The organism is Flavobacterium chungangensis, assembly GCF_042654045.1.
In the GTDB taxonomy this organism is placed as follows: Bacteria; Bacteroidota; Bacteroidia; order Flavobacteriales; family Flavobacteriaceae; genus Flavobacterium; species Flavobacterium chungangensis.
Genome location: NZ_JBHSFY010000012.1, coordinates 38,398 through 153,740 on the forward strand (window position 1 = coordinate 38,398; position 115,343 = coordinate 153,740).

Below are 115,343 nucleotides of genomic sequence, written 5' to 3' on the forward strand. Positions count from 1 at the left end.
AGTTAGTTAGTTAGTTAGTTAGTTAGTTAGTTAGTTAGTTAGTTAGTTAGTTAGTTAGTTAGTTAGTTAGTTAGTTAGTTAGTTAGTTAGTTAGTTAGTTAGTTAGTTAGTTAGTTAGTTAGTTAGTCGTATTTCTTTTTATTCGTATACACAGTTTCGAGCCTAAGTTCGTTAGGGATTGATTTTGCTGAATTTTTGTTTTTCAAAAACGTATTTTGCCACGATTCTGTCACAAAATTTGAATTGCTAAATATTTATAAAAAACTGCTCTAATTTTTGCAGCCCAAAAAATAGCAGCTCCGCTTTTAAACAAGAAAATAAATGACGCTTTTCTGGTTTCTGTTTTTTTTGGGGATATAGCTTATATAGCCGTATTCATTTAAATCCTTTATGCACCTGTGATACGTGGCAGAGCCGGTTGTATTACTTTAGGTTTAATGTTGTTTTTCAGGAGCTTTTCCCGCTATCCGCTCTAATCTTCTGCGCCGAACCCCGGTGCAGAAGGATTTCCGCTGCTATCGGGGCTAAAAAGTTAAATAGACAATTTGGAATAAGCCAATTTCTGACCTCAATGGAACAACAGACAATAGTAAAAGTTATTTTTGCAGCTCAAAAAATAGCAGTTCTACTTTTAAACAAGAAAATAAATGACGCTTTTCTGGTTTCTGTTTTTTTTGGGGATATAGTTTATATAACCGTATTGATTTAAATCCTTTATGCACCTGTGATACGTTACAGGACCTGTTATTTCGCTGTTTTCATAGGATAAAGATACGCTATAGTCCTGCGAAAGACAAGGGCAGAAATAATCGGGTATTAAGTTAATCGGGTGTTAAGAGCTGCCGCTGGAAATTAATTTGGAGCGGTCGGCATTGTCAATTGTATTTAATATTTTTTTTAGGTTTAATTTTATTTTTTAGGAGCTTTTTCCCGCTATCCGTTTCAATCTTCTGCTCCGAACACCGGCGCAGAAGGATTTCCACTGCCATCGGGGCTAAAGGTGCAGGGAAGCATGGTCTGTTTTTGGAGAACTGGATATTTGAAATCGAAAGATAAAATTATTATGCTGATACTGCTGATAAATGGTTATGGGAGGCAGTCAGACCTGGATCCTTGAGGCTATTTAGTGCGATGGTTCTATTTTCATTTCACCGAGGTAGCGGCATCGGCTTTATTGGAGAATAGCAGGCCGCTGTCAAGAAATTGCACTGACCATCATATTTTTGCTGCTGGAACTAAAAAATTAACTAATTTAAGAGCAGATTATTTCAGTAGCTATCATCAGCTGAAATGAACGGCAATTGTAGATTTAATTGGGAAAAGCGGTTAGTTATGGATCTGAACGAGGGGATTGAAAGATTTTTGCGGGCACAGGGGAATGTGTACCATCAGGCACTGGATGAAATAACGAAAGGAAAGAAGCAGAGCCATTGGATGTGGTTTGTATTTCCCCAGATCAGAGGCCTGGGATTCACCGAGTACAATGTGTATTTTGGATTAAAGGACCTTAATGAAGCCTCTCTTTACCTTAATCATCCCATACTGGGTAAACGCCTGATCGAAATTTCAGAAGCGGTTCTGAGCCATGATGGCTTGACGGCACTGGAAATCTTTGGAAAGCCTGACCAGCGGAAGCTCAGATCCTGCATGACGCTCTTCAGCAGGATTTCGAACGCAGATCCTGTTTTCCTGAAAGTATTGGAAAAATATTATCACGGCCAGATGGATGATAAAACCCTAGCAGTCTTAGAGTCGCAAAGTCAGCAGCGGTAAATTTAATGCGTGTGCTGAAGTCTGAGCTGAATACAGCCTGGTAAGGCCGTATCTTACAGATCAACGTATATTATTTTTACGTTCTCCCGATGCTCATCAATCAGCCTGCCTATTTCATCCTTAAGCTCCAGGTACTTAAGGGCGGATTGCTCATTTTCCTTTTTCCTTTCGACTTCAAGCCTTTCGCTTCTCTGTGCGGGATTTTCCTGACCCGTTTCGGTATGTCTGGAATCTGTCTGCTGACCGTCTGTGCCCGTACTTTCCAGCGCATCTTTTTGCTGCCCAGCGGCCTTTGCATTGCGGAAGCACAAGAGAATATAGTCTTTAAGCAGAGCCGTACACCTGTGGACATGCTCGCCAAATCCTGCATCTTCATCCAATAATTCATGCGGATAGGTGTAATTGATGATTTCCATTCTGGAGTGCAGGTCAATTTTAAAGTAATCTATAAATTCTGCGTTTGTCACTCCGTTAAACTTATCCATTTCCATAACATTGTTTTTTAGATTTGAAAACCGATCAGGTTTCCCTGATAGGGAAAAGCGAAATTCTCAATTTTAACCGACTGGTCCAGCCATGCGGATTCGTCCTGGCGTTTGAGCATAATGGGCATCCTGAGCTTATGGTTATGGATGTACTGCATCAGATCATTGGCTTTTGTAGTTACCATGGTATAGGTATTTTTAATCTGATCTGTCAGAGGATCTGTCCACGAAGAATACAGCCCTGCAAAAGTGAAGATTTCATCATCCTGCGAGTTGATCTGGTATTTTTCCTTGCTTTTTCCCTTCTGGTCATTCCAGTGCCATTCGTAATAGGCAGATGCGATTATAAGGCATCGGTTATGGGTTATATTCTTGAATGATGCTTTCTCGTCAATGGTTTCAATGCGGGCATTGAGCGTGTTTTTCCTGAACTCGATGTCTTTTGCCCAGGAAGGCAGAAGCCCCCAAGTATAATCCGTTGTGATGAGATGCGGAGAGGAATTCAGTATAATAGGGATGTTGGGATGGGAGAACCCATTTATGAAATCAGACTGCAGAAAGGTCTCCTCGTTGTCGAGTTCGGCATTAAAGCGTCTTTTTAGATTTTCTATCGAAGCATTCTGCTGGGTGTAATAACACATAAATTTTCCGTTTTAAAGGCTGTTTTAATAATGTCTTATCCTCTTACAAATATGCCCTTCGCAGGGCTTTAGTCTTTTTAATTGCGCTTAAGTTTGACAAAGCGATCTTATGGAATCTTACCCAATAGACATCAAGCGCATTGAAAGGCTCATAAAAGAAAATGAGCAGCGAAAGCAAAAGCTTAGAAAAAGAAACAGCAGAAAACTGATGTATGGCATGCTTGTTTTCCTCTTTCTGTTTTTGCTTCTCTATCAAAATTAATTCATTATTAGGACATTGCAAACTAAATAGTCAAAATTTCATTCTGTGGCGCGGCAGATTAATTTCATGATCCTGCGGATAAGGCTGGCGGTGGGTGCTGCTGACATCCTGTTTGATATTGTGCTGCGTAGTATACCTTTTTTCCGAGTCAGAATATCTTGGGTCAGGAATGAAAGGCATTTTCGCCATCCTTGAAATGGTGATCGTCGGGAAATGATAGTCAATTTCCACAGTCCCTAAAAGCAGGTAGCAGCCTCCTCCCTGAAACGGGTTATTTGCCAGACTGTCCGGGAAATGCGCCGTATCAAAATAGGCTCCTTCATTATCGATCCATGTCCCGAAATACATATTGCCCCTTTTGGTCGGCACCTGTTTGGTCGAGATCAGGTAGGCCAGCATACGCACCTGCTTTTTATGGTATTTTAATAAATCTCTTACCATGACATCTCCGCGGTGCTTTGTCTGCAGCAGATCAAAAACGGTGCAGGAAACCGGAAAATTTAAAAGCTCGATTTCATCAAAAGCATCCTCAAATACCGAGCGCTCCAGAACAGGCAGCTTGAATTCCTTTGCGGGCTGCTCAATGAGCATAAGCCCGCGGTTTTCAGGCTTGAAATTATTCATCAGAAGGCTTACCTGCACCAGCAGCTGGTTTTTGGTTTTTCCCGTAAATCGGAAAGCGCCTATGAAAATAAGGGTCTTTACATTCTCGATGCCCATAGGAACCCTGTTTATGAAATCCTCCAGCGATTTATAAACGCCGTTTCTCTCGCGCTCAAAAGCGATGAACTGCGAGAGTTTGGAATCAAGACCCTGCAGGTGTATAAAGCCCAGATAAATATCGCTGCCGTATAGGGCAGTTTCATATCCGCTTTTATTCACGCAGGGCGTGTGGATAACAGCGCCGGCCATTCTGGCTTCATGCACATAGATTTCTGTTCTGTAAAATCCTCCCTGATTATTGATTACGGCAACCATAAATTCAATAGGGTAGTGCACTTTCAGGTAAAGGCTCTGGTAGCTTTCCACTGCATAGGATGCCGAGTGCGCCTTGCAGAAGGAATAGCCTGCAAAGGATTCGATCTGGCGGTAGATTTCATGGCTCAGCGCTTCGGGATGCCCCTTTGCTGCGGCGGCAATAAAGAAATCATCCTTTACTTTCTGAAGGGCGGCTTTTGAGCGTCCCTTGCCCGACATGGCACGCCTTAAGATATCTCCGTCAGCAGCTGACAGCCCGCCGTAATGCAGGGCAATTTTTATCACGTCTTCCTGATAGACCATAATGCCGTAGGTTTCTCCGAGCTCATTTTCAAAAACCGGATGAAAATATTCAAATTTAGAGGGGTTGTTATGGCGGAATATGTATTCCTTCATCATTCCCGACTGCGCAACACCGGGACGTATAATCGATGATGCGGCCACAAGGGTTTTATAGTTGTCGCATTTCAAACGGCGCAAAAGGCCGCGCATGGCAGGGCTCTCGATGTAAAAGCATCCGATGGTTCTTCCTTCGGCAAGATATACGTTTGCGGACTTCTCGTTTTTTGAGATTCTCGTGTCGCGGATATTGATGCGGATTCCTCTGTTCTGCTCAATTATTTTTACCGTGTCATCAATATGTCCGATGCCTCTCTGGCTGAGGATGTCAAACTTGTCAAAACCGATATCCTCAGCGGTATGCATGTCAAAGAGCACTATCGGGAATCCTTTGGGAGGCATTTCCAGCGGCGTGTAATTGGTCAGCGGCTCTTCCGAGATCAGGATCCCACAGGAATGCATGCTGCGCATGTTGGGATATTTCTCCAGCATCATGCCGTATTCCTGCACGAGCTTAACGATGGAATTGGTCTGGTGGAGTTTCATGGGATTTTTGGCCAGCATATCCAGCTCGTCCTTTGGAAGACCGAAAACCTTGCCGACCTCGCGGAAAATCGAGCGGTATTTGAATTCCACATTAGTGCCGCAGAAAGCCACATTCTCATAGCCGTAGCGGTCAAAGATGTATTTCAGGATCACATCACGCTCTTTCCAGCTCCAGTCGATGTCAAAATCGGGAGGGCTCTTGCGGTTTTCGTTCAGAAAGCGCTCGAAATACAGGTCAAGCTCCAAAGGGCAGATGTCTGTTATTCCCAGACAGTACGCTATAATGCTGTTGGCTCCCGACCCCCTTCCGATATGGAGAAAACCCCGGCTGCTGCTGTAGCGTATGATATCCCAGGTAATGAGAAAATAGCCGCTGAATTCAAGGTCATTGATCACTTTGAGCTCTTTTTCCACACGCGCTTTTGCTTCGGCATTATGGCGTCCGTACCGCCATACCAGACCTTCTTCGGCCAGAGTGGTCAGAAGGGCAATGTCTCCCGCTTTATTTTTGGTGTAATATTTTTTGTTTTTCGGACTTTCAAAATCATAATGAAAATTACAGTGCTCGATGATGTGCCTTGTATTCTGGATAATCTCGGGATAATCTTTATACAGGGCAATAAGTTCTGCTTCGGGAATCATCATATCTGATTTTCTGCAGCAGTCATCAGGTGTGAGTTTGGACAGAAGTTCATTGAGGTCAACCGCGCGCAGGATCCGGTGCAGGTTGTATTCCCTTTTGGTGCGGAACACCACCGGCTGAAGGATAACCATCTTGGAAATCTTCTTTTTAAGTTCAGGCATAAAAAGCCTTCCGAGCTGGTCTGGCTCAATGCCGATATATTCATTTTCGCCAAGCACTGCCGGCGCATTTTCCAGCGTATAGATAAAATAAACCGAGTCAAAAGACGGAGCCTTTTCCGGCAGGGGATTTCCACTGAAATTATGATCGGTCAGAAACCTGTTCATCTGGGCAAGCCCTGCAGCATTTTTGGCCAGACCGATATAGCGGAATTTATGCCTGCAGCGGAACTCTATACCGACAAGCGGTTTTATGCCTAAAGCTTGGCAGCCTTTTATAAAATCATAAATTCCCGTGACGGTATTGATGTCGGTCAAGGCCGCAGCCGTCACGCCGCAGTCCGCTGCCTGTCTTATCAGATCATCCAGCGGAATGGTGCCGTAGCGCAGCGAATGAAAAGAGTGGCAGTTGAGAAACATGATTTATTTTTTTCGTTTTAAAATTTCGTCTTTGTTATTGGGCTTGAAAGATGCGCCGGCGCATCGCATCACGGCATCAAAGCCGTAACGGGTCTTCATTCTGTCCATTGCCTGATACAGGGCAAGCATTTCTTCGGTATCATTGAATAGGTCGATCTGATAAGTTCCCCTGACCAGACCGCTGAAGCGGACTCCTATAAGGCGCAGTCTCATCCTTCGCTGGTAGAGCTTTGTAAAGAGATCCGTCACCGTCTGGGTCAGAATATGATCCGCTGAGGTGTAGGGCACCCTTGACTGCTTGGTTTCGGTATCAAAATTGGCGTATCTTATTTTAACGGTCACCGTTGAGGTGAGCCACTCTTCGGCGCGCAGCTGATAGGCCAGTTTCTCCACCATTCCCTGCAGGATTCTGTTTAGTTTTAATACGTCAATGGTGTCCTGTGAGAAGGTATGTTCGGTTGAAATTGATTTTCTTTCCGTGTAGGGCTCCACAGGCGTGTTGTCAATCCCATTGGCTTTTTTCCAGAGTTCGGTGCCGTTTTTGCCGATCATCTGCTGCAGGGATTCGGCTGGCATTTCAGAAAGCGTCTGAATGGTACGGATGCCGATTCTCGAAAGCAACTCAAAGGTTTTCTGTCCGACCATCGGGATTTTTCTAATGGAGAGCGGATTCAAAAAGGACTGCACCAGGTGCTCGGGAATTTCAAGGTTCTGCTTCTGCTTGCCCTCGCCGGTTCCGATTTTCGAAACGGTTTTGTTGACCGAAAGCGCAAAGGTGAGGGGGAGCCCCGTTTCTTTTGTGATGCGCTGTGCCAGTTCATCAGTCCATCTGTAGCTGCCGTAGAATCTATCCATGCCGGTAATGTCCAGATAAAATTCATCAATGCTGGCTTTTTCCACTACGGGCGCCTTTTCCTGAATGATTTCGGTAATCTCGTGGGAAAGCCTGGAATAGAGTTCCATGTCGCCTTTCATAATTTTTGCCTGAGGGCAGAGCTTCATGGCCATATGGATCGGCATGGCCGAGCGCACGCCGAATTTTCTGGCTTCATAGGAGCACGAAGCCACAACGCCTCTGTCGCCGCCGCCGATGATAAGCGGTATGCCGTTAAGTTCAGAATTTGTCAGCCTTTCGCAGGAGACGAAAAACGTGTTCATGTCGATGTGTACAATAGCCCTGCTCATAATCTTAATCATTTTATACTTGTCAAAATTAGTACAGTCAATAACAATTTTTAAAAATAAAATGTTCTAATTAATAACAAAATTAAAAAAGCCTTATTTTTCAGGGCATAAAAAAAGCACCGGTTTAGGTGCTTTTTTGCTTTATTAAGAATTTACGGAAGGATCAGAATTATTCTGAAGCAGGCTCTTCGCCGGTCGGCTGGCCGGCTGTTTTCTTCATTAGAATGTAAAAATCCCGCAGATGCCACCATGCCGGGCAGCGGTCTACAGGACCGTTAAAGTTTCTTATAGTCGAATAGCAGCTGTTGAGGAAAACCTGCGTGTCGGTAATATTTGCCCATTCCGTCAATCTAACTTCCTTTGGTGGAGGATTGTTCTCAAAATGGCGTTTTATTTCTTCATGGTTCATGCTGTAAAATTAATCAAAAAACTATAATCTGTCAAGACCTGAAGCCTTGTATATGCTATAGTGCAGCAGCAATTCCAGTTAAAATCGGCTTCATTTTTCATGCGGGTTATTTTTTGCCTGGTACTTTTAATAAATCACTTATCTTATATCTTTTTCTGTTACCAAAAGGGCTGTAACTTTTAATTTTCATTGTGTCTTATATTTTCCTGTAGTTGTTACTTTTTTTACGCCTAAAATTGCCAGCGCTTCTTTTGTACTGGCAGATTGCTCCGTACATTTATTTAAAATTAAAATAATGCCTTTCTCTAACTTTTAAACAAGAAAATAAATGACGCTTTTCTGGTTTCTATTTTTTTTGGGACGCAAGTTTATACAGCCGTATTCATTTAAATCCTATATGCACCTGTGATACTAGGCAGGGGAGTTTTTTTTACATCATAAGGGGCTGGATTTATAGAATAGCGGTCAGGTGATCAAGGGGTAGGTTATATTATTTTAGGTTTAAATGTTGTTTTTCAGGAGCTTTTTCCCGCTATCCGCTCTAATCTTCTGCCCCGGACCACGGCGCAGAAGGATTTCCGCTGCTGTCGGGGCTAAAAAGTTAAATAGACAATTTGGAATAAGCCAATTTTTTGCTTCAGCCGGGCAGCAGTTATATTAAAAAAAATAAGAGCACGAAATTCAAATATTATGAAATTTTAAATCATTTTAGAGCTGGTTTTATTTTGCAGCCGCAGAGCTGGGTCTTTCACAAAGCACTTTTTCTCCTAAGTCAAATTATATTCTCGAGGCTGGTGATGATTCAATAATTAATTTGGGATGCGGGCCGCCTGCAGTGACAGGGTCATAAAGATATTTTTGTTAGCCCTCTGCATTGTATTATTTCGATAATTCGATCTTTAAGTTTAATTTTAAAACTCTGTCAGGATTTCTAAACAAGAAAATAAATGATGCTTTTCTGGTTTCTGTTTTTTTTCTTGGACATAGTTTACACAGCCGGATTCATTTAAGCCTTTTATGCACCTGTGATGACAGGACCGGTTGTTTTTGGCTGTTTTCATAATTCTCTGCCTATAAATGGAGGCAGCTCCATAATTTTATATCCACATAAAGTCCATTAATAAATAGAGTTAACTTTTTGTGGAACAAAAGCATTACCTAAGTAATTAAATTTCTGAAGGATTTTCCTGAAAAATTTTCTTCTTATGGTTTAATCCCCAATCTTTCATAGCATAAATAATTGGTGTTAAGGTATCTGCATAGGGTTCTAAGCAATACGATATTTTGACAGGATAATCGTTTGTTATAATCCGTTTGATCAGCTGGTGCTGTTCAAGTTCCTTAAGTTCTTTTGAGAGTACTTTGGGAGTTAGACCGGGAATGCTTTCTTGAATTTCAGTAAATCGGCTGTTTCCTACACCTACAGAAATAATGATGGATAATTTCCATTTTCCATTAATTACTTCAAGCGTGTCCCGTACTGGCTTAACGGTATTTAGGCACTCACAATACGGTTTCTTTTTCGGCATGATGAATTATTTATTTCGCTTTCCTTTAGGAAAGAGCTATACAAAGGAAAGTAATTTTGTTTAATTTTGCAATATAATTAATCAAAATATTCAATTTATGAATGCTGTGGGAAAAATGCTTATTGGACTTCATCTTGGAAATGGATACGGATCTCAATCGGGAGCGTGGCGTATGCCGGGAGTTGACCCCGAAAGCTACACGAGTTTTGATATCCGTGTAAAGCAGGCTCAGGCTGCAGAGCGTGGAAAATTTCAATTTATATTTTTGCCGGATGGTCCCGGTGCAGTTATGACAGATATTGAAACTGAATCTCCCGTTTTCAATCTTGATGTGATGATGACCCTCGCCGCAGTGGCCAGAGAAACTCAATATATTGGATTGGTGGCTACCGGATCAACCACTTTTAATGAACCCTTTAATCTAGCCAGACAATTTAAGGCCTTGGACATTATGAGCCATGGCAGGGCAGGATGGAATGCAATTACATCAAGCGGAGAAGATGTTGCAGCCAATTACGGAAGAAGAATTCCGTCGAGCCAAGATCGTTATGGACGTGCTCATGAGGCTGTCCAACTCATTCAATCACTTTGGGGGAGCTGGGGAAAAGATGCCTGGATACACAATCAAAAGAGTGGGCAGTTTGCAAAGAAAGATCAGATTCTTCCAATCAACTTACAAGGTAAATACGTCGGTTCAAGAGGACCACTGTATATTCCACCATCCGAACAGGGACAGCCTATCATCTTTCACGCAGGCGGCAGTCCCAACGCACATCAGTTGGCAGGACGCTTTGCTAATGTGGTGATAGGTGCAGCATTTACAATTGAAGATGCAAGAGCGCAGCGTAATGCATTTAGAGCGGCAGCAAAAAGTTACGGTCGTGATCCGGATGAAATCAAATACATTGCCGGACTGATGACCACCATTGCCAAGGACAGGCGCACGGCGCTCGATCGACGAATACAATTGGGAGGCAGTTCACTTATACAAAAATTTGAGTACCTGCAAAAAATGCTGGGTATTCCACTTGATCTTTCCTTGATAAATGAACCAATTTCAGAATCGCAGCTGGAAAATGCCCGTCCATCTCCTTATGATCCCCGTTCTTCCAATGCATTGAAAATTGCCAGGCAAGGCTGGTCCGTTCTTGATATTCTTGCCCACGGCGTGATAGATTACCATCCTGTAATTGCAGGGCCGGGCGTAGAAGCGGCAGATCATATGCAGGCTTGGTATGAAGCCGGTGCTGCGGATGGGTTTTGGATTTCACCGGATGTTAATTCGGATGGAATTGACGCCTTTGTGGATCAGGTTGTTCCGCTGCTACAGGAGCGCGGGCTTTTCCACATAGAGTATGAAAGCAAAACTTTGCGCGGACACCTTGGAGTTCCGGATCAATATGGAATTGATCCAAGGGTTTAAATTGAAAATTATAACAAATAAAACTTATATAATATGAAAATAGGAATAATTGGTGCCGGTGCAATAGGCGGTACGATTGCTAAAAAAATGGCACAAGCCGGTCATGAAGTGAAAGTGAATAATACAGATCAGGCTGAAAAATTAGAGGCCCGTGCTGAGGAGTTGGGTGCTGCAGCGGCAACACTAAAGAATGTTGTAAAAGATGTAGATGTCATTATTTTATCACTGCCTACCATAGCAATACCAACTTTGCCTAAAGATTTGCTGGCAGGCGTTCCGGAAAATGTAATTGTGGTAGACACATCCAATTATTATCCATTCCGTGATGCCGATATTGAAGAGATCAAAAACGGAAAAGTAGAAAGTGTCTGGGTATCCGAGCAATTGGGAAGGCCTGTTGTAAAAGCTTTCAATAATTTGCTGGCAGAGACGCTGGCAAACGGCGGAAAAAACAGCGGTGCTGAAGACAGAATAGCAATGGCTGTGGCGGGTGATGATCCGCAGGCTAAAAAAGTAATTGCCTCATTAGTTAATGATGCCGGTTACGATGCAGTTGACTCGGGCAGACTTTCTGAATCCTGGAGACATCAGCCAGGGACTCCTGCTTACTGCACGGAACTTAATGAAGAAGAATTAAAACAGGCGTTATCTGATGGTGTAAAAGAAGCAGCACCGTCATTAAGAGATAAGGCCATAGCTGATCTTTCTGCCCTGCCTTCCTATCCATCACATCCGGAGGTAGTAGAATACAACAGAGGATTGTTTCAAAAAAATCCTAAGTCAAAATAATTTATAATGTCTGCACTGCAAAATCCCTCTTCATAAATGAGATGGGATTTTGTTTTTTTATATTCCCTCTTTGAAACAGTAAACCAGAGCTGCAGCAATTTCGTTAAAATGTTTCATTATTGCCTACTTTTGTATCATAACCCTCTGTACTGTCTGTGCGAACTTTGTCCATATCAAAATATTAAGAATTAATATCATGGCAAAAACAATTTTTATAACAGGTGCATCGCGTGGATTCGGAAGAATTTGGGCAGAGGCATTTTTAAAATGCGGCGATAATGTGGTTGCGGCTGTTCGCAATCCTGAAACACTAACCAAGCTTAACAAAGAATTTCCATCATCTCTTTTGGTGCTAAAACTGGATGTTACTGATCGAAACGAAAGTTTTGAGGCAATTGAAACTGCAAAAAAGCACTTTGGCAGTATCGACGTGTTAATAAACAATGCCGGTTTTGGACATATAGGGGCGGTAGAGGAATTAAAAGAGCAGGATGTAAGAGCTCAGTTTGAAACCAATGTACTGGGATCATTATGGGCTATTCAGGCAGTTCTGCCTATCATGCGCCAGCAAAAATCAGGACATATCATTCAGCTTTCAAGTGCGCTGGGTTTGAATACCGTATCTTTAATGGGGCTGTATAGTGCAGCTAAATTCGCTGTTGAAGGCCTTACTGAAACACTCGCGGGTGAAGTAAGCCGATTTGGCATTAAAGTTACCATAGTAGAACCAGGTGGTTTTTCTACAGATTTCTTCGGGACCACTTCTCTTGCACTCAGCGAATCAATACCAGCTTACGACGGTGTACGAAAAGATTTTTATCAGCATGCCGGCGAGCAGGATTCAGGTAACCCTGCAGCCACTGCCAAAGCTCTTGTCAAGCTTGTTTATTCTGAAAATCCGCCGCTCAGATTACTGCTGGGAAAAACTGCTTTTCCCTGGGTGCAGCACACTTATGCAGAAAGACTGAAAACATGGGAATCATGGCAGGATGTGTCGGTGGCGGCACATGGCTAGTGGAAGTTTAAATTAACAGAATCTAAATTTACCGGATCTGTTTTTACAATTAAGAACAATGATACATTTCAAAAAAATCAGCGATCTGCATGAAGCGCTCAATATTAAACCTCCCCAGCACCCGCTCTTTAGTGTCGCATATGGTGAACGGGACACCTGCAGTGGTAATAATATTCTAGAGTTTTCATCTGAATTTTATATTATAGGATTTAAAAAATTGAAATCTGGAAGCATGCAGTATGGCAAAACAAAATATGACCATGACCGTGGTTCCATGTCCTTTACAAAGCCCCAGCAGAAAGTAGTCTTTAAAAATGTGGAATTGGAGGAAAAGGGATTTCTAATTATGATTCATGAAGACTTTTTACCGGGAACAGTCCTTTATAACGAAATCAGGAAATATAGTTATTTTGATTACGAGGTTAATGAGGCTTTACATCTTTCACCTGCAGAGGAGGATATCATTTGGAATCTGTATTTCAATATTGAAAAAGAGTACAACAACAATACTGATGAACTCAGCAAAGCTATTATCGTAAGCCATCTGGATTCCATGCTTAAATATTCACAGCGCTTTTATAAAAGGCAGTTTATAAACCGTACAGAGCTCACCGGTTCTACAGTCACGAAGTTTAACGCTTTGCTTGCCGCTAATTTTGAAGAAAGAAAAACAAAAAATATTGGATTGCCAACGGTATCTCTTATGGCAGAAAAGCTGAATATATCTTCCCGATATTTAACTGATTTGCTCAAACAGGAAACAGGAAAGACGGCCCTGGAGCTCATTCATCTTTTTTTGATCGGCGAGGCAAAAAATTTACTGACCGAAGGCGAACTGAACATATCTCAAATTTCTTACCTGCTTGGTTTTGAAAACACGACTTATTTTTCACGCCTTTTTAAAAAAGAAGTAGGGAGCACGCCAAATGAGTTCAGGGCAAACATCTTAAATTAAAAGTGGTAAACATCATAAAAAAAGTAAGAGATAGACTGAATAAAGAATTATTTAAAAATACATAAAGTTAAAAACAATAAAAAATGTCAAACAATCAAAATAAAATAGCATTAGTAACGGGCGCAAGCCGTGGACTTGGAAAAGATTCGGCTTTACAGCTGGCGAAAAAAGGATTTGATATCATCCTTACCTATCAGACCAAAAAAGAATTTGCGGACCAGGTGGTAAAAGAAATTGAAACTATTGGACAAAAAGCGTTTTCATTGCCTTTGGATATTTCTTCAACTGCCGGTTTTGACCAATTTGTAACTGAAGTAAAAGATGTTTTAGATGCTCAATTTTCTTCTGCAAAATTAGATGCGCTGGTAAACAATGCGGGTATCGGAATTAACCAAAGTTTTGAAACAACAACAGAAGAAATTTTGGATGCAATGACAAATATCCATTTCAAAGGGCCTTATTTCTTAACTCAAAAACTATTACCATTACTGAATGAAGGCAGCAGCATCGTGAACACGTCTTCCGGTCTGGCAAGATTTTCTTTTGCTGGATATTCTGTTTATGGCGCGATGAAAGCGGCAGTCGATTCATTATCAAGATACCAGGCTTTGGAATTGGGAAGCAGAAAAATAAGAGTTAATTCTGTTGCTCCAGGGGCCATTGAAACTGATTTTGGCGGGGGTGTTGTACGTGATATTTCAGATTTGAATAAACATCTGGCTTCTGAAACTGCTTTAGCAAGAGTCGGCTTGCCTGATGATATTGGAAGTGTAGTAGCCTTTCTTTGTTCTGATGATTCCAAATGGATTAATGCGCAGCGAATAGAAGTTTCGGGCGGATATAGGATATAATTACATTGATAGCAGAAAAGCTGTTCGGCTGGTTTAGAATGGTTTTTTATGCGTTAGTTTTATCAATCCAAAGGTTTTTTTTAATCAACAAAAACGAGTTAAGTTATTATAGGATAATAAAAAATGGCGCCAATTGTCTTCAATTGGCGCCTTTTGGCTTTGTGACCTCGACTGGACAAATTTCTATAAATTTTATGGAAGATTTAAAGAGTTTGGCTTACTATATGAAGGCGTGTAATTGAATGGCTTCAATAATTTGGTTTGGACGTCCTGTCGGGGATCAGAGTAATTGCAGCACCAAAAACAAATCGTTAAAGCCTTATATTAAAACATCCTTGACTTTTTGTGGCAAAATTGAAAGCAGCTCCAAATATCATGTACCACAATTTTGCCATAAAATTTAAATTACTGAATATTTATCAAAAACTGATCTGATTTTTGCAATACAAAAAATATCAGCTCCAATTTTAAACAATAAAATAAATGACGCTTTTCTGGTTTCTATTTCTTTTAGGGATATAGTTTATATAACCGTATTGATTTAAATCCTTTATGCACCTGTGATACGTGGCAGGACCGGTTATTTTTGCTATTTTCATAATTTCATGCCTGTAGGCTTTTATAGGATTGATGTTGCCTTCATTTGCCCTGAATTGAAGCAGTGCCGCAAAAATGCCGATATGGGTAATGCTGATGCGCTGGTCTTTTTCTATCGATCTAAAGAATTCAGTTAAAGGGTTTAATTGTTCCATCACTGCTGCATTTTAGATTTTATTCCTTTTTGGACAGATTGTTTCGGCAATGCTGCTGCCTGGTTTTTTGATGAAGCTTTCTGGATTTTACGAAAATGCTGGTCATAGATATTCAATGATCTAAACTGCGGATTGGCCTCTATATAAACCTGATTTTCTCTTCCATTCTTAATCAGCACAGCAGATACGCTGTCACCCTGCCTTAAAGCATGTTTTAGTTTCTCCATTTCATATGTATTAGATATCTCTTTTAAAGGAATGGCCTTTAAAGTCTTTTCTAAATCATAAGCATATTCATTTCGAAATTCTTTTAAGTGATAACTGCCCGAAGCGTCTCTATCATTAAAGTCGAGCTGAAACCATGATTGGTTATGCTCTACAGAACGGCCTGACAATAAATTATAAGCTTCATTCACCTTAAAATTGTTTTCCAGCGCATTTTTAAAATAATATTCCCTGATGTCTTCTGGTCTAGAATTATTCTGCAGGCTGCTTTTAAATCCATCAAGTTCAAAATGCCCTTCAGCATTTTTTGAAAAGGAAAGGGTATGAGTGATCTTTTCTTTTTCATTAAGGTAGTAGGATAGAGGAATGCTGAAATTTTCCTGTTCCTTGTCAATAAGATTTTTTAATTTTTCGGATAAATCAGGAAAGCCGATACGCTGCACTTCTTCGTTAAGCGAATTGAAGTTTCTTTCGTCTTTTTTTGCCTCACTGCGGAGTGAAAGCTGATTTTGCGTGCTGGTGATTATTTTCCTCAGGATACGTGAAATGAAACTTGGATATAATTGTTTTGACATCCTTTGGATCTCCATTTTAAGGATTCGAAGCGTATGCTGCTCCTCAATATTTTTTGAAGATCTGTATTTTGTTCTGATTCTCTCGAACTGGCGCAGTTTCTCGGCCAATAAAGATCTGTTTTTAGCCGGAGTAATTGAGAAGAGCGTATTGAAACGCTCCTCTCTTGCTTTCCATTGGCTGAATTCCATTTCTACTCTATTTACGGGAAACTGCGGGTTCATCATCTAAACTTTAATAATTTAAAAATCTCTAAACCGAATTAGACTGCTGTCTTCTTTTTTTTTGTTTGTTCGCCGAAGGGATTTCACTGTTCTCGTCAGTGCTCTCAGACTGTTTTTTATCAGATTGTTTTTCTGAAGTTTTTTCTCCTTCTGATTTTTTCTCTTCCTTGCTTTCTCGATGATTGATGCGCTGGAGGTTTCCATCATATACATTAAGAGTCTTAAACTGAGGATTTGCTTCTACGAACATTTTGCTCTCGACGCCGCTGACAACAAAAGTCACAGACTGAAGGTTTCCTTTTTTAAGGGAGTTCATAAGGTCTTCCTTGTATTGCGGCGTACTGAGTTCTTTTATGGAGTGCTTCTCAAGACTGGCTTCCAGATCATAGCCGTAATTCTGATGATAGTGGCTGATCTTAAAATTTCCGGAATTGTCTGTCTGTTTAAAATCGAATTTTAACCAAGAATTGTAGCTTTCTCCTTCTTTAGTTTTAAGATCTTTATTCACCGAACGGCCTTCCATTAAATTATAGGCTTCTTTGAGTGTAATGCTGGTTGCATCATTATTGATGTAAAAGGTCTGCTGCAGTCCCTGCCTGTTTTCTTCTTTCTGAAGATTCACACGATAGGAATTAAAAAAGTACATATCAGTCTGGTCTGACTTCTTGAAGTTCAGCTCAACCGTTACGGTGTCTCTGTTTGGAACGCCATTGTTCATAATGCCGGTGTGCATGATTTTAAAATCCTTATCTCCTTTCAGCATGTTTTCTCTCAATTCAGCATCGAAAGTTTCTCCAAATCCAGTATATTTCAGCTGGTCTTTCAGGTAATTTAAATTATTCTCATTCATAATATTTGTATTTAAGTTATTTTCTGGTAATTCCTTGTTTTCTCTTGACAGACGGACAAACTCCGTAAGATCAAGTTTCTGATTGCTGTACAGATCAATTCCGCTCTGCATGACTGTCTTTAAATCATTTATAAGCGAATCGATCGGCACGCTCTTAAAATAGTCGATATCATTAACCCCCACCAGACAATGGTCCTCTGCGCCCATTGATGTCCTGAAAAAAGCAATATTATCGCTGTCAGCTGATAGATTAACAGGGTGGGCGGCATAGCGATAGCCTAGTGAAGCCATTTCCTCTGCAAAGCTTAACAGCATTTCGGTTTCATTGATATTTATATTCATAAGCTGCTTTTTAAGTTTTTTAGGATGGTGCCGGGATTATGGCAGCGGGATTACTTTATCGGCCAGATTTTTTTTAATATTAACCTCTAAGTGGCGTCCGCCATTCTTTTCCTGCAGCTGGAGCGTTAAAAGCTTATTGTCGGGAATGGTAAATTTCTCCAGTGCAAAAACTTTTACTACTTCAGACTTATCAGGAATCACCGCAGATGATGAAGTGCAGTACAGCGGCTGGATCTCAATTTCCTGCGAGGCAGTTCGTTTTGATTTTCGCTGGTCTCTTATGAAAAAACGCAGCTGGTCGATATCGTAGCTGATTTTGGATTTATTCTCAATTACTACGCGCAGATACAGCACATCCTCATGTATAAAAATGCCATTGACCTCCAGTTTTAACTGAAACTTAGTTTTTTGTAACCCGCTGGTCTTTATTTTTTTTGATAATGCCAGTGAAGCAGACTGTTCTATTTTTTTCTGATTTTCGTTTACCAGGGTAAATAGCACTTCCTTACTTGCAGCTAAAGCATTTTCTGCATTTATATTCAGATCAGGGCAGTCTTCATTGTAGTTCAGTACAAATACATACAATTTTGCATCAGATGTAACCACTGTCAGGTTAGTCTGGAAAAAATATTGTCTCGCCGCTTTTACAAGCAGAATATTCTCGACCCCTTTGGCTTTCTGCACCAGAACATCTGTACTCCCTTTATCGATGCTTTTAATCGGGTAGGGAAAAACGATGCTGGTAGTTTTCGAATAGCCGATCTGAAGATTTTCATAGTGGTCTTGATAAAAAACAGTTTCCCTGCTCTTTAGCTGGGGATGAGCCCAAACAGAAACCAGCAGCAGACTCATTAAAAACAAATAATTAATTCTTTTCATCTTATTCTATTTTATGGTTTTAAATCCTTTTGTTTTTCATCATATAACAGCACCTTGTATCCTGCTTTTACCACAACTTTTATGAGTTTTACCTTTTTGCTCATAAGACTTTTGGCCGCCTCAATGCCCATTCCCGCAGCCTGTGCTCCCCATGAATCAGTAACACCGGTAAGTCCTAGTGTCTGAATCGAGCGGTCGGCAGATGCCTTAGCCGCATCCCTGTTAATGGCCCCCGGAATATATATGCCCTCAATTCCGTCCATATCAAAGACCGAGAGCTGCACCGGGAAAATAGAGCCATGATGCTGGAGGTTTTCTATCTTTATTTCAAGCCTTTCACCTTTCAATGCCGCCATGCCGTATAAAAAAGTGTTTTTCGGTATTGTTCTTCCCTGAAGTGTAATATCGGCAGTGAGCCTTAGTTTAATTACTGATCCATTTACAATGGTCTGTGTTTCGTGCACGGCAGCTTCAAGTGCATTCTGCTGATGATCTGGATTTAAATCCTCATCTGCCGTGAAAAAAGCGTTCAATTTAAAGGGCTCGGCAGGTATTTCATTTTCTTGGAGAGAAGTAATATTGTCCGCCGTTTTTTTAGGGACTGCGGAATAAACTTTTCCTTTTTTTTGTTCGGAATTCTGTTTTAAACGTTCCTGCACTCTTGAAGGATGCTGGATATCCAGGATATTTTCCAGCATGCCTCCGAGCTGCTGCAGTTCCGGGTCCGGCTGAGTTTCGCCCATTGCGGACATCATCTGTTCCAAGTTCTTAATCTGGGCAGATGCTTCATTTGATGAACCGTAGTTTTCAAACTCCCTCATATCCTGCCCGTAATTTTTAGCCGGTGCAGGCTGGCTGATGGTTTTCTGGAGCAGCTGCAGCTTTTCGTAGATTTTCTGCTCGTTTTTGTCCTGCGTGGCCAATGCATTCAAGCTGCTTCTTTTTTTTGAAAAACTCTGGGAGGCAAAATCCAGTTCCGAGAACTCCTTCAAAGATTCTTCAAGAACTTTTTGATTGGAATAGTTGGGATCTTTTTTGATCTGCTCCTGAAGTTTGATGGAATCTACAGCTGCCTTGTCATAGTAGCTCATTTTATCCAAAGAAGAATCTTCTTTGAAATTTGGCAGCGGGAGTTTAAAATTAAATCCTTTCTTTATTTCATTTTCAGCCGCTGCGGCTTCCATTCTTCCCCCTCCAAGGATGTAAAAAAGAATGGTAATAAAAGGCAGTGTTATTACCGGCAGAACCAGAAGCATTTTACGTTTTTTGGCTTCTTTAATTGATATTGTCTTGTTTTCCATGTTTCTAGGTTTAATGGATTATTTTAATTTTTGCAGTCTGCTCTGAAATTTTTGCCTTCTGGGCTTCCTTTCCTGAAAAGGCATTATAGAGGTTATAAATAAGATAGCCTGCTGATAGGATAACAAATAGGCTGAGAAGAAAAATGAGCTTTCTCTTTGAACACCCTTCCGCGAGACCACTCATTTTTTCTGACCATTTTTTTTGGACAGATAGATAGTGCCTATGGTATGTGAATGGAGTTTCCCGTTTTTTAAACAGTGATTTCATAACCCGTCATTTTCGGTTTTCAACAGTCAGATCTCTGTTTTCAATCGTATTGAAACGTTCGATTAAAAAACCATGCGGATTGTTGTCGCTTCTTGATACATTGCGCAGGCTTCCTTCGGTAACCAGGCTTCTTTTTAAAATGCTGGTGGTTCTGATGATGTTCTGCCTTGAGAAACATTTAAAGCGGTAGGGATAGTCCCGTGTGTCGACAGTTACACTGTCAATCTGGATGGTCTGGCTTATATTTCCTGAAATAATCCCGGAATAAAAGCCGTTTTCTTTCAGGTCATCATAAATCCTTTTCGCGCTTTCGTCCGCCAGATACAGCGCTTTAGAGACATTGGTTTTAATGACCTTATCATCCGGATCCAGGGTAAAGAAAAACTGGTGAAAAGTTTTAATATGATCTCGTGCTTCAACAGGCACATTATCCTTTCTGTCCGACGCATATGCTTCCAAAGCTTTTCCAGCCGCCAGGATATATATTTTATCCTGCATGCGGCTGACAGTCTGAAAGCTTCTGCTTACAGTGTAGCAGCAGATCACAGCGCAGCATAAAATAACCAGTAAGGTAAATCCTCTCACATATTTAAATGCAGTGTCTATATTTTTCATTTTAGTGAACATGAGCGGATCATTTAAGTTTGTTTTGAATTTCCTTTGAGCCTCTCGCTCATATAATTTCCTTTCTCCTCAAAATAAGGAGCAGAGGAGGAGGAGGCAGACATGCTCTGCGACATCCTTCCAGCGGCATTTCCCATTGAATCCAGAACCATTGCGGTTCCCTGCGATGTCTTGGAAACCGCTGAACTTGCTGAGGTGCTGAATAGGGTTGTGGTTTTCTGGGCCAGAGCCCCACCGCCTCCCGCATGGACTATGTAATTGGCAACCGACGGCACAGTGAAGTACCCTATAATGCCGATTATCATAAAAATAAGGTAAGACATATCGGTCCTGCTGAAAAAGGTATCACCGGTAGCCTGCACCTGGGAAAGATCCAGTTTGAGCATAAGTTCCTGAATCTTGCCTATAATGCTGCCAAATATATTGGCAACCGGCAGCCACAGATAAATATTGATATATCTGGCCAGCCAAACCGTAAGGGTATGCTGGAATCCGTCAAAGACCGCTATTCCAAAAACAAGAGGCCCCAGGATCGAGAGGACTACCAGCTGAAATGTCCGGAGAGTATCAATGCATAAAGCCGCGGCCTCGAACAAAACTCTCAGTACCTCGCTCAGCCATTCCTTGACTGAGTTTCTAAAACTGTAGGAAGCCTTTTCCATTGCAAATTTGATGTCATTGCCAATTCCTGCCAGCATGCTCTCATCTGATGGGTCGGCTCCGTCATGGGTGTATTTATACCATCTGTCCCGGTCCCCGGCGCCCGCCGCACCGACATACATTTTCCAGGGGTCTGTTTCTTTAACTGCCTTTTCTTTTTCTTTTAATAATACTGCAACTGCATTATTGGAGCCTGTGACCATAGCGGCAGTTGCCGTAACTGTGGGTTTCATAACCCCGTTGATAAGAGCAAGGACAGATGGGAAAATCATGATGCAGAACCCGATTACAAAGGGACGGAACAGCGGATAGAAATCAATCGGTTCGGCGCTTGCGATATGCCTCCATACTCTGGAGGCGATATACCAGATGGTTCCGAATCCTGCAATTCCCTGTCCCACTGCCAGAAGATTGCTGCACAAAGGCATCATTTCATCGTAAAGCTGGTCTAATACGGAATGAAGGCTCTGCATATCATCGCCTAATCCCTGAGCCCTTGTCAAAAAAGGAAGCAGGAACAGAACCATAAAAGGAATGCTGCTTTTGTTTTTTAATGAAAGTTTCATATCCTTAATTTTTTAATTGCTGAAGGCTTTTAGAAGCAAGCACATCATTTTTTTCTTTTGCCCTCTGCAGCAGCAGTATGTTAGAAGTAGCATTAAAATCCCGCAGAAACACGAGTTTATCCTGCATCTCAAGAAAAATAGTATCAACCGCTTCAAGTCTTTCATCATCTGACATTCTCAGCTTGTCTGCTGTAACCACCATAGTAAGCTCATCAAGATTGCGAAGGCTCAGGTTCAGAAGATTGCCGTAAACGGATTCAAAGTACTTCAGCTCCTTTTCATTGAAGTTCCCGCTTTTTGAGAATCTGCTCAGTCCGTTCCTGCTTTCTTTTACCAGCAGGATCTGATAATTGATAATGTCTGTGACTTTTTTGTAATTTTTTACCATCGGGCTCACCTGCATCAGGGCGTCTAAAAAAGTTTTGTGAAGACTGAAATTTCCCTGCGACATATCCTTAACGGTCTGGTATCCTCCTGAAAGCAGCTCATATCCCTTTTTCATGTCGCTGAGAATCTTTTTGAACTGCGATAGTTTTTCAATGTTGAGGATCAGCTGCTGTATCTCTGCTGACTGCGCATGTGCTTTCTCAGGAGTAATCGAAAAGCAGATAACCAGCCCTAAAACCAGTATTTTTTTCATGATTTTTAATTTATAATCCGTAAACAACGCTTGTATTTTTAGAGTCTTTTTTTTCTGCTGTCTTGGATACAGACAGCAGTCTGGCATCATTGCTGAAAGAGATGCAGAAATTGTAATCTTCCAGCATTGTTTCATGCAGCGCATCAATACGTTCAATTCTCTGGTTGTCCTTGAGTTCTAATTTGGCATCGGTAGTTACTGCCAGAAGCTGTTCCTGTGTATCGCTGCAGTTCTGCAGCAACCTTTCGAAAGAACGCTCAATATAATCCAGTTCGCCGCCATGAAATAAATCTGCTGTTTTTAAATCAGCTAAAGTCCTTTTACAGATTTTCATTATTTTGAACTGCATTGAAATAATTTCAGCAGTTTTATAATAGTTTTTGACTTTTGGATTAATTTTTAAAAGCGATGTGAAATAATCACTGTGCAGATTTACTTCGCCTTTTTTGGCATCACCAATAAAATGGAGCCCCTTTGAAACAGCGGAATATCCTTTTTTAGCATAGTCGATATACACCTGAAGCGCAGCAATCTGAAGCAGGAGCTCCTTTCTCTGCTTTGCCTGTCCATGGATCCCTTGTTGGGTTAATAATAGTACCGCCCAGAGTAGTAAAAACAGTTTTTTCATGATGATTGCTTTTAAATTATGGAATTCCGTAAAATTCTTTCACTTGGTTTACATCTGCTTCTGTTTTAGCCCGCTGCAGGCTCAGCAGTATGTTCTGCTGGTTAAACATCGTCAGGTCATCGTAATTGGCATCAATCTGGTCCCCGGCTTTATTGATTATTTCAAGTCTTTTCAGATCGCTCATCTGGGTTGTGAAGGATTCCAAGATCAAAAAGATCTGGTCAATATTCTTTACGCTTTCCTCCAGTATTCCGGTGTAGACACGCTCCATGTAAGTAATCTCACTTTCTTTAAAATGAGTGTCTCTTTTAAAAAGATTCCACGCTCTTTCATATTCTTCGACGAGCCTTGTCTGTTTTTTTGTAATTTCCTTTATCCTCTGGTAATAGGTGATAATGGATTTTACCTTCGCCAGCTCTTCATAATATCCTTTATAGAGATCTTTCTGTTTCTGCGTCCAGCCTGAGATTTCGTCCAGTTTTAATTTAGAGAGGACATTTTCGACCTGCTTCTGCGCGTTCTGAAGCCATATCGTTTTATTCTGCAGTTTCTGGATCCGCAGATCGATTGCCTTAATTACTTTTTTGGTTACTGCTTTTACTATTTCAAGAATGGGCAGTGCCGCAGTTTTTTCAGCAGGTCTGGCCGGAGTGCCGATAAGCAGCAGGCAGATCAGACAGGCCGTGATTTTTGTTTTCATATTTCCTTTTCATTAATTTCCATTTCGCATTTCCTGAGCCATAGCGGCAATTCCCTTTTTGATGTCGCCGCCGAACTTTTGGGCGTACGCGTTCATTTTCACTTTCTCGCTTTCCTCGGTTGTGTAGGCAAGATATTCCTCCAGCGACACCTCTGTCCTGTAAACCTTTGAAAGCATTCCTCCCAGAGAGATAAAAACCTCCTTGTATTTCTTTGCGGGATCATTGGCTTTATTTACCGAAAGCACCAGTGCTTTTTCTTTGTCGGTAAGGCCGAGAAGTTCCTGTATCTGTTCAAATTTATTCTGGTACTTGCTCTGGTCCAGCAGGATCTTGCAGTCACTGTTATTGATGATAGCCTGTTTCACTACAGGTGAAGAAATAATATCTTCCACCTCCTGGGTCACTACTATAGCTTCTCCAAAGAATTTACGAACGGTCTTGAATAAGTACCGTAAATATTCTGCCATCCCTTCCTTGGCAATAGCTTTCCAGGCTTCCTCTATTAAGATCATCTTTCGGATGCCTTTCAGCTTGCGCATCTTGCTGATAAAGACTTCCATGATGATGATGGTTACCACTGGAAAAAGGATCGGATGGTCCTTGATATTGTCAAGTTCAAATACTATAAATCTCTCCTTCAAAAGGTTTAAATTTTCTATAGCATTCAAGAGATAGTCAAACTCGCCTCCTTTGTAATAAGGACGCAGCACATAGAGAAAATTATTTACGTCAAAGTCTTTTTCTTTAACCTTGTCGCTTTCCAGAATGGCAACAAAATCATCTTTTAAAAATTCATAAAAGCTGTTAAAACATGGAAAGATGGCAGCATTAGATTCCATCTTTTCGTAATACAGCTGAAGTGCATTGGAAAGCGCCACATACTCGCTTCGGTTAAAAGTTTCATCGTCTTTTTTCCAGAGTGCAAGCAGCAGGGTTTTAATGCTTTCTTTTTTCTCAGTATCCAGATTGTCGCCCTCTGAAATATAAAAAGGATTAAAACGGATAGGACTTTTTTCATCATAGGTGAAATAGTAGCCGCTGACCATATCGCAGAGCCCCTTATAGCTGTGCCCGACATCCACCAGTACAATATGGGTTCCCTGTTCGTAATAGCTTCTCACCATGTGATTGGTAAAAAAGGACTTGCCGCTTCCCGAAGGCCCCAGAATGAATTTGTTTCTGTTGGTGCAGATTCCCATTTTAACAGGTTCATCGCTGATGTCCACATGAACCGGTTTTCCCGTTAGGCGGTCGCCGAGTCTTATGCCGCAGGGACTCAGCGATGATCTGTAGCCTGTCTCCATATTCAGAAAGCAGACCGCCTGCTCGGTGAAAGTATCAAAGGTATCATTCATGGGGAAGTCCGCCGCGTTTCCCGGGATTCCCGCCCAGTAAATCTGCGGGGCTCCTACAGTTTCCTGCTTAGCCGCCGCATCCATCTGGGCAAGGGCAGAGGAGACTTTGTTTTTAATATCCTTAAGCTCCTCTTTATTCGTGCTCCAGCATAAGACATTAAAATGGGCCTTAACGGGAAGTCTCTGCTGGGAAACAGCTTCATTTAAAAAGTCATTCGCTGCGTCCCTTGCAATCATATTTTCCCTGCTGTAGGCTGATAAAGACTGAAGCCTTAACCTTTTGCTTTCCAGCTTTTGGATTGTTTTCTGGGCATCTTCAATAAACAGGTACTGATTATAAATGTGGCTGCAGGATAAGAGCTGGCCGAGAGTGGAGGCAAAGCCGACACTGAACTTGGTTTTATCCGTCGAATAACGGTCAAAGTTGATTCTCGATCCGCATAACGCCGGCAGATCAGCGGCATCTCCCAAAGTGAAAAGCTGGCAGTGCTTGTCGCCGACTGATAAACCTTCATCAAATTTGATATCATTAAAAACAAATGAATCTTCCTTTTCAGATAAGAAACAGTACTTTTCGATTAGCCCAATTTTTCTGCTCTCGCTTTTAAGCGCTTCATTTTTCAGTCTGGCCAGCTTGACAAAACCGCCGTCTTCCATAATTCTCTTGAACTGTCCGCAGGCATCTTCAAAATCCTCAAGAAGCTGCGGGCTTAGAACATCTTCGGGAACAATGGAGCTTCTGAGCAGATTAGAAAAAAGGGAGCTTGAACTCTTTCTTCCCTGCGGTTTCTTGGTCAGCATAATATAACAGGAATGCTCCAGAAAGGGTCTTTCGTTAAAATAACGCTCACTGCTCCTGGTTAAAAAACTGCTGTCATCTCCTGTGAAATCAGCTTTATAGGCACTTTCTAAAAACCAGTCCTGTTTATGAAATACACAGAACTTTGGAAGAACTTTAATGGCTTTGATCCATGACTGGTGAAAAGCTTCGTACTCCTGATCGGATAAGGTAAAAATCTCAGGAAGTTCCGCTTTAAAAACTATTGTTGCATCTCCCTGTTTTGATAAAATGCAATCATGTTCCACTGCCATTATCGGCAGTATTCCCTCCATCTCCTTTTTCATCTTTTACGTATTTTACTTATTGTTTAACAGCTTATAACTGCTGGAAGCATATGCAACTTTTTGCCGTTTCCAGAATATGCAGTCCAAGTTTTGGATTCACGCAGTTGCGGAGAATCTGTCTTTTATTCTTGAGTTTGAATTCCTTCAGGCTGAATCCTAATGCTTTTTCAAGCTCAGGAATCTGCGCATGCCTGATCTTTATGTCTGAAAGACTCTCAATTGCAGGTATTGTAAAATTTGACCAGAACAAATGGCGATGCAGTACCGCATCGGGTTCAATCAGAGGTTTATAGTACGGTTTGACATTCTCAACTGCCCAGCAGCATGAGGCATTATGTTTTAGAAACAGTATTTCCTGATAAAGCCTCATATCAGGGTAGACTGGGGCAGTGCCTCTGAATCTCACGCAGATATTCTGCCTGAAAGAGGAGTGCGACTGGCAGGGCGGAGAAGACCAGATAAAATCAAATTCGCGAAAATGATCTAAAAGATACTGGTGCGCATCGGCAGCTATTATATTGTCATCTGGAAATTGCTGTGCATATAGGGAAGCCAGCAGCGGATCCAGCTCAACAGCCGTCACTGATACATCTGTCCAGTTTTTTCTGTTGCCGCCAATTCCGGCATATAAGTTTAAGACTTTCATACATCATAATTCTAGTTTAACGTTCCATAGCTATAACTTTGTAAATGCGGCCCTGCTGTATGCCTTAATGCACTTCGGAATCTGTTTTGCGGCCAGTGCTTTCATCATGCCGTGCTCCCCATACTTATTGCTCATCCTGTAAATCTTGAAGATAAGAAAACCGCCTGCCGCACCTATAAGTCCAACGCATAGCAGCGAAGGAAGGCCAATGATATACAGCATGGCAAAGACAATCATAAGTGCGACAACGCCTCCGCCCAGATACCAGATGTACTGCGCCTTAAGTCCTTTGAATTCTATGCTTTTGTTGATTCCTTTGTTGATCTGGTAAACACTGCTGCTCATGACCAGTTATCGGCTACACGCCGAAAAAGGATTTAATTACCGTTGCCACCACAACTAGAAATACACAGCTCCCAAACCAGGCAGCGGCAACCTTTCCCGTATCGGGATCTCCCGCATTCCATTTCTGATATACCTTGACAGCACCTATAAGGCCGAGTATGGCACCTACTGCGTACATGAGTTCAGTGCCCGCGTCAAAATAACTTCTCACTTTCTGGTTGGCTTCATTAATGCCCGCCACGCCGTCCTGTGCGTATCCCGTTCCATTAATTAGCAGCAGTAAAAGAATTGAAGTGGCCTGCACTTTATTCTTTTTCCAAAAACACTTTAATTTCCAGCTACATTTTTCCATCATACATCATTTTAAAGTTATTTCGTTATTTAAAAGCAGAGGAATACCGCCGTTACAGCTCTATTTCCTTGTCACATAAAGCCATACCGCACCAGAGAGAACGGGGGTGATTCCTCTGCTGGATTTTAGAATACTGTCCCTTCCCAGAGACTGTCTGCCTCGCTTAAAGTCAAATGCAGAGCAGGGTATTTTTCAGATTCGGAAACAATCAGTTTATTGATGCTTTCTCTAAGTGAAGACATCTTCACATATGGATATTCTTCAAGAATCATCCTTAGATAGTTTTCAAACTGTTCTTTGGATAAATTCTTTTCTGCGCTTTCTGCAGCAGCCATTTGTATACGGCCGGAAAGCTGCTCTGCATCATCCAGTGTATCGAATGATTCTGAGAAGGAATCCGAAATGGATTTTGCTTCCCTTGTAGTTTGAATATTTTTTTTGAAAGAGGGGAGTTTTAGTTTCTTTTCCCCTGAGAAGATTTTTTGTAAATCTCCGCTGTAAAATTTTAGCACTATAATTAAATACCAGATTATTACCGCTGTACCTATTACAGTTAGATAGCTGTTCCATGAAATATTTGTAAACATAGTCATCATCATTTATCGTTCGACATTTTTCTCATTTCTATAAATCATGTTTATCTGAATCACATATGATTTATTTTACAGACCAAAGGAACGATTAGAATGAATTTTCTACAAGTACAACTTTTTTGTTGTACCCTTTTGTACCCCGATCGGCATCAGTAGAATTAGGCATTCACTAAAAATAGTAATAAAAAAAAGCCGGAGAAAAGGATTATTTCTTTCTCTGGCCTTATGATATAAGTCTTAAAGCTGTCTATTTTTTCATAGCTTTTATCAATTTGGCATTTCGTTTATCTGCTCTTGAATTCTGCAGGGAAATAACGGCCCATATTGCAGCAGGGAGCCAGCCGATCAAAGTAATCTGAAGAATGAAACAGATCAGGGCAGTAAAAATCTTTCCTCTTAAAAGAAAGGAAATGCACGGAAAAAATATTGCGATTAATGTCATATTCTATGAATTTTAATTATTTGTCGTTAATAGTCTGGATTGTTACTGAAATTGATTTTATATTTTCGATTTTCAGTAAGACCGGATTTTTTTAATCATTTTTTCCAGACCTGCTATAGCAGTTTCTTTGTCTTTTTCTTCCGCATTATATGATTTGCTTCTCACGGATTGATAGGATAAATCTTTTTTAAAAGCGGTAGAAAGGTAGGGTATAATCGACTGAAAGACCAGATTCATAGAACGTGCCTTAATTAGTCTTGACTCATCTGCTGCTCTTAAAATTAATCCCAGCTGATCTGCGGAGAGATCGCATTCTACTTTTTCTTCTATTGATTTTGATTTTGCCCGCCGGACAGAAGTCCCTAATTCCTTTTTTTTCTCCCAGTATGCAATTTCATTCTTAAACCAGTTATCTAAAATAGGTTTGATATTCTCCATGCTGGGATCAAATGTTATTTTCTCATTGGAAGTGAGATGATTAAAATCTTTATAATATAGGAGAAGCAGTTCAAGCCTGAAAGCAGATTCTTTTTCTTTATCAATGTTTTTTAAAATTTGTTCTTTAATTAAGCTGATGTATTTTCTGCAGTTGAAATTCATAGCAATCAATATCTGGTCAGCTGTTCCAAAAATGGTTTCGCCTTTAGGATTATAATCCTGATTAATCAGGGCTTTTAATAAGTCGCGCTCATAGCGTATCTGCCGGAAAGTTACTTTATTCTGCGTTTTGGATTCAATAGATTCTGTAAAAGCATCAATTACGATCTGGATTTTCTCTTTGTCGTTTTCATTTTTCGCTGCGAGGGCTTTGAGCTTAGTCAGTTTGACTTTTAATTCTTTTCTCGAAACAATCAAGTAGGTTATGGGTACTCTTTCATCCATACTTAAATAATAGGTAAACCTGTTTTCTATAAAACAAAGCATTTCATCCAGTACTTCAATTAGCTGCTCAATTAACTGTGAAAGCCTGTTTGTTTTTAATTCCTTAAAATTTTGATTTTCGATAACGGTATCCAGAAGAAATATTAAATTAGAGTGATACTTGCGCACTAGAAGCCGGATCTGTCTTTTCCTGAACATTGCGAAAATTTCATTTTTGATAAGCACTTGTATTCGCTGCGATTCTTTCTGTGCATTTTCTGAAATCAAAGCCAGGTCTTTTTCTGATAATGCTGAAACATTTGTTTTTTTCGGATTTAAAGTCTGCACTATCAAGGAATCTAACCATTCTAAAGGATATACATTACTCATAATACTTTATTTTAATAGCAGGCATTTAAACGAAAATTAAAGATTTTTAAAATTTTCAATTGAGTTTAAACGGTATTGAGATGGGGAGATGGAGGTGTGATATTTGAAGAAATCACTGAAATTATGGACACTGGCGAATTCTAATTCTTCAGATATCTCAAAAATTGTCAGCTGCAGATCTTCCAGCAGCACTTTTGCTTCGATTATGACGGCTTCATTAATAAAATCCTTAGCTGTTTTGCCGGTGGTATCCTTTATAATTTTACTCAAATAAGCAGGAGTGATAAAAAGGGCTCCCGCATAAAATTTTACCTGATGCTGTTTTCTGCAGTGAATGGATAAAATGGTCAAAAACTGTATCGTAAGATTCTCTTTTCTGGAAAAATTCAGCATGGTTCCTGAAGTATATTTGGAATATATAATTTTGAGTTCATAGAGAAACAGATTAAAGCTGATCCGCTGCAGGTCATTAATATATCCATTGTTTTTACTGTCTTTATTTACAAAGTAAATCAGCTTGTAGATCATCGACAGCACCAGATAATCTTTGTCTTCAAGATTTATTCTTAAAGGTTCTTTTCGGACTAAAAAGTAAAAGGAATCCACCAGTTCTTTTCGAAAGGTGTTTTTAAATGCAAAATCGGAGGAAAATGTAATAATATAAAGCTGGAGCTTATCTTCTATTTCCATTAATGTGCAGAAGGAGTTTTTGGGAATAATCAGTAAATCATGCGCCGTTAAATGCTGCACTATTTCTTTGAGCTTAATTTTAAACCTGCCCGACTTAATAAGCAGTATCGATAGGTTGCTGGAGAGAAATGACTCATTTCTGTCTGTTTTAACAATATATTTTTTTATGATATGAATGTCTAATCCCTCGACTGACTGGTCTTTAAGTTCAATATTTATTATATCTTTTATCATGGTATTTTCAACTAAGGAGATAAATCAGTTTTTTATTTAGGGCTTATCGGTAAATTTCTTTTTTATTGCTGTATAGAATAAATAATAGAGGTTCAGAAGCGTGGCAATGTAAAACAGATAGGCCAGTCCCCTTGTCCGCATGGATTTTTTTTCTCCGCTTAGTAAAAAGCCGGTTATTTCATCATAGCTGAATAGGACTATGATGAAATACAGGCTGGCAAGATTAAATAGGACCAGAATTATATAAAATATGGTGAACGGTTTTATTTTAGGCATGATCATTTTAATCTTAAATTAATATTAGTTGATGCAGCTGCCCAGAAGCGCAATTATTGAGGTCAGGGCAGATTCTTTTACGGTAAAAAGAATTTTGGCCGGCCTGCTGCCGACAGATGTTTCCCAGTCCCTGTCTTTTCTTTCTTCAGCCGAATAAAGAGAATATCGAGAAATAGAGGCGACCGTCAGGATAGTTTCGGTTTCATCCAGATCCAGAATGCTGTCTGCAAGGATATTAGATTCATAATCCGTAATATAATTGTAAGTGGTATTGAACTCTTCCTGCCTTTGAATAATAAGATTTTGAAGAAAATCAATCAGGCTGGCTTTGGCATAAGTCCCCAGCGTGCTTCCCTGGATAATGAGAATCATATTATTATCGGGATCTTCCATAATAGACTCTACGATTTCATCTGTAAATTCTATCAATCGGCTGTTTTTGTAGCTTTTTGTTATAGGTCTTTCACTAATAAAATTGATCTGGTCAGCGAGTTCTGAATAAGAATCTGGTATCTTGTTTTTTTCGTAGAAAGCATTGAGCTTCTCGTAAATTTCTTTTCCTTTTTTATCATAAGGGTTGTGAATGTTTTCAGCCGGCTGATACTTTTTCTCTGCCGGCAGCTCATTTTCAGGTGTATTGAAATCAGAATCGGAAGAGCATGAAATAACAAATAGCGAAACTGTGATGCATAATAAAATAGTTTTCATGATTTGGTTTGTTTGAAAGTGAATGAGAATTGCTTCTCAGTTCTTTTCATCCGGATAAGCAGAACTTTTATCCAGCGCCCTGCTGGACTTTTTTGCTTTTGAATTCAGGACAAAGCTATTAGGCTCAAATATTGAAAACAACCCTATATCTGTGGATTTTCGGTATTTATGGTATGGATTTTCCGAAAATCCATACATCATTTTATGTTAATAAGTGTTTGTAATACAATTGTTTGTGTTATTTTTGGGTTAAGTTAAAGTAAAATTATTCCGACAGCTGTGAGGAAGTGCTTCGGGATTATTCCAGGCGCATTATCCCCTAAATATATGTATCATGAATAAACAGAATTTACTTGTATTACTCTTAATTTTCTCCAATCATGCATTTACGCAGCAGTCCCGTTTTAGTATCCCTGACTCATTGAAACACAAAAGTTACGGGTACATAGATGACAGGATTTATGAATTGAGGAGAGACAGTTCCAAGGCAGCCGTTTATCTGTTCACCTATATCAATAAAGCGAAAAATGAGAAAAACTGGAAGGAACTGGTTAACGGATACCACAACCTGCTGCATGAGTCTCCCGATAAATTGCGCCCTGTTTATGCCGACAGCATGATATATGCTGCCAGGAAGTCTAATGATGATGCCCTGATTGGATCGGCCTATCTTTCCAAAGGAATAGTATTTTATGGACGAAAGGATCAGGAAAAAGCGATGGATAATTATCTTATTGCCAACAGTTATATTTCTAAAACAGATGATGCTTACCAAAAACATAAAGTAAAATATCAGATCGCTTTGACCAAGCTTTACATTGGTTTTTATGAAGAGGCAATTTCACTTCTCCGCGAGTGTGCAGCTTATTATAAGGACCGTAACACACGGCCCTATTTAAACTCGCTTCATACTCTTGGGCTCTGTTACAATAAAAACGGCAATTTTGGACTCTGCACCCAGACTAATACACTAGGAATTAATGAATGCCGCAGGCTGGATAATCTGGAAATGATTCCCTATTTTATGCATTCACAGGGAATTAATGAGTTCTTTCTGAAAAATTACTCAAAGTCGATAAAAGATATAGAATCATCTCTGGAAGCAGTTAAAGAGAATCGTGATTTTGCAAACGAGGCAATTGGGAACTTTTATATAGGGAAGAGCTATTGGGCGCTTGATAGGAAAGCGAAAGCTGCAGCGTATTTTCAGATCGTGGATAAAATTTTCAAGGAGAAAAACTATCTCCGCCCTGATCTGCGGCAGTCTTTTGAATTATTAATAAACTATTACAGGCAGAAGAAAGATTTAGCTTCACAATTGTATTATGTTGAACAGCTTTTAAAGGCAGACACTCTGCTGGTGGAAACCAGTAGATATATAGTCGGTAAAATTCATAAGCAGTATGATACCAAAGAGCTGGTGCAGGAAAAAGAAAATCTGCAGCGGGAAGGGGAGTATCTTAAAAAGGAATTAGTGTGGGAAAAAAACTATGATCTTATTTCTGTCATAGTATTTTTATTTATGCTGATTATCATTACAGTGCTTACGTATCGCTATTACAGGAACAGAAGGCTTTACAAAAAGCGTTTTGAAGAGTATATCACAAAGTTAGAGCAGAATAAAAATAAGCCAAAGAATAATGTGGAGAGGCTGCCGGCTTCAGATATTAACAGCGGTACTGCTGCTTTGATATTGAAGCAGCTGGAAAAGTTTGAAAAGGAAAATAAATTCTTGGAAAGAGACTGGAAGCAGGGAAGCCTTGCAGCCTATTTTAATTCCAACTCAAATTATCTGGCGGGCATCATCAAACAGTATAGGGGAAAAAGTTTTACGGATTATATAAACGGTCTTAGGATTGACTATATAATAGCACTTCTGCAAAACGAAAAGAAATACAGGAGTTATTCCAACGACGCTTTAGCCCAGGAAGCCGGTTTCAGCTCCACCCAGCGTTTTGCCAATGCGTTTTTAGCTAAAATGGGCATGCCTGCAGTCTATTTCGTTGATCAGATGAAAAAGAATAATTATGAGGCATAGGATTAGTATTTCACTGCTAAGTTTTTATTTTTGCCTCGTAATTTTAAAAAACAGAAAACATGAAAGATTTATTGGTGAAAATTAATGCTGAGATTGATACTTTTAAAACGGAATCCGATTCGCTTGCCGAAAAAGGAGTGAAGGCTGCAGGGGCAAGAGCTCGTAAGGCTTCTTTGGAAATTGAGAAACTTTTGAAAGAGTTTAGAAAAGTTTCTATTGAGGAGTCTAAGAAATAAGTATTGCTTTTGGTGTCTTGCTGAGAGTAAAAGGTGGAATAACGGGGCTTTTTGGCCCCGTTGTTTTTTCTTTTTTTTTTCGATTTTCCAGTCTGTTTCCCGTAATTATTAAAAGGAGATGCAGTCAGTTTTAAGGACTAAAGCTGTTTTTTTATGCAGCTTTTCCCGCTTTTCGCTGCAATCTTTTATGCCGAACCCCGGCAAAAAAGGATTTCCGCTTCAATCGGGGCTGAGATATTTTTTTTGACAATTCAAAATATTCATTGAGTTCAACAACAAAAAGCAAGCTAATTCAGATTCTAAAATTTAACTTTAACAGACTTTTAGTTGCTGTTAAAAACGTTTTTTAACAATACGTTATAATTAAATTTCGAATGAGTGGGTCATTGAACTTCAACTAAATTTAGAGGTAAATTATGTTAATATATGATAGCATATGTATAGCTTGTTAAGTTTAGTAACCACTAAAAGATTTATTGTAAGCTTCTAACGCTTCAAATGTAAAATGATCTGGTAATAAAGCTTTAGTTACGAGATCTAAATATTGAGGATCTCTGCGCTGCCAGAAAGATTCTGATTTTAAAATAACATTTCTAAGTTCAGTTAATCTGTTTCCAATTATAGGAAATAGCAGATTGAATGCCATCAGCGCATCTTTGCCATTTACATTAGCACCAGGATGATACGACAGATCCAAATAATACTGAAAATCAAAAATGTTTTCAATGTCATTTCTATTGAAATCTCTTATTTTATGAAATTTTTTATTAGAGCTGTAAATTTCTAAAAGTTCAGCAAGTTTATTTTTTACATCAAATGTTTGTTCATATAGGAGCGTTCTGGTTGCGTTCAGAAAAGTTCTAAAAGCTCCACTTCCCATAGTGATTTCACTTCCTAAATCTGAATACACGCAATCCTCATATGAGTCCAAAATTTGTTTAAATCTTTCGAGAAATTGTTTGTGCGCAAATACCTGCTCGTGAATACTTGGCTGAGTTGCAAATTTTGTAATTAAGTCTATTAATTCCTTAGTATCTTCTGGTGTTTTATCTTTTTCAAAATACTCGATAGTCTTAGATTTTCCCGAACTATCGATTAAAGATAAAGCCTGCCAAAATAAAGGCTTCGAGATGTATATGTTCTCTTTTTTTACATCCACTGCAAAAGCTATAACTGGGGAATGGAATGATAGTTCAGCCCAGTAGTTTAGTGTCGATTGTTTTATTCCATTTGTAGTGGGTATACCATCTTGTCTGATTACTAAATCAACAGAAGATTTTACTTGAACTTTAAAATATTTACCAGTTATATTGTCATCTTCAAGAAGTTCCACTTCTAGATCAATACCATAATCGTTTTGTGTGAAATTTCTAAAAATTCCCAAGTTTTTAAGTTTGTATAGAAGTATCGCAAATGAATCGCTTTCGGACTTATGTTGTGAGATTCTTTGAGGTAAGCGTATCAATGTTGTTCTTTATATAATTAATTTAATTTTTTTTATGATTAGATGGCCTTTTGGAAAACCGTAAAGATAAGATCAAATAGTCTTTAAGGTTCTTAGTGCATACAGTAAAAATACCTTTTTTTTCTTTGAATTATAAAATAAAAAAAGATGCCAATTAGCATCTTTTTATTACACTTGATTTGAGTTATAAATATTCGATGATGTTCATTAGTAATCTAAAAGCTCTTTTAATGAAACATTTAGTACCTGAGCTAAAGCTACTAAAGTTTCAAATTGAAAGTTTACTTCCCCTCTCTCGATTTGTCCAAGAGTCTTTTTGGTTATGTAGTCACTTCTATCCGCAAGCTCTTGTTGGGAAATTGAACGGCTTTGGTATTCAACGCTTTTAATTTTGCGTCTAAGTTTCAAAACATGCTTCCCAAATTTTATTCTTTCCGAGATAAAGTCAATTTCATTCATTTGTTAAAATTCATAGGAAAAAACAAAATAATTGGTACCTTGTAGGGTATCATGATGTATTTTTTGTTATATTTGTTTCGATACTTCTAAATAGAAGTGTAAATTTGCGATTCTTCATATAAAATATTTGAAGCATTTCGCTTTGAATCCTGTTTCAAAAAACTTGGCAGTTTAAACCCACAGGATGATAAGTAAATTGCTCACGCTTACGGGCGTGGGCTCACTTATCTGTGGGTGGGTATGCCAAGTACCTTTGAAACGATAAGCTGAGTTCCATGCCTTTTTTTGTCATAAACTTTTCTTAAATTCATAGTGTTTATAATTCTTTTTTTATTTAAAGTTTCGTTTTTAAATTAAAAGTAGAACTGTTAAACCATATTGCCGTGTCCTAAAAAAACTTCATTTATTTCATTAAGCCGTTTACTTAATGCATAAAAAAATGGCCCTCTACTGCAGCGACCAAACTAGAGCAGAGGACCTTAGCTAATCAAATCCATATTTAACTAACCAATCCCAATATTATGAATTATTCTTCATTTTACAAGGATGGGAAGGCATTTTATTGCATGATTTTTTCGTGCATGCTGCTGTCTTTTTCATCTTCATTTGCCGGAAGTTTGAACCGGCTTTCTAAGTTTTCCCTTCAGGAAATTACAATTCAAGGAACCGTTACCGATGGAAATTCCCCGCTGCCAGGAGTCTCCATCGCAGTTAAAAACAGGGCAGAAATATCTTCCATCTCAGATTACAGCGGGCAGTATGCAATAACAGCAGGTTCAGGTGATACGCTCGTGTTTTCTTTCATCGGATTCAAAAAAGCTTTTATCCCGGTGCAGGGCAGAAGCAGAATCGATATTGTGCTGCAGTACGACACCACTACACTGCAGGAGGTAAAGATCAATGCTGGATATTATTCTGTTAAGGAAAGCGAGCGTACGGGAAGCATTGCTCGTATTACTTCTAAAGATATCGCAACACAGCCTGTAACTAATATACTTGCAGCAATGCAGGGCCGTATGGCCGGTGTCAATGTTGTGCAGACTAGTGGAGTGCCTGGCGGAGGATTCGATATTAAGATCAGGGGACAAAACAGCATTCGAACCGACGCTAACGCTCCGCTCTATGTCATTGACGGAGTACCCTATTCGTCAGATCCCGTAGGATACAGCCAGACATCTACGACCTATCCTTCTGTGACTAGTCCCCTGAACAATATCAATCCTGATACCATTGAAAGCATAGAAGTTCTAAAGGATGCCGATGCTACTGCAATATACGGTTCAAGAGGCGCAAACGGCGTGGTACTGATAACAACCAAGAAAGGAAAATCAGGCAAAACCAGCTTCAGCATTAAAGCTTCGACAGGAGTTGGAAAGGTAACCCGATTTTTAGATTTAATGGATACGGCACAGTATTTATCCATGCGCCGCGAAGCATTTGCAAATGATAAAATAAGTGTTTATCCTGCGGGCGCTTACGATATCAATGGGACATGGGATCAGACCAGGTATACTGACTGGCAGGATGAACTGACAGGAGGCACTTCGCAGATCACTGATCTACAAACAAATATTTCTGGCGGTTCTGAGCAAACACAGTTCCTATTCAGCTCGTCCTATCATACGGAATCAACTGTCTTTCCGGGTGACTACGATTATAAAAAAAGAGGCGGGCAGTTTACAATGAACCACACTGCTCAAGACACTAAGTTTAAGTTTTCTTTTTCAGTCGGATATAACTCGCAGACTAACAATCAGCCGGCATTTGACTTCACTCCGATCTCACGAAGTCTTGCTCCGAATGCTCCATCATTATATGACGATCAGGGAAATTTGAACTGGGCAAACGGTACATGGCAGAATCCGCTGCGCATGCTTGATGCAGTTTCAAAAGCTAAATCAAATGATCTTGTCTCCAACGCGGTTTTATCTTATGAATTAACTGCTGGATTAACTGTAAAAAGCAGTTTCGGGTTTACCGATTTGCAGCAAATGGAGCTCCGCACCTCGCCATCCACTATCTTCAATCCTTCATTCAATGTAACAAGTGCGAATTCAAGCCTTTACCGCAACAACACAAACAGAAGATCCTGGATCGCAGAGCCGCAGATCCACTGGGAAAAAGAATACACCTTTGGCTCTATCGGAGTACTTGCAGGAGGAACATTTCAGAACCAGGATACGGAAAGGGTTTATCAATTTGGAAGCGGTTTCAGTTCCAACAGCCTGATTTATGACTTAGCTTCGGCATCAACCGTCCAGATTTTATTAAACGATAAGATAAATTACAGCTATCAGGCTTTTTTCGGAAGGATAAATTACAACTTACATGACCGCTACTATCTGAATCTGACCGGAAGAAGAGACGGTTCCAGCCGTTTCGGACCTGGAAACCAATTTGCCTCATTCGGCGCTATTGGACTTGCCTGGCTTTTCTCAAAGGAAAACTTCCTAAAAAACATGCACTGGCTGAGTTTCGGAAAATTACGAGGCAGCTACGGAACTACAGGCAGTGACCAGATTGGGGATTACCAGTATCTGGATACTTACACCTCATCGGGCATATCTTATAATGCATATGTAGGCCTTCGTCCATCAAGACTTTACAATCCGAATTTCAGTTGGGAAATAAACAGAAAAAAAGAAGCTGCGCTTGAAATGGGCCTTTTACAGGATCGAATTTTTATTACTGCGGCATGGTACCAGAACCGTTCGTCTAATCAACTGGTCGGCGTTCCGCTTGCAGGCACAACTGGATTTTCATCGATACAGGCCAATCTTAATGCCGTAGTCCAGAATTCAGGCTGGGAATTTACGCTGCGGACCATGAACTTTACGGCAAATAAATTCAGCTGGATAACCAATTTCAATTTATCTCTGAACGACAACAGACTAATCAGTTTTCCTAATTTAAATGCCTCGACATACAGCCAAAAATATATAATAGGCAAACCGCTGAACATTAACCTCATGTATGTTTATTCAGGCATAGATTCCGCGACTGGGATATATCAATTTGAGGATTTAAATAAAGACGGAAAAATAACGCAGCCGGATGATAAGCAGGCAATTATTAATTTAAATCCAAAATATTTTGGCGGAATACAGAATCAGCTGAGTTTCGATCATTGGAAAATCGACTTCCTTTTCCAGTTTGTAAAGCAGAAAGCTAAAAGCTATTACAATGGCTATCAAGGCCAGATGACTAATCAGCTGGAAAGATCTTTAAATAATTGGAAGCAGAATGGTTCAAACGGCAGTGCCGATTATCAGCTTTACACCGCCGGTTTTAATTCTGCAGCCGTAACTGCCGATTTTTTATTCAGCAATAGTACTGGAGCAATTACAGATGGTTCTTATCTGCGCTTAAAGAATGTCGAATTATCGTATGATGTGCCGCTGAACAGCAGAAATATAAAATGCCTGTTCTTTCTTCAGGGCCAGAACCTTTTGACAATCACCAATTACAAAGACGGTGATCCTGAATTTATAACATCTGGATTTTTGCCACCGCTAAAGATCATAACAGCGGGTATGCAGCTAACCTTTTAAATAAAAAAAACATGAATTATTTTATCATAAAAAAACAAAAGAAAACTAATGTAAAGTTTCTTTTGCCGCTTTTCATCTTTATTCTGTTTACATGCTGTGATTCTTTTGTAGATGTGGATCTGCCGCAATCTCAGCTCACAAAAGATGCGGTGTTCCAGAGCAGTGCTACTGCCAATGCAGCTGTTACTGATATTTATTCCAGAATGAGGGATCAGGGTATTTTAACTGGCACCTCGCTAGGTCTGTCTAATTCTCTCGGTAATTATGCCGATGAATTTCAGTGCTATGCATTGCCAACTGACTCCTCCATGCCATTTTTCACCAATTCCCTTTTATCTTCCAACAGTAACATAGCAAACTACTGGAACACAAGCTATAATTATATCTACGCCTCCAATGCTGTGATAGAGGGCCTTGAAAACAGCAGTCATCTAAATAAAGCTGAAAAAGAAGGCTTAAAAGGGGAAGCGCTCTTTATCCGTGCATTAATGCATTTTTACCTTATTAATCTGTTCGGCAGTGTTCCCTACGTGACCTCAACCGATTTTACAGTTAACAATACTGTAAAAAAAAACAGCCCGGAATTTAATTACGATCTACTGCTAAAAGATTTAGAGGAAGCTGCGGTATTGTTGCCGCAGGAATACAGAAACAGCGAAAGAACCCGTCCTAATAAGTACGGCGTTTTGGCTTTACTGGCCCGCGCATATCTTTATAACAGAAATTGGGAAGAAGCATCCAATACTGTCTCAGCGGTGCTGAACCAAAACTCACTTTATCAATTAGAGTCTCAGCTGACGAATGTTTTCTTAAAAAAATCCAAAGAAACAATCTGGCAGTTCCAGCCTTTGCGCATTGGAAAAAATACTGATGAAGCAGCTACCTTTATTTTCACCTCAGGTCCTCCTCCGCTGGTTTCTTTAACTGCTGATTTTATTGATTCTTTGGAAACAGGTGATCTGCGCAGAACAAACTGGATAAAAGGCATTACTGGCCAAGGGCAGACATGGTACCATGCTTATAAGTACAGACTCAACAATGCCGGCACTGAATCTCTTGAATACTCCGTAGTACTGCGTCTGGCAGAACAATATCTGATAAGGGCAGAAGCAAGAGCACAGCAAGGTGACCTGATCGGAGCCAAAGAAGACCTCAATAAAATACGTTCGCGCGCCGGATTAAATAATACTTCAGCAATTTCAAAAGAACAGATTCTAAAAGCGGTAGCGAAGGAAAGAAGAAAGGAACTCTTTAGTGAATATGGACACCGTTTCTTTGATTTAAAGCGCACAGGAGAAATCAGTAATATCCTAATCCTTACAAAACCCGGATGGAATGCATATGATGTAATGTTTCCCATACCTCAAAATGAACTGAATGTTAATCCTAATCTCCTGCCTCAAAATGAAGGATACTAGCAATACTGCAACTCTTTCCGCATCATCAGCGGAAGAAAAAGAAAAGTGCACATGTTTTTGGAAAGCAGCATTTTTTTTAATTTCATTTTTTATTTTGCCATTAGTAGCCTGCCCTATTCTGGGGCAGGCAGTGCAAAAAAAACAGCTCTCAGAAGCTGATTATAAGGAATGGGGAGAACTTATTACTGATCAGGCATCACCAGACAGAAAATGGATAAGCTTCCGCATGCAGTATGACGGCAGGGAAGAAACGCTGTATGTCCGAAATGTAGAAAGCCTGAAAACATATCTTTTCCCTAAAGTTACAAGAGCCGAATTTACCTCAGACAATAATGTACTTTGCATGGATAAGGATAAAAACCTGATCATCCAAAATCTGAAATCAGGAACTAAGAAAATCTATTCCAATGTAAGCTCCATGAATTATTCCTCACCGGCTCATCTGCTTGCTATACTACAGAGTAATAGCAATTTCTTACAGCTGATCAATACCAACGACAGTTCAGTATCAACTTTACCGAATGTCGAGAAATTTGTAATGAGTCCTGACAAAAAAAATATTGCATTTACAGCCATACATAATAATGTAAATTCTGTAGGTCTATTAAATCTAATGAAACCTTCACCTGTCGAATGGATTATTGAAAATTCTCCCAATTCATTTGACAGACTGACCTGGGATGACAGCAGTATTTCAATTGCCTTTTACGGCTTTACGAAGCCTTACTGCAGGAATTCTATTTTATATTTTTACAATTCTCTGGAAGGAAAATGTTTTGAGCTTAATCCTTCTGGACAAAGTGATTTCCTTCGTGAGAATTACATAGATAAAGACGGAAGATTTCCATTAAGAATATCTCAGGATGCAAAAAAAGTTTTCTTTAGCCTAAGTACGGTAGAAAACAGGAGCAGTGCATTGACTGATGTAGAAATCTGGAATGCTTCAGATCAATTTATTTATCCCTTGCAAAAATTTAAAGGCAACTATATCGAAAATAAGCATCTTGCGGTCTGGATTCCAGAAAAGAAAACATTCAACTCAATAACTTCAAGCAGTTTACCAATAGGAACTCTAACCGGCGATGATCAATACGCTATAGTGTGCAACCCGAAAGACTATGAACCGCAGCTGGATACTGACGGCCCAATGGATTTTTACACGATAGATCTAGAAACAAATCAAAAAGACAAGATTGTTGAAAAACAAAGTGCGATTATATATGATCTTCTTGCATCACCCTCTGGAAAATATATTTCGTATTTTAAAGATAATGCCTGGTGGGTATACGATATCAGAAAGAAAACAACTGCTAATGTTACCCAAAAAATAGGCGTGCCTTTCTCTGGAAAAGTTTATCTAAACATGAGCAACAACTGTTTTGGAGCTGCGGGGTGGAGCAGCGATGATTCTGATTTTATCATTTATGACCAGTATGATCTTTGGAAGGTTAAACCAGACGGAAGTAGTTTTGAACGGCTGACTCACGGCAGGGAAAAAGAAATAAAATTCAGGATTGCTGTCGAAAATGAATCGGACAGATACGACTTCGTTTACGATCGCGTAAAATCAAAAACAATAGACCTTAACCAGGAGATTATTCTCAAGGCATTAGGCGGTGATAAAAAAGCAGGCTATTTTAAATGGAATAAGGATGTTAACGAAAAGGCAATTGTCTATGAAGATTTATTATCTGACAAAATTTATTTTCTGAAAAACAGGGACATTTACATCTACAAGGAAGAACGTTTTGATTTGCCTCCGCGTTTTGTTTTAAAAGAAAAAAATAAAAAACCAAAGGTTGTATATCAAAGTAATCCGCATCATTTTAATTTTCAATGGAGCAAGCCTAAACTAATATATTACAGTAATTCAAGAGGACAAGATCTAAAAGGAATTCTTTATTATCCTTTCAATTATGATAAGAACAAGAAATATCCGATGATTGTCAATATCTATGAATACCAGTCCAACAGACTTCACAAATTCTATAATCCCACCCTGTTTCAGAGTTATGGATATAATCCTCCGTTTTTATGTTCCAAAGATTACTTTGTATTGTCACCTGATATTGAGCAGGAAAATGGCAATATCGGAGGCAGCGCTTTAGATTGTACCCTTACAGCAGTAAAAGAAATTTTAAAGTTAGGGATCATTGACGAAAAAAGAATCGGATTAATGGGACATTCCTTCGGAGGTTATGAGACAAATTACATTGTAACTGCGACAGATATTTTTGCATGTGCCGTTTCCGGGGCATCAATTTCAGACTTGAGCAGTTTTTATTTATCAATTGATAAGAATTTCTTTAAGCCAAATGCAACGCGTTTCCAGACTGATGAGCAGTGGAGAATGGGCAAAAGCTTATTTGAAGATACTGCCTTATATCTTAAAAACTCACCCGTACACAATGCTGCGGCAATAAATACTCCCTTGCTGCTCTGGACTGGCAAAGAAGATTACCATGTGCCGTGGTATCAAAGTGTTGAACTGCATATGGCACTTAGAATTTTAAAAAAACCGAGTAAAATGTTATTATATCCAAATGAAGGTCATACGGTGGAACAGGAAAACAATCAAATCGATCTCTCAAAAAGAATACTTGAGTGGTTTGATTATTATTTAAAATGCAGTGATAAAATTTAACAAACAATGCAGTTCTATTATGAACTGCATTGCTTTTAAAAAATTAAAAATTAATTTTCAGGTTCATGCAGCGCCTGGCTGCAAGTGAACTGGTCATAAAGTTGCTGTCCGTTTGCGGTACAAAGAGGAGTAGGTCCATCACTACATTCTTTTACGTAAGTATCACAAGGAGCTGCTACAGAAATATAGCCACTGATTGGTATTACTTCTTTTGCAGTTTGCATTGATGTTGTAAAAAATGCTCCCGAAATTCCCAATACTGCAACTGCTGCAAATGGCAGTGTGCTTTTAAAAAAATTCGTTTTCATAAAAATGCATATTAAGTTAAACATGATCTACTTTTTTCTACAGGTGTTCGATCTTTCTTCCTGAAACCAGCTAGTATTTTTTTTATTTTTTTAAAGGTTATCTATTTCCTTTTTTAAAGTATTTTGAAATTTATAGATCATTAATGTATTTCCAAATATCAGATACAGATGTGTCCCTGTGACCATAAATTCCTTAAACCTGCCGTTATGTGATCCGAAAATCGGAATACTTAATACGTACGACCGTTTTTTTAGATTATACACATCAATAACTTCTCCTCCGTTTTCCCATAAATCTTCATTCTCATAAAATCCTCGGATCTTAGAGCGCATAAAGAGACAGTTATCATAGGCGCTGAATCCAGCGTTGACCATCATGGGAGGCGCAGCCATCTTTCTCTGATCTCCGCCTTTCAGTTTTGCTACTTTAATATTGGCTTTAGTAGTTGTGTCGATGGTATGATCGGTATTGATCAAATTGGCATTTTTATCAGCTGTCAAAAATTCATTACGGTAGAAATATGCATATATGATTTTTTTTGATTTTTCATCGTACTGGAGACTGCCGTCCGTATCAAAAATTCCGTCAATCTGTTTTTTGAGCAGGTAAGGGGAATATTTGACTTTAATGCTGTCATCTGCATTATAAATACCAATTATATTGGAACCGTTTTCTCCCGTATTATTGCGGAAAACGAATGACGTGCTGTCAATAATTGCTGCACTGGTAAAACTAGGAATCCCTTTGAACTCTAAATCGATTTTCCAGCTTGAGGTGCTGCCTCTGAACATTCGCGGCACAGTTCCGTCCCCAAGGTAAAAATATTTGCCGCGAATATAAATTCTTACATATTTAAAAGGTATGCCCTCATCTTTGAAATCAATTCTTATCTTTTCAAATTTTTGGAAGGCAGTATCAATACTCAGCATGCTGAGTGGTGCCACGGAATTGCCGAAATAGATTTTAGAACCACTATAGCCCGCAAAATAATAGGAATTAAATTTTAGATCTTTTGATGCCACATAATGGATAGACGTCTTTATATATCTCCTTGTAAAGGGGTTGTTATAATGCATTTCACTTTCCGAATTAATGTAGAGAACCACAACTGTGGCGATACTTAAAAAAGCAGAAACTGCAATCCCTGCAGATTTATGGCATTTAAATATTGTCCCAGTTTCTTTTTTAAAAATTATGGCTATTAAAGCCAACAGCACAAAAACGATATTGAAAGCCAAATGCATCTGCCAGGTCATTTTTTCCAATATTCCGCCGCAGGAGCAGGGAACAAAGGAGCTGTAGTGAAGAATAATAAAAATATAAACCGTAAACATGACCATTAAATTAAAGCTCGCCCACAATCCGATTCCCCTCGTCTTCGGAAAAAGCAGTAAGATAGAAATCAAAATTTCAAGAGAAATTACCAGCCATGACATCCATCCGGCATAAATGCTCAATAATGGAGACTGTCCCAGCTGAACCTGAAAACTTTCAAAATCCAATATTTTTGAAACTGATGCGTAAACGAACAGTAGTACATAAAGTAGACAAGTTACCTCTACAAAAGTGTTATTTAAATTAATGTGTAATTTCATAACTTAAAAAATTGCATTTTCTTTTTCGGTTTTGAGAAGATGGAAAAGAAAAAATTGATATACAAATTTAGAAGCATGATTTTATAAAACTGTTATTAAAATTAAGCCAAAAGTTCTGAAAATCGAGCCAATTTTATTTGGGAATATAATGAAAAAGTGTCCATTAAAATATTAATACTTTATGGACACTTTTATTGCATTTTAAAACAACGGATTATTACTTAAAAGCCTGGCTTAAAGTCTGAAGTTTTTGATTCAGTTCCACCAGACTTGCTTTCTGAAGGCATTCCTCCGAGATGTTTTTCAGATCGGTTAAACTTTCTTCGGAAACAATTCCCATCAAACTCGAATCATCCTTTTCCAATAGGAGTCCCTGTTCGATAAAATAACTAAGCAGCAGTACATTTTTGCGTGAAATTTTTAAATCAATCTTCACCGTCTCACTCATGCCAGGGATACTCAAAACGGTATCCAGCAGCTTGGCAACATCACTTTTTGTAATCATAATTCGAGCGTTTTAAATTAATATTTAATTGAGATAAAGGTAATGAGCATATCGCTGATTCTCATGGACATAATATAACCATGATAGGCTTAATCCAAAGTGCTTAATTAATTTAGTGGATAAATTAGGTTTAAGTAAGCTGATTTGGGATGAATATTTCAAATATCTGGAAAGATTGCCACGTTCCTGCAATCGGCAAGATGTCCGTTTGTTAAACAACCGAATCTTGCTGCCTTATACTCGGAACTCGTAGGCAGTGAAACTGAAAGGCTAAAAGAGATTGAAAAAGTAATGAAAATGATTGATGATGAAAAAGGAAACTTCAAACAGAACACGGATTGTGGGACTGCGTTTTACGCCTGAAGAATATCAGAAAATAGAAAGAAAATGGAAAGCAAGCACCTGCCGAAAGCTCAGCGATTATATACGGATGCATTTGTTTAATAAGCCCGTCACTGTAAAGTATAGAAACGAGTCGCTTGATGAATTTATGGCTGAAGTTATAAGGCTCAAAAGGGAGCTTCATTCTCTTGGAAACAACTTCAATCAGTCTGTAAAAAAACTGCATACCCTGAGGCAGATTCCGGAATTTAAAACATGGATTTTAAACTCTGAATTCGAACGGAAAATACTGTTGGAGAAGGTGGAGGAAATTAAAATTCACTTCCAGAAAATTACTGAAAAATGGTTGCAGTAATTAAGACAGGCAATTCTGTGCATAATATTTTTAACTACAACGAAAATAAAGTGAAAGAAGGAATTGCCGAATGTATCGGGGAAGGGAATTATCCTCTGGAAGCTGCAAAATTAACTGGTGTGATGAAGCTTAACAGACTTCTGAAACAGAATTCACTTAATGAAAATGTAAAGAGGAACAGCGTGCATATTTCACTGAATTTTGATCCTTCAGAATCTGCATTATCAAATGAAAAGATGCTTGAAATAGCATCGCAGTATATGCAGAAAATAGGTTTTGGAAACCAGCCTTATCTCATTTACAGGCATTATGATGCGGGACATCCGCATCTGCATCTGGTATCTATAAAAGTTCGTGAAGACGGCAGCAGGATTGATATGCAGAATATAGGAAAAAATCAGTCTGAGGCGGCGCGAAAGGAGATTGAAAAAATGTTCGGTCTGGTTCAGGCTCAGGAAAAGAAAAAAACCAGACATGAGCTTGTCAAACCTGTTGTGCTTTCAAAGATTAAATACGGCAGAACAGAATCGAAAAGCGCTGTACAGTCGGTTCTTGATCATGTGCTTCCGGCATACAAATACAAAAGCCTCTCCGAGCTGAATGCAGTACTGGGGCTGTATAATGTAAAGGCGGACAGGGGCGAGGAAAATTCAAGAATATTCAAAAAAAATGGTCTGGTTTACAGAACGCTGGACGAGAATGGAAAACCTGTGGGTGTTCCTTTGAAATCAAGCGGATTTTATAGTAAACCGACTTTAAAATTTCTGCAGAAGAAGTTTCTGCTGAATACTAAGACAGCATCCCATAAGAAGAGAATTGCCAGTGCTGTTGATCGTATATTTTTAAACAGCTGTGTTTCGCTTTCTGATCTTGCATTAAAGATGGAAAAGGAGGGAATAAATATAGTTTTCAGAAAAAGTGAGGGAGGACAGCTTTATGGGATTACTTATGTGGACCACACTTCAAAATGCGTATTTAACGGAAGCGATTTAGGAAAGCCCTACAGTTCTAAATTGATAGAGCAGCGATGCCGTTTATCTTTTGAAAAGGAAAAAGAAAAGCCAATTCCAATTCTGTCTGAGACATCTAAATCTAATAAAGCTGTTAGTCTGGAAAACAATAAGGAAAACGTTTTCAAAGACCTGCAGCAGGATCTCAAATCCCTTGATTTCAAATCTGCTGTTGAAAAGATGATAGAGGTAATAACCAAGGTTGAAAATGATGTTTCTTATGTTCCAAATCAGCTTAAAAAAGCATCAAAAAAGAAAAGAGTAAGAAGACGTTCTAATAATTTATAAATCTAAAGAAAATGGCTATGCAGACAGGAGAGAATGAACAGGCGCTGAGAAAAATACTGGATATGACAAGATTAATCAGTATCATTATACTGGTATTGCATTTTTATTTTTTCTGCTATGAAGCTTTTGTGCGCTGTCATCTTGCAGGTGAAATCATGGAGAAAATTATAAGCAGGATTTCCAAAACTGGACTTTTTGATGATTTCCATAAATCCAAACTTTTTTCACTGCTGCTATTGGCAGTTTCTCTCATAGGAGCGAGAGGGAAAAAAGACCAGAAGATGAATTACAGAATAGCTTTGGTTTATATTTTCAACGGTCTGTTGGTTTACTTTGCCGCAGTGGTTGTTTTTTATCTTCCCCTTAATGGAGTTTACAAATCTGGAATCTATATTAGCGTAACATCTTTGGGATTCCTGTTGATGCTTTCAGGAGGAACTTTATTATCCAGAATAATAAAAACAAAATTTCAGAATGTAGATGTTTTTAACAGGGAGAATGAAACTTTTCCTCAGGAAGAAAGGCTTTTGGAAAATGAATACTCCATTAACCTTCCTGCCCGCTATTATTTGAAAAATAGGATCCGAAAAAGCTGGATTAATATTATAAATCCATTTCGGGGAGTGTTGGTTTTAGGAAGTCCCGGTTCCGGAAAATCCTATTTTGTCATCAGACATGTTATAACCCAGCATATACAGAAAGGATTCAGCATGTTTGTGTATGATTTCAAGTATGATGATCTCTCCAAAATCGTCTACAATACTTTTGAAAAAAATAAAGAAGCCTATAAAATAATTCCCAAATGCTACTTTATAAATTTTGATAAAATTATGCACAGATGCAATCCTTTGGATCCAAAAGGAATGGAAGATATTACAGACGCATCGGAATCTGCCCGCACCATTTTGATGGGGCTCAACAGGGAATGGATTAGAAAGCAGGGAGACTTTTTTGTAGAGTCTCCCATTAATTTTCTTTCCGCTGTTATCTGGTATCTCAGAAAGTATAGTGATGGGGAATTCTGTACCCTGCCGCATGTCATTGAACTTATGCAGGCAGATTACGATAATCTCTTTACATTACTTAGGACAGAAAAGGAAATTGAGGTGCTGATTAATCCTTTTATCAGTGCTTACCTACAGGAGGCAAATGACCAGCTGGAGGGGCAGATCGGCACCGCTAAAATTGCCATGGCGCGTTTGTCGTCTCCCCAGCTTTATTATGTGCTGTCAGGTAATGATTTTACTTTAGACATTAATAATCCAGACGAGCCCAAGATTGTCTGCATGGGAAACAATCCGCAGAAAATACAGATCTACGGAGCGGTTTTATCCCTGTATGTAAACAGGCTGGTAAAGCTGGTAAATAAAAAAGGCAGGCTCAAATCTAGCCTCATTTTTGATGAATTTCCGACCATTTATCTCAACAATATGGACAGCCTTATCGCAACAGCAAGAAGTAATAAAGTGGCCACATGTTTAGGAATTCAGGATTTCAGCCAGCTTCGAAAGGACTATGGAAGAGAGCAGGCAGATGTAATTATGAATATCACTGGAAACATCATTTCAGGGCAGGTAACAGGTGATACCTCCAAGCAGTTATCAGAGCGTTTTGGCAAAATTCTGCAGGACAGGGAAAGTCTTTCAATCAACAGCAGTGATACCTCCATCAGCCGCTCAAAACAATTGGAATCGGCAGTTCCGCCATCTAAAATTTCAGCACTCAGTTCAGGAGAATTTGTGGGCATGGTGGCTGATAATCCCGACTGCAAAATTGAACTCAAAACTTTTCACAGCGAGATCATTAATGATCATGATTCTTTGAGAAAAGAGGAAGACAGTTTTAAGGAAATCCCATTGGTCCGCAGAATTGATGAATCTATGATTCAGCGGAATTATCTGCAGATTAAACAGGACGTGCAGGATATCATTAATTCAGAAATGGAACGTCTGCTGAATGATTCGGCACTATCGCACTTGGTGGTCAATAAGAAAGATAATTGAAGCTGGCTTAATGAAGATTGCGATATCTAGTTATTGGCGCTGCTGATAAAATTGATTGGTGCGTCGCGCCATCTGTTTTTGTGCAGCAGTTTATTTGCCCTCGAAGCAGAAAATATTTGCGGTTTATCTTGTTTATTTCCATATTTTAGTTCCTCCTTCAAAGTACTTGAATTTTCATTTTAAGATTGGACAGATGGCAGATAATAAGAACAATAAAATAAGAGAAGTCGCAACGCCGAAACAAACAGGAGGAGGAGGATTTGTTTTTGAGCATAAGGTTACCGCATGGTTCTGCGCCCATTTTTTGGCAGATGCGATAGCATTAAGCCGCGGGCTGGGAAAGATTACCAGAATAGATTTTCAGGTTAGGGCAGAGGGATGGCTCTTCGATGATCTTCTATTGACCCAGCAGAACGTTCATGGAGAAATCTCCAGGACTGCAGTATCGGTAAAAAGCAATATTCAGTTCAATACCAAGGGACCCAGCAAGGATCTTGTGAATGACCTTTGGAATCAGTATGTGGGAGAACCGCAGAAGGTTTTTGACCCTGCAAGAGACTATCTATGCATCGTAAATTCTTTGATACGTCCATCAATATCCAGTGATCTGACTGAATTGATTGCGATTGCTAAGGAAATGGATCCCAAGACCTTTGCTGAACGCATATCAAAAGATCAGGGAGGCTTTTCGAAAACTAAACGCAGACTTTTTGAGGGCTTCAACGCACCTCCCGAATTGGCATCAAAATATGGCTTGACACAGGAAGATACCGTCCTGTTATTGGGCAGGCTGTTCTTCCTGGAGTTTGATTTTGAAAAGTCGAATTCGACAGATGAAAATTCCATTATTGCGATGGCAAAAGAAATTCTCAGTGAACCGGATGGGAAAAATGAAATACAGCTTTATGAGTCGCTCTGCACAATTGGTTCTGAGCTGTCTCCCGTTTCTGGTTTTCTTGACTATAAAAAACTGATAGGCAGATTCCGCAACCAATATGATTTGAAAGGCTTTCCAAACCATGTAGCCGACTGGCGGAAAATATATGCGAAAAGCAATGCGGCAGTTTCGGCTATCCGTGATTCTATAGGAGGAAAGGTTAATCTTCCCAGAACTGAAGAAATCGACGAATTAAGAAAGGCAATAGACAAAAATAAGGCCGTTTTTGTACTGGGAAGATCAGGCTGCGGCAAATCAGCGCTTGTCAAAAAGCTTGTTGAGCGTGAAAGTGATTTTGAAAATAATTATGTATGGATTGATTCTCTAAGCATACAGAAAAATAATCTGGCAGAATTCTTTGGGCTGCAGCATAACATTGGTGAGCTCTTTGAAAGGATTCAGAAACCTTGCTCATTTCTGGTAATCGATGGTATAGACCGCTTCTTCAAAGAGGACGATTTGAGGATATTGCATGAGATGCTCGAAGCAGCCCTTCAGCCGGAATCGCAATGGAAGATAATCTTTACCTGCCAGAACGATGATTATGGCGATGTTGTGGAGCGTTTTTTTAGGATCAACTTGCCTTTTGAATCTGAGAGCTGCAGCGTTGAGCTTGATATTTTGAAACATCTGGAATTGTTTTACAAAGAAATTCCTGAATTGTCGGATTTGTTCAAGCACAAACATCTTCTTTTGATTCTGAACAATTTGAAATATTTGGATCTTCTTGCGGTTAAATTATTATCGGGCAGGGTGGTTCCGGAAAGTGCTTTTTTAGGCGAAACGACAATTATAGACTGGATTTGGAAAGAAGAATTTGATAGTACGGGATCCAGATTTATGCAGGTGTATGCCGAAAAGCAGGCGCAGATGTTCAGCACCGCTGTTCCGGTTTCGGAATTCAGCATAAATGAATTGATGCCTCTTGATAGGATAAAACAAGGTAAGATAATTTATGAGAATGATGATAAATTATTCCTTAGCCATGATCTTTTGGGTGATTGGGCGCGATATAAGCTTCTGCGTTCAAAAGATCTTGATTTGAAAAGCTATTTGCTGTCCCTTGAATTAGGCTCGCCGCTCTGGCGCAAAGCCATACGGCTTTATGGGATATATCTGCTTGATAAAAATGATCTGGGGAGCTCATGGAAAACTTTTATGAAATCTTTGTCAGAACTTGAACCCGCAGAAAAAATAGTCCAGGATCTTCTGCTTGAATCCATCTTTTTTTCAGCTGATCCATTTAATCATTTGTCAGCAGTTTATGATTTGTTGAAGGAGGATCAAGGCAAGCTGTTCGATCGTTTCATGGGACAGTTTCTGATTAAGGCGACAAGGCCTAATCAGGAGGTTTTGCACAGGGCAGTAAGCCAGGGCATATTTACTGCTACAGAAGCTGCTTCCTACTTCAGGGTGCCAGATTACCTATATTGGCCCAGTCTGATTGTATTCTTATATGATTTCAGGAAAGAGGTGATAATTTATTCAAGCAAAAAAATTGCTGCGCTATGCTTGATGTGGCTTAATAACACTAGTGTTGGAGTGCCGTTCAGAAAGGAAGTAGCACAGTTGGCTCTGGAAAATGCCAGAAAGATGTTCGATTTTAAATTTAATAATGGCCATGCAAAAGCAGACGAAGACAAGTTTGTTTACAAGGCATTTCTGGCTGCCGCGAATGAATATACGAAGGAGGTCACAGAACTTGCATTAAAATTGTGCAAGAGAATCAAGGTTGAAAGGAATCCCGTGGAAGATCCTGAATCCGAAATGGTACCCAGTCCGGTAATATCATTATTTGCATCATCAAAAATCAGGGATAAAATCCAGTGGCCAGACGGGCCTTACGAAAATGTGGATAGGGAGTTTCAAAAAGTCTGCCTGGATGAAAATGCCCTGACGCCCCTGATCGCCGCTTGTCCGGAAGCTGCAATGGAGGTAATCCTTGCCTTGTTGATCGAAAGGCCCAAAGAAGTTTCTTTTGGCTATGGTTCCTCGCATTACAATCTGGATATCAAAGATCCGAGAGGCTGGTTTCCTCCATTTTATACCAGAGGCCCATTTTTGGCTTTTTTCAGACTCCAGCCTCTGGCGGGGCTTAATCTTGTGCTTAAGTTTGTTAATTTCGCAGCACAGCAGTGGACTAATGATTTTAATCATAAAAATAAGCCCGTGCCGTCGCTTCAGATGAATTATGATGGAGCAGAGAGGAAGTACATCGGTGATTTTTATATGTATTATTGGTTCAGGGATGCCACAGGAGCGCCTCATTCTGTGGTAAGCGCCCTGCAGGCACTTGAAAAATTTCTTATGGATGAGATTGATAAGGCAAATGATATCGGCAAATATATTGATTTAATCTTAAAGGAAGGGGCATCTGTTGCCTTCCTGGGTGTTCTCAACTCGCTTGGCAAATATAAGGCTGAACTTTATTTGGGACCGCTGGCAGATTTGCTGCCGGTAGTTGATTTTTACTTTTTGGAAAAGGATCTGGATTTTCGTGGAACCGGCATAGAGGGCCATCAGCTTATTGGATCCCAAAGCTTCGATTCAAGAACAAGAGAGCTGGCAGCGCAATGGCATAATATGCCGCAAAGGAACAGATCAATGGGCGGGGTATGCATCACTTTGTTCCTCAAAGAGGTGCAGTTGCAGCAGCTTTACAGGGAAATAAGGAAACAATGGACTATTCTGCTTGATGGAATAAAGGATGACAGGCGGTATTCGGACTATCTGAAGCGCCTGATCTCTTTTTTTGACTTGGATAATTATATTGCACAAGGGTCTGATCCAGACTCGCCCTTGATATATAAAGAACCCAAATCATTAAGCAAAGAACTCGAATCTGCAAGGTCGGATGCCGAATTGGGATTTGACCTGCTTGTTTTCCCTTTCAAATGCCTGCAGGGAATTAAAAATGGAACCAAGCTTAATGCAGAGGAATGCTCAAGTTTATGGGACACCGTTTTAAACATTTCCCAGGTTCCTGACGATATTCCGTATTTATCATATGGCGGAAGCCAGCAATGCTTTTTGGCTGGCTGTGCATTTCTTTTCTACAGTAGGGAAAACTGGATTGATAAGCACCCGGATCGCGTGGAATGGATGATTGCATATATTGAAAACGCAGTAAGAGGCTATCAGCCGCAGCCTAATTCATTTTATCAAACTGATATGGGCGATTCCTGGAGCGCTTTTGCGGCAAGGATCTTATCTTTCATCTGGAGCAGTGATCTCAACAGCATACGGGTACGGGGCATAATTGCAATGCTGGCAGTAAAATGCCCTTATGATACCCTGAGCATTTTGTTCTATGAAATGGCTGAGCGGCTATCATGGTCGGAGGCAAATTTTGTGCAGCTACAGAATCTGGTTATACTAAATGCTGTCGGGACTGACAGAAATTTCAGTTCAGCAATACCTGATTATGGTTTTGGGGAATCTGCTGCAAAAGCTGAGCGCTTCGATTACAGTAAATATATTGATGAAATCACGCAGGATTTCATTTATGGAAGGACTGAAAAAAAACTCATCAGCTGGGCCGAAATTCGCAGCGTACGTCCAAAAACCATCAACAGCTGGAATCCATTCGAAGATGATTTTGCAAAAAGTCCCGGCATAAGTAAGGAAATGCTCCATCATGCATTTGTTGTGGTGCCGGATCTGGACGGTCTTGAAGTGGAAGATAGCAAGCATCTCTGCCAGCTCCTCAAACAGCTCTATGAACAGCTTTTGTTCGAACAGGGCCCCGCAAAAGAGAATTTTTCAGATCGAAGCGAGTATCCCGATGAATTTGATGTATGGCTGCTTGGAAAAATTTCCAGATTGGTTCTCGATGATGAAGCCTTGGCAACCTCTCTTTCGGAAGAATTATGGAAGCCGCTGTTCTTATACGGTCCGCAGATGGCTGATGCGATCATTATCTTCATGGAAAGCTTTTTCATTAACAACTTGGTACGCGACGATAAAAAAACAAATATTTATGCGACGTGGCTCGCTATGATTGATTTTGCAGAGAAATGCAAAGCATGGAAGGTGGATCGCCATTATAGCGGAAAGGATATCCACCACGCTTTGCTGGGTATTAATGGCACCATGATCAAGTGGTGGACAGCCGACGAGTATTCTTTTTTTTATGACAAGGCTATTTTGGAAGTTATCAAATGGGCGCAGAATAGGAGATACGATCAAGATACGGTATATCGTATCTTGATTCTTATGAGAATAAAACCTGGCATGAAGCACATCAGAGAAGGGCTGGATATCGTAGTCCACTATTTGGAGCTTGGCGCAATTGGCGACAAGATTGAACCGCGTAAAGGTTTTGTTCGCGTTGAGTTTGCGCACGAGAATTATCTGGCAGGAACTGCGAGCTTTTTATGGGAGAACTGCGCAATCCAATTCAAATCAGATAAGCAGCTTTTCCTTCGATTCAAAAAAATAGTGACCTACTTGGTTTCGAGGCAGAATCCAATAGGACTAGAACTTCAGGACAGGATTTTGCTTTCTTAAAAGCAGTTAGCAGCTGATGGCAAAGAACTATAAAGTTTGGCTTCAGCGGAGCAGCCATATTTATGATTATGTATTTTAGATTTAATAAATTTTATAAAAATTTTGTATATGGATATTATAGGAATTAGCAAAAACGTAATGGATAATGTTGAAAGGCTGGATGATATAATTGACGCATATTTTGAGCCTGTTAAAGATCTGACCGATACGGCGGCTGATGTCTTTGCGCCTATCAAAGCCATTCATTCGCTGTACACTTTTAACAAAAAGAGAAAATTCAAGAAATTCCTGAAATCATACGCCGGCAGCCTGCATGATCATGGCCTTACTGATTTTAAGGATGTCGATAAGCTGAAAGACTATCTGAAAAATGAAAGAAATTTTGATTTTTTAAGCAATACGATTGAAAACGCAATCAACTCTAAGTCCATATATGGAGCTATGATTTTGGGATATTATGCCGGACAGATTTTAGCTGAGGGCAAGAAAATAAACTACAAGGACCTAATCATCATTGAAGGAGTAAAAGATTTGAACGATATTGAATTATCTTGTTTTGCAAGAATATACAGCAGAGCAGATCTTTCAAAAATGGTCTTGTTTGCGGAACTGGATCTTGGAGCCTTTAAGTTCTTTTCGAAATTGACAATTGATAAACTGCTTCAGTTGAGATTTATAATCAAGGATCACAATATTTATCACGGAAGCAGCATCAGCTATAATTTTACATCAACAGATATAGCCGAAGACGTATATTTTCTGCTGCGGGATATTGGGATAGAAAGCGAATTGCTTGACTATGAATACTGATTTTAATAATCATAAACTGCATTTTTTTATTTCAGTTTACGATTTTTAGGGGAAAGCCGGTTCTATTGAAATTGGCTAATCAAAGATTAGATTTCTTTCAACGAATTTAGCAGCTGTATCTCTCTTCGGGCTAAATTTTGTTTTGATAATTTAAATTATATGGGAAGTTATTGCACGTTAGCATTAAATGGTTACGAAATAGACCAGTCAAAAAGTTATATCAGCACCTCGTGGTCGTGTTTCTTTACTGAAGAAGACCGTCGAAGCCGTATGGTACCCTACCAGACCTATTACAGCAGTCCTATCGCTGATGATGATAATGTGCCGACCTGCGAGTATGCGGCTTCTGCATCGGCCATAAAACTCAGGCTTGAAATTATGGGCTATACTTTGGATAAAGTTAAGCGCAAATACAGTGAGGGTATAGAAAATGCTTTACTGACCAGAGCTCAATTTGATTGTGAAGATGATATCGATCATCTAAATACTTTAAAGAAGGGGGGATTTGGGCATTGGATAGATCTAATTAAGCATATCTTCGAAAATAATATTACAGATTACAGCGAGAATCTTGAACAGCAGGATGGTATTGTTCATTTTATGCTTGAATTTGATGATATTCATCAGGATATGTATTTAGGATATCCAAATATTGGCATAGGATACGTTCTTCGTGGCCTATTGGAAGCCGCAGATCCGGATTCAGAATTGGTTTTGGATTTGACCGATGTGGTCTATTCAGGATATTATGGGGAAAAGGAGCCTGTTTGTGCCCATACGGCGCAATCCTATCTTGATTCTTCTTTGCCATTCCAGAAAATCATTATTCTCACAGAAGGGGCTTCCGACAGTAAAATTTTAATGAAAGCATTGAGATTACTATATCCGCAGGTGTCGAATTATTTTTCTTTTCTCGATTTTGATGATTATAAGGCGGAGGGGGGATCGGCGATGCTGGAAAAGACTGTCAAGTCTTTTGCCGCAGCAGGAATCAGCAATAAGATTATAGTATTGTTTGATTACGATGCGGCTGGTTTGGCATCGTTTCAGCGCCTGAAAAAAATAAAATTCCCGGAAAATTTCAGAATAATATCCCTGCCTCCAATAGAGCTTGCAGACAGCTATCCTACCATCGGGTCTGATGGGATGATAAAGCATGAAAATGTCAATGGATGCGCCTGCAGCATTGAGATGTACTTGGGAATTGATATCCTGGCAGACGATGCCGGCCAGTTGGCCCCGGTCAAATGGAGAAGTATTGAGCCACAGCTGAAAATTTTTCAGGGAGAAATTTCAGGCAAAGCCCGGCTTCAGAAGAACTACTTCAAAAAAGCTAAAGCTGCGCAAAAAAAAGAAGCTTTGCAGTCTGATCATGATTGGAGCGGCCTGATTTCAGTATTTGAAAGAATTTTTGAGGCCGCAGCCAGTATGGACCATGCACCGACACCGTTGAAATACATCTGACTGCAATAAAGTTCTGCATTTAGGCAGGAACAACAGCAGTTTATATTTGATGCTTTGTAATAATCAAATTTAGTTATTTTAGCCCTATGAGATTTAATTAAACTAGTTGTAAAAATGATCTTAAATTTAGAAAAGGAATTGGGACCGGCTCTTAAGGACGCAAAAGCTTTTTTTATAGCTACGGCTCTTATTTCCAGATCAGGTTATGAATTTATAGAAAAAAACAAATCCTCGGACTGTAAATGCAATTATGTTATAGGTCTTGATTTGGCGGTCAATCCCCAAATGCTGAAACTGTTATTAGAAAAAAGCAACGATGGGTTAACAAAGACAAAAGTATGCAAGCCTCAGTACACCTTTCATCCCAAAGTTTATCTGATTGAACAAAAAGATGGCAGGTATGTTGCTTTTATCGGCTCAGCGAACACCACTCAGGGAGGCTTGTCCAATAATCTGGAGATGACTGTCAAGATTGATTCACAGGATCAGTGCGGCGAGATCCGGAGTTGGTTCAAGGATCTTTATGAATCTTCCATGGAACTGGATGCGGATCTCATTACACAGTACTCTGAAGTATATAACGCTATCAGGCAGAGACAAAGAGTGAATAAAGCGGATTTTGACAGATTCAGGTCAGAGCTACCGACTTCAGGAACGATTGCCATTGATCTGGAAAAACAGTATTTCGGTTTTGAAGATTTTGAAGCTTTTTCTGCTGCATACCAATGGGATAAATCCAACATGGCGAAAGATAAAAGAAAGCGGGTAAAATTAAAGTTTTTATCTCTGCATGACCAAATATATAAAAGATTCACAGATTTTGGCCTCAATAATTTACATTGCCATTCAAGAAGCGGCAATATTGTTTCCAGCCATGCGCATACACCAAGAAGCAGACCAAATCTTGACGCTATGTGGCTGCACTATGGGACCGGCAAAGGTAAACTTTTTGATCATCCAAGGCTCCAGATAATATTAAGAGGCAATGAAATCGGTATTTGGCTGATGATTGGCAAAAATAGGGGAAGCAGGACAGAAAGAGAGAAACTCAGATCAAACCTGAATAATGAATTTTTTGTCCAATTGCTGCACGAGAAAATTAAGGACTTGGGGGGATCCTATTGGATTGATGTCAAAAGTGTTAATGTTTCGGTATCGAAAGTGGAAAATGCAGCGCATCTAAAAAAAATTCTTCTTACTGATGATTTTAAATATTATTTTACAATAGGACGGAATTTTAATTGCACCGATATTGAATTGTCAGAGGAGAATTTCCCTGAAACAGTTCTTTTTGAGTTTCATAGACTTGGATGGATTTACGATTTTTTTGTTTAAGAATGATTCGCCTGAAACATATCATTTTTTAAATTGTGGTGCTGCAATGTATTGTATACTTGACATTAGAATGGAAAACTGAGAAATATTTATAAAAAATGGAAAATTACGCACTGCCCTCAAAAGAAGTATATAGGATTTTAAGGGAAAAAGGCCTGCAATACCTCTATCATGCCAATACTGTAGCCACTTCACTGACATTTATAAAGCAGAATGCGCTGCTTTCCAGACATTATGTAGAAGCTAATAATCTGGTGCAGACTTGGCAGAAATTACAGGTTTTGATGCATTTTTTTCCCTTCAAGCCTGAATCGATGGGATTGCGCTCTGAAAATTCTCCTGCGAAGCCGGACCTCACTTCTGGCCTGATCCGGACTTTCGTTTTTTCAACAGGACAGCGTGTGAAACAAAATATAGACGTTGCTGCTAGTTCATTTTGCCTGTCCAAAGCGCAAGATCTGAATCCGGTACGGCCATCTGCAGTAGGATTTCGGGACGGGATAAGGCCACATATACAATTCTGAGTTCTTCAAGATCATTTGCATTGAGAACTGCAGGATCTGAATTTATTATGGTAGCATAATTTTTGCGGACAGCCTTCTTCCCAAGCAGCAGCAAAACGGCCTGAAATGTTTTGCCTTTGACAGAATGGACCGTTCCAAAATAAAAGGGGTGCAGTTTTTCACTGTTGAGGTCTTGCCCGAAATAATCATCTATGGCTATGTTTCCAAATTGTGATTCAATTCTGAATTCTAGAGCAAATGCAGCTTCTCTTAATACCTTGTTTGCCTGTTCTACCCACTCGTTCAAAGTCTTATATTTGGTTGCAGGCAGGCATTCTATAAAACTGAAAACTTCCTTGCGGTGCTGTTTTATCCCGTTTGTATATATTCTGTCTGCCACAAATTGGGTGTTGCAGTAAAATTGGGGATTCGAAGGGCGCATCAGCGCTTCAAAATATCCTTTTTCCATTAATTTGTAGCCTTTGTTAAAGGATCCATTCTCATACATATGTCGGCCTTTGATGATATTTTTTACATGATGATGATTTGTGGTCCACGGAATAGTTTCGAAATCATTGAGATCGGATCTGAGTCCCAAGTATTTTGAGCTGGAATTGCCTCTGTACAGGACTGCAGTGTTTTCCTTGTCTATTGGAATTTTGTTCTTGCGGCATTCATCAAGAAAATTGTTTAGGATTTCTTTAAAGTTTTCGACGCTCTGTTCCAAGGTTATTATTGTCTTGTCTTTTGCAGTTGCGTTTTTAGGAGTGATGTAACCATAAATTGATGGTTCTATGGCTGAATCTTTGACCTTTTCATTGACTGCATTTATTTCTTCAAAAGAGGATAGGTTTTTTATGAAATTGCAGATGAGCTGTGAACTTCTTCTGTTTTGATTGAGTAGAATTTTATCCCATAAATTATATTTCTGGTCGAATAGTTCAGGCTTTGCATCATTCCATTCAAAGATTGACTGGTCGCGGTCGCCGACAAGCATGATATTGCTGCCGCCCTGTTCGTTTAGGATATCAATGATTTTCATATGCACATCATTGGTATCCTGGCATTCGTCAATCATGAAATGAGAAAATTTTTGAGCGATATTTTGGGCAATCAAAGGATATTTCTGAAGAACCTTTAACGAAAGATAGTTGGCATCGGACTGGTTGGCATATCCTTTCTTGAACAATGTGTTTTTTGACCTCATTATTCTCAATATATTGCCGTTTACAGTTTTGCCGTCTTTATTGTAATAATTCCATCGGAAACCAAAAGCCTGATACGGGGCGATCGGAATAAGCATATCGTCAGCGTCAAAAGTGGTTTTGTCGAAATACTGGTCGTAATCCCAGTCAGATCTTTTAACGCTCCACGGAGCATGGGGTTCGCCTACAAGCTCCGGCCTTGAATCGCAGCCCATTATCAGATGGCCGAATGGAAGAAAAATAAAAGTATTGATAAAACTGTCTATAGTGCCAAAAAAATGAGGATGTTTTAATGGAACTATTGTTGAGAAATTATTTGCAAGCCTGTCTTCGATTTCCATGCATGCGATATTGGTGAATGAAATTACGCACAAGCCTTTTTTGCCTGCTTGAGATTCCTTCAAAAGCCTGGATATCCTTGCGGCAAGCGAGTATGTTTTGCCGCTTCCCGGACAAGCTTTTACAACTACTGTTCCATCATTGTAATCCAAAATTATTTTTTGCGATTCAGATAAGCTGCCGTACATAACTAAAGTTTTTTATCAATAACCCATTTTATAGACTTCTGCAGATATTCAGGAATAATAAAAAGTTTTCGAAGATTGGGGTGCATATCGAATGCATAAGAAAGAGACTCTGCCAATTCAGACTTGTCTTTATTGGATTTCAGCTTCTTGAGGATGTCTGCGGCCAGTAAGAACCTATCTGCTGCGGCGTCCACGTAATTGGCGGAATGCATGCCATTGTAGACTTCTGCGATTATTTTTGCATTATCAGCGGATGCCGTTATGAGCTCATATTCGAAAGTATGCTCGGCCAGCTCGACATGAAGGTTTTCCGCGGCTAATTTCTGCGCCTTTTTTGCCCGGTCGGAGATAACATTGAATTTTGCTGTAAGAACATCTTTAATAAAATCTTCCTTGGTTTCATATCCTTTGATTTTGATGCTGTCAGCAGGATTAAAGCCGATAATTCTGTTGTTTTGGTCTATAATGCCAAGAGTCTTCAGTCCATCAAAAATTTCCTGGGCCTGATCTTTTTTGATTGTCTCAGTCTTGCTTATAAAATTCCCAGCCTTTATGATGCTCCGGTCGTCATCAGTGATAATAGCGCAGAAAGTGGATAATCTTTGCTTTTCGTCCTTGCTGTTGAAAAGATTGGCGAATGGTTCGAATGCCACGCCATTTATGTTCACTATTTCTATGCCGTTCTTGTCAAGATTATAGTCCTTGCCCATAATGGAGGCAAAGACCGGAAGCAGCAGTGCCTCGGATATCCCTTCAACTAGGATGCATCCGCTTGCAAAGAAAAGCTGCGACTTGGTCACATCTAAGAATTTTCTGAGATATGCTTTATTCGGATCGGTGAGAATGGAATTTTTAGAAGTAAAAAGGGCGGTCTTGTCATCCAAATTCTTCTGGAGGATTATTAGATTGTCCAAATCTGATTTGGCGGTTATGGTAGGAGAGTGGGAGGTAATGAATATCTGCACGCCCAAATTCTGAAGCGTATTGAGATAATTGAAAAATGTGTTTTGCCTCTGCGGATGAAGATGCGCTTCAGGTTCTTCGATAAGCAGTGCGTAATAATGCTCGATTTTCTGGTCTCTACGGCTCTTTAGATCCCCTAATACAGCTGAGGCTAAGATGATATTATTGTCACCTAACCCATTCTGGCTGATATCGAAGTATTTCTGAAGGTGCACGTCAGAACCCAGGACTGTGTCCGGATAGACGGGTTTTCGCGTTAGAAATCCTTTTACAATATTATCGAATTTGTATTCCAATAGTTTTAAGTGGACTTTAGAGCTTTTTTTCTTAATATCCGCTTCTTCCAGATGTTCATTTATAAAGTGCTGTCCAGTATTGATAAGTCCAGTCCAGTCCTCGTTTTTAAGAACCGTTTCCAGTGCTTGCGAAAGTTCATTTTTTTTGTCGGCAGTAAGCGGCACATCGATGATTCCCTTCGGACCAGGTTTTTTATAAGAGGTAAGATCCCTGAAAAGGGATGTTATCTTGTTGTTTGATGCATATGGCCTGAGTTCCTGCTCCGCGTTTCTCAATGGTTCGAGATAGGAATAATAAATCTGCTGCAATTCCGACATTTCAACGGTATTGTCTTCGCCGCCCCATATTTTCCATTTTAGCTTCTCGTTGCCCAACGCGTCTTTTTCGATTTCATATTTGAAGCTTAGCCTCAAATTGGCTTCGCCTGGATAAGTCGGGTTCTGCCAGATTAACGAATGAAATAGATTTCTGTCCTCCTTATCCTCAATTTTAAATTCCAACCTGAATTCAATGGGTTCCAGAATGTCTGATATTATTTTTTTGTCCAAGTAAAAATCATCAGGATTCTTTACGCCGATATCCCTCCATTGCCTTCCTAAGCTTAGACAGATTCGCACAGCATCCATAACTGCGCTTTTTCCTGCATTATTTTCTCCTATGATGATATTAACGCCTTTATTAAATTCAAGTACTAAGTGTTCGATGGATCGGAACTTAGAAATGGTCAGTCTCTCGATATACATGGTTGTATGGTTAGTATTATTGGTCCTAAATATATTGATTATTGTTTTGGAATATTTACGGTTTTCCGTATTCAGGAACTAAAACTGCCTCTTTTTTCTTTGCAATACCTACAGGACATCCTCGAAGCATTGATTTTCCTTGCCACAAACAGTTTTGGTTTTAGCTTTTCATTGCCTTCAATATATGATCATATGAAAAGAAGCAATAAATGGTTTCGTTTTCATTCGAAACGGATAAAAAGGCAGCCAAGTTAGCGTGCACCGGATCCTGCAGGCGCATAACGGCCCTGCCGCCCTTCGGGACTTATAGCCCTCCGTATCCTTGATGCCCGCTTTATTGCCGCTTTCTTTTTTTCCGTTTTTTCTTTTGAAAACAATTTTTGGGAAAGGCAGGGGAAAAGAATTCTAAAACAGTAATCATTTAAAATTTAGAAATCATGGAAATCACAGGACGATTGACAAGGGATGCGGTTGTTGCCAAAACAGCCAAAGACAGAGAGGTGGTAAATTTTTCAATTGCAGTCAACGACAGCTACAAAGCCAAAGGAAGCACCGAAGCGGTAAAAATAGTAACCTACATAGACTGTTCGTATTGGCTCAGCTCTGGTGTTGCGCAGTGGCTCAAAAAAGGCGCAATGGTGGAACTCTACGGAAGAGTAGGAGTGAACGCCTATCTCAATTCGGAAGGAAAGGCGGTGGCAAGCCTCACTTTTCACACAAGCAACATCAAGATACTGGTGTTCGTCTCAGATGCTCAGCCCATGCAGGCGCAGACAGCTCCTGCAAAAAAGGACAAAAAGGAACAGCCTGACGACCTGCCTTTCTAATCCGAATCAAATGTACAAGCCTAAAGAAATGAGTTATGAAAGCCTTGAAAAAATCAATATACGCCGAGTATGACGTGCACGAAGCATTCCAAAAGATAGTCCTCTTGGAAATGCAGTCTTATGAGGGAACAAAGAAAGAACAGCTCAAAGCATTCCTTGAAGATATGCAGAAAAGCGGATGCATCAGCGGTATGATTTCAGAATTTATCTATCATGCCGACTGCAAAAAGTTCTATATCGAACATTTGGATGATTTGGAAGACATCAGAAAAGAAATGGAAGATTCCCTCGGAGAAGCTATAAAAGACAGATACAGTCTGCCTCACTACACCTTTATGTGCTGGCTCTGTTTTGAAGAATACTGCTATGACATCTACAGAACCTCTTTTGAATAATCTTTTTGTTTTATCTTAAATCTTCCCTTATGAAAGCTTCAGAAAACTTTAAGACCGCTATAGAAAATTACCTCAATCAGACCGCCCTTGCCGATGCTGTTTTTGCGCAGGACTTCGCCAAGGAATCTAAAAACTTGGAAGGCTGTTGCAATTACATTTTCGGCGAGGTGAAAAAAACAGGACTGTGCGCCTTTGACAATCAGGAAATATTTGACATGGCTGTCAGATACTACAGCGATGAGAGCATCGGACAGCCTCAGCCTGTAAACTGCAAAGTTGTTGTGAAAGAGTCTGCTGTGGCTGACTTGTTTACTTCCGTTCCCGAAGTTCCGCAGACTACCACCGTAGTAAAAACGGCGGTCACTGCTCCAAAACCCGAATCGAAAACCTTAACGCTTTTTGACCTATGATACCGAAAACCATCATCGAAAAACAGATTGTGTCCCTAAGCGAGACCCTTCCACCAGTGACGCAAAAAATGCAGGTTTGGGCAGAAAAAAACATTTTCATCAAATGGGGCGTTATCTCAAGGGGGAAATTCCACTGCCTTGACTGCGCCCACTCTTGGAAGCCCGATGCGCAGAAAGCATCCTGCCAAAAGTACATCAACTGCAGTGCGTGTAATGGAAAGCTTAAAATGCACCAGTATAATCAGGTGCATTTCAAGGAGATTGAATATTTCGCTGTGTTGGATGTGTGCGGTGGATTTCAGGTGGTGCGCATCATCTGTTCGCACAAGAATATGAAAAAGAACTGCATGCCGGCATACTTCCATAAGGAAGTGATGCAGCATTGGATAAACGCGAAAGGGGAGGTGCGTACGCTTTCTCTCGGCACTAACGTTTTTTCGCAGGCCTATGATTCTTGGAAATACTATTCTCCTTTAGAAATCCGCCCCAAAACTTTTGAAAGCTCTCCCAAGTACCGCATCAATCCGTATAAGGTCTATCCGTCCGCAAAGGTGATTTCCGTTTTGAAAAGAAACGGCTTCAAAGGCAGCTGCTGCGGCATTGCTCCGCAGATTCTCTTTACCGCCCTTTTAAAAGATTCCCACGCAGAGACGCTTCTCAAGACAGGGCAGACCGATTTTCTTGCCCATTATCTGACCTCGCACTCACAGCACATCAGGGAGAACTGGCAGGCAGTCAAAACCTGCATTAAAAATAATTATAAGCTAAAGGACTTTTCACTTTGGGAAGATTACATCAGCCTGCTCAGATGGTTCAGAAAGGATTTGAATAATGCCGATTTGGTATGCCCTGAGAATTTGGAACAGGTGCACGACAGGCTTGTGGAGAGAAAACGCAGAATCCAAAGGCGTCTGCATATAAAGGAACTAAGAGCCCAAATACAGCAGGCGCAGATTGGCTATGAAGAGCAGAAGAAACAGTTTTTCGGGTTGGAGTTCACTCGTGAGAATCTCTCAATCTGCGTTATGGAAAACGTGCATGATTTTCTCGAACAGGGAGATATGCTCCGCCACTGCGTATTTGCCAATGAGTACTACAAGAAGAAAAACTCCCTTATCCTGTCAGCTAGATTTGAGAACAAGCCTGTGGAGACCATAGAGGTGGCGCTTCCCTCGCTTGAAGTTCTGCAGTGCAGGGGAGACAAAAACAAGGTTTCCCCGCATCATAAGCAGATTTTGAAGCTTCTCAATCAGAACCTCTATCAGATAAAGAAGCGACTCAAAAACAAAAAGGAAGAAAGAGCCGAAAATTAGTTTTCGGCTTTTTTGTGGAATTCCGCGGCGCAGACACTTGAAGGGTATATTGTTTCAGGGGTTCAGGCTTAATTCCGAAACAAAGTTCGGGAAGGAAAGGCGGTTCGCAGAAAAAAATTCCCCCATAAATGCAGGCGGAAAAACCTGCTTTATTGCGTTGCTTTTTTCGCTCGCTTTCTCATTCCCGGTGCAGGTTCCATTATTAATCTTTTAAACTTAAGAAATCATGGAAACTTCAAAAACACTTCAGAACTGGAATCAGGTAGCAGAAATACAGTTGGTCTACAAAACAAAAGTGAAAGCAGCAGAGCGGCCCTATATCAGCTCTTCCAGATCCGTTTATCAGCTGGCACTGCAGTGCTGGAATCCCGGTACCATCGAATTTTTCGAGCAGTTTAAAGTCCTGCTTCTCAACCAGTCCAACAAGGTTCTCGGCCTTTACGAGGTTTCCTCGGGAGGAATAGCCGGCACTGTTGTAGACCTGAGGCTGATTTTTGCCGCAGCACTCAAAGCCAATGCCGTATCGCTCATTATGATCCACAATCATCCTTCAGGACAGACCAGACCTTCCGGAGCCGACATACAGATAACCAGAAAAGTGAAAGAAGCTGGGAAGATTCTCGATGTCACGCTGCTGGATCACCTGATCATTACCCCTGAAACCTATTATTCCTTTGCAGATGAAGGCGCTTTGTAGCGCCTTTATAATAATTAATTTTAGAAATAGATATAAGGATGGATATATTTAAGAAAAACTATTTGAAAAATGCGTATAAAAATATTATGGTCCCAGTGATGCCGGCTGTCTATGAAAGTATTCTTATGAAGGAAAGTGTTTTTGGAATCAGGTGTTTTTTCTTTTTCAGGTTCTATCAATAATATAACTTCATTTTGTAAAGATTTTAATAAACCTTTTTTATCAAATAGTCCATTTTTCCAGAGTGGCTTTATATGTTCGGTCTGTAGTTGTAATTTTCTCTTCCTTGAAATTTTAGATTTATAAATGCTGCTGTCTCTTTTAGTATATCATCCGATTTTTGATATGTTTCATCTGAAAAACAGATAACCCCCGAGACATTTTAAGGATATACAAAAGCACATATAAGCACTTATCGTGCATAATTTGGATTGCTGTTTTTTCTTTGTTTTACTTTTGGCATGCTAACTTAAAAAGACGAGAAAAATGTCAAATAAAAATCAAATGGCTCTACAGGTAACAAGAACAAATTCTTTTGTGCATAATGCAGTAAACATCAGGTCTAATCAATTGAGCCCTGACAATAGTAAATATATGATGTCCTGGGAAAACAGCAATGTAAAACTCAGTTCAGACAAAGACAGTCCTTGTGATTGGGACGAGGATACCTTTGGAGATGACTGGGAGTTTAATTATGACTGACACGCAATAAATTTCATGATATTTAACTGAAGTTTTGATCATCAAAACCTCCTGTAATGTACTATCTTAGTTCATCTTCTTTTACCGGATTACAAATCACAAATTATTTATGCTGAATAAAGTTTTACATAATCATGCCGCAGCTTACATTAAGCTCCCCTTTGAAAAGCAGCAGGAAATAATTAATGATCTGCTGGCTCTGTTTTATGGGGGCAGGCAGGAATTGGCATCCCGATTAACCCAGTTAAAAGAGCAGTCGCACAGTGATGAAGAAATTTTTGAAATACTCAAAAAGGAAACCAATTGGGATTTTTGGCTCAAAGCGTCAGAAATGCTGGAATTGGAGAATATCACTGAGTTAATTAGCACCCCTTCGAAGTTCCAGAAGCACAGGGATGAATTACTAAATTTAATTACGGATCATAATGGTTTGAAAAAGATCTTTGAGATTCAGGAACAATTGGCAGTCTATAATTTAAGAACTGTATTTGATATTGATTTAGAAGGTAAAAAAAGGGAAGAAAGCAAAGAGCTCACAAAAGGATTAGTTTATGTAACTAAAGAGACAATCGCAATGGAGTTTGGGTGTAATAAAAGAACCTTATCAAAATGGTTTAAAATTCATTTCGGGGATCAATTTAGTAGAAAAGACAGAAAGATTACAATAAACGAATACCTCCAAATTTTTGAAGCCTTCTTTCTAAGCGAAGATGAAAATCTGGACTTGAATAATGATCTGGATAAATATTTAAAAAGATTGAAAAAAGGCACGAGTTTCAGCAAAAGTGATTTGGCCGAATTGTGCTCCTCTGATTTGAAAACTCAAAAACAAAACCTTAAGAAAATAGCATTTTACTCATCGATAAATAAATTTCCATATTCAATATTAAATGAATTGGCACATAAAATGGGATATGAATTGGAGTTTTAATTTTAAATAAATCCATTTAGTACGCTATGATCATTCAATTGTTGTGTGCTTTAAACGGTGTGCCTGCCACGTTATATTTATGAAAATTGGCAGGCACATTTTTAATATGCCTCTGCCTTTTACTATTTTGCGGACGAGGGCGTCTGGTAGCGCCTTTATCTTTTTTTTCAGCAATTTTCTGAATTGAGAAATGAAATTTTCGAGCAGACACTGCGATGTTTTAAACAGGATTTAAACAGGATTTAAAGAGGCAGGAAAATCAGGCAGGCTTCAGTATTTCAAAAAACATTGCCCTGATTTTAAAGAGTCCGCAAAAGTGTAATTAAAGGTCGCAAAAGTATAATTGAAACCATATGCTCTCAGCGTAGCTTTGCGGAAATGGTACATAAGCTTGTTTCTATATTGCTGCTTCTTGCGTTGATGGGTTCAAACTTTTCACGTTATTTCGTGCTTGCCGGTTTTCAGGCAAACAGCCGCTACATCGCCGATACTCTTTGCGAAAACAGGACGCGCCCGCAATTGCACTGCAACGGGAAGTGCTATCTGATAAAAAAGCTCAGACAGGCAGATGAAAGCGAAAAAAAGCAGGCTGAAAAAAATGAGCTCAGCAATAGTGAAATCGGCTTATTACAGCGGGCTCTCCATGTTTCGTTTGCTGTTTCCGCCGTGGATGCCGCACCATTAAAAACATCCCTGCTGCGCAGTTTTAGATATGCCGGCCATTACACCGGCAGTATTTTTCGCCCGCCCCGGCAGCAGCAGCATGATGTCCGATTATCGGATACCGGGCAGTTCCTTTTGGCATCACAGCTCCTCTTTCCGGCTTGTGCCAAAGTGATTCAAATCCTCTCAACGAGGAAGTAAGGCACCGCCATATATTTCATAACCCAATTTTTAGAAAAATGAAAAATCAAATAACAATAATGTTCTGTTTGTTTGCTTTGCTCACCTGCAGTTCTGCATCCTATGCGCAGAAAAGCAGTGCCGCTTTGGCTGAGCTGGCATTGGAATTTAATAATGTAGTAGGGGATAAACCCTTAAAACTTCAGGATGGATCCTACAGCAATGAAGCCGGGGAAAAGTTCAGTGTTACCACTTTTAATTATTTTGTCAGTAATATAAAACTGCATCAAAAAGAAGGGAAAGAATATGTAATTCCCCAGGACAGCAGTTATTTTCTGATAAAAGAAAATGATCCTGCCAGCAGGAAAATCAATTTGAAGGTTCCCGAAGGACAATACACCGCAGTGACATTTACCATTGGGGTGGACAGCCTGAGAAGCACCATGGACATCAGCCGCCGTACAGGCGCACTTGATATTGCCGGCGGGATGCTCGATGGAATGTACTGGACATGGAACAGCGGCTATCTCTTTATGAAATTTGAAGGGGATTCCCCGCAGGCGGAACTCGACCGCACCGGACAGAGAAAGTTCCGTTATCATATCGGGGGATTTGGCGGCTACAATAAGCCTTCTGTCAATAATATCCGCACCGTTACCATAGACCTTTCCAAAAAAGGAGCAGTCAAAGCAAAAAAGAATGCCATAAGCAGGGTGGTGCTGCAGACCGATGCCTCAAGGGTGTTTAACGGAAAAACAAAAGTCAGCATAGCTGCGAATTCAACGGTAATGTTCGGGGATTTCAGCAGGCTCATTTCAGAAAATTATACCCAGATGTTTAGTCATATTTCAACTAAAAATTGACCGTATGCCCAGGAAATATTATCTAATAATAATTCTGTTTTTATTTGTGCTTTTTCAGTCATTCAAACAATCAATATTCGAGGGTTTCGTAAAACCGGAAAACTTCCCCGAGCCTGTATATGATGTTGCTCAAAATCCCGTGACAAAGGAAAGCTTTGAGCTGGGCCGGAAGCTGTTTTATGAAACTGCGCTCTCGCGGGACAATTCCATTTCATGCGGTTCCTGCCATGTGCAGTCCTCTGCTTTTACCCAGCATGGGCACGATGTGAGCCACGGTATTGAAGACCGTCTGGGAAGCCGGAATTCCCCACCGATAATGAATCTCGCCTGGAACAGATCGTTTTTCTGGGACGGCGGGGTATTCCATCTGGATCTCTTTTCAGTCTCGCCCATTACAAACCCTGTGGAAATGGATGAGAAAATGGAGAATGTTTTAGAAAAACTGCGCTCAAAAAAGGAGTATCGCGAAAAGTTTAAAACAGTGTATGGATCAGATGGCATTACAGGAAATCAGGTTTTTAAAGCCCTTTCCAGTTTTATGATCATGTGCATCAGCAGCAATTCCAAATACGACAGCGTAATGCGGAAAACCGGAGCCCGTTTTACCGAGGCTGAAAGCAGGGGATATGATATATTCTCCAATAATTGCAGCAGCTGCCATAAAGAGCCTTTTTTTACTGATGGATCATTTAGGAATAACGGTTTGGATAACCAGTTCAACCCTGATACCGGCAGGCAGGCTATTACCCTGGATCCGGAAGACCGGTTCAAATTTAAAGTGCCCTCACTGCGGAACCTCACCTATACCGTGCCCTATATGCATGACGGGAGATTTACAAAAATAGATCAGGTGCTCGATCATTATGCCGCGGGCGTGCAGGACAGCCATACGCTTGATCCGCTGCTGAAAAAAAAAGGGGCAGCCCGGTATTGCGCTTACCGCCGGTGAGAAGACGGATCTGAAAGCTTTCCTGAAAACCCTCGATGACAAATATTTTATAACACGCAGAGATTTATCTGAACAATAACAAGATTATGAAAAAAACAAAAACAATACTAGCATCCTTTTTGGTGCTGCTGGCCCTGGCATCCTGTGCAAAAAAAGAAAACAAAGCCGAGGACAGCTCCTCAGGACATCACCACCAGAGCGCTGATGTCAATGGAGAGCAGTACGCCATGAAAGTCAACAACGGAACAATTAAAAATGATACCCTCAAGGGCAGCCCCGAGCGCACTGCTATGGGATTTGTCGACGGCTCCCACATTCATATTGAATACAGCTCTCCCGGAACAAGGGGAAGGGTAATCTGGGGCGGACTGGTGCCTCTGGACCATTTGTGGGTAACAGGCGCCCACAGTGCCACAAGGATCAGTTTCAGCAAAGACGTGAACATCAACTCCAAAAGGATAAAGGCAGGGGAGTATGCATTTTTTACCATCCCGGGAAAAGAAAGCTGGACACTGATCTTTAATACAAAAGCCAGGCAGCATCTTACCGATGATTATGACCAGAAAGATGATGCGCTCCGCCTTGAGGTAACCCCTGAAAAGCTGGCCCAGCCGGTTCAAAGGCTGACCTACAGGGTGAAAGAACTATCCCAGCGTGAGGGGACAGTAAGCATGGAATGGGAATATCTGAAAATATCTTTCTCCATCACCCCGGCTGATGCCAAATAGATAAGGAAGACATGATTTTAAATATTCATACAGGCAGACAGCGTAAAATGAACAAGATGCCGGCAGTAAGATATGCCTTTATAATACTCTTCTCCCTGCTAAGCCGAAACGCCGCAGGACAGGAAAAAACACCAGTTCAGGCAGTGAGTCCTCCCATAAACACAGAAGTTTTAGCAAGTAACCGCGGTCTGGCTTTTCAGATGATTATGGATAAAAAAATAAGCAGCATCCCCAGGCTCGGTTTTTTCAGCGTTACCTCCCTTGTGGGGGAATGGGGCGAGGATCAGATCGGCGATTATATGACGCAGGCCAGCCTGACCTATGAGCTGGTCAAAGGGCTGAAATTTGCCGGCGGTTTTCACGTTACACCTGTCAAAGGGATGAGGCCCATTGCCGGATTGATTTATACAAAAGCCAGCGCAGTCTGGTTATTTGTGGCCAATTCCAGAATTGATTATTCCAAGGATACCAATGTGGAAGGAATGTTTTTAGTGGAATACAAGCCGGAAATCAATGATAACTGGCGCTTTTATTCGCGGCTTCAGGCCTTGTACGAGTACAGCACGGTAATCGATATGCAGACCAGAAGCTACCTAATGGCCCGTGCCGGTCTAAGTTATAAAGAAATAACTTTTGGTGCGGGCACCAATATTGATTACTACGGCCCGGAAAAGCACAATGAAAACAGCTTTGGCGGTTTTGTAAGCTTTCTGCTTTTCTAAATAAAGCTTGAATCGGTACAAAGGAATTTGATCTGTACCATACCATAAGGGGAGTGCTCTTCAGGTGATGTATCTGAGGCTGTTAGGGTAAATTTCAAAACAGCTAAGCACAATAGATATAAATAAAGCCTGCAAACAGCGTTTTGCAGGCTTTATGGTTTTAGTAATCAGCTTAGTATGCTGATGCTGTTTCTGCCGTGGACTTCACAGCAGTAAGCCCAGATTCCATTATTTGATTTTATCAAAGGCCTGCTGCAGATCTGCTTTGATATCATCAATATGCTCAATGCCGACAGATAAACGCAGCAGCCCCGCAAATACACCTGCCGCCTTTTGCGCCTCTGCGCTTAATTGCTGATGTGTGGTGGCTGCAGGATGGATAATCAATGATTTCGTATCCCCTACATTGGCCAGATGACTGATTAATTCCAGACTGTCGATAAAATCATTAGCTTTGGTCAGATCACCTTTTATCTGGAAGGAAAGAACAGCGCCGTACCCTTTTTTAAAATATTTTTGGGCGTTGGCATGACTCGGCGAACTTTCAAGTCCAGGATAGTTGACCTTCTCGACCTGCGGATGTCCCTCCAGCCATCTGGCGATTTCAAGGGTATTGTCTACATGGCGCTGAACGCGGAGCGATAAGGTTTCCAAACCCTGTATGAGCTGGAAGGAGTTGAACGGGGAGATTGCCGGACCAAAATCACGAAGTCCTTCAACACGGGCGCGGATAGCAAACTGTATATTGCCAAAGGGGCTCTCCACGCCAAAGGCATCAGCGAAAACCAGTCCATGATAGCCTTCCGAAGGCTCGGAAAACTGTTTGAATTTTCCATTCCCCCAGTTGTAGGTGCCCCCGTCAACAATAACACCCCCTATGCTTGTGCCATGGCCGCCTATCCATTTTGTAGCAGATTCAACCACCACTGCAGCACCGTGCTCCAAAGGCCTGAATAAATAACCGCCTGCTCCAAAGGTATTGTCGACAATCAGCGGCAGATCGTGTTTTTTGGCAACAGCTGCAATTTTATCAAAGTCCGGAACATCATAACTTGGATTGCCGATGGTCTCCAGATATAAGGCTTTGGTATTTTCATTGATCAGTGATTCAAACCCTTCGGCTGTTGTCTCTGCTGTAAACTGAACCGTAACCCCGATTCTTTTGAAGGCTACCTTGAACTGGTTGTAGGTGCCCCCGTAAATATTGCTGCTCGATACAAAGTTGTCGCCGGCTTCCAGAATATTGTTCAGGGCAATAAATTGTGCCGCCTGGCCCGAAGCAGTCGCCAGTGCCGCAACACCTCCCTCTAAGGCCGCAACACGTTTTTCAAAAACATCGGTAGTCGGATTTTGAAGACGGGTGTAAATATTTCCGAATTGTTTTAAGGCAAACAGGTTGGCGCCATGCTCGGCATTTTCAAATACATACGAGCTTGTCTGGTATATAGGAACTGCCCTTGAACCTGTGGTTGGATCGGCGGTCTGTCCTGCATGAACCTGCAGTGTTTCAAATTTTAATTTTTTGGTTGTTGACATTTTTTATAATTATATAGTTAGAAAATCTGCATTGAAAAACAGCCTGCCGGCACTAAGCATAAACAGTTTCGGCACCAGCGGCTTTGAATTGGATCACGGTGTTTGTTACTGAAGTAAACGTAACTGCGTTTTTGTTCTGCGGTGCTGTAATGATCATCCCTTGCTGCTTCTTTATGAATCAAAACCTCTCGCAGGTGCTGGCTGGATTAGGTTTCATACGATCTGTTTTGTAAATATATACCTAGAAATTAATAATCCAAAATATTTTAAATTGTTTATTGGAAACAGGAGTAAAAAACGATACTTCTTTCCGCTTTGCGGCGATTATATGTTTCCCTGCGTACACTTTATAGGTTCCGCGCCAGTTAATGGGCCTGCGTATTTTATGCCCCGGGTACGCTGCAGCATTCGGCTGGTGGAGGATTTGTTTTCGATGCCTTCAGAGGGAGTGTAAAAAAAGCAACGGGAAGATAAAATCATGCGCATGGGTGCACTTTAAAAAAAAGCGGGAAATTGACCAATTTTGGCACAAAACCGCCCTTTTGCGATACACGGCTTTGAAATATATTTGTTCCCATCAGCATATATTCCCTTAAGCCATCCGGGCGCAGTTGACAATAGTGCGCACCAGCAGATAATGGATTGCCTACTCCGGGCGTGTTAAACTGCCCTGAAAATAATAAGGCATCCCATTAAGTGAACCTGAAGATGGAGTGGTGCAGCGAAAAAAGCAGTGCCATTATGGATCAAAAGTGCCTTTGGAAAATTGTAATCAAAGCCAAAAAGTCAAATCAGTAATTTCAGAATATTTTTTAAATTTTATACCACATATCCATGCCGCCATCCACATCAATTATTGCTGCAGTAAATTTCACTCCCGCAGCATCAAATGCCGTAACCTATGCGGCAGCATTAGCAAAAGCTAAAGGGTCAAGACTTATTCTTTTCAATTCATTTACCCTGTCAATCCATAGCTCAAATTCAGGAATTTCAGGAGATAATGCACAATTGGAACTCGATAAGGCCGCAGAAAGGCTCATGCATCTTGCTGATGATATTGCCCTGTTATACAAAATTGAGACGCAGAGTTTCTGCCTTTGTTCTTCCCTGGAGGACGCACTTCCATCACTGATTGAAAAAAATCAGGCGGAACTTGTGGTCATGGGAATGGCAGACCGCTCAGCCGGGCAGGACCTGCTGGGGAATCCAACAACCTCGGTTATCAAAAATATCAGCATACCGGTGCTGGCCGTACCCCGTAATGCCCGTTTTATAAACGCAAAAAAAATTCTCTTTGCCTTTGAAAACCGCAGCTTGTCATCAATTCAGAAATTAGGCTGGTTCGGTCAGACCGCAGCTGCCTTAAAAGCTGAGGTGGAGTTCTTCAGCGTTGACCAGAGAGTGGAGCAGATGATGGAGCAGCACGATGAATCAGCTCCTAAAAACCAGCAGCCGGCACAGCTGGCAAGATACAGCTACAAAACAATCCGCTCAAATGCTGTTGTAAGTGAAATTAAAAAAGAGATAGAAAATTATAATGCGGATATTCTAGTCATGGTGCCGCAAAAATACGGCTTCTGGGACTCCCTTGTGCATATAAGCAAAACAAGGATTATGGCATCCGGGCTCAGCATACCGCTGCTCTCCCTTCCTAACTTTTAATAGTGTCTGCCGGGCAGTAGATTACCTGAAAAATTGAAAACCCGCACAATGAGCCTGCGGGAACAGCCCTGGCTCAATTCTGAAAAAAAAAATAAGGAAAGCCCCATGCGGCTCTGTATTTTGCATTGGTTAATTATTGTTGATGGAAAAGCCTTCGAAACATTGTTGAGAAGGCTTTCTTCATTTACAGAACTCCGGACTGCAGAAGCCTGCTGATGCATGGACATATAATTCTAATAACGCGGCAGGATAAAAAATAGTTGGTTTTTGACCAATACCGGCATGAAACAGACCTTTTGAGGATTAAACATTCTATAGAGATTTGCACCAGTCAGCTCTATGGGCTGGGAAGAACTAATGATAAATTAAAACGAGAATTATATGGTAATGTTAAACAGGAATATTTTTTTTATTCTGAGTATTACGCTGCTGGCCTCAGGCTGCGGTAAAAAGGAAACAGATCAGGAACAGGCAGTACAGCCGGTGAAAATCAGCATTCAGGAAGTAACGGTTTCACAGCAGGCTCAGGCTTTAGAGTACAGCGGCACCATTGAGGCGGATAACACCGTATCTATCGGATTCAGCATACCGGGAAGGGTAAATGCCGTAATGGTGCAGGAAGGGCAGCATGTTGCAAAAGGACAGCTCCTGGCCGCAATTGAGCAGAACGCCTACAAAAACAATCTGACTGTCGCAGGTGCCGGTCTTGAACAGGCAAAGGATAACTTCAGCCGTCTGGACCAGCTTTATAAAAAAGGAAGTCTTCCCGAGCGTGACTACATTGCAGCAAAAACAGCACTGGCACAGGCACAGGCCAATAAGGAAACTGCATTAAAAAATCTGAATGATACCAGATTATATGCTTCCTTCTCGGGGATCATTACCCGAAAATTAACAGAAGCAGGGGCAACGGCGGCACCGGGAATCCCTGCCTTTACCATTGTGAAAACAGATAGGGTATATGCCGTTGCCTCTATTAATGAAAACGAGATCAGTACACTGAGAATTGGGGCGCAGGCAAAAATCACAATTCCTTCGCTGAATAAAAACATTGATGCAAGGGTGGCTATAATCAACCCTCAGGCAGATGATTTCTCCAAAACCTACAATGTAAAGATACGTCTTGATAATCCCGGGGGAATACTGCTGCCGGGAATGATTGCCGATATCAGCATCAATTCAGGAAAAAGCCAGAATGCCGTAATTATACCTGCACACGCAGTGGTGCGGGATCATGACAATATTAACTATGTATTTACTGCAAAAGCAGACAATACGGCTTTCAAAAAAAGGGTAAATATATCCAAAATGACAGGATCAAATGAGGTTGTTGTCACAGAGGGCCTGCAGGCAGGCGAGAAGCTTATCGTAAAGGGACAGACCAACTTACAAGACGGGACACCTGTCAAATTTTAATCTAATAATATTTAAAAGATGACAAAGCGTAACATACACTTTTTGGAAGCGGCAATGAAACATAAACAGGTGGTCATTGTGCTTGTTGTGCTTCTGATGATTATGGGGGTTAATTCCTTGCTGAACATGCCCCGAAGTGAAAATCCCAGAATAGACATGCCCACTGCTTTGGTTTATGCAGTTTATCCGGGTGCAGATGAACATCAGGTAGAAGAAGAGGTCGCCAAAAAAATAGAACAGTACTTGTTTTCATTTGAGGAAATCAAGAAGAAAAAAGTGAAGTCCGAGGTTCGTGAAGGGCAGGTTTTTATAACAACTGAAATTTATACTACAGTGCAGGACCGCAAAAAGTTCTGGCATACCCTGCAGCTTGATATGGATGCCAATCTTCGCTCCAAACTTCCACAGGGTGTCATAGGACCGTTTATCAACAGCAATTTTGCAGATGTAACGGCCATGATTATTTCGGTATCATCAAAAGAACGTTCTTATGCCGAGATTGAAAAATATCTGGACAAACTTGAAGACGGTCTCAAAGTGATTCCTATGGTCTCTAAAATCAATCGTTCAGGAGGCCAGCGCCAGCAGATTTATGTTAAGATAGATGACAGAAGACTCCAGCAGTATGGTTTAGATGCAGGCGCACTGATGGCAGTCCTGCAGCGCCAGAATATTACCGGATATACAGGGGAGGTTTCTATGGGATCCAATAATATTGTGCCTGTTTACACCAACAGCCGCTACAAGGATGAGAATGATATAGCCTCTCAGATTGTGTACACCACCCCTTCAGGAACCGTAGTGCGCTTGAAAGATGTCGCCCGGATTGAAAGACGTTTTGAAGAAAAGTCATCATTTGTGCGCATCGGCGAAGAAAAAGCAATGGTATTGTCGGTAGATATGCTGCCGGGAAACAATATTGTGGCATTTGGCCAGGAAGTGGAAGCAAAAATAAGTGCCATACAAAAAACATTCCCGCCCGACATTAAGATGAAAACCATTGTCAACCAGCCCAAGGATGTGGAGCACAGCATCAATCATTTCATGAAGGAATTTGGTCTGGCTATTGCCTCAGTGCTTTTGGTGGTGATGCTGCTGCTGCCATTCCGCATCGCGGTGGTCGCATCGGCAGCGGCTCCGATTTCAATGCTCATAACATTTGCTTTTATGAATATGATGGGCGTGGAACTGCATCAGGTGACACTCGCCGCGCTTATTATCGTCCTGGGAATGGTCGTGGATAATGCAATAGTGGTGGTGGATAATTATATTGAAAAACTAGATGAAGGCGTGCAGCCCTGGACCGGCGCCTGGCAGGCAGCCAAGCAGTTGATGGTTCCTATTTTTACCGCAACACTGGCCATCATATTTGCATTCCTGCCCCTGGCCATTTTCATGGATGGCATTGCCAAAGATTTTATGTTCTATCTGCCCGTTACAGTTGCCATTGCTCTGATTGTGTCAATGCTTGTTGCCCTGCTCTTTACCCCGTACACCTGTTACGTGTTTATTAAAAAAGGACTAAAGCACAAAGTAAGCGACAGGCCCCTGAAGAAAAATCTGCTCGATCATCTGCAGTCTGTTTTTGATAAAGGGGTCGAAGCGGCGTTTCGAAACCCAAAAACAACCATTGGTCTTGGAGTGCTCTCCGTGGCTGCCGCGCTTTTTATAGCCACCAAAGTGGATTCAGAGTTTTTTCCTTTAAGCGAGCGAAACCAGTTTAATATGGAAATCTGGATGCCCAACGGCGCCTCATTGGAAAAAACTCAAGAAAAAGTAAAGGATCTTGAAAAAATATTAAAGCAGGATAAACGTGTTGTGGATGTTACGAGTTTTATCGGGATGAGTTCCCCCCGTTTCCATACCTCATACGCTCCTGAAACTCCAAGAAAACATTTTGCGCAGGTCTTTATCACTACAATCGATAGTGATGCCACCAACGAAATGGCAGCAGAGTATCTAAAGAAACTAAAAGGATTCATGCAGGACGGCGCTGTGAAAATCAAACAGCTGAGCTTTCAGGAAGGTGCTCCGATTGATATCAGGGTGATCAGTGAAAATGAGACCGACCAGAAGCGGACAGCCCTGCAGATTAAGGATATTTTAGAAAAGACTCAGGGAGTCAATTATGTCCGTTTAAGCAGTGAATACGACTACATGGGGGTGAAACTCAACGTAGACCATCCCAAAGCCAATCGCCTAGGGATAAGTACTCAGGCAATCACCCAGACTTTAGGGGCAGGTTTAAAAGGGTATTCCATTTCTACATTATGGGAAGGGGATAAGACAGTGGATATATTTCTTCGTTTTGATGAGAAGAGCAGAAAAGACCTTTCTGCATTGGAAAACCTGCATGTCACCAGCCGCTATGGGACAAAAGTGCCCCTTAAGGCGGTGGCGGCACTCGAGCCGCAATGGCATACCGGAATGCTGCTCAGAAGAAACGGACTGAAGATGCTCAGTGTGTATTCCGAGGCACAGTTAGGCAGAAAGCCGTCCCGGATTCTTCAGGAAATCCAGCCCGAAATAGAGGCCCTTAAGCTTCCGCCGGGAACCACCATACAATACGGCGGCGATGCAGAGTCAAGCGGTGAAAATGCACCGCGTATGGGAGTATCTCTCGGAGTAAGCCTTATTCTGATTTTTCTGACACTGCTCTTTCAGTTTAAGAGTCTTGGAAAATCGCTCATTGTGCTCTGCACATTCCTGCTGAGCCTCTTCGGGGCCTTTTTAGGGCTTCTTGTAACAGGAAATCCGCTGGGAATGACCGGATTTATGGGGATCATAAGCCTGATCGGAATTGTGGTGCGCAACGGGATTATACTGGTCGATTATGCCGATGAGCTGATCAGGGATCATGGCTACAAACATAAAGCAGCGGCAATAGCGGCGGCAAAAAGAAGAATGAGGCCTATTTTTCTTACTTCAGCAGCAGCAGCAGTGGGGGTAGTGCCGATGATTGCCGGAAAGTCGCCTATGTGGGCGCCGCTGGGAAGCGTGCTGGCTTTTGGACTGATCTTCTCAATGATACTCACCCTGTTTGTAGTTCCGGTGATGTATTACAAATTTTTGAATAATCCCATAATTCCCGATGAAGCGCCTGAACAGCAGCCTGACGGTGAAGATGAGGTAATGTATAAGCCGGCGCACTGATATATATAAAAGTTGAGCTTCCTGCTGGATCGGAACTGAGAATCAGCATACAGCAGGAAAGCATTAAAAAGCAATAGAGATGAAAAGAAAACAAAAAAAAATATTTTTATTAGTCTTACTGATCTTAGCATCAGGATATATTCACGCCCAGCAGCAGCTTTCACTCCAGGAAGTAAAAAGCAGGGCTTTGGAGAACAACAAGAGGCTCAAAAAAGCCCAAAGCGATATCAATGCCTCAAAAGCAGCCAATGCATCGGCAAAAGCGGCCTCAAAACCGACAATTGATGCCAGCGTTTTTGGTCTTTATCTCTCGGATCCTTTTAAAACACTGCTTCCCGAATACAGTGCAAACGGGTCTTTGGCATTGACGCAGGTTATTTATGCAGGGAATAAAATTCAGACCGCAAAAAAAATGACAGGTTCTGCAGTTGATCTGCAGACCTCCCAGAAAGAGCTCACTGAAGATGAGGTGATGCTGAGTGCCGAAACGGCTTTTTGGCAGGTGGTCAGTTTAAAAGAAAAAACGGCTCTGGCGCAGCAATACCTGAAACTTTTAAATGCGCTGAAAAAAGATCTTCAGAATTCTTTTGATGCAGGGCTTATTTACAAAAATGACCTTCTCAAAGTGGAGGTGCAGGAGAACCAGGCGATACTGGATTTGACAAAGGCAAATGACGGACTGGCGATGGCTAAATTGAATCTTGCACAGATTACAGGGCAGTATGATGCGAATTTTGATATTAAAGGGGATTTGGGCGATGAGGCGGCTCTGGTAAGACAGTCGGATATCAAAACAGCAGTGGAAAGGCGCCCGGAAATCGGCATGCTCAATAAGGCAGTTGAAATCCAGCAGTATAAAGGGGAATTACTTCAAGGGGACCAAAAACCAACATTGGCAGTAAGCGCAAACGGTCTGGCTTCTTACGGAAAAAAAATCAATTTTTCTGATGGGAGCGATGATATGGCTGCTTTTGTGGGTCTGGTCACACTCTCAGTTCCAATACTTGACTGGGGAGCAAGAAAGCAGAAAGTCAAGGAACAGGGATTTCAGACCGAAGCAAGAAAAATTGAACTGGAACAGACAAAAGAACTGCTGGGTATCGAGATTCAGAATGCCTGGCTGATGCTCAACCAGTCTGTCATACAAATCGAACTGAGTAAAAAATCACTGCAGCAGTCCCAGGAGAATCTGCGGTTAAATCAGGACCGTTTTGATGCGGGAACAGTATTGGGGGAAGATGTTTTAGAAGCACAGGTACTCTGGCAGAAGGCATATTCAGATGTGATTGATGCAAAGACGGGATGCAGAACAGCAGAAGCGGCCTACAAAAAAGCAATCGGGGAATATTGATGATGCTTAAAAAACAAAATAATGATGTGCCTGCTCAGCAGCAGTGCTTTTCCCTCGCAATTAATCTGGTCTGGAGATGAGACAAAAATGTTTTTTTCTGCTGTTAATTTTATGCGCATGCGGGCATGCACAAATTCCAATGGACAAGGATTCTATCGAGAAAATAATTACCGGACTGCCCGCATTTTCCATATATAAAGACAATTATTTTGTAACAGGGGTCGATCTTGGAGAAACACCTTCCAGAAACACCATGGATGCAAAATTCCAGTTCAGTTTTAAACAGCGCTTATCCAATAAGCCTTCCGGCGGCTTTTATCCGTACCTGACCTATACCCAGAAATCATTCTGGAAGGTATACAAGGCATCAAGCCCGTTTGAAGAAAGCAATTATAATCCTGGTCTGATGTTGCTCAAACCGGTATTTAAGGATAAGCGTTTTTTTGGAGTGCTGATACTGGGTCTTGAGCATGAATCCAATGGGCGGGACAGTATTTATTCCCGCAGCCTCAATACGGTCTCTCTGGGCTTTACAAGGATATTTTCACCCAGGCTGATTCTCAGCCTTAAGGCATGGATGCCTTTTCTGATTGACAACAATCCCTCTCTGCCCAGATATATAGGCTATGGGGAAGGACACCTCCAATGGGTGCTGGGGAAAGACAGGCTGTTTTTTGACCTGACCCTGAGAAAGGGGGCTGACTGGGATTTTAAAGGAAGCGTAAATACCGGTGTCAGCTACCGTATTTCCAAAAAAGCCAATCAGCTGATAACCCTGCAGTGGTGGCAGGGGTACAGCGAGAGCCTTATTGATTTTAAGTCGGAAAGGGGCATGCTCAGGGTAGGCTTCATTATCAAGCCAACATTTTATCGTTTCTACTGATCCTGCATTGTTCTAATAAGTAACATATAATTTTTAAAATATCATGATAAAATTTCAAGTATTCAAACAGCATTTTCATTGGATCTGCATGCTTGCTCTTTTGATTTTAATAACCGGCTGTGATAATGTAAAGCAGAAAAAAACTTTTTACACGGCGGTAAGAGGAAGGGACACTGCATTTCTGCAGATTACAGTTTATGAGAAGAGATTTTACGGCAGCTATCAAGTTTATTACGGCAGCAGGTCCATGAAAGATTCTGGAGCCGTGGAAGGACAGATATCCGGGGACACTCTAAGGGGAAAATTTCGCTACATCAGCTATGGCGGAAGCAAGGTCATAAGCCCGATCATTTTCCTGCACAGAAACGGTAAATTGATACAGGGTGAGGGGGTTGTGGCAAGCTATATGGGAATTTCGTACTTTATGCCTGAAATCCCCATAGAATTTGATGCTGATGGATTTGTTTTTGACAGTGCGCATCAGTATGGGGACAATAATGACTATGGGCAGTAACGAAGATGGATTGCAGTGCCTGTTTTATTGGATAGGCCTGCAGCACAAAGAAAACCGGTGCTGGACTGCAATGTAGCAGTGTCTTTTTTTCAGGGCGGACACCATAAAAATATTTTATGTCTTTCTCCGGTATTCTGAAGGAGATAAATGGATATGCTTTTTGAAAAACTTGCCAAAGAAAGACTGGTCGCTGAAATTCAGTTCGTCCGATATTTGGGAAATGCTTAATGCGGGATTGGCCAGCAGAATGCAGGCTTCCGTTATAATGGCTGCATCTATGAGTTCCCCGGTTGTCCTCCCTGATACCTCCTTGAGCACCTTGGAGAGGTTACCCGCAGTCATGTTCAGGTTTTCGGAATAGAACTGCACCTTTCTTTGCTTTTTGAAGTTTTCCTCCAGCAGTTTTATAAATTTGGAAGTGAGTTCTTCCTTACGGGTCATTTTAGTAATAATCTCATCATACCTTTCCCTGTATATGGCGGCAACCTGATACATTAACAAATTGAAACTGTGCGTTAAAAGCTCCTTTCCATAAAATGCACTTGCAGCTGTATTCTTTTCATGCAGCAGATAAGCCAGTTTGACAAGACCCTCTATTTCCTCTTTTTTTAATTTTAGGTTCAGGGCATTCTTTGAAGCAAAAAACTCAAAGGCATTTACCTCAGTGCGGTTAAGGCTGTGGCTTAATGCAAAATTCAGCGTGAAGGTGACTCCTATAAGGGACATACTGCTTTCGATTTCAATTATATGGGTCACAGTATGGGGAGAAATAAGGACAATATCATCGGGCTGGAGATTGTACTGCATTAAATTGAACTGGATCTTGGCACTGCCTGACAATATGATCAGAATCGTGTAGCTGTCCGAGCGGAAAGGATAGGGAAAAGGGTTTTCGTGGATATTTTCCTTACTGATATAGATATAAAGTTCATCTGCCTGAGGCGTGTCGCCTAATGCTTCAAGGATATCGTTAATGGAGTTTTTCTTAATGTTTTCTTTCAAGGCTTTTTTGTAAAGATAAAATTTAATTGGAATCGTTTATCTGACCGCTGTAAAAAACAGTCTTGTGTTATGCAGTTTAAAACTAAAACCTCTAACGGCCTTGTAATTTTGCTTTTCGTTTAATCGATGCAGCAGGGCCCGGAGTGTTTTTTGTTTAATAAAACAAGAAGTTTCTTCAGAATAAAAACAAAATTAGTGTATTTTTGCATTTCTAAGCAAACAAACATTTTTGAAAAAATATATTATCATATTGCTGTGTGGTCTTATTTTTCTTCCCTCCATGGGAAGCATGTTTGTTTACCTTTCTTTTAAAATAAACCAGCAGGAAATTGCCAGAACCATCTGCGTACAGCGCAAGCAGATTTTTAATTCCTGTAACGGCCGTTGTGAACTCCAGAAAAGCCTTAAAAAATATTCCGATAACGAAAAGCAGATGCAGGACAGCCTGAAGGAAAAATTAGAGCTTGTCTATATCTGTATTTTCTCTGAAGTAAACTTTGCTTTCATTCCTGTCAACGATACGCCCCAAAAGGCCTTTGCTTTTGTAGGCAGCACGCCTGTAGGGGTTTCCTCCCTTACTTTCCGCCCGCCCGCCGGTATTTTATAAATTTAAATTCTTTTCCCAATTTATCATTGGGACGATTCTCATTGCGCTTTGCGCAGTGATTGGAGCATTCCTGCTCTGAACTAATTTAATTTTTATAAAATACCAATGAAAAAGATACTATACAAAGCGGTAATAGTAGCCTTATGCGCTTTTATTACCTCATGTTCAAGTGATCAGGACCAGACCGATACAACAGGCGAAACGGGAAAAATAGGACTCAAGTTTGATAATTCCTTTAACGGTAATGACCTTATTCTGGACACACAGACCAATACGACGGCACATAATGAAAAACTCAAGGTAAATGTGGTGCGCTACATCGTAAGCAATATTGTACTGACCAAATCCGACGGGACTGTTTTTACCTATCCAAAGATGAAAAGCTATTTTATAGCCGATGAAGATGATCCTGCGTCTGGCTATCAGTTTGACCTTACTGATGTTCCGGCCGGCGATTATACCAAAGTAAAATTTGGAATTGGAGTCGATAAGGAACAGTGGCAGCTAGGCGCTGCCGGCCAGGGTGATTTTCTTGCCAGGGCTCAGGCCAAAGATTTACTCTGGAGCTGGTCGGCGGGTTACAAATATCTCGCTTTCGAAGGCACTTTTACTTCCCCGACAGTGGACTCTCCCTCTTCCTTTATGATTCATACCGGACAAATCGGAGGCGCGTATAATTATACCGAAGTAACGCTGGACCTGCCTGTAAAAGCGCTCGTAAGAAGCAATATTACGCCCGCTGTGCATATCGTTGCCGATCTGTATAAAATCCTTGACGGGGAGAATACCATAAAGCTGTCAGACTACAATGAAGTGGGAATGGGGGCTATGATCATGGGCGGGGAAGCTTTGCCTAAAATCACGACTAACATTTCAAAAATGTTCAGGATAGACCACGTGCACAACGACTAAATACTTAACAGTAACCAGGAATTAATTCACCATTTTTTCGCGGAAAACCTCCTCTGACTGCATTTATGCCGACCAGGGAGTTCCCGCTGTTTTGATGTACGCTGAATTGATACCTGCTTTTAAACTTAAAGATATGTTGAAATTAAGATATTTTCTTTGTTTAGTGGTTCCCCTTTTGATAAGCTGTTCTGATAGTGAAGAAAAACAGTATGTCAATGTTCCGCTGGATTTTACGATACCCTCTAACTTTCCGTCTGCTGCCTATAACATCGAAGGAAACAAACCCACTGAAAAAGGTTTTGAATTAGGAAAAAAACTTTTCTACGATGGAAGACTGGCTTCAGATGGATTGGTATCGTGTGGTTTCTGCCACCTGCAGGCCAATGCCTTTACCCATCACGGGCATACGGTAAGCCACGGCGTGGATAACGCAACAGGCACGCGTAATGCGCCGCCGATTCAAAATATGGCATTTCAGCCCATTTTCATGTATGACGGGACAGCTGATAATCTGGATCTGCAGCCCATTATTCCCCTGACCAGTATAATTGAAATGAATGGGGACCTTAATGCAATCCTGGCCATGATGAAAGGCGATAAGGAATACCAGAAACTTTTCTCGCAGGCTTTTGAAGATAAAGCCATTACTACTGAGAACATGTTAAAGGCACTCTCGCAGTTCATGGTCATGATGGTATCCTCCAATTCAAAATTCGATAAGTTCAGGCGGAGTGAAGCCGGGGGCACCCTGACAGCTGATGAATCCGCAGGATACGAGCTTTTCAAGACCAACTGCGCTTCCTGCCATGCAACGGATTTAATGACCGACAACTCCTTTCGCAATAACGGGCTGGCAGTCAACCCAAAAGTGAATGACGTTGGACGTTATAAAGTAACTGAAAAAGCCTCGGACTATTACAAGTTCAAGGTACAGAGCCTTCGCAATGTCGAGGTTACCGCACCCTATATGCATGACGGGCGTTTTGGCACCCTTGAAGCTGTCCTGAATCATTATGAATCGGGGATTGTGGATTCCCAGACATTGGACCCTCTTTTGAAAAAGGACGGAAAACTGGGCATAGCACTGTCCCAAAGCGAAAAAAAGCAGATTATTGCCTTTTTGAAAACTCTCACCGATACACAATATTTAACCGATAAACGATTTTCGGAATTTTAAAAATTTAATTGATTATAAAAAATGAAAAACTTTAAAAATTTTACACTGGCCCTTACTGCCCTGATTTTGCTTAATTCATGTTCAAGCGATGAAGCTCCCTCGGCAGCTGCTGAAGGGACTACACAGATCAATTTTGATTCAAAAGTAGGAACGGCAGATTTTGCCTTAAATACGCCTTTTGCCATTTCAGGGCAGTCCTATCAATTCGACCATCTGCGCTACTGGGTCAGCGATGTTAAACTGGTTAGTGATAAAAATGAAACCTATGCGCTTTCAAATTCTTTTTTCCTGATCGAGGAAACTACGGAAATTAAAGTTCAGGAGGGCAAGTATACCTATCCTGCTCAAAAAAGGGAAGCTGTTGAGTTAAAAGACGTGCCGTCAGGATCCTATACAAAACTTATTTTCTCGGTTGGGGTTGATGCGCTTCATAATGATAATATGAGCATTCAGGATGGTGAACTCTCACAGCTTAACGGCATGACCAATATCTCCTGGATGTGGCATACGAGTTATATTTTCTCGAGTTTGACAGGAAAAAATATGACGCCGCAGACTCCCGTTGCCATCGCTGTGGAAACAGGTTTGAATACCAACTACAGGACAGTTGAAATTACACTGCCGACGGCTTTGGTGGTAAGCGCCGGCAGATCTTCAAAAATAAATCTTAATGTAGATGTTGAAAAAATTGTAAAAGATATTGATCTGGTTGCAAGTCCGAAAGTATCGGCTAAAACACCTGAACTGATGGCTAAAGTAGCAGACAATTACAAGAATACTGTCTTTACGGTTAAAAGTGTAGAATAGGTAATGCTGTACAGGAAAATAAAAATAGGGAGTATTGTAACAGCGGCTTTGTTTGCCTTTTCCTGCAGTGACACCAATGACTCCTATCAGGAACCATTGCCTCTGGCAGGGGTTCCTGATAATTTTCCGCATTTTGTGGATTCTAAAACAAATCCTTTGTCGGCCGATGGGATTGCCCTTGGCAGAAAACTGTTCTTTGACAAAAGGCTCTCGGGTAATAATCAGGTGGCATGTGCGACCTGCCATCAGCAGAGTCTGGCTTTCTCGGACGGGTTTGCTCTTACAAGGGAAGGGATTTCAGGAAATGCCCTGGAGCGAAACTCTCCCGCGCTGATCAATCTGGCCTGGGCAGATAATGGCCTGTTTTGGGATGGCGGTTCTAATAATTTGGAATCACAGGCTTTTGCCCCGCTGGCACACGCTGATGAAATGCACCAGAATCTGGAAGAATTGCTTGAGGAGCTCAATGCAGATGCGTCTTATCCCAGGATGTTTGAAAAGGCATTTGGGAAAGCCATTAATCAGGCTGATATCGTAAAAGCTATTGCGCAGTTCGAGCGAACATTAATCTCCGGAAATTCCAGATATGACAAGTATGTTCGTAAAGAATCAGGAGGCAGCTTAGATCAAAACGAACTCAAAGGACTGCAGCTGGCAGAACAATTTTGTTTTACCTGCCACGCAGGACCTTTAATGACCGATAATCTGTACCATAACAACGGAATCGATGATGATTTTGATGATGATACCGAGCTGATGCTCAAAAGAGGAAGAGCGAGGATTACCGGCAGTTCAGGGGATTTAGGGAAGTTTAGGACACCAACGCTGCGTAATGTGGAAAAAACAGGCCCTTACATGCACGACGGGCGGTTTACAACACTGCAGCAGGTAATGGAGCATTACAACAGCGGTATTTTGGATTCCCCTACGTTAGATCCTCTTTTGAAAAAAAATGGAAAATTGGGAATTGCACTTTCCGAGGAGGAAAAAACACAATTGATTTCTTTTTTGAAGACACTCACCGATTATGAATTCCTGAGCAGCAGCCGGTTTTCAGAATTATAAAATGGTAAATAAATGATAAAAATAATAATTAAAATAGTAGTACTGGCCACCATGTTCCTTTCATCGAAGATGTTCGGTCTGCCTCCAAAAGACAGCATCTCGTCTTTTACTTTTCAGCGCCTGGCGGCAATGGAAGATTTTGATTGTGATGCCTGCGGGTGTTCGGCCAGCGGAGGCAGTATGGGTTTTAGTTCTATGCTTAATAACAATTTTGCGGGTGTGCGGTATTTCAGACAGAGCTACACAAGCCGCGACGGAATCTTTGCCAATTCACCCTGGATAGATGAAAATTTCAATACGGTTCAGGCCTGGGCCAGAATTCCGCTGACCAATAAAATCCAGATTTCGGCACTGGTGCCCTATCACTTTCACCAGAGGGAATTAACCACAGGGACAGAGCGTATTTCGGGTTTGGGAGATATTACCCTGATGGGACTCTATAGTGTTTTCGAAACAAAAAAAGACAGTGCGGTTTTCACCCATAAGGTAAATGTCGGGGCAGGTGTAAAGATTCCAACGGGTCAGTTTACCCAGGCCAATAATCTGGGAAGCATAAATCAGAGTTTTCAGCTCGGAACCGGAAGCTGGGACTATTCAGTGGTTTCCGAATATGTCATCAGCAGAAAAGATTTAGGTATGAATACGACATTGAATTACGTCTTCAAAACAGAGAATAAAAAAGAATATCAGTACGGTGACCAGTTCAATTATGCCGCTACACTGTTTTATCTGTTCGATTTCAATGCGGTGCAGATAGTGCCTCAGGCAGGTCTGGCCGGCGAGGTTTACCAAACCAACAAACAGCACGGACTTGATCTGCCCAATACGGCCGGAGATATCCTCTTTGGCAAATTCGGTTTTGAAGCCGGAAAAGATAAGTTTTCCATCGGTGTAAATGCCATGCTTCCAATCAATCAAAATTTATCATCGGGTAAAATGGAAGCTAATTACAGATGGAGTGTCAATCTGAATTATACATTATAAAAAAAATAACCGATAGGTTTATCAAATGATCTATCCGCAGTAAACACGAAAACAAAAAAAATGAAAAAAATAGTTTTGATAATGATACACTGTCTTTTAGTGATATCATGCGAGAAAGCACAGGAGAAACTTCCAATATTGGGAAATCCCGTAATGAGAGGAAATCATATGGAATACCCGCGTATAAAAGATTTTTCCTTTACCAATCAGGACAGCCTGAAGATCAGCAACAATACTTTTGACGGCAAGATTTACATAGCGGATTTTATTTTCCTTTCATGCCCTTCGATCTGCCCGAAAATGAATGTGCAGCTCAAAAAAGTGTATGATGCATACAAAACCAATAATGAGGTATTGTTTCTCTCCCATACCATAGATCCTGAGAATGATACCATACCGCGTCTTAAGGCCTATACGGTTGAGCACGATATAAAAAAGAACTGGCATTTTGTGACCGGAAACAGGGACAGCATTTATAAAATTGCAACAGAGAGCTATTTTGCAACTGCATATCCAGATGAAAATGAGCCGGGAGGTTTCGTCCATAGCGGCGGATTTCTGCTTGTTGATAAAAACAGGCACGTACGCGGGGTTTATGACGGGACAAATCCAAAGGAAACCCAAAGGCTGATTGCCGATGTAAAAGTCCTTTTAGAAGAAAGTTCAAACCACTAATAGTCCACTGATGAAAAAATGTGTCACTTTATTTATTCTCATGCTGCTGGCGTTTCAAAATGCCGGGAGTATCTGGATTATTGGTGATTTTTACATCAATCAGGATTATATTGCTAAAAACATCTGCATCAACAGGTTTGACGCCATTCCGATTTGTAACGGAAAATGCTATCTGGAGGAAAAACTAAAAGCACAGGAGGACAAGCAGCAGCAGAAATTCCCAACGGTAACATATAAGGAAGTGCAGCTGTTTTTACAGCATCCCGACCAGTTTGTATTCAAGGCGGCATGCTTTTTATTTAAAAAAAAGTATCCGGTGCTGCAGGCCGGCCCTCAGAAGCCCAGTTGTGTTTTTTCGATTTACCATCCTCCCAGATGGGATTAATACTCTCGTTTTAGTATTAATCATATCATATAATTAAAAAAATGCAAATATCAGAAATACCAGACCACAGCCTGCGTTTGTTCACAGGGGACGAAAGTCATTTCTGGATGGACGACACCGCTAACCTGCTGCAGCGGTTTCCCTTACTGGAATACCCTCACAGGCAGGATTTCTTCATGCTTCTCTTTATCGATGATGCAGAAGGGGAAATTAGTATTGACAGTCAGAAAATCCGTCTCGATAGTGCCAAGGTCATCTTTATAAAGCCACGCTTTATAAGCAGTATAAATATTAACAGGAAAGCGGTAGGAAAAATTATCTGTTTCACGGAAGATTTTTTCTCCCTGCGCTATAACAATAATATTTTAGACCAATTTTCATTTCTTCACGATACCTCAAAATTATTTGTAAGGCTGAGTGAAGAGGAAAAAAACAAGTGGGTGTACCTGCTTGAAATATTTTACAGGGAGTTCAGTCTCTACAGCAGCGGATCGGTAAAAGTGCTTCGATCCTATCTCAATATCCTGCTCTTTGACCTGCAGCGGCTTTATGACCCCCTGGGGCTTGTGGTAAACAACACGCCTAAACAGCAGAAGATAAAAGAATTTGAGAAGCTCATTGACAAAGATTTTAGATTGAAAAAAATGCCGGCCGCTTATGCGGACCTGCTTAACGTAACGCCAAATTACCTGAACAAGATATGCAAGGAGGTTACCAATTATACAGCAGGAGACCTGATACGGAAACGTATCGTGATAGAGGCACAGCGGCTGATCCATTTCACCAATTATTCTATAAATGAAATTGCCGATCAGCTTGGCTTTGAAAACGCATCCTACTTTATTACTTTTTTTAAAAGACAGACCAGTAAGACACCCGAGCAGTTCCGCAGATTATCAAATCAATAAAAAAATAGAAAACATGTTAAAAAATAAGATTTTATCAGTAATAATGCTGATGCTGTACTTTTCAGCATCAGCCCAGTTTACACAAAAGCCATTGCCTTATTCGTATGATGCACTGCAGCCTTATATTGATGCGCAGACCATGGAAATCCATTACAGTAGGCACCATGCAGGGTATGTAAAGAATTTAAATGATGCCCTGAAGGGAACAGCAGAGGAAAAAAAGACGCTCCCTGAATTGTTCTCCAGGGTATCAGCATTGCCTGCCGCAGTCAGAAACAATGCTGGAGGACACTACAATCATGAGATGTTCTGGTCGGTATTGACACCAGCGAAAAACACAAAGCCTTCTGCAGCACTTCTAAGTGCAGTAACTGAAAAATTTGGAAGCATGGAGAATTTAAAACAGAAATTAAACCAGGCCGCACTCTCGCGCTTTGGCTCGGGCTGGGTATGGCTTTGCGTATCAGCAGAAAATAAACTTGAGATAAGTTCTACCGCCAATCAGGACAATCCCCTGATGGATGATGCGCAAAATAAAGGGGTGCCCATATTGTGCATCGATGTTTGGGAGCACGCCTACTATTTGAAATATCAGAACAAACGAGCCGATTACCTCTCGGCAGTATGGAATATAATCAACTGGAATGAGGTGAGTGCCCGCTACAATTCCGCTCTTGTAAAACCGTAAATTCAATAGTATGAAAAAAATTCTTGTAGTTTTTAGCCTTGCAGTCCTATTGAGCTGCAATAAGGAAGAAAAAAAAAGACACCCGCATGATCATCCGCATTCCATGGAATCCGAAAACATGTATAAAGATCCTAATAACCCGCTCAACAAATTAACCTATGCCAGTAAACTGGACTTTACCTGCAATATGGATGTCAGCAAATACGGTGTCAGTGATACGGTAACCTACAAAGGAAAATTATATGGTTTCTGCTCGACAGTCTGCAAAGACGGCTTTATGAAAAAACCCGATGAATACCTTGCAAAAAACCAGAAGTAGGTAAAAGGCGAAACAGGATATCAGGGAGCTGGAAAGTTCAGCTTTTCAGCTTCTTTTATTTTGGGATTACAAGTTCTTGCAATTCAAATAAGTAATAATCCAAACAGAAAATCAACGGTAAAAATGACAAAAATAATTGATCTTAATGATGAATGCTGTCCGGTAAAAAAGGCATTGGCACTGCTGGGGGGGAAATGGACCCTGCTGATACTTTTTCAAATCAATCACAGCATAATCCGTTACGGTGAGCTTAGAAGGGCAATTCCGGGCATCAGTGAAAAAATGCTCCTGCAGGAGTTGAATTTTCTGGTATCCAATAGTCTGGTCAGTAAAAAATCATATCCTGAAAAACCGCCCAGAGTAGAATACACCCTGACGCCCCTTGGACTCAAAGTACTGCCAATCATTGAAACAATTGATTTGTTTGCCCGGGAGAATTTAAAGAGCCATAATAATTTTCTCATAAAGTCAGCTGAAGAATAGCAGGATGTCCTTATAAGGAGCTGCCGTACATCTCTGCTCCATGTAGGTGTTTTGCCCTGTCCGTAACTGCTGTAGTCAGCGGTTTAACAATAAAAAAAGTAAATTTAAACAGCTGATATGAAGTAAATAGCAGAATTTGCAAATAGGAGAGGTAGTGGCTGTAAAAGCAATATTTTGTATTTAAGTAATTGATTTTTAATTAGTTGTGTTTAAAGTAAAACGCTTTAATATAAGGTATGATCCTGTAATACAGAAATATGGTCTAACTGAAAAAAATAATGAATTGAAAAGCTGTATTTGGAGGGATAAAATGCAATACAAAAAGCAGTTTTATCGAATGTTTCAGGAACGTTTTTTTAAACTTCCCGCTTTTTTGTTTTTAGCACATTTTGGATTACTGTGCGAAATTTGCACAATAAAAACAGAAAATAATTTATGGACTTTCCAATTTTTCATTTAGACTGGCTCAACAATAGGATGCTTATCGCCATTATTGCCATTATTCACGTGATGATTAATCACGGTTTAGCTGTAGGGTTTATGCCTCTTATAACATGGCTGGAGCAGAAAGGTGTAAAAAACAGCGGCAGGGAGCAGATTACAGATTTAGACTGGGACAACAGAATCTATAATATGATGAAAGTTGCTTTTATCATCACCACAACATTGGGCGCTATGACCGGAGTTGGTATCTGGTTCTCCGTTGCCCTTGTCAGTCCCACATCGATTGGGAGTCTGATACGTGTTTTTTACTGGGCATGGTTTATAGAGTGGCTCGTATTTGTTACCGAGGTGATTTTGATTATGATTTATTTCCTGACATGGAAGAGCAGCAACAGCTCTCTGAGGGCTAAATTACTGCATATCCGTTTTGGATGGTTTCTGAGTTTGTTTTCCTGGATTACCATGGCAATCATCGTTTCTATTTTGGGATTTATGATGGATCCCGGCAACTGGAATACCCATAAAAGCCTGTTTAATGGGTTCACCAATCCAATTTACCTGCCGCAGTTATTGTTCAGGACTCCCACAGCCATGCTGGTGGCGGGCAGTTTTGGAATGCTGCTGGTAACGCTTTTCTTTAAAAAAGGAACCCAATTAAGGCTGAAGGCTGTGAAATATGTTTCAAAATGGATCATTCTCTGGGCTCCGATTTCGCTTTTGGGAGCTGTAATTTACTATCGTGCGATCCCCGAGGCCATGACCGCCAATATGAGTACGGCTGTAGGGACCATGGATTTCAATAAGTACTATGATTTAATGAAATACTTTATACTATTTGGAATTGCATCTTCGGTAATAATGGCGGTACTTGGCTTGTACAAAGCCAAATGGCTTAAGGGCTATGTCGTGCTGTTCCCTGTTGTGATGGCCTTCGCATACCTTGGCTTTTTTGAAAGGGTGCGTGAATTTGTCCGAAAACCTTATGTAATAGGAGGTTATATGTATTCAAATTTACTGCTGGAGGAAGATTACCCCGTTTACCAGCAGTACGGGCTTCTTAAAAATGCGACCTATACTACTGTCACTGAAATTACACCGGAGAATAAGGTGGAAGCCGGCAGAAATGTTTTTGCTATTGCCTGCAGCCGGTGCCATACCACTCAGGGAGTCAATAGTGTTGTGGATGTTTTTGAGCGAATGTATGGAGTTGGAAAGCCTCTGGATATTAACTCCATGGCATCCTACATCCCCAATATGCATAATGGAAGAACCTATATGCCTCCTTTTCCGGGCACCCAGCAGGAAAGTGAAGCCCTGGCTGCCTACATCCGCAGTATTCAGGATACAGGCGATGTTCTGGAAGGGGCACAGGCTGAAGGGGTAGAGGTGAGCGGACTGCAGGATACAGAGGCACTTTTAGCAAATAAAAAATAACAAAAGTTTTAAAATGATAAATTTATATATTGCGTTGCAGCACAACGTACCGGTTCCGAAAGATATTCCACTGCCCCTGCCAATGCCTGAATGGTTTTTTGTAGTTGTTTTGGTATTGTCATTTCTCCTGCACATACTTTTTGTCAACCTGATGCTGGGAGGATCAATCCTGGCTTTGATTGCCCAAATCAAAGGGCTGAAGAATAAGGAATACGACATACTGGCACATGAAATAGCCAAAACCATTACAGTAAACAAAAGTATAGCCGTTGTACTGGGTATTGCGCCGCTTTTGAGCATCAATGTATTGTATACCATTTATTTTTATTCGGCAAATGCGCTTACCGGTTTGATGTGGATTGCGGTCATACCATTGGTAACGGTGGCATTCCTGCTTACCTATCTGCATAAATATACATGGGAAACACTCGAGAATCACAAAGCAGTTCATATTTCGATTCTGGCCCTGGCAACGGTTATCTTTCTGTTTATTCCATTTATATTTCTGACCAATATCAATTTAATGCTGTTCCCTGAAAAATGGGCAGTAGTGAAAGGATTTGTAGATGCATTGTTTCTGCCGAATGTTTTCCCTAGGTATCTGCACTTCATCTTGTCTTCACTGGCTGTGACGGGACTATTTATATTTTGGTACAACAGCCGTAAAAACTATCACTTTGAAGAGATTTATCAAAAGTTCACCCGATATGATATTCAGAAAAAAGGGTATTCACTGGCCCTGACGGCTTCTATATGCCAGTTCATGATTGGTCCCCTGGTACTGCTGACCCTGCCTTCTAAAGGGATGGGCTGGAATCTGATTTTAGTGATTTTCTCAGGGGTGGCTTTTGCCGTTCCCGCCATGTGGCTGATATGGAAGAGGCTGACTGGTGAAAAGGAAAACATCGAAAAGGACTTTTATAAAATAGCAATGCTTCTTGGAATTACGGTGCTCTGCATGGGATCAGGCAGGCAGATATACAGGGCTAACTCGCTGGAAAAACACAGGGAACTGGTGAGAATTAAGACTGACGAATTTCAAGTGCTCAAAAAGCAGACCCTGGCTAAAGTAAAAGAAGCGGAGGCTGGCGCTGCGTCGGCAGATATGTCAGAGGCAGAGAAAGGACAGAAGGTATTCGGCCAGTATTGCGCATCCTGCCATAAAATAGATGAAAAATTAGTAGGGCCGCCGGTTTTGGAAATGGCAAAGATCTATAAAGGCAATGCGGCGGATTTGCAGAAATGGATAAAAAATCCGGGTAAGAAACGTCCCGATTACCCGCAGATGCCCGGTTTTGAATCGCAGCTGGACCAGCAGAAACTCGACCAGCTGGCAGAGTATATCCTGACCATAAAATAAATTAAAAACTATTCCCTATGATTCGCGTGTGCTATCTGGTTCCAATAATTGTCTTTATCACTTTTACAGGTATTTTGTACAGGGAAAATATGACTGAGAAAATAGTTAAAACAATACCAAAGGGCAGAACTGGAACGGTGCGCATTGGATCTGTACGGACGGAGAATAGCAATAGAAAATATACTGCCGCAGAACCGGCAGCCTTAATCGAATTTTTAACTTAAAAATAAAATAGTATGATACAAGTTTTTTCCATCATGATTTTAATTTTTGTACTTCTTGCAATTGTTTTTCTGATAAGAATAAAATCCATTACACTGCGGCTTGCAAAGTCAAATGAACTGAATAACAAAGAAAACCCCCTAGAAAAGAATTATCAATTTATAAAGGGACTGTATTAGTTAAAAAGTGTTCCACAAAAGAAGTTTCTTTTTTAAATTTTGATAGTTCGGAGCCCTGTTGCTGCTGACACACACAGGGCTTCTTTTTTTTAAAAGTAATAATTATGATTCAATAATGGCGCTTCACGAAGAGTTGGAAAAACAGGGAGCCAACCTGAGCAGTTCGGCTAAGGGGCTTCCCTTATTTGTATTGATTTTAGGGTATATTTTATTTTTGGCATCATCATCATATCCGGAAAATTATTTTTTTCAGAATTCCGCTTATGAAGTATTGTATGAAGTGACTTGTCTGGCCCTGAGCATGGTTGGTTTTACTGTTATAATTTATACCAATGGCTATAGCGCAAATCCGACACCGCTGAATCGCAGCGGCGAGGCAGAGGCAGATTTTGATAAGACGGGCGCCTATTCTGTAGTGAGGCATCCGCTTTGCAGCGGCCTGCTGATTATGTGGCTGGGACCGGCCATGGCAACGGGAAATCTTTTTTTTATTGTTTCTTTTTTTCTTTTCTGCTGTGTGTTTTTTGAAAGGATTATGATTGCCGAAGAAGGTCATTTCAAACGGAAGTTCGGATTCAAGTATTCGGCATGGGCAGAACAGGTGCCGGCTTTAATTCCAAGTCTGGCTAAATTTAGAAAGCCGGATAAAAAGTTTGACCTTATCCGGGCTTTTAAAAATAGTACGGGACAATTAAGCATAGTGCTGCTTACCTTTCTTATACTCGATGGACTAAAACAAATCCTGGCAGTTAAGCCCGATTACAATGATCTTTATATTTCCCTGCTGGTGCTTTCACTGCTCATTACAGCTGCTTGCGAATTCGATGACAGCCTGAAAAAAAAGTGGACTAAGGGATCATAAAAGTTAATTTATTGCATTTACTCAAAATTGAGGCAGGATGCTTATCAAAATGGTATGTATTGTTAGTGTTTTGGTATCCTGTATTGATGGTCTTAGTTTTAATTTTGACAGATAAAAATTAAAAAAATACATGAAAATGAAGACAGCACTGATATTGATCGACATACAGGAAGAATATTTTGAAAAAGGGGCACTCGAACTTGTAAATCCAATTCCTGCAAGTGAAAATGCAAAAAAAATACTGGAACATTTCAGAAAAGAAAATGGGACTATTGTCCATGTACAGCACATATCTGGGGAAGGAGTTCCCTTTTTTGTTCCCGGAACGCAAGGAGTGGAAATTCATGAAAATGTAAAACCTTTGGATGGAGAGAAAGTGATAACCAAACAATATCCTAACAGTTTCAGGGATACCGATCTGCTGGAATATCTGCAGTCAAGGGAAATAACCCATCTGGTCATTGCAGGGATGATGACCCATATGTGCATAGACGCAGGAACAAGGGCGGCTTTTGACTTTGGATTTCAATGCACTGTAATCGGGGATGCCTGCGCTACCATGGACCTGCATATTAATGGGCAGGACATTACAGCAGCTGATGTACACAATGCATTTTTAGCAGCACTGGAATTCTTTTACGCCAAAATCCAGACAACAAATCAATATCTTCTCTCTTAAATAAAGAACAGTGTAGGGTTCAATTTTATAAAATGGGCTGTAATTAATTACGGCTCATTTTTTCGGTTGGAACTCATTTGCAAATGAATTTGTAATTTTACGCAATGCAGGTTATAAATTTCTATGAATAAGATATTTTACAATAAAAGCATCATTGGTTTCTGCATCATTGTCCTAATGATAACAGCCTCTGTAATGTTTAACAGCAGGGAAATAATACTTCCCGAAATGGCTGCGCTTGCTGTAGGCTGCCTGATGTATCAAAACCCAATATGGCTTTCAAAGCCTTTACATATATTTTTACTGCCTTCCATCACTGCCGTATTGGGCTTTTTAGTCAACATGCTTGATCTTGGATTGGCTCAAAAGCTGATCTTGATATTAATTCTTATGCTGCTGGTTTTGAAACTTTTTAAAAGTTTTCTTGCCCCTGCACTCGCCACAGGTCTGCTTCCTGTGATAACCAATGCTGAATCTTACTGCTTTATCATCTCGATTCTGCTTTTGACTTCGGCCTTATCATTGTACTTGATTTTAGTGGGAAGTAAGCAAAAGATGGATTGCAGCATCAAACAGCATAGTTCCAGGGAAGGTTTGATTTATATATTATTTGTTGCAGTTTGGATCTTGATTTGTGATCAGGAAAAATGGATGTTCATGGCGGCTATCCCTCCTGTAATTGTAACGGGTTATGAAGCGGTCCACAAAGAGGTGTATGAATTTGATACTTTCCGAAAACAGGTGGTCTGTATGTTCCTGGCCTCCTTTGCAGGTATACAATCTATACATTTTCTGGATAATCTTATCCTGGCTGTTTTGTTAGATATTGCTGCGGTATACTTAATTTTAAGTATCTTTAAATGCAGGCTCCCACCGGCTTATGCTATGGCGATCCTGCCAATGGTATTGAATGCCTCTTATGCCTATTTTTCTTTTCAGGTTCTGCTGATGTCAATAATAATTTTGGGGACCGTATTCCTCTGCAAGAATGCCGTGCTACGAAAGAGTTTTGGGATTTTTGGCAGTGATAAGAATTTATAGTATTATGTGCTGTGATATTGAACGCATTTTATTTAAAAGAAATTAAGCAAACCATTTCCAACAGTAAATACCAGTCTACCAAATGAAAACCGTAAAATTTCATAAATCCGAATGCGGCGTTGAGGTACTTCTCAATGTGCTGCATGGAGACGCACTGAGTGAAAGATATCTGGAGCGAGATACTTATAACACCGATTTTTTTGAGATTTTACTTTTTAAGATAGCTAAGGGGACTTTGATTCTAAACCAGCAGAAAATCAATATTACCGACAACACAGCTGTTTTTATTTCGCCTTTTCAAAAAAGAAAATGGGTCTTGGAGAAAGAGGGGCTTGATTTTACTGTTTTGGTATTCCAGGAAAACTTTCTTAACGATTTTTTCTCAGACAAATTCTTCACCTACCGGCTGCTGTACTTTTATCAGTTGAATTATCCTTTAAGTATTTCTATTGAAAAAAAAGAATTGCAAAAAGCGCTAGATCTGCTTATGGAAATCAAATCTGAACTGGCAGACAGCAGGAAAGACAGCATTCACATCATAAGATCTCTTACCTACTACCTGCTTTTGAAATTCAACAGGGTGTATGCCGAAAAAAACAATCTCTCAATTGAAAGGGCTGAGAATAATTATGCTTACCAGTTCAAACAGTTATTGGAAAAGCATATCAGGGAAAAGCAGAGAATTGACTATTATTCGGAGTTATTAAATGTGAGCAGAATTTCGATTAATACTTGTGTAAAAAAACAATTTAATGTTACCGCTACAGAACTCTTAAAGCAGAGACTGCTTTTCGAAATTAAAAATGACTTGATACATTCCGGGAAGACTGTGGCTGAGATAGCCTATGATCTTCATTTTTCCGAACCCGGACATATGATGCGGTTTTTTAAAAGCCAGACGGGAATTACCAGCACCCAGTTCCTTTCAGATTACCAAAACGGTATATTCTCATGAGCCTCAACAAATAGTAAATTATAAAAAAGATACAAAAAGCGACATGGTGTAAGTGAAATCTACTCCTTGGTAATTTTGATTTTAATCTGCCTTACGCAGTCTTACCGTTTAATATGTTTAAAAAATACAAACCCAATAAATTATACTATCAAAGCACAATAGCACTGGCAGGACCTGTTGTAATTTCACAGCTGGGCCATACCTTGGTACAAACCTTTGATACTATTATTATAGGTCATTATTCAGGGACTATATCCCTTGCTGCTGTCTCGCTGGTTCATTCTGTTTTTATGGTAGTATTAGTTATTGGATTGGGAATAGCCTATGGGTTAACACCACTGATTGCTCAGGAAAATGGAAAGTCAAACTATACGGAGTGTGCCCGGCTTCTTTCTAATAGTTTATGGCTCAATATAGTATCTGGAGTGTTTCTTTTTTTAGTGGTATATTTCGGATCTATGTTTGCAATGCAGCATGCCGATCAAGACCCAAAGGTTGTGGAAACCGCAAAACCTTACCTGTTGATTTTAAGTTTATCGATTCAGCCTCTAATGATCTTCCAAACATTCAAGCAGTTTGCAGAAGGGCTTGGTTTTACAAGACAGGCCATGAATATAACGATTTGGGGAAATGTGCTTAACGTTATTATTGCTGTGATTTTGGTAAAAGGACTCTTTGGCATTGAACCCATGGGAGTTAAAGGAGTAGGAATTGCAACGCTGATAGATAGAATCTTAATGATGATGGTAATGGTTTGGTATGTACTTCGATCAGATCATTTTAAACTTTATTTGCACCATTTCTCAATAAAATTTATCGATTTTTCGAAAATTCTAAAAGTGGTAAAAATAGGATTACCTGTCGCCATGCAATATGTATTTGAAATTGGAGCTTTTGCCGTTGCGGCTTTAATGGCTGGCCATATTGGAGCAACAGAACAGGCTGCACATCAGACCGCCATTACTCTTGTTGCCATGACTTATATGATGGCGGGAGGACTTGCATCGGCTGCCACCATTAAAATTGGAAATAGTTTTGGAAAAAAGAACTATGCAAGACTTCAGAAGTTTGCTAAGGTTTCCTATCATCTGGTTATTGCTTTTATGCTTTTCTTTGCTATTGTTTTTACACTTTTTAATAAATACCTGCCTTACCTGATAACAAGTGATGCTGATGTTATAGCAGTGGCGGCACAATTATTAATTATTGCAGGGATATTCCAGCTCTTTGACGGTACGCAGGTGGTGGGATTAGGAGCTCTTAGAGGAATGGGAGATGTTAATATTCCAACTTTTATAACCTTTGTAGCTTATTGGATAATCGGTCTGCCGTCTTGCTACATCATGGGTATTCATTTCAATGTAGGGATTGCGGGAATTTGGTACGGTTTAACTCTTGGTTTGTTAACATCGTCTGTTCTGCTTTATTTCAGGTTCAGATATGTAATAAATAGAGGACTTAAGAATTTGATGTGAAAAAATATAAAATCATAGTAAGAAGCAGAAGAATTTTTTGAATCGAAATGTATTAACTCAGTGTTAATAAATAGTACTGAAATGCATCATTAATATAACTTTTTCAATTTGTAATTTTCTATTTTTATATTTTGAGAAAAGCATCGGTATTTAAAAGAGGAGAAAATGGAAAAGGCTGTAAAACTGCAGGTACGTAAAGATTTGAATAACCACCAGCAGCAGAATATAATTAAATTGAAAGGGAGTTTAATTTCCCGTGGCTATACCCAGATCATTCACATTGCCGATCAGGATGAAGAATTTCATATCAACTTTTTTGAAACCTCTAAGGATTTTAAAAATGAAGTCCAGGAATTTATAAATGCCTTTATAACAAAAGAAGATCTGGAAGATACTGTAAAGTTTCTTAAGTAGACCCCATAATTTATGAGAAAAGACCCTGTAAGATAGTACAGGGTCTTTTGTATTAAGTATATTATTTTTGCTCACTATTTCTTTTTAGATAAAGTGCTGCCGATTCGCTCATCGTGATCAATGAGCCACCCAAAATAACAATGTCCTTAAGAACTAATCTGCCCCTTCCTGAGAGATATGGGAAACCATATTGATGATCGGTCAGATGAGGAACCCAGCTCTCCGGCGTTGTAACTAAAAATGAAAGTGTTCCAATGGTGAGTATAAAGACAAGCAGGCTGCCAATCATGCTTACCATCGGCGCCCAATAATGAATGGCAACTAAAAAAGCAATACCAATCAATAGAATCCCCAGCCCATTTGCAAAAGCGTAGGTGTTATTATCAGTATGCCATTGGTGATTTTTCTGTATTAATTCTCCTTCTTTGTTTGTATAATTTTTATATTCTGATGGAGTTTTGTAGAAAAATGACATAAGAGGACTGTTTGCTACAAAGGGAACAATGCCGTCAGCTTCGTAAGTAAAGAATTTAAGTCCTCCTATCCATAGAAAAACAATTACAATGCCGGCTCGCATTAATTTTTTGCCTAATGAATCTAGATTTGCCACAGTGTTTAAAATAATACTTTTCATTGTTATTTTTTTTTAGAATTACAATGCAAAGCTAGCTGAGCAGGCTAAGGGAGAAAATGGACAAAAAATGTTATTCCCTAGACAAATCTGCTACGATGGATATCCCGGTGGTTTTTCTAAAAGTCTGGGGAGAGATTTTAGTCATTTTCTTAAATACACGGCTGAAATAATATTCGTCCTGAAATTTTAAGGCAAATGCAATTTCTTTAATACTGAGCCTGGTGAGGTGAAGGTGTTTTTTTGCTTCGAGAATTAAACGTTCCTGAATCATTTGTGTAGGGGTTTTATTGAAGCGGTTATTGCATTGCTTTGTTAAATTATTTGGAGTAATGGCCAATAGCGATGCGTAATCACTGGGTTTGTGAAGTGTCAGGAAATTTTCTTCCAGCAGGGTTTTAAATTGATCCATTTTTTCGTCTTTCTTCAGTTCGAGCCGCTCAGTGCTGTTCATTTTGATACTGCTGGATTTAGCCAGGAAAAGCTGTAAGAATGCCCTGAGTACAATTTCGGATGGTTCTTCCTGCTGGAGTTCATCAGCAAGATTCTTCACTATCTGCTTGTACAATAAATGCTGCTCTTCTGTTAGGTTAACGGACGGCTCAAGATAAATATTATTAAATAGTAAACCATTACAGGCGACTTCTTTTCTATGAAATTCAATGCAGTAAAAATCACCATGAAATTGCAGTGCCCTACAAGTTAATTTTTTAGTTTCTCTTATGTAAATGGACTGCTGGGGCGTAGAGAAAAGCACCACGGGAGCCTTGAATGGAAAAGAGGCAAAGTCGGCATAATAGATGCCTTCCCCTTCACTTATAAACAGGACAGTATATTCGCTGAATTGTACAGGATTATCCGAGAGGATATTCTCGGATTGCAGTCCAAGTAATAATGTTCCATTCTCTGAATAAATCCTGTTCATAATTTTAAATTTAGATAGAATGACAAATATAATTATATAATTATTAAACTGAATCCTATGTGTAAATTAGGGAAGGTTTTCCTTTAAATAAAAGCAAGAATATCGTACTTTTGGGCTCGCAGACAACAAACAAATTTTGAGAAAATATCTAGTCATATTACTTTCTTTTTTAATCTTATTTCCCTCTTGTGGAAGTATGTTTGTATATTTTTCATTTAAAATAAATCAGGATAAAATCGCCAGAACAATCTGCGTACAGCGAAAATTGGTTTTTAACAGCTGTAATGGTCGATGCGAGCTTCAAAAAAGCATAAAAAAATATGCTGATAATGAAAAAGAAATGCAGGATACTCTTAAGGAAAAGAGTGAACTGGTTTATATAGATAACAATCCTACGGCTGAGCTGCTTTTGATTTCCTTTACCGAGCAAAAGAAGGCTGCGTTCACGGAACTGAAAGAAAAACCGGTGTCAGTCTGCTCGGCAACATTCCGTCCTCCTTCCTGTTTTATGTAATTTTATTTCCATTCTTACTGGTATTTATTCATTGCAGCATAGCAAGTGAAAGCTATAACTGTGGCCAATTATTAAAATTTATAATGTCTTATTATAAATAAGGCTCTAGTAATTAATTGATGCTATCGCAGTTTTTTTGCACAGTACTTAAAGATTTAAAGTCACTATCGCAGCCATATTGCTGCAGCAATCTTTTTTTTGGATGATATGTAAAAAAGTTCAGCAGCCGCTAAGATGGCAATGCTGTTATCCTTTATGTATAATAACTCCAAGATCAATCAATAATCTAAATTAAAATGTATAGATCTTATTTCAATAGAAAAAGTATTTTATTTCATAAATATTTTTTTCGATTCCTTTTTCTGATTTTTCTTTTTTCAGCATTACCTTCTCTGGCACAAAACGGCCTAAAACTTCATGGTATGGTAACAGATCCTGATGGCATAGGATTAGCCGGTGTCAGGGTAACAGAAAAAGGTACTTCCAATAGTTCCCAAACCGATAATCACGGCCATTTCATCATAGAAAGCAGCAGACGTGAAGTTAGTCTGCAATTCTCCTATATGGGTTTTGAGCAAAAGGAAGGAAAATATACTCAAAAGGATGCAGGTTCGGTAATAGTAGTTTCACTATCGCCATCTGTCTCATTGCTGAAAGAAGTTTTGGTGACAGGTTATCAGACATTTGCCCGAAGCACATCCACTGCGGCCATTGCCAAAGTAGATGAAAAAACCTTAAATGAAAATATTAATGCAAATCTAGCCACTGCGCTGGAAGGCCGTGTGGCAGGTCTGATGTTTCAAAAAAATCCTGCTGGAGTCGGGGGAGACAAGCCTATTTTAAGGGGTATAGGCACTTTTTCTTCACTGCAGGTCGGATACAGTCCGCTGCTGGTAATTGATGGACTGCCGACAGAACAGGCCCTCGAAGACATCAACCCTTATGATATTGAAAGCGTAAATGTGCTTAAAGATGCGGCAGCAGCCTCCATTTATGGTTCAAGGGCAGCGAACGGCATTATTGTTTTGACTACAAAAAAAGGAAATGGCAGTTTAAAAGTAACCATCAATTCAGATTTATTTATTGCTTCAAAACCCAATCTGAGGGATATGAATTACGCCACTACAAGTGATGTAATGGATTTTGAGCAGGCTGTGTACAACAGGGAGCGGGCAAGATTTGCAAATACCGCTACAATGTTCAGCAGTTATGGAGATATCGGCAGCAGCAGTATGAAATATTACAGTCCTCTTTACCAGCTCAACAGAGATCTGGAAGAAGGAAAAATCAATAGCACAGATTACAGCAGCACCATTGCGAGATGGAGAAAGAACGACTACATGAAAGATTATCGTGATAATGCATGGCAGAATGAGCTTAGACAGCGTTATAATATTGCATTTTCAGCCAGTAACAGCAAACAGAACACCTACGTATCCTTTAATTATGACCAGGCAGCAGGGCGTATTATAAATAACGAGAGCCGATCGTTTAACCTTTATGCAAAAAGCAGTTTTCAGCTGAATAAATGGTTAGATGCAACAATTGGATTAAATGGTGCTTTAAGTAATGAGGATGTTACGGATTCTAGTTTCGGAGATTACGATATTCAAAAAAGATACGAGCGTATTGTTGATGATAACGGAAATTTGATAATATCGCCATTTGTGGGTATTAGCGATGGATTTACCTCCGCAGGTGTTATTAATCCTGCAGCAGCTGCACGAATAAACAGCCTTAGTGGATTTAAACCAGTTACTTTTAATGTTTTAGAGGAACTTCAGCAGGGTATTGCTCATCAAAACTCACTCAGTCTGAGAGCATTTGCAAATCTTCAGGCCATGCTGTGGAAAGGGTTGAGTTTTAATACGCGGTTTCAATATGAAACAAGAAAAAATGATAACGAGCAGTTCAATGACATCAATTCCTATAGAATGCGTTATGCAATTAATGCTTTAACAGGTTATAATCCCGCAATGAATGCCTACACTTACGTTGATGGTTTCTCTGCAGGAGGCCGATACAAGCAGCTAAGCAGCCGTGCCGACAACTATTCTTTCAGGAACCAGTTAGATTACAGTCAGGATTTTGGCGGTGGCAGACATGCCGTTCACGCCCTGGTGGGTACTGAAATGCGCGAGACTTTTGTACCCAGAACTGTTGAGCAATTAAGATATGGTTATGATCCAGTAACACTCAGCTCTTCTGTTATCAACAGTCTGGCGCTTAGCCAGACAGGAGTCGCAAGTTATATTTATGGAAACAATCGGACTCTGGCAGCAGGATCAAGAACACAGCAGGAAATCCTTCATCGTTATTTTTCGGTTTTTAGCAGCGTTGGTTATACCTTTTTATCCAAGTACAACATAACGGGAAGCTACAGGGTAGACAGGGCAGATTTATTTGGGGTAGACCCTAAATATAAAAACCGCCCGTTATGGTCAGCAGGTATAGGATGGAATGCCAGTAATGAATCCTTCCTGAAAGATATACAATGGGTCAGTGCGCTGAAACTTAGGGCAACTTATGGTATTAACGGAAATGTGGATCAAAGCACAACTCCATATGTAACGGCTACAAGAAGAAATGATAACTTATACCAATCGCTGCAATATATCAATATCACAGGACAGCCAAATCCAATGCTGAGATGGGAAAAAACAGAAACAGCAAATCTTGGTATGGATTACAGCCTTTTTAAAAATAAGCTAAGGGGAAGCATTGATATATATCGTAAATACAGCACCGATTTATTGGCTACGACAGATTTAGATCCAACAGTAGGGGCGCTTACCAGAAGAATTAATGCAGGTGCTTTACTAAACAAAGGAGCTGAATTTAGTATAGGCTCTGACTGGTATAATAATGGTAATTTCCGCATAAGTTCCAATTTTGTAATTGGTTTTAACCAAACTACCGTTAAGAAAATTACAAGGGCGCAATCCAATGCCTCGGTATACATAAGTTCACCATCCGATTACTTTTTAGAAAATGAAACTTACAATAGTTTATATGCCTACAAATATGGAGGAACAGTAAACGGATATCCTTATGTTCTGGATGAAAATGGAAATCCATCTATCACCTTTGATGCAGATGGAAATCCGGTATCAACCAGCATAAAAACAGTTACAAAAACGGAGGCTTTAGTAAATATGGGAACTTTAATACCCACTTACACCGGTTCTCTCTCTCAGCGATTTTCTTATGGACAATTTGATTTAAACCTGCTGTTTGTTTTCTCAGGCGGCAATGTAATGCGTAAAGATGTTCTTGATATGAGTTCTGATGCAGTAAACTATGCAGGAATTGCAGATCGTTATACAGATGCAAATCCAAACGGAAATACCCGATTATATGTTGATTTTGATGAAAGTGTTAGAAACTACGCCGGAACGATAAGCAGCCAATGGCGAAATTCAGATGTAAATGTCATTGATGGAGATTACATCAAACTTAGAAACATTTCCCTGGGCTACAGCCTGCCAAAATCTTTTACAGCTAAAAGCAGAGTGGCATCGGCTAAATTTACTTTTCAGATAAACAATCTGTGGTATTGGAGTGCTGCCGGGAATCATATTGATCCCGAAGTTTACTCGGCTAATTCCGGCACACGTAATCTGCCATTGCCTCAAACTTTCTTATTTGGTTTTAATCTTACAATCTAAAAAAATGAAACACATATATGCTTTAACACTGGCTTTTCTGATTTTAATGACTGCTTCATGTGAAGATTACACTGATGTGACGCCTAAAGGATCTTTGGTTATTGAAACAGCAGCACAATTTCATGAAATGGTCGCGCTGCCCAACAGAGGTTACCCCATCAATAACTTTCAATATTTGTCAGACGATCAATGGATGAGAGAAGCCAACGTAATAGGAAAAACTCCCAACATCGATATTATCAATTTTACTTTTGACGAAAGTACCGATAGAGTTGCTATAATGGCAGGTTCCAGTTTTTACAATCAGGCCTACACCTTTATTAACCGATGGAATACCATTATTTCTTTGGTGGATAATAGTAAAGGAGACGAAAATATTAAACAATTGGCAAAAGCCGAAGCTAAAATTTACAGGGCGTACGATCACTTTTTGTTAGTAAACACATATGCAAAAGGTTACGATCCAAACACAGCATCTACAGATGGCGGAATCTGTATTATGGATAAATTTGACTTGGAAGCGCAGCCTTCAAAATCTACAGTTGCTCAGGTTTATGAATTTATCCAGAAAGATATAGAAGAAGCACTGCCCTTTATTCAGGAAAAACCAATGGATGTTTACCATCCCTCACTAGCATTTGCTTACGCCTTTAAAGCGAAAGTTCATTTATTTAAACGTGAAATTGCACAAGCGCAAGCAGCGGCAGAAAAATCATTGAGTTATAACAATCAAATTTTTGATATGGTGGCTTACAGCAAACAAGGCGGACCGACAGCTGTTGCTGTTCCTGCTGCAAACAATGTAGAAGTGTTAAGTTATATGTACATGACGGGTTACAACGAGATGAACTTTGCGCAGAGTTATATCATTAGTCCGGAATTGAGAACTTTATTCGGAACTAATGATGCACGTTTTAATTTGTTTTTTAATTCTACCAGCACAACCAATTTAGATCAAGGTTCAGGTACAGCTTATTGGGGAACACAATATACAAGATTCTTTTATCCAACAGTTGGTATGAAAACCACTGAAGTATATTTAACTCTTGCAGAATGTTACGCTAGAGATAATAAACTAAACGAAGCTGTTGGAGTTTTAAATACCTTAAGAGCAAAACGTATTCTTTCTGGCACTGTAAATTTAGCTGTTCCAGCTACTCGAAAAGAAACAATGCAATTGGTTATAAACGAAAGAAGAAAAGAACTGCTTTTAGGTTTTAACCGTTTCTTCGATTTGAAGAGATTAAACACAGAAACCGAATATGCTAAAACGGTTACAAGAGTATTTCCTTTGGTAAACAAAACCGTTGCTCAAAAAACGTATACATTACAGCCAAACTCTCGCTTGTACATTATACCGTTTCCCTTGTCTGCTTTGCAGAAAAATCCGAAATTGACTTTAAACACAGACGAAAAACTTCCATTTTAATTCGATGAAGAAATTATTTATAATGCTGATCATGCTGTCTTTCGTGCAGCATGGTTTTGCTCAAACTCCGGAAAAAAAAGCCGACAGCACCAGCACACAGCCAAAAGGAATGCAGGCTTATAATAAGGTAATTACAGACAAAGCCAAAAGCAAATCGGGTCTTTTTACGGTAAGTCAGGTTGATACCAAATACTATTTTCAAATTCCGGACAGCTTATTCAACCGATATATGCTGGTGGTAACCCGATATCTTTCTACACCAGAAGGAATGGGAGTTTTTGGCGGAGAAAAAGCCAACGAGCAGACTATTTATTTTGAAAAAGGTTCAAATAACACCGTTTTTTTAAGATCATTACAATACAGACAAGACGTTCGTTCTGCCGATTCGATGCTGGCAAAAGCATTGGCTGGAAGCAACGAAAATCCAATTGTTGCCGCTTTTCCAATCAAAACAACCAATCCGGATAACGGAAATGTGGTAATTGATGTTACAGATGTTTTTAAAAAAGACAACGCAATGTTTGCTATCGAAAGCAAAGAAAAGACTGAGAAAAAATTAACCTCTCTAGCCGATGATAAATCTTTTATTGAAAGCATCGATACCTATCCAATCAATATTGAAGTCAAAACAACAAAGACATATGCAAGTTCTACTGCAAGCAGCGGTTCTATAACATTACGATTAAACACTTCAATTGTTTTGCTTCCAAAAACACCGATGCGTAAACGTTTTTTTGACGAAAGAGTAGGGTATTTTGCCAATAAATATGTTTTGTTTGATGATGATGAACAGCGTGCTCAAAAGAAATTCATTGTACAGCGCTACCGTTTAGAGCCAAAAGATAAAGACATCAAAAAATATCTAAGAGGAGAATTGGTCGAGCCAAAAAAACAGATTGTTTATTATATCGATCCGGCAACGCCAAAAAAATGGAGACCGTATTTAATTGCAGGAATCAACGATTGGCAGAAAGCTTTTGAAGCGGCTGGTTTTAAAAATGCGATTGTAGGAAAAGAATGGCCGGAAAATGATCCAACAATGAGTCTGGAAGATGCAAGATATTCCGTTGTAAGATATCTGGCTTCTGAAACTCCAAATGCTTACGGACCGAGAATCAGCGATCCAAGAAGCGGTGAAATTATGGAAAGCCACGTAGGCTGGTATCATAACGTGATGAAATTAGTGCAGAGATGGTACATGATTCAGGCAGGACCTTTAGATGCAAGAGCCAGAAAAATGCATCTGGATGATGAATTAATGGGACAGTTAATCCGTTTTGTTTCTTCGCATGAAATCGGTCACACGATTGGTCTGCGTCATAATATGGGAGCGAGCAGCGCAACTCCAGTAGAAAAACTTCGCGATAAAAAATGGGTTGAAGAAAATGGCCATACCGTTTCTATTATGGATTATGCCCGTTTTAATTATGTAGCACAGCCAGAAGATAATATTAGCCCAAAAGGAATCTACCCAAGAATTGGAGCATACGACAAATGGGCTGTAAAATGGGGTTATACGTATTATCCAAATGCTAAAGATGAGTTTGAAGAAGAAAAAACTCTTGCCAAATTAACAACAGACAGTTTAACGGCAAATCGTAAATTATGGTTTGGAGGCGAAGGAAAAGACGAAGATCCGCGCAGTCAGTCAGAAGATTTGGGAGACGATTCGGTTTTGGCAAGCGATTACGGAATTAAAAATCTGAAAAGAGTAGTTCCAAATTTGATTCAATGGACGTATCAGCCAAACGATGCCTACGATAATTTAGCAGACATGCATAAAGCAGTTGTATCGCAATATAGCCGCTATTTGTATCATGTATTGAAAAATATTGGAAATAATTATGTGACTAAAAGGACAGTTGACGAAAAAGGTTTAGTATATCAGCCAGTTCCGAAAGCAAAAGTAAAAGCATCAATTGATTATGTTGGAAGACAATTGTTTGTTGCCCCTCTTTGGATGTATCCAAAAGAAATCGAACAGCTTATTCCGCTGAAAACAGCCGAACAAATATCAGATCAGCAGAATCAGATTTTAAATATGCTTTTAAGTTCTGGAATGCTTTATAATATCAGCCTTAAATCGATGCAATTTGAAAGAGCTTATACGGTGCAGGAATTTTTAAATGATTTACAGCAGACCGTATGGATAAAATTCAGCGGAGATGAAAAACAGGATTTTTACAGACGTGGTTTGCAGCGCAGTTATATTGAAAAATTAAGCAGGCTTCTTTTGCCTAAAGATTTGGAAGCCGGTAAAGCTTTAGATAATGCACAGCGAAGTGATGTGAGGCTTTATGCAAAACAGCATGTCGTTAAACTAATAGATGATATTAAAAAGTTAATGAATACTGCAGCCGGATTAAACGAAGAGCATTTTGAAAATGTTCTTGCTGAGTTGGATCAAATAATGTACAAGCTCAATAAAAGTAATTTTAAAGGCTGATAGTTTTTAAACATGCATGAGAATAATAGTTTTTGAGTGTATACTAAAATAGAGGAGTATGATTCTGGTTTACTGTAATTTGAATTTTTAATGGAAAAAAAGCAACAAAAACATTTCGATATTCTTGTTGCTTTTTCAAAAAAAAATTAGCCAATAAAAAGTTCCTTATGCAGTTTAACCCAGTCTTCCATTGGTGTCATTTTTACAGGCAGTTTTTCCAGAACCTCTTTCATATTAGGATTAAACTTTGAAGGATAAGACGTAGAGCTGGCAAGCATTTCGTAATAAGACTGCACCCCTCTGGCAGCATTTTCTTCTATAACATTACTCAGGATATCTCCAAATTCTTTTGGAGGCATTGCATAGAATGTAGTTTTTTCACCCAATCCAATTGAGAATTTTTCAGCAAGATCATTTCCTTTAAGATTATCCAGACCGCTGATCATAAATGACTGGCCAGATAATTCAGGTCTAAACAAAGCTTCAACCACAAATGCACTGACATCCCTTGATGCAATCCAGCCGATTGGCATATCCTCAGGAGTAGGATAAGCTACTTTTCTTTCTTTTTTGACATAATCTGTTGTATAGGGTGCCAGTAAGTTTTCGGCATAAAAAGGCGGTTCAATAATTACATACGGGACACCGCTGTGCTCGAAGTATAATTTTACGTCTACTTTTGCATCTTCCATAGGTATTCCAATTTTCTGTGGCGCAAGATAACCGCTGGTATTCCAGACTACCATTTTTACGCCATTTTTCTTGGCTGCATCTATGACATTTTTAGCAAAATTAAATCCGTCGGCAGGATTCTGAAGGGATGCAGGTATTAATAAAGCAATCGCATCTATTCCTTTAGTGATTTCTTTCATTTTTTCTGCATCAGACATGTCTCCCAATATAGGAATTGCACCTGCGGCCGCTAATTTTGCAAAACTTTTTTCTGAGCTGGTTGCAGCGAAAACCTCTGCTCCTTTATTTTTTGCTTCTCCAATAACATGAAACTGCTGTGAACCTGTGGCTCCAAATACTAATACTTTCATTATTTTTTTTATTAAGTTGTTAAATTTTTTTATAAAATTAAATAATAACTTACTTTTGCACAAGTACTTACGATTAGGTTAGGTACTTACTAATTAGTTAGAAATATTGAAAATCAATGGAAAAAAATCTAAAAATAATTAATGCCTGTGATACAAACTGTCCTGTAAAAAAATCATTGAACATTTTGAGCGGTAAATGGACTATGATGATTTTGTATCAGATTAATACTCGAACTATAAGATACGGAGAACTTAAAAGAGCAGTAGTGGGTATTAGTGAAAAAATGCTTATTCAGGAATTGAATTCTTTAGTGGAGCATAATTTGGTCACCAAAAAAGCATACCCGGAAATTCCGCCAAGAGTCGAATATAAATTGACAGAACTAGGTTTGAAAACCTTGCCAATCATAGATCAGATAGCAGCTTTTGGACTGGAAAATTTGCTATAGTTTTTAATAATTCTTGAACTGTAAGTTCCTTTTTACAAAATCTTAGCAATTTTAGTTATCAGTATGCTGGGGGTTATCAAAAAGGTAGTATTTACCCTTTTTTTGGTATCAGACACTTTTTGATAAGATGGTAATTTTGTAATTAATTGCAAATTAGTGTTTTATGAGAAATAATAATAAAGAGAACTCCAACAGTAAATCAAGTTTTTTTAAGTCTGTTAAAAAACGAGGAGACACTCCGGTGCCACTGTCGATTCTGGATGTGGCTACTACCGGACGGGGATATTCAGCTGCACAAGCCATAAATAATAGTATCGAGCTGGCAAAATTGGCAGACCAGCGTGGATTTGCCCGTTATTGGGTAGCTGAACACCATGGCATGCCTGCAGTTTCCACTTCATCACCTGCCATGTTACTCTCAAGGCTTATCGTTGAAACAAAACAAATACGATTGGGATCTGGTGGAATGATGTTGCCAAACTTTCCTCCTCTGGTACTTGCCGAACAGTTTGGCATGCTTCAGGCGATGGCACCGGGTCGCATAGATTTGGGAATAGGGCGTGCTCCAGGTACCAATGGACTCACGGCATCAGCGCTTCGTCGTGATAGTATGGCAGCTGAAGATTTCCCTGATCAGCTGGCGGAATTGCTGCATTTTTTAGAAGATGATTTTCCTGTAGGACATCCTTTTAAGGATCGGGTATTCGCCGTTCCCGGACCAGGACAAGATCGTGAGAACGGTGTAACCCGATCTTTTGATAGCCCATCGGTATGGTTATTGGGGTCTTCAGGATATTCCGCACAATTGGCGGGAAAACTTGGGCTTCCCTTTGCCTTTGCAGCGCAGCTGGCTCCGGAAAATATGTTATTTGCCTTTGAACTTTACAAAAAGAACTTCAAACCTTCAAATGTTCTCGATGAACCCCATACAATAGCATGTTTCTCTGTCTTTGCCGCAGATGATGAACAAGAAGCAAAAGTACAAACACATTCTTTTTCACATAGCATGCTGCGCATGATGAGTGGAAAATCTTATGTAATTCCATCTCCGGAAGAATTGAAAAACTACAACTATACTATCTCAGAAAAGCTTACGCTTGAAAGCTGGAACCAAAAAATGATATTTGGAACTGCTGAACAGGTTATAAAAAGGCTCAATGAATTTCAAAAGATTTCAGGAGCCAATGAACTTATGATAGCTAATTTGGGATATTCTCCCGAGGGGATATTGCATTCTGCTGAATTGATAGCGGATGCTTATAATATGCCAGCATGGAATTAAATGGTGGAGAAATGCAAAAGACAGCAATTCGTTCTGAAATACTATCAGGTTATCAGAATGGTATTAAATTGTAAGTATATGGTACTTTAAAAATAATTCTCTCTCAAGACCTTTGCACTAATTATTACCTTAAAAATTTTTAGGTAACCAACGTGTAACATTATTAAAATAAAATAGAAATTTTATGAAAAAATTAATTTTTGCAATATCTTTTTTGCTATTGGCTGTCTTTTCGTTCGGACAAACCAATTCAGCTGCAAAACCAACTGTTCAGTTAGTTAGAAATGCAACACTACTCATAGAGTATGGAGGGAAAAAAATATTGGTTGATCCAATGCTCTCACCAAAAGGAGCAATTGATTCCTGGGCTGGAATTCAAAGAAATCCAACTATTGAATTGAAAATGCCAGTAGAAGATATAATTAAAGATGTTGATTTGGTCATTGTCACACATACACATGAGGACCATTTTGACGAAATTGCCAGCAAAACGCTTAATAAATCATTAGAATTGATGATCCAGCCAGCAGATAAAGAATTCTTTCAAAAGGAAGGTTTCACTAATGCAAGCATTATTGATGATAATAAGCTATGGAATGGTATAACAATATATCGATTAGATGGACAGCATGGAACCGGTAAAGTGTTAGAGATGATGGGTAAGACTTCCGGGTTTATATTAAAGGCGCAAAATCAACCGACAGTTTACATTGTTGGAGATGCAATCTGGACAGATAATATCAAGAAAAATATCCAAAAGTTTAAGCCCGAATATATTATTGTTAATTCTGGAGGAGCACTTATTAAAGGCTTCGAAAATTT

102 protein-coding genes (1 of these 102 running past the window's edge) are annotated in these 115,343 nt (G+C 40.1%); 64 read left to right on the forward strand and 38 right to left on the reverse strand.

All coding sequences use genetic code 11. The features are described from left to right. Positions 1-1,332: 1,332 nt before the first annotated feature. Positions 1,333-1,773: a DUF1810 domain-containing protein gene (locus tag ACFO3N_RS17760; protein WP_379799952.1), complete on the forward strand. Its 441-nt coding sequence runs from the start codon at positions 1,333-1,335 to the stop codon at positions 1,771-1,773. A gap of 53 nt (positions 1,774-1,826) precedes the next feature. Here the strand turns inward: ACFO3N_RS17760 and ACFO3N_RS17765 are convergent, their stop codons facing one another. From ACFO3N_RS17765 to ACFO3N_RS17790, 6 genes are all read right to left on the reverse strand, one after another. Next, positions 1,827-2,264, reverse strand: a complete 438-nt coding sequence (locus ACFO3N_RS17765) for a hypothetical protein (RefSeq protein ID WP_379799954.1) — start codon at positions 2,262-2,264, stop codon at positions 1,827-1,829. Positions 2,265-2,275: 11 nt separating this feature from the next. Next, positions 2,276-2,899 (reverse strand): SOS response-associated peptidase, encoded by a 624-nt coding sequence (locus ACFO3N_RS17770; protein ID WP_269235575.1) that lies wholly within the window; start codon positions 2,897-2,899, stop codon positions 2,276-2,278. 292 nt (positions 2,900-3,191) lie between these two features. After that, positions 3,192-6,245, reverse strand: a complete 3,054-nt coding sequence (locus tag ACFO3N_RS17775; protein WP_379799956.1) for a DNA polymerase III subunit alpha — start codon at positions 6,243-6,245, stop codon at positions 3,192-3,194. Positions 6,246-6,248: 3 nt separating this feature from the next. Next, complete coding sequence (gene dinB, locus ACFO3N_RS17780; RefSeq protein ID WP_379799958.1) at positions 6,249-7,430, reverse strand: DNA polymerase IV; 1,182 nt, start codon at positions 7,428-7,430, stop codon at positions 6,249-6,251. A gap of 169 nt (positions 7,431-7,599) precedes the next feature. Then, on the reverse strand, positions 7,600-7,839 hold the full coding sequence (locus ACFO3N_RS17785; RefSeq protein WP_207296808.1) for a DUF6965 family protein: 240 nt from the start codon (positions 7,837-7,839) through the stop codon (positions 7,600-7,602). Between the two features lie 1,166 nt (positions 7,840-9,005). Continuing rightward, positions 9,006-9,368: a winged helix-turn-helix transcriptional regulator gene (locus tag ACFO3N_RS17790; RefSeq protein ID WP_379799960.1), complete on the reverse strand. Its 363-nt coding sequence runs from the start codon at positions 9,366-9,368 to the stop codon at positions 9,006-9,008. Positions 9,369-9,465: 97 nt separating this feature from the next. On the opposite strand from ACFO3N_RS17790, the gene ACFO3N_RS17795 reads away from it, so the two are divergent. The 5 genes from ACFO3N_RS17795 to ACFO3N_RS17815 all read left to right on the forward strand — a co-directional run bounded on the left by ACFO3N_RS17795 (position 9,466) and on the right by ACFO3N_RS17815 (position 14,401). Next, positions 9,466-10,791, forward strand: a complete 1,326-nt coding sequence (locus ACFO3N_RS17795; protein WP_379799962.1) for an NtaA/DmoA family FMN-dependent monooxygenase — start codon at positions 9,466-9,468, stop codon at positions 10,789-10,791. Positions 10,792-10,824: 33 nt separating this feature from the next. Continuing rightward, positions 10,825-11,580, forward strand: a complete 756-nt coding sequence (locus ACFO3N_RS17800; protein WP_379799964.1) for an NADPH-dependent F420 reductase — start codon at positions 10,825-10,827, stop codon at positions 11,578-11,580. Positions 11,581-11,776: 196 nt separating this feature from the next. Next, on the forward strand, positions 11,777-12,595 hold the full coding sequence (locus tag ACFO3N_RS17805) for an SDR family NAD(P)-dependent oxidoreductase (protein ID WP_379799966.1): 819 nt from the start codon (positions 11,777-11,779) through the stop codon (positions 12,593-12,595). Between the two features lie 58 nt (positions 12,596-12,653). Continuing rightward, on the forward strand, positions 12,654-13,550 hold the full coding sequence (locus ACFO3N_RS17810; protein ID WP_379799968.1) for a helix-turn-helix domain-containing protein: 897 nt from the start codon (positions 12,654-12,656) through the stop codon (positions 13,548-13,550). Between the two features lie 83 nt (positions 13,551-13,633). After that, the gene (locus ACFO3N_RS17815) at positions 13,634-14,401 is read left to right on the forward strand and encodes an SDR family NAD(P)-dependent oxidoreductase (protein ID WP_379799970.1); all 768 of its coding nucleotides are present in this window, start codon (positions 13,634-13,636) and stop codon (positions 14,399-14,401) included. Positions 14,402-14,868: 467 nt separating this feature from the next. Here ACFO3N_RS17815 and ACFO3N_RS17820 read toward each other — a convergent pair whose 3' ends face one another. The 20 genes from ACFO3N_RS17820 to ACFO3N_RS17915 form a co-directional block, all read right to left on the reverse strand. Then, positions 14,869-15,153: a hypothetical protein gene (locus ACFO3N_RS17820; RefSeq protein ID WP_379799972.1), complete on the reverse strand. Its 285-nt coding sequence runs from the start codon at positions 15,151-15,153 to the stop codon at positions 14,869-14,871. Beyond that, a complete protein-coding gene (locus tag ACFO3N_RS17825) occupies positions 15,153-16,178 on the reverse strand; it encodes a hypothetical protein (RefSeq protein WP_379799974.1) in 1,026 nt (341 codons plus the stop codon). The genes ACFO3N_RS17820 and ACFO3N_RS17825 overlap by 1 nt, the downstream gene beginning before the upstream one ends. 25 nt (positions 16,179-16,203) lie before the next feature. Then, the gene (locus ACFO3N_RS17830; RefSeq protein ID WP_379799979.1) at positions 16,204-17,367 is read right to left on the reverse strand and encodes a hypothetical protein; all 1,164 of its coding nucleotides are present in this window, start codon (positions 17,365-17,367) and stop codon (positions 16,204-16,206) included. A 36-nt stretch (positions 17,368-17,403) separates the two neighbouring features. Beyond that, entirely contained in the window at positions 17,404-18,246 is an 843-nt protein-coding gene (gene traN, locus ACFO3N_RS17835; protein ID WP_379799981.1) for a conjugative transposon protein TraN, read from the reverse strand. An 11-nt stretch (positions 18,247-18,257) separates the two neighbouring features. After that, on the reverse strand, positions 18,258-19,547 hold the full coding sequence (gene traM / locus ACFO3N_RS17840) for a conjugative transposon protein TraM (RefSeq protein ID WP_379799983.1): 1,290 nt from the start codon (positions 19,545-19,547) through the stop codon (positions 18,258-18,260). 10 nt (positions 19,548-19,557) lie between these two features. Then, positions 19,558-19,815 (reverse strand): hypothetical protein, encoded by a 258-nt coding sequence (locus tag ACFO3N_RS17845; protein ID WP_379799985.1) that lies wholly within the window; start codon positions 19,813-19,815, stop codon positions 19,558-19,560. A 6-nt stretch (positions 19,816-19,821) separates the two neighbouring features. Continuing rightward, positions 19,822-20,430, reverse strand: coding sequence for a conjugative transposon protein TraK (gene traK / locus ACFO3N_RS17850; protein ID WP_379799987.1), 609 nt, complete (start codon positions 20,428-20,430; stop codon positions 19,822-19,824). Between the two features lie 23 nt (positions 20,431-20,453). Then, a complete protein-coding gene (traJ, locus tag ACFO3N_RS17855; protein ID WP_379799989.1) occupies positions 20,454-21,665 on the reverse strand; it encodes a conjugative transposon protein TraJ in 1,212 nt (403 codons plus the stop codon). 4 nt (positions 21,666-21,669) lie between these two features. Then, complete coding sequence (locus tag ACFO3N_RS17860) at positions 21,670-22,305, reverse strand: TerB family tellurite resistance protein (protein ID WP_379799991.1); 636 nt, start codon at positions 22,303-22,305, stop codon at positions 21,670-21,672. A gap of 10 nt (positions 22,306-22,315) precedes the next feature. Continuing rightward, the gene (locus tag ACFO3N_RS17865) at positions 22,316-22,933 is read right to left on the reverse strand and encodes a hypothetical protein (protein WP_379799993.1); all 618 of its coding nucleotides are present in this window, start codon (positions 22,931-22,933) and stop codon (positions 22,316-22,318) included. A gap of 16 nt (positions 22,934-22,949) precedes the next feature. Further along, positions 22,950-23,633: a conjugal transfer protein TraI gene (locus ACFO3N_RS17870; protein WP_379799995.1), complete on the reverse strand. Its 684-nt coding sequence runs from the start codon at positions 23,631-23,633 to the stop codon at positions 22,950-22,952. Positions 23,634-23,645: 12 nt separating this feature from the next. Beyond that, positions 23,646-26,114 carry a TraG family conjugative transposon ATPase gene (locus ACFO3N_RS17875; protein WP_379799997.1) on the reverse strand — a complete coding sequence of 823 codons (2,469 nt, stop codon included), beginning with the start codon at positions 26,112-26,114 and terminating at the stop codon, positions 23,646-23,648. A 31-nt stretch (positions 26,115-26,145) separates the two neighbouring features. Continuing rightward, positions 26,146-26,760 carry a DNA cytosine methyltransferase gene (locus ACFO3N_RS17880; protein WP_379799999.1) on the reverse strand — a complete coding sequence of 205 codons (615 nt, stop codon included), beginning with the start codon at positions 26,758-26,760 and terminating at the stop codon, positions 26,146-26,148. A 30-nt stretch (positions 26,761-26,790) separates the two neighbouring features. Further along, entirely contained in the window at positions 26,791-27,105 is a 315-nt protein-coding gene (locus tag ACFO3N_RS17885) for a DUF4133 domain-containing protein (protein WP_379800001.1), read from the reverse strand. Between the two features lie 13 nt (positions 27,106-27,118). Beyond that, positions 27,119-27,457: a DUF4134 domain-containing protein gene (locus tag ACFO3N_RS17890; protein WP_269237934.1), complete on the reverse strand. Its 339-nt coding sequence runs from the start codon at positions 27,455-27,457 to the stop codon at positions 27,119-27,121. Positions 27,458-27,582: 125 nt separating this feature from the next. Further along, positions 27,583-28,044, reverse strand: a complete 462-nt coding sequence (locus tag ACFO3N_RS17895) for a hypothetical protein (RefSeq protein WP_379800003.1) — start codon at positions 28,042-28,044, stop codon at positions 27,583-27,585. Between the two features lie 253 nt (positions 28,045-28,297). Beyond that, complete coding sequence (locus tag ACFO3N_RS17900; protein WP_379800005.1) at positions 28,298-28,492, reverse strand: YqaE/Pmp3 family membrane protein; 195 nt, start codon at positions 28,490-28,492, stop codon at positions 28,298-28,300. A 72-nt stretch (positions 28,493-28,564) separates the two neighbouring features. Continuing rightward, entirely contained in the window at positions 28,565-29,641 is a 1,077-nt protein-coding gene (locus ACFO3N_RS17905; RefSeq protein WP_379800007.1) for a hypothetical protein, read from the reverse strand. Between the two features lie 138 nt (positions 29,642-29,779). After that, positions 29,780-30,667: a helix-turn-helix transcriptional regulator gene (locus ACFO3N_RS17910; RefSeq protein WP_379800009.1), complete on the reverse strand. Its 888-nt coding sequence runs from the start codon at positions 30,665-30,667 to the stop codon at positions 29,780-29,782. Positions 30,668-30,967: 300 nt separating this feature from the next. Beyond that, positions 30,968-31,651: a hypothetical protein gene (locus ACFO3N_RS17915; RefSeq protein ID WP_379800011.1), complete on the reverse strand. Its 684-nt coding sequence runs from the start codon at positions 31,649-31,651 to the stop codon at positions 30,968-30,970. 334 nt (positions 31,652-31,985) lie between these two features. Here ACFO3N_RS17915 and ACFO3N_RS17920 point away from each other — a divergent pair, with 334 nt between their 5' ends. After that, entirely contained in the window at positions 31,986-33,689 is a 1,704-nt protein-coding gene (locus ACFO3N_RS17920; protein WP_379800013.1) for a helix-turn-helix domain-containing protein, read from the forward strand. A 59-nt stretch (positions 33,690-33,748) separates the two neighbouring features. Continuing rightward, on the forward strand, positions 33,749-33,925 hold the full coding sequence (locus ACFO3N_RS17925; RefSeq protein WP_290969628.1) for a histone H1: 177 nt from the start codon (positions 33,749-33,751) through the stop codon (positions 33,923-33,925). A gap of 454 nt (positions 33,926-34,379) precedes the next feature. Here the strand turns inward: ACFO3N_RS17925 and ACFO3N_RS17930 are convergent, their stop codons facing one another. Both ACFO3N_RS17930 and ACFO3N_RS17935 read right to left on the reverse strand, forming a co-directional pair. Next, a complete protein-coding gene (locus tag ACFO3N_RS17930) occupies positions 34,380-35,390 on the reverse strand; it encodes a DUF4365 domain-containing protein (protein ID WP_379800015.1) in 1,011 nt (336 codons plus the stop codon). A 207-nt stretch (positions 35,391-35,597) separates the two neighbouring features. Beyond that, positions 35,598-35,849, reverse strand: coding sequence for a helix-turn-helix domain-containing protein (locus tag ACFO3N_RS17935; protein ID WP_379800017.1), 252 nt, complete (start codon positions 35,847-35,849; stop codon positions 35,598-35,600). A gap of 617 nt (positions 35,850-36,466) precedes the next feature. Here ACFO3N_RS17935 and ACFO3N_RS17940 point away from each other — a divergent pair. Genes ACFO3N_RS17940 through ACFO3N_RS17950 form a run of 3 tightly spaced genes read left to right on the forward strand, consistent with a single transcriptional unit; the run spans position 36,467 to position 43,462 of the window. Then, positions 36,467-39,400, forward strand: coding sequence for a SusC/RagA family TonB-linked outer membrane protein (locus tag ACFO3N_RS17940; protein WP_379800209.1), 2,934 nt, complete (start codon positions 36,467-36,469; stop codon positions 39,398-39,400). A gap of 11 nt (positions 39,401-39,411) precedes the next feature. Beyond that, positions 39,412-40,818, forward strand: coding sequence for a RagB/SusD family nutrient uptake outer membrane protein (locus ACFO3N_RS17945; RefSeq protein ID WP_379800019.1), 1,407 nt, complete (start codon positions 39,412-39,414; stop codon positions 40,816-40,818). After that, positions 40,805-43,462, forward strand: a complete 2,658-nt coding sequence (locus ACFO3N_RS17950) for a S9 family peptidase (protein WP_379800021.1) — start codon at positions 40,805-40,807, stop codon at positions 43,460-43,462. Before ACFO3N_RS17945 ends, ACFO3N_RS17950 begins: the two co-directional genes overlap by 14 nt. A gap of 50 nt (positions 43,463-43,512) precedes the next feature. On the opposite strand, the gene ACFO3N_RS17955 is transcribed toward ACFO3N_RS17950, so the two are convergent. The 3 genes from ACFO3N_RS17955 to ACFO3N_RS17965 form a co-directional block, all read right to left on the reverse strand. Continuing rightward, positions 43,513-43,794 (reverse strand): hypothetical protein, encoded by a 282-nt coding sequence (locus ACFO3N_RS17955; RefSeq protein WP_379800023.1) that lies wholly within the window; start codon positions 43,792-43,794, stop codon positions 43,513-43,515. Between the two features lie 66 nt (positions 43,795-43,860). Further along, on the reverse strand, positions 43,861-45,366 hold the full coding sequence (locus tag ACFO3N_RS17960; RefSeq protein WP_379800025.1) for a MauE/DoxX family redox-associated membrane protein: 1,506 nt from the start codon (positions 45,364-45,366) through the stop codon (positions 43,861-43,863). A 217-nt stretch (positions 45,367-45,583) separates the two neighbouring features. Continuing rightward, positions 45,584-45,871: a hypothetical protein gene (locus ACFO3N_RS17965; RefSeq protein ID WP_379800027.1), complete on the reverse strand. Its 288-nt coding sequence runs from the start codon at positions 45,869-45,871 to the stop codon at positions 45,584-45,586. 307 nt (positions 45,872-46,178) lie between these two features. Between ACFO3N_RS17965 and ACFO3N_RS17970 the strand changes: the two genes are divergently transcribed. From ACFO3N_RS17970 to ACFO3N_RS18000, 7 genes are all read left to right on the forward strand, one after another. After that, complete coding sequence (locus ACFO3N_RS17970; protein WP_379800029.1) at positions 46,179-46,568, forward strand: plasmid mobilization protein; 390 nt, start codon at positions 46,179-46,181, stop codon at positions 46,566-46,568. Further along, positions 46,556-47,866: a relaxase/mobilization nuclease domain-containing protein gene (locus ACFO3N_RS17975; protein ID WP_379800031.1), complete on the forward strand. Its 1,311-nt coding sequence runs from the start codon at positions 46,556-46,558 to the stop codon at positions 47,864-47,866. Before ACFO3N_RS17970 ends, ACFO3N_RS17975 begins: the two co-directional genes overlap by 13 nt. A gap of 17 nt (positions 47,867-47,883) precedes the next feature. Beyond that, positions 47,884-49,869, forward strand: coding sequence for a conjugal transfer protein MobC (gene mobC / locus ACFO3N_RS17980; RefSeq protein ID WP_379800033.1), 1,986 nt, complete (start codon positions 47,884-47,886; stop codon positions 49,867-49,869). A 193-nt stretch (positions 49,870-50,062) separates the two neighbouring features. After that, the gene (locus ACFO3N_RS17985; RefSeq protein WP_379800035.1) at positions 50,063-55,315 is read left to right on the forward strand and encodes an ATP-binding protein; all 5,253 of its coding nucleotides are present in this window, start codon (positions 50,063-50,065) and stop codon (positions 55,313-55,315) included. 108 nt (positions 55,316-55,423) lie between these two features. Next, entirely contained in the window at positions 55,424-56,125 is a 702-nt protein-coding gene (locus tag ACFO3N_RS17990; RefSeq protein ID WP_379800037.1) for a hypothetical protein, read from the forward strand. 159 nt (positions 56,126-56,284) lie between these two features. Then, positions 56,285-57,589 (forward strand): HEPN/Toprim-associated domain-containing protein, encoded by a 1,305-nt coding sequence (locus tag ACFO3N_RS17995; RefSeq protein WP_379800039.1) that lies wholly within the window; start codon positions 56,285-56,287, stop codon positions 57,587-57,589. Between the two features lie 114 nt (positions 57,590-57,703). Continuing rightward, the gene (locus tag ACFO3N_RS18000; protein WP_379800041.1) at positions 57,704-58,924 is read left to right on the forward strand and encodes a phospholipase D family protein; all 1,221 of its coding nucleotides are present in this window, start codon (positions 57,704-57,706) and stop codon (positions 58,922-58,924) included. 426 nt (positions 58,925-59,350) lie between these two features. On the opposite strand, the gene ACFO3N_RS18005 is transcribed toward ACFO3N_RS18000, so the two are convergent. Both ACFO3N_RS18005 and ACFO3N_RS18010 read right to left on the reverse strand, forming a co-directional pair. Further along, the gene (locus tag ACFO3N_RS18005; RefSeq protein ID WP_379800043.1) at positions 59,351-61,159 is read right to left on the reverse strand and encodes a UvrD-helicase domain-containing protein; all 1,809 of its coding nucleotides are present in this window, start codon (positions 61,157-61,159) and stop codon (positions 59,351-59,353) included. A 2-nt stretch (positions 61,160-61,161) separates the two neighbouring features. Beyond that, positions 61,162-63,162, reverse strand: coding sequence for an ATP-dependent nuclease (locus ACFO3N_RS18010; protein WP_379800045.1), 2,001 nt, complete (start codon positions 63,160-63,162; stop codon positions 61,162-61,164). A gap of 437 nt (positions 63,163-63,599) precedes the next feature. Between ACFO3N_RS18010 and ACFO3N_RS18015 the strand changes: the two genes are divergently transcribed. From ACFO3N_RS18015 to ACFO3N_RS18070, 12 genes are all read left to right on the forward strand, one after another. After that, positions 63,600-63,989, forward strand: a complete 390-nt coding sequence (locus tag ACFO3N_RS18015) for a single-stranded DNA-binding protein (RefSeq protein WP_379800047.1) — start codon at positions 63,600-63,602, stop codon at positions 63,987-63,989. Positions 63,990-64,099: 110 nt separating this feature from the next. Beyond that, complete coding sequence (locus tag ACFO3N_RS18020; protein WP_379800211.1) at positions 64,100-64,384, forward strand: DUF7222 domain-containing protein; 285 nt, start codon at positions 64,100-64,102, stop codon at positions 64,382-64,384. Between the two features lie 29 nt (positions 64,385-64,413). After that, positions 64,414-64,794 (forward strand): PcfK-like family protein, encoded by a 381-nt coding sequence (locus ACFO3N_RS18025; RefSeq protein WP_379800049.1) that lies wholly within the window; start codon positions 64,414-64,416, stop codon positions 64,792-64,794. After that, positions 64,791-66,107 carry a PcfJ domain-containing protein gene (locus ACFO3N_RS18030; RefSeq protein WP_379800052.1) on the forward strand — a complete coding sequence of 439 codons (1,317 nt, stop codon included), beginning with the start codon at positions 64,791-64,793 and terminating at the stop codon, positions 66,105-66,107. Before ACFO3N_RS18025 ends, ACFO3N_RS18030 begins: the two co-directional genes overlap by 4 nt. Positions 66,108-66,333: 226 nt before the next feature. After that, complete coding sequence (locus ACFO3N_RS18035; protein ID WP_149207782.1) at positions 66,334-66,804, forward strand: JAB domain-containing protein; 471 nt, start codon at positions 66,334-66,336, stop codon at positions 66,802-66,804. A gap of 504 nt (positions 66,805-67,308) precedes the next feature. Next, the gene (locus ACFO3N_RS18040; RefSeq protein WP_187775452.1) at positions 67,309-67,506 is read left to right on the forward strand and encodes a hypothetical protein; all 198 of its coding nucleotides are present in this window, start codon (positions 67,309-67,311) and stop codon (positions 67,504-67,506) included. A 109-nt stretch (positions 67,507-67,615) separates the two neighbouring features. Then, positions 67,616-68,437 carry a hypothetical protein gene (locus tag ACFO3N_RS18045; RefSeq protein ID WP_379800054.1) on the forward strand — a complete coding sequence of 274 codons (822 nt, stop codon included), beginning with the start codon at positions 67,616-67,618 and terminating at the stop codon, positions 68,435-68,437. Between the two features lie 378 nt (positions 68,438-68,815). Beyond that, on the forward strand, positions 68,816-69,301 hold the full coding sequence (locus ACFO3N_RS18050; RefSeq protein ID WP_379800056.1) for a hypothetical protein: 486 nt from the start codon (positions 68,816-68,818) through the stop codon (positions 69,299-69,301). Between the two features lie 38 nt (positions 69,302-69,339). Further along, positions 69,340-70,143, forward strand: a complete 804-nt coding sequence (locus tag ACFO3N_RS18055; protein ID WP_379800058.1) for an MbnP family protein — start codon at positions 69,340-69,342, stop codon at positions 70,141-70,143. Positions 70,144-70,147: 4 nt separating this feature from the next. After that, positions 70,148-71,092: a cytochrome-c peroxidase gene (locus tag ACFO3N_RS18060; RefSeq protein ID WP_379800060.1), complete on the forward strand. Its 945-nt coding sequence runs from the start codon at positions 70,148-70,150 to the stop codon at positions 71,090-71,092. Positions 71,093-71,178: 86 nt separating this feature from the next. Continuing rightward, entirely contained in the window at positions 71,179-71,820 is a 642-nt protein-coding gene (locus ACFO3N_RS18065) for a DUF2911 domain-containing protein (RefSeq protein WP_379800062.1), read from the forward strand. Positions 71,821-71,831: 11 nt separating this feature from the next. Continuing rightward, on the forward strand, positions 71,832-72,542 hold the full coding sequence (locus ACFO3N_RS18070) for a hypothetical protein (RefSeq protein WP_379800065.1): 711 nt from the start codon (positions 71,832-71,834) through the stop codon (positions 72,540-72,542). 228 nt (positions 72,543-72,770) lie between these two features. Here ACFO3N_RS18070 and ACFO3N_RS18075 read toward each other — a convergent pair whose 3' ends face one another. After that, positions 72,771-74,078 (reverse strand): O-acetylhomoserine aminocarboxypropyltransferase/cysteine synthase family protein, encoded by a 1,308-nt coding sequence (locus tag ACFO3N_RS18075; protein ID WP_379800067.1) that lies wholly within the window; start codon positions 74,076-74,078, stop codon positions 72,771-72,773. 834 nt (positions 74,079-74,912) lie between these two features. Between ACFO3N_RS18075 and ACFO3N_RS18080 the strand changes: the two genes are divergently transcribed. The 6 genes from ACFO3N_RS18080 (at position 74,913) to ACFO3N_RS18105 (ending at position 83,057) form a co-directional block, all read left to right on the forward strand. Then, positions 74,913-75,740, forward strand: a complete 828-nt coding sequence (locus ACFO3N_RS18080; RefSeq protein ID WP_379800069.1) for a universal stress protein — start codon at positions 74,913-74,915, stop codon at positions 75,738-75,740. Positions 75,741-76,121: 381 nt separating this feature from the next. Further along, positions 76,122-77,156 (forward strand): efflux RND transporter periplasmic adaptor subunit, encoded by a 1,035-nt coding sequence (locus tag ACFO3N_RS18085; protein WP_379800071.1) that lies wholly within the window; start codon positions 76,122-76,124, stop codon positions 77,154-77,156. 18 nt (positions 77,157-77,174) lie between these two features. Beyond that, positions 77,175-80,309, forward strand: coding sequence for an efflux RND transporter permease subunit (locus ACFO3N_RS18090; RefSeq protein WP_379800073.1), 3,135 nt, complete (start codon positions 77,175-77,177; stop codon positions 80,307-80,309). 79 nt (positions 80,310-80,388) lie between these two features. Next, positions 80,389-81,660 (forward strand): TolC family protein, encoded by a 1,272-nt coding sequence (locus ACFO3N_RS18095; RefSeq protein ID WP_379800075.1) that lies wholly within the window; start codon positions 80,389-80,391, stop codon positions 81,658-81,660. Positions 81,661-81,799: 139 nt separating this feature from the next. Further along, a complete protein-coding gene (locus ACFO3N_RS18100) occupies positions 81,800-82,543 on the forward strand; it encodes a phospholipase A (RefSeq protein ID WP_379800077.1) in 744 nt (247 codons plus the stop codon). A gap of 43 nt (positions 82,544-82,586) precedes the next feature. Beyond that, the gene (locus tag ACFO3N_RS18105; protein ID WP_379800079.1) at positions 82,587-83,057 is read left to right on the forward strand and encodes a hypothetical protein; all 471 of its coding nucleotides are present in this window, start codon (positions 82,587-82,589) and stop codon (positions 83,055-83,057) included. A 114-nt stretch (positions 83,058-83,171) separates the two neighbouring features. Here ACFO3N_RS18105 and ACFO3N_RS18110 read toward each other — a convergent pair whose 3' ends face one another. Further along, a complete protein-coding gene (locus tag ACFO3N_RS18110) occupies positions 83,172-84,059 on the reverse strand; it encodes an AraC family transcriptional regulator (RefSeq protein ID WP_379800081.1) in 888 nt (295 codons plus the stop codon). 229 nt (positions 84,060-84,288) lie between these two features. Between ACFO3N_RS18110 and ACFO3N_RS18115 the strand changes: the two genes are divergently transcribed. From ACFO3N_RS18115 to ACFO3N_RS18215, 21 genes are all read left to right on the forward strand, one after another. Then, the gene (locus ACFO3N_RS18115) at positions 84,289-84,666 is read left to right on the forward strand and encodes a hypothetical protein (protein ID WP_149207768.1); all 378 of its coding nucleotides are present in this window, start codon (positions 84,289-84,291) and stop codon (positions 84,664-84,666) included. 105 nt (positions 84,667-84,771) lie between these two features. Further along, entirely contained in the window at positions 84,772-85,578 is an 807-nt protein-coding gene (locus tag ACFO3N_RS18120; RefSeq protein WP_243234174.1) for an MbnP family protein, read from the forward strand. Between the two features lie 133 nt (positions 85,579-85,711). Continuing rightward, complete coding sequence (locus tag ACFO3N_RS18125) at positions 85,712-86,755, forward strand: cytochrome-c peroxidase (protein ID WP_379800084.1); 1,044 nt, start codon at positions 85,712-85,714, stop codon at positions 86,753-86,755. A gap of 21 nt (positions 86,756-86,776) precedes the next feature. Beyond that, positions 86,777-87,562, forward strand: coding sequence for an MbnP family protein (locus ACFO3N_RS18130; RefSeq protein WP_379800087.1), 786 nt, complete (start codon positions 86,777-86,779; stop codon positions 87,560-87,562). Positions 87,563-87,565: 3 nt separating this feature from the next. After that, positions 87,566-88,627, forward strand: a complete 1,062-nt coding sequence (locus ACFO3N_RS18135; RefSeq protein ID WP_379800089.1) for a cytochrome-c peroxidase — start codon at positions 87,566-87,568, stop codon at positions 88,625-88,627. 51 nt (positions 88,628-88,678) lie between these two features. Then, positions 88,679-89,611 (forward strand): transporter family protein, encoded by a 933-nt coding sequence (locus ACFO3N_RS18140; protein WP_149207763.1) that lies wholly within the window; start codon positions 88,679-88,681, stop codon positions 89,609-89,611. Positions 89,612-89,671: 60 nt separating this feature from the next. Then, on the forward strand, positions 89,672-90,286 hold the full coding sequence (locus ACFO3N_RS18145) for an SCO family protein (protein WP_379800091.1): 615 nt from the start codon (positions 89,672-89,674) through the stop codon (positions 90,284-90,286). Positions 90,287-90,296: 10 nt separating this feature from the next. Further along, complete coding sequence (locus ACFO3N_RS18150) at positions 90,297-90,671, forward strand: hypothetical protein (RefSeq protein ID WP_379800093.1); 375 nt, start codon at positions 90,297-90,299, stop codon at positions 90,669-90,671. 41 nt (positions 90,672-90,712) lie between these two features. Beyond that, complete coding sequence (locus ACFO3N_RS18155) at positions 90,713-91,579, forward strand: helix-turn-helix domain-containing protein (RefSeq protein ID WP_379800095.1); 867 nt, start codon at positions 90,713-90,715, stop codon at positions 91,577-91,579. Positions 91,580-91,628: 49 nt separating this feature from the next. Beyond that, the gene (locus ACFO3N_RS18160) at positions 91,629-92,267 is read left to right on the forward strand and encodes a superoxide dismutase (protein ID WP_223121616.1); all 639 of its coding nucleotides are present in this window, start codon (positions 91,629-91,631) and stop codon (positions 92,265-92,267) included. Positions 92,268-92,277: 10 nt separating this feature from the next. Then, on the forward strand, positions 92,278-92,586 hold the full coding sequence (locus tag ACFO3N_RS18165; protein WP_379800097.1) for a YHS domain-containing protein: 309 nt from the start codon (positions 92,278-92,280) through the stop codon (positions 92,584-92,586). Between the two features lie 123 nt (positions 92,587-92,709). Next, positions 92,710-93,069 carry a winged helix-turn-helix transcriptional regulator gene (locus ACFO3N_RS18170; protein ID WP_149207758.1) on the forward strand — a complete coding sequence of 120 codons (360 nt, stop codon included), beginning with the start codon at positions 92,710-92,712 and terminating at the stop codon, positions 93,067-93,069. A gap of 435 nt (positions 93,070-93,504) precedes the next feature. Further along, positions 93,505-94,947 (forward strand): c-type cytochrome, encoded by a 1,443-nt coding sequence (locus ACFO3N_RS18175; protein WP_149207757.1) that lies wholly within the window; start codon positions 93,505-93,507, stop codon positions 94,945-94,947. Positions 94,948-94,960: 13 nt separating this feature from the next. Next, positions 94,961-96,307, forward strand: a complete 1,347-nt coding sequence (locus ACFO3N_RS18180; protein WP_379800100.1) for a c-type cytochrome — start codon at positions 94,961-94,963, stop codon at positions 96,305-96,307. Between the two features lie 17 nt (positions 96,308-96,324). Continuing rightward, positions 96,325-96,531: a hypothetical protein gene (locus ACFO3N_RS18185; protein WP_379800102.1), complete on the forward strand. Its 207-nt coding sequence runs from the start codon at positions 96,325-96,327 to the stop codon at positions 96,529-96,531. A 292-nt stretch (positions 96,532-96,823) separates the two neighbouring features. Further along, positions 96,824-97,570: a methyltransferase family protein gene (locus ACFO3N_RS18190; RefSeq protein WP_379800104.1), complete on the forward strand. Its 747-nt coding sequence runs from the start codon at positions 96,824-96,826 to the stop codon at positions 97,568-97,570. 136 nt (positions 97,571-97,706) lie between these two features. Next, positions 97,707-98,249: a cysteine hydrolase family protein gene (locus ACFO3N_RS18195; RefSeq protein ID WP_379800106.1), complete on the forward strand. Its 543-nt coding sequence runs from the start codon at positions 97,707-97,709 to the stop codon at positions 98,247-98,249. A gap of 123 nt (positions 98,250-98,372) precedes the next feature. After that, entirely contained in the window at positions 98,373-99,290 is a 918-nt protein-coding gene (locus ACFO3N_RS18200) for an HPP family protein (RefSeq protein ID WP_149207753.1), read from the forward strand. 82 nt (positions 99,291-99,372) lie between these two features. Then, positions 99,373-100,245 (forward strand): AraC family transcriptional regulator, encoded by an 873-nt coding sequence (locus ACFO3N_RS18205; RefSeq protein ID WP_379800108.1) that lies wholly within the window; start codon positions 99,373-99,375, stop codon positions 100,243-100,245. Positions 100,246-100,358: 113 nt separating this feature from the next. Then, a complete protein-coding gene (locus ACFO3N_RS18210; RefSeq protein ID WP_379800110.1) occupies positions 100,359-101,720 on the forward strand; it encodes an MATE family efflux transporter in 1,362 nt (453 codons plus the stop codon). Between the two features lie 165 nt (positions 101,721-101,885). Continuing rightward, positions 101,886-102,134 (forward strand): hypothetical protein, encoded by a 249-nt coding sequence (locus ACFO3N_RS18215; RefSeq protein WP_149207751.1) that lies wholly within the window; start codon positions 101,886-101,888, stop codon positions 102,132-102,134. 61 nt (positions 102,135-102,195) lie between these two features. On the opposite strand, the gene ACFO3N_RS18220 is transcribed toward ACFO3N_RS18215, so the two are convergent. Both ACFO3N_RS18220 and ACFO3N_RS18225 read right to left on the reverse strand, forming a co-directional pair. After that, positions 102,196-102,768, reverse strand: coding sequence for a DUF417 family protein (locus ACFO3N_RS18220; RefSeq protein WP_149207750.1), 573 nt, complete (start codon positions 102,766-102,768; stop codon positions 102,196-102,198). Positions 102,769-102,838: 70 nt separating this feature from the next. Then, positions 102,839-103,690, reverse strand: a complete 852-nt coding sequence (locus ACFO3N_RS18225) for a helix-turn-helix domain-containing protein (protein WP_379800113.1) — start codon at positions 103,688-103,690, stop codon at positions 102,839-102,841. 196 nt (positions 103,691-103,886) lie between these two features. Here ACFO3N_RS18225 and ACFO3N_RS18230 point away from each other — a divergent pair, with 196 nt between their 5' ends. From ACFO3N_RS18230 to ACFO3N_RS18245, 4 genes are all read left to right on the forward strand, one after another. Continuing rightward, a complete protein-coding gene (locus tag ACFO3N_RS18230) occupies positions 103,887-104,204 on the forward strand; it encodes a hypothetical protein (protein ID WP_379800115.1) in 318 nt (105 codons plus the stop codon). A gap of 422 nt (positions 104,205-104,626) precedes the next feature. After that, positions 104,627-107,872: a SusC/RagA family TonB-linked outer membrane protein gene (locus ACFO3N_RS18235; RefSeq protein WP_379800117.1), complete on the forward strand. Its 3,246-nt coding sequence runs from the start codon at positions 104,627-104,629 to the stop codon at positions 107,870-107,872. Between the two features lie 4 nt (positions 107,873-107,876). Continuing rightward, the gene (locus tag ACFO3N_RS18240; RefSeq protein WP_379800119.1) at positions 107,877-109,301 is read left to right on the forward strand and encodes a RagB/SusD family nutrient uptake outer membrane protein; all 1,425 of its coding nucleotides are present in this window, start codon (positions 107,877-107,879) and stop codon (positions 109,299-109,301) included. 4 nt (positions 109,302-109,305) lie between these two features. Then, entirely contained in the window at positions 109,306-111,747 is a 2,442-nt protein-coding gene (locus ACFO3N_RS18245; protein ID WP_379800121.1) for a zinc-dependent metalloprotease, read from the forward strand. Between the two features lie 146 nt (positions 111,748-111,893). Here the strand turns inward: ACFO3N_RS18245 and ACFO3N_RS18250 are convergent, their stop codons facing one another. After that, positions 111,894-112,790, reverse strand: coding sequence for an SDR family oxidoreductase (locus ACFO3N_RS18250; RefSeq protein WP_379800123.1), 897 nt, complete (start codon positions 112,788-112,790; stop codon positions 111,894-111,896). Between the two features lie 116 nt (positions 112,791-112,906). Between ACFO3N_RS18250 and ACFO3N_RS18255 the strand changes: the two genes are divergently transcribed. The 3 genes from ACFO3N_RS18255 to ACFO3N_RS18265 form a co-directional block, all read left to right on the forward strand. Further along, positions 112,907-113,239, forward strand: coding sequence for a winged helix-turn-helix transcriptional regulator (locus ACFO3N_RS18255; protein ID WP_379800125.1), 333 nt, complete (start codon positions 112,907-112,909; stop codon positions 113,237-113,239). 163 nt (positions 113,240-113,402) lie between these two features. Beyond that, positions 113,403-114,521 carry an LLM class flavin-dependent oxidoreductase gene (locus ACFO3N_RS18260; protein WP_379800127.1) on the forward strand — a complete coding sequence of 373 codons (1,119 nt, stop codon included), beginning with the start codon at positions 113,403-113,405 and terminating at the stop codon, positions 114,519-114,521. A gap of 184 nt (positions 114,522-114,705) precedes the next feature. After that, a protein-coding gene (locus ACFO3N_RS18265; protein ID WP_379800129.1) for an MBL fold metallo-hydrolase crosses the window boundary here: on the forward strand, positions 114,706-115,343 show its 5' portion. The gene runs 202 nt beyond the window's last position; the window shows 638 of its 840 coding nt (coding positions 1-638); it begins with the start codon at positions 114,706-114,708; the stop codon falls past the right edge of the window.

Bases quoted from the DNA above. Each gene is read 5' to 3' on its own strand.
- ACFO3N_RS17895 (WP_379800003.1), bottom strand. From the start codon at position 28,044: ATGTTTACAAATATTTCATGGAACAGCTATCTAACTGTAATAGGTACA.
- traN (WP_379799981.1), bottom strand. From the start codon at position 18,246: ATGAAAAGAATTAATTATTTGTTTTTAATGAGTCTGCTGCTGGTTTCT.
- ACFO3N_RS18015 (WP_379800047.1), top strand. From the start codon at position 63,600: ATGGAAATCACAGGACGATTGACAAGGGATGCGGTTGTTGCCAAAACA.
- ACFO3N_RS18045 (WP_379800054.1), top strand. From the start codon at position 67,616: ATGCTGAATAAAGTTTTACATAATCATGCCGCAGCTTACATTAAGCTC.
- ACFO3N_RS17760 (WP_379799952.1), top strand. From the start codon at position 1,333: ATGGATCTGAACGAGGGGATTGAAAGATTTTTGCGGGCACAGGGGAAT.
- ACFO3N_RS17995 (WP_379800039.1), top strand. From the start codon at position 56,285: ATGGGAAGTTATTGCACGTTAGCATTAAATGGTTACGAAATAGACCAG.
- ACFO3N_RS17960 (WP_379800025.1), bottom strand. From the start codon at position 45,366: ATGAAATTACACATTAATTTAAATAACACTTTTGTAGAGGTAACTTGT.
- ACFO3N_RS18050 (WP_379800056.1), top strand. From the start codon at position 68,816: ATGGTACATAAGCTTGTTTCTATATTGCTGCTTCTTGCGTTGATGGGT.
- ACFO3N_RS18130 (WP_379800087.1), top strand. From the start codon at position 86,777: ATGAAAAACTTTAAAAATTTTACACTGGCCCTTACTGCCCTGATTTTG.
- ACFO3N_RS17945 (WP_379800019.1), top strand. From the start codon at position 39,412: ATGAATTATTTTATCATAAAAAAACAAAAGAAAACTAATGTAAAGTTT.
- ACFO3N_RS18120 (WP_243234174.1), top strand. From the start codon at position 84,772: ATGAAAAAGATACTATACAAAGCGGTAATAGTAGCCTTATGCGCTTTT.
- ACFO3N_RS17985 (WP_379800035.1), top strand. From the start codon at position 50,063: ATGGCAGATAATAAGAACAATAAAATAAGAGAAGTCGCAACGCCGAAA.
- ACFO3N_RS17805 (WP_379799966.1), top strand. From the start codon at position 11,777: ATGGCAAAAACAATTTTTATAACAGGTGCATCGCGTGGATTCGGAAGA.
- ACFO3N_RS17925 (WP_290969628.1), top strand. From the start codon at position 33,749: ATGAAAGATTTATTGGTGAAAATTAATGCTGAGATTGATACTTTTAAA.
- ACFO3N_RS18255 (WP_379800125.1), top strand. From the start codon at position 112,907: ATGGAAAAAAATCTAAAAATAATTAATGCCTGTGATACAAACTGTCCT.
- ACFO3N_RS17825 (WP_379799974.1), bottom strand. From the start codon at position 16,178: ATGATGAACCCGCAGTTTCCCGTAAATAGAGTAGAAATGGAATTCAGC.
- ACFO3N_RS18010 (WP_379800045.1), bottom strand. From the start codon at position 63,162: ATGTATATCGAGAGACTGACCATTTCTAAGTTCCGATCCATCGAACAC.
- ACFO3N_RS17965 (WP_379800027.1), bottom strand. From the start codon at position 45,871: ATGATTACAAAAAGTGATGTTGCCAAGCTGCTGGATACCGTTTTGAGT.
- ACFO3N_RS18025 (WP_379800049.1), top strand. From the start codon at position 64,414: ATGAAAGCTTCAGAAAACTTTAAGACCGCTATAGAAAATTACCTCAAT.
- ACFO3N_RS17830 (WP_379799979.1), bottom strand. From the start codon at position 17,367: ATGAATATAAATATCAATGAAACCGAAATGCTGTTAAGCTTTGCAGAG.
- ACFO3N_RS17935 (WP_379800017.1), bottom strand. From the start codon at position 35,849: ATGAATGAAATTGACTTTATCTCGGAAAGAATAAAATTTGGGAAGCAT.
- ACFO3N_RS18190 (WP_379800104.1), top strand. From the start codon at position 96,824: ATGGCGCTTCACGAAGAGTTGGAAAAACAGGGAGCCAACCTGAGCAGT.
- ACFO3N_RS18200 (WP_149207753.1), top strand. From the start codon at position 98,373: ATGAATAAGATATTTTACAATAAAAGCATCATTGGTTTCTGCATCATT.
- ACFO3N_RS17795 (WP_379799962.1), top strand. From the start codon at position 9,466: ATGAATGCTGTGGGAAAAATGCTTATTGGACTTCATCTTGGAAATGGA.
- ACFO3N_RS18165 (WP_379800097.1), top strand. From the start codon at position 92,278: ATGAAAAAAATTCTTGTAGTTTTTAGCCTTGCAGTCCTATTGAGCTGC.
- ACFO3N_RS18140 (WP_149207763.1), top strand. From the start codon at position 88,679: ATGTTCCTTTCATCGAAGATGTTCGGTCTGCCTCCAAAAGACAGCATC.
- ACFO3N_RS17915 (WP_379800011.1), bottom strand. From the start codon at position 31,651: ATGAAAACTATTTTATTATGCATCACAGTTTCGCTATTTGTTATTTCA.
- traM (WP_379799983.1), bottom strand. From the start codon at position 19,547: ATGGAAAACAAGACAATATCAATTAAAGAAGCCAAAAAACGTAAAATG.
- ACFO3N_RS17875 (WP_379799997.1), bottom strand. From the start codon at position 26,114: ATGAAAAAGGAGATGGAGGGAATACTGCCGATAATGGCAGTGGAACAT.
- ACFO3N_RS18100 (WP_379800077.1), top strand. From the start codon at position 81,800: ATGGACAAGGATTCTATCGAGAAAATAATTACCGGACTGCCCGCATTT.
- ACFO3N_RS17770 (WP_269235575.1), bottom strand. From the start codon at position 2,899: ATGTGTTATTACACCCAGCAGAATGCTTCGATAGAAAATCTAAAAAGA.
- ACFO3N_RS18160 (WP_223121616.1), top strand. From the start codon at position 91,629: ATGCTGTACTTTTCAGCATCAGCCCAGTTTACACAAAAGCCATTGCCT.
- ACFO3N_RS18035 (WP_149207782.1), top strand. From the start codon at position 66,334: ATGGAAACTTCAAAAACACTTCAGAACTGGAATCAGGTAGCAGAAATA.
- traJ (WP_379799989.1), bottom strand. From the start codon at position 21,665: ATGAAACTTTCATTAAAAAACAAAAGCAGCATTCCTTTTATGGTTCTG.
- ACFO3N_RS18155 (WP_379800095.1), top strand. From the start codon at position 90,713: ATGCAAATATCAGAAATACCAGACCACAGCCTGCGTTTGTTCACAGGG.
- ACFO3N_RS18000 (WP_379800041.1), top strand. From the start codon at position 57,704: ATGATCTTAAATTTAGAAAAGGAATTGGGACCGGCTCTTAAGGACGCA.
- ACFO3N_RS18210 (WP_379800110.1), top strand. From the start codon at position 100,359: ATGTTTAAAAAATACAAACCCAATAAATTATACTATCAAAGCACAATA.
- ACFO3N_RS18170 (WP_149207758.1), top strand. From the start codon at position 92,710: ATGACAAAAATAATTGATCTTAATGATGAATGCTGTCCGGTAAAAAAG.
- ACFO3N_RS18230 (WP_379800115.1), top strand. From the start codon at position 103,887: ATGTTTGTATATTTTTCATTTAAAATAAATCAGGATAAAATCGCCAGA.
- ACFO3N_RS17775 (WP_379799956.1), bottom strand. From the start codon at position 6,245: ATGTTTCTCAACTGCCACTCTTTTCATTCGCTGCGCTACGGCACCATT.
- ACFO3N_RS18135 (WP_379800089.1), top strand. From the start codon at position 87,566: ATGCTGTACAGGAAAATAAAAATAGGGAGTATTGTAACAGCGGCTTTG.
- ACFO3N_RS18205 (WP_379800108.1), top strand. From the start codon at position 99,373: ATGAAAACCGTAAAATTTCATAAATCCGAATGCGGCGTTGAGGTACTT.
- traK (WP_379799987.1), bottom strand. From the start codon at position 20,430: ATGAAAAATATAGACACTGCATTTAAATATGTGAGAGGATTTACCTTA.
- ACFO3N_RS18195 (WP_379800106.1), top strand. From the start codon at position 97,707: ATGAAGACAGCACTGATATTGATCGACATACAGGAAGAATATTTTGAA.
- ACFO3N_RS18245 (WP_379800121.1), top strand. From the start codon at position 109,306: ATGAAGAAATTATTTATAATGCTGATCATGCTGTCTTTCGTGCAGCAT.
- ACFO3N_RS17810 (WP_379799968.1), top strand. From the start codon at position 12,654: ATGATACATTTCAAAAAAATCAGCGATCTGCATGAAGCGCTCAATATT.
- ACFO3N_RS17800 (WP_379799964.1), top strand. From the start codon at position 10,825: ATGAAAATAGGAATAATTGGTGCCGGTGCAATAGGCGGTACGATTGCT.
- ACFO3N_RS18175 (WP_149207757.1), top strand. From the start codon at position 93,505: ATGGACTTTCCAATTTTTCATTTAGACTGGCTCAACAATAGGATGCTT.
- ACFO3N_RS18220 (WP_149207750.1), bottom strand. From the start codon at position 102,768: ATGAAAAGTATTATTTTAAACACTGTGGCAAATCTAGATTCATTAGGC.
- ACFO3N_RS18065 (WP_379800062.1), top strand. From the start codon at position 71,179: ATGAAAAAAACAAAAACAATACTAGCATCCTTTTTGGTGCTGCTGGCC.
- ACFO3N_RS18080 (WP_379800069.1), top strand. From the start codon at position 74,913: ATGCCGCCATCCACATCAATTATTGCTGCAGTAAATTTCACTCCCGCA.
- ACFO3N_RS17885 (WP_379800001.1), bottom strand. From the start codon at position 27,105: ATGAGCAGCAGTGTTTACCAGATCAACAAAGGAATCAACAAAAGCATA.
- ACFO3N_RS17900 (WP_379800005.1), bottom strand. From the start codon at position 28,492: ATGACATTAATCGCAATATTTTTTCCGTGCATTTCCTTTCTTTTAAGA.
- ACFO3N_RS17970 (WP_379800029.1), top strand. From the start codon at position 46,179: ATGAAAAAGGAAACTTCAAACAGAACACGGATTGTGGGACTGCGTTTT.
- dinB (WP_379799958.1), bottom strand. From the start codon at position 7,430: ATGAGCAGGGCTATTGTACACATCGACATGAACACGTTTTTCGTCTCC.
- ACFO3N_RS18095 (WP_379800075.1), top strand. From the start codon at position 80,389: ATGAAAAGAAAACAAAAAAAAATATTTTTATTAGTCTTACTGATCTTA.
- ACFO3N_RS17955 (WP_379800023.1), bottom strand. From the start codon at position 43,794: ATGTTTAACTTAATATGCATTTTTATGAAAACGAATTTTTTTAAAAGC.
- ACFO3N_RS18185 (WP_379800102.1), top strand. From the start codon at position 96,325: ATGATTCGCGTGTGCTATCTGGTTCCAATAATTGTCTTTATCACTTTT.
- ACFO3N_RS18090 (WP_379800073.1), top strand. From the start codon at position 77,175: ATGACAAAGCGTAACATACACTTTTTGGAAGCGGCAATGAAACATAAA.
- ACFO3N_RS17865 (WP_379799993.1), bottom strand. From the start codon at position 22,933: ATGAAAAAACTGTTTTTACTACTCTGGGCGGTACTATTATTAACCCAA.
- ACFO3N_RS17845 (WP_379799985.1), bottom strand. From the start codon at position 19,815: ATGAAATCACTGTTTAAAAAACGGGAAACTCCATTCACATACCATAGG.
- ACFO3N_RS17765 (WP_379799954.1), bottom strand. From the start codon at position 2,264: ATGGAAATGGATAAGTTTAACGGAGTGACAAACGCAGAATTTATAGAT.
- ACFO3N_RS18180 (WP_379800100.1), top strand. From the start codon at position 94,961: ATGATAAATTTATATATTGCGTTGCAGCACAACGTACCGGTTCCGAAA.
- ACFO3N_RS18250 (WP_379800123.1), bottom strand. From the start codon at position 112,790: ATGAAAGTATTAGTATTTGGAGCCACAGGTTCACAGCAGTTTCATGTT.
- ACFO3N_RS17870 (WP_379799995.1), bottom strand. From the start codon at position 23,633: ATGAAAACAAAAATCACGGCCTGTCTGATCTGCCTGCTGCTTATCGGC.
- ACFO3N_RS18240 (WP_379800119.1), top strand. From the start codon at position 107,877: ATGAAACACATATATGCTTTAACACTGGCTTTTCTGATTTTAATGACT.
- ACFO3N_RS18075 (WP_379800067.1), bottom strand. From the start codon at position 74,078: ATGTCAACAACCAAAAAATTAAAATTTGAAACACTGCAGGTTCATGCA.
- ACFO3N_RS18235 (WP_379800117.1), top strand. From the start codon at position 104,627: ATGGTAACAGATCCTGATGGCATAGGATTAGCCGGTGTCAGGGTAACA.
- ACFO3N_RS17910 (WP_379800009.1), bottom strand. From the start codon at position 30,667: ATGATAAAAGATATAATAAATATTGAACTTAAAGACCAGTCAGTCGAG.
- ACFO3N_RS18030 (WP_379800052.1), top strand. From the start codon at position 64,791: ATGATACCGAAAACCATCATCGAAAAACAGATTGTGTCCCTAAGCGAG.
- ACFO3N_RS18040 (WP_187775452.1), top strand. From the start codon at position 67,309: ATGGCTCTACAGGTAACAAGAACAAATTCTTTTGTGCATAATGCAGTA.
- ACFO3N_RS18150 (WP_379800093.1), top strand. From the start codon at position 90,297: ATGAAAAAATGTGTCACTTTATTTATTCTCATGCTGCTGGCGTTTCAA.
- ACFO3N_RS18070 (WP_379800065.1), top strand. From the start codon at position 71,832: ATGATTTTAAATATTCATACAGGCAGACAGCGTAAAATGAACAAGATG.
- ACFO3N_RS17920 (WP_379800013.1), top strand. From the start codon at position 31,986: ATGAATAAACAGAATTTACTTGTATTACTCTTAATTTTCTCCAATCAT.
- ACFO3N_RS17975 (WP_379800031.1), top strand. From the start codon at position 46,556: ATGGTTGCAGTAATTAAGACAGGCAATTCTGTGCATAATATTTTTAAC.
- ACFO3N_RS17820 (WP_379799972.1), bottom strand. From the start codon at position 15,153: ATGGAACAATTAAACCCTTTAACTGAATTCTTTAGATCGATAGAAAAA.
- ACFO3N_RS18020 (WP_379800211.1), top strand. From the start codon at position 64,100: ATGCAGTCTTATGAGGGAACAAAGAAAGAACAGCTCAAAGCATTCCTT.
- ACFO3N_RS18125 (WP_379800084.1), top strand. From the start codon at position 85,712: ATGTTGAAATTAAGATATTTTCTTTGTTTAGTGGTTCCCCTTTTGATA.
- ACFO3N_RS18215 (WP_149207751.1), top strand. From the start codon at position 101,886: ATGGAAAAGGCTGTAAAACTGCAGGTACGTAAAGATTTGAATAACCAC.
- ACFO3N_RS17785 (WP_207296808.1), bottom strand. From the start codon at position 7,839: ATGAACCATGAAGAAATAAAACGCCATTTTGAGAACAATCCTCCACCA.
- ACFO3N_RS18145 (WP_379800091.1), top strand. From the start codon at position 89,672: ATGAAAAAAATAGTTTTGATAATGATACACTGTCTTTTAGTGATATCA.
- ACFO3N_RS17790 (WP_379799960.1), bottom strand. From the start codon at position 9,368: ATGCCGAAAAAGAAACCGTATTGTGAGTGCCTAAATACCGTTAAGCCA.
- ACFO3N_RS18055 (WP_379800058.1), top strand. From the start codon at position 69,340: ATGAAAAATCAAATAACAATAATGTTCTGTTTGTTTGCTTTGCTCACC.
- ACFO3N_RS18005 (WP_379800043.1), bottom strand. From the start codon at position 61,159: ATGTACGGCAGCTTATCTGAATCGCAAAAAATAATTTTGGATTACAAT.
- ACFO3N_RS18225 (WP_379800113.1), bottom strand. From the start codon at position 103,690: ATGAACAGGATTTATTCAGAGAATGGAACATTATTACTTGGACTGCAA.
- mobC (WP_379800033.1), top strand. From the start codon at position 47,884: ATGCAGACAGGAGAGAATGAACAGGCGCTGAGAAAAATACTGGATATG.
- ACFO3N_RS18260 (WP_379800127.1), top strand. From the start codon at position 113,403: ATGAGAAATAATAATAAAGAGAACTCCAACAGTAAATCAAGTTTTTTT.
- ACFO3N_RS17990 (WP_379800037.1), top strand. From the start codon at position 55,424: ATGGATATTATAGGAATTAGCAAAAACGTAATGGATAATGTTGAAAGG.
- ACFO3N_RS18105 (WP_379800079.1), top strand. From the start codon at position 82,587: ATGATAAAATTTCAAGTATTCAAACAGCATTTTCATTGGATCTGCATG.
- ACFO3N_RS17815 (WP_379799970.1), top strand. From the start codon at position 13,634: ATGTCAAACAATCAAAATAAAATAGCATTAGTAACGGGCGCAAGCCGT.
- ACFO3N_RS17950 (WP_379800021.1), top strand. From the start codon at position 40,805: ATGAAGGATACTAGCAATACTGCAACTCTTTCCGCATCATCAGCGGAA.
- ACFO3N_RS18060 (WP_379800060.1), top strand. From the start codon at position 70,148: ATGCCCAGGAAATATTATCTAATAATAATTCTGTTTTTATTTGTGCTT.
- ACFO3N_RS17860 (WP_379799991.1), bottom strand. From the start codon at position 22,305: ATGAAAAAAATACTGGTTTTAGGGCTGGTTATCTGCTTTTCGATTACT.
- ACFO3N_RS17890 (WP_269237934.1), bottom strand. From the start codon at position 27,457: ATGGAAAAATGTAGCTGGAAATTAAAGTGTTTTTGGAAAAAGAATAAA.
- ACFO3N_RS17880 (WP_379799999.1), bottom strand. From the start codon at position 26,760: ATGAAAGTCTTAAACTTATATGCCGGAATTGGCGGCAACAGAAAAAAC.
- ACFO3N_RS18085 (WP_379800071.1), top strand. From the start codon at position 76,122: ATGGTAATGTTAAACAGGAATATTTTTTTTATTCTGAGTATTACGCTG.